Annotated in this window: 108 protein-coding genes and 7 tRNA genes (1 of these 115 only partly in view); 73 read left to right on the top strand and 42 right to left on the bottom strand. The window is 59.8% G+C overall.

Going from position 1 to position 113,206, the window contains the following annotated elements; all coding sequences use genetic code 11:
• Positions 1–439 precede the first annotated feature (439 nt).
• The 7 genes from dapB (at position 440) to HMPREF2537_RS07315 (ending at position 10,280) form a co-directional block, all read left to right on the top strand.
• A complete protein-coding gene (gene dapB, locus HMPREF2537_RS07285; protein ID WP_070527115.1) occupies positions 440–1,186 on the top strand; it encodes a 4-hydroxy-tetrahydrodipicolinate reductase in 747 nt (248 codons plus the stop codon).
• Positions 1,186–1,935: an FAD-dependent thymidylate synthase gene (thyX, locus tag HMPREF2537_RS07290; RefSeq protein WP_070527118.1), complete on the top strand. Its 750-nt coding sequence runs from the start codon at positions 1,186–1,188 to the stop codon at positions 1,933–1,935. Before dapB ends, thyX begins: the two co-directional genes overlap by 1 nt.
• A gap of 71 nt (positions 1,936–2,006) precedes the next feature.
• On the top strand, positions 2,007–2,915 hold the full coding sequence (gene dapA, locus HMPREF2537_RS07295; protein WP_070527121.1) for a 4-hydroxy-tetrahydrodipicolinate synthase: 909 nt from the start codon (positions 2,007–2,009) through the stop codon (positions 2,913–2,915).
• A gap of 2 nt (positions 2,916–2,917) precedes the next feature.
• Positions 2,918–4,987 (top strand): ribonuclease J, encoded by a 2,070-nt coding sequence (locus HMPREF2537_RS07300; protein WP_070527124.1) that lies wholly within the window; start codon positions 2,918–2,920, stop codon positions 4,985–4,987.
• A 43-nt stretch (positions 4,988–5,030) separates the two neighbouring features.
• Positions 5,031–5,672, top strand: coding sequence for a TIGR03085 family metal-binding protein (locus tag HMPREF2537_RS07305; protein ID WP_070527127.1), 642 nt, complete (start codon positions 5,031–5,033; stop codon positions 5,670–5,672).
• Between the two features lie 77 nt (positions 5,673–5,749).
• A complete protein-coding gene (locus HMPREF2537_RS07310; protein ID WP_070527130.1) occupies positions 5,750–8,983 on the top strand; it encodes an FtsK/SpoIIIE family DNA translocase in 3,234 nt (1,077 codons plus the stop codon).
• A gap of 178 nt (positions 8,984–9,161) precedes the next feature.
• On the top strand, positions 9,162–10,280 hold the full coding sequence (locus tag HMPREF2537_RS07315; protein ID WP_070527133.1) for a TerC family protein: 1,119 nt from the start codon (positions 9,162–9,164) through the stop codon (positions 10,278–10,280).
• Positions 10,281–10,297: 17 nt separating this feature from the next.
• On the opposite strand, the gene HMPREF2537_RS07320 is transcribed toward HMPREF2537_RS07315, so the two are convergent.
• The gene (locus HMPREF2537_RS07320) at positions 10,298–10,588 is read right to left on the bottom strand and encodes a YciI family protein (protein WP_070527135.1); all 291 of its coding nucleotides are present in this window, start codon (positions 10,586–10,588) and stop codon (positions 10,298–10,300) included.
• 47 nt (positions 10,589–10,635) lie between these two features.
• Here HMPREF2537_RS07320 and pgsA (HMPREF2537_RS07325) point away from each other — a divergent pair, with 47 nt between their 5' ends.
• The 4 genes from pgsA (HMPREF2537_RS07325) to HMPREF2537_RS07340 all read left to right on the top strand — a co-directional run bounded on the left by pgsA (HMPREF2537_RS07325) (position 10,636) and on the right by HMPREF2537_RS07340 (position 13,044).
• Positions 10,636–11,226, top strand: coding sequence for a CDP-diacylglycerol--glycerol-3-phosphate 3-phosphatidyltransferase (gene pgsA, locus HMPREF2537_RS07325; RefSeq protein ID WP_371591595.1), 591 nt, complete (start codon positions 10,636–10,638; stop codon positions 11,224–11,226).
• Positions 11,223–11,708: a nicotinamide-nucleotide amidohydrolase family protein gene (locus HMPREF2537_RS07330; protein ID WP_070527138.1), complete on the top strand. Its 486-nt coding sequence runs from the start codon at positions 11,223–11,225 to the stop codon at positions 11,706–11,708. The genes pgsA (HMPREF2537_RS07325) and HMPREF2537_RS07330 overlap by 4 nt, the downstream gene beginning before the upstream one ends.
• A gap of 45 nt (positions 11,709–11,753) precedes the next feature.
• Complete coding sequence (locus tag HMPREF2537_RS07335) at positions 11,754–12,101, top strand: helix-turn-helix domain-containing protein (RefSeq protein WP_070527140.1); 348 nt, start codon at positions 11,754–11,756, stop codon at positions 12,099–12,101.
• A 106-nt stretch (positions 12,102–12,207) separates the two neighbouring features.
• On the top strand, positions 12,208–13,044 hold the full coding sequence (locus HMPREF2537_RS07340; RefSeq protein ID WP_070527143.1) for a PspA/IM30 family protein: 837 nt from the start codon (positions 12,208–12,210) through the stop codon (positions 13,042–13,044).
• Between the two features lie 2 nt (positions 13,045–13,046).
• Here HMPREF2537_RS07340 and HMPREF2537_RS07345 read toward each other — a convergent pair whose 3' ends face one another.
• Genes HMPREF2537_RS07345 through HMPREF2537_RS07355 form a run of 3 tightly spaced genes read right to left on the bottom strand, consistent with a single transcriptional unit; the run spans position 13,047 to position 14,940 of the window.
• Complete coding sequence (locus HMPREF2537_RS07345) at positions 13,047–13,661, bottom strand: energy-coupling factor transporter transmembrane component T family protein (protein ID WP_070527146.1); 615 nt, start codon at positions 13,659–13,661, stop codon at positions 13,047–13,049.
• Positions 13,662–13,666: 5 nt separating this feature from the next.
• Positions 13,667–14,359: an energy-coupling factor ABC transporter ATP-binding protein gene (locus HMPREF2537_RS07350; RefSeq protein ID WP_070527148.1), complete on the bottom strand. Its 693-nt coding sequence runs from the start codon at positions 14,357–14,359 to the stop codon at positions 13,667–13,669.
• 5 nt (positions 14,360–14,364) lie between these two features.
• Positions 14,365–14,940, bottom strand: a complete 576-nt coding sequence (locus tag HMPREF2537_RS07355) for a biotin transporter BioY (RefSeq protein WP_070527151.1) — start codon at positions 14,938–14,940, stop codon at positions 14,365–14,367.
• 111 nt (positions 14,941–15,051) lie between these two features.
• Between HMPREF2537_RS07355 and HMPREF2537_RS07360 the strand changes: the two genes are divergently transcribed.
• The 6 genes from HMPREF2537_RS07360 to HMPREF2537_RS07385 all read left to right on the top strand — a co-directional run bounded on the left by HMPREF2537_RS07360 (position 15,052) and on the right by HMPREF2537_RS07385 (position 20,896).
• Complete coding sequence (locus HMPREF2537_RS07360; RefSeq protein ID WP_141761378.1) at positions 15,052–15,573, top strand: hypothetical protein; 522 nt, start codon at positions 15,052–15,054, stop codon at positions 15,571–15,573.
• 238 nt (positions 15,574–15,811) lie between these two features.
• Positions 15,812–16,945, top strand: coding sequence for a recombinase RecA (gene recA, locus HMPREF2537_RS07365; protein WP_070527157.1), 1,134 nt, complete (start codon positions 15,812–15,814; stop codon positions 16,943–16,945).
• Between the two features lie 9 nt (positions 16,946–16,954).
• On the top strand, positions 16,955–17,566 hold the full coding sequence (gene recX, locus HMPREF2537_RS07370; RefSeq protein WP_070527160.1) for a recombination regulator RecX: 612 nt from the start codon (positions 16,955–16,957) through the stop codon (positions 17,564–17,566).
• Complete coding sequence (gene miaB, locus HMPREF2537_RS07375; RefSeq protein ID WP_083298988.1) at positions 17,563–19,125, top strand: tRNA (N6-isopentenyl adenosine(37)-C2)-methylthiotransferase MiaB; 1,563 nt, start codon at positions 17,563–17,565, stop codon at positions 19,123–19,125. The genes recX and miaB overlap by 4 nt, the downstream gene beginning before the upstream one ends.
• Positions 19,126–19,146: 21 nt before the next feature.
• Complete coding sequence (locus tag HMPREF2537_RS07380) at positions 19,147–19,779, top strand: Rv2732c family membrane protein (RefSeq protein WP_070527165.1); 633 nt, start codon at positions 19,147–19,149, stop codon at positions 19,777–19,779.
• Positions 19,780–19,807: 28 nt separating this feature from the next.
• Positions 19,808–20,896 carry an alkene reductase gene (locus HMPREF2537_RS07385; RefSeq protein ID WP_083298989.1) on the top strand — a complete coding sequence of 363 codons (1,089 nt, stop codon included), beginning with the start codon at positions 19,808–19,810 and terminating at the stop codon, positions 20,894–20,896.
• Here HMPREF2537_RS07385 and HMPREF2537_RS07390 read toward each other — a convergent pair.
• Positions 20,878–21,954, bottom strand: coding sequence for a GNAT family N-acetyltransferase (locus HMPREF2537_RS07390; protein WP_070527171.1), 1,077 nt, complete (start codon positions 21,952–21,954; stop codon positions 20,878–20,880). The two genes, HMPREF2537_RS07385 and HMPREF2537_RS07390, sit on opposite strands and share 19 nt — an antisense overlap.
• A 15-nt stretch (positions 21,955–21,969) precedes the next feature.
• Positions 21,970–23,286, bottom strand: a complete 1,317-nt coding sequence (locus tag HMPREF2537_RS07395; protein WP_070527174.1) for a DUF349 domain-containing protein — start codon at positions 23,284–23,286, stop codon at positions 21,970–21,972.
• A 131-nt stretch (positions 23,287–23,417) separates the two neighbouring features.
• Between HMPREF2537_RS07395 and HMPREF2537_RS07400 the strand changes: the two genes are divergently transcribed.
• The 3 genes from HMPREF2537_RS07400 to dapF are packed head-to-tail and all read left to right on the top strand — an operon-like array spanning position 23,418 to position 25,824.
• A complete protein-coding gene (locus HMPREF2537_RS07400) occupies positions 23,418–24,050 on the top strand; it encodes a hypothetical protein (RefSeq protein WP_070527177.1) in 633 nt (210 codons plus the stop codon).
• Entirely contained in the window at positions 24,050–24,976 is a 927-nt protein-coding gene (miaA, locus tag HMPREF2537_RS07405) for a tRNA (adenosine(37)-N6)-dimethylallyltransferase MiaA (protein WP_070527180.1), read from the top strand. The genes HMPREF2537_RS07400 and miaA overlap by 1 nt, the downstream gene beginning before the upstream one ends.
• Before the next feature lie 11 nt (positions 24,977–24,987).
• Positions 24,988–25,824 (top strand): diaminopimelate epimerase, encoded by an 837-nt coding sequence (gene dapF / locus HMPREF2537_RS07410; protein WP_070527183.1) that lies wholly within the window; start codon positions 24,988–24,990, stop codon positions 25,822–25,824.
• 17 nt (positions 25,825–25,841) lie between these two features.
• On the opposite strand, the gene HMPREF2537_RS07415 is transcribed toward dapF, so the two are convergent.
• Both HMPREF2537_RS07415 and HMPREF2537_RS07420 read right to left on the bottom strand, forming a co-directional pair.
• Positions 25,842–26,375: a hypothetical protein gene (locus tag HMPREF2537_RS07415; protein ID WP_070527187.1), complete on the bottom strand. Its 534-nt coding sequence runs from the start codon at positions 26,373–26,375 to the stop codon at positions 25,842–25,844.
• Positions 26,376–26,396: 21 nt separating this feature from the next.
• Complete coding sequence (locus HMPREF2537_RS07420; RefSeq protein ID WP_070527190.1) at positions 26,397–27,179, bottom strand: hypothetical protein; 783 nt, start codon at positions 27,177–27,179, stop codon at positions 26,397–26,399.
• A 122-nt stretch (positions 27,180–27,301) separates the two neighbouring features.
• Here HMPREF2537_RS07420 and hflX point away from each other — a divergent pair, with 122 nt between their 5' ends.
• Positions 27,302–28,780 carry a GTPase HflX gene (gene hflX, locus HMPREF2537_RS07425; protein ID WP_070527194.1) on the top strand — a complete coding sequence of 493 codons (1,479 nt, stop codon included), beginning with the start codon at positions 27,302–27,304 and terminating at the stop codon, positions 28,778–28,780.
• Between the two features lie 34 nt (positions 28,781–28,814).
• On the top strand, positions 28,815–30,095 hold the full coding sequence (locus HMPREF2537_RS07430) for a uracil-xanthine permease family protein (RefSeq protein ID WP_070527197.1): 1,281 nt from the start codon (positions 28,815–28,817) through the stop codon (positions 30,093–30,095).
• Positions 30,096–30,206: 111 nt separating this feature from the next.
• Here HMPREF2537_RS07430 and HMPREF2537_RS07435 read toward each other — a convergent pair whose 3' ends face one another.
• The 4 genes from HMPREF2537_RS07435 to HMPREF2537_RS07450 form a co-directional block, all read right to left on the bottom strand.
• Complete coding sequence (locus tag HMPREF2537_RS07435; protein ID WP_070527200.1) at positions 30,207–30,734, bottom strand: hypothetical protein; 528 nt, start codon at positions 30,732–30,734, stop codon at positions 30,207–30,209.
• Positions 30,735–30,879: 145 nt separating this feature from the next.
• Positions 30,880–31,149, bottom strand: a complete 270-nt coding sequence (locus tag HMPREF2537_RS07440; RefSeq protein WP_010190265.1) for an HPr family phosphocarrier protein — start codon at positions 31,147–31,149, stop codon at positions 30,880–30,882.
• A 58-nt stretch (positions 31,150–31,207) separates the two neighbouring features.
• The gene (locus HMPREF2537_RS07445; protein ID WP_070527203.1) at positions 31,208–33,292 is read right to left on the bottom strand and encodes a PTS fructose transporter subunit IIABC; all 2,085 of its coding nucleotides are present in this window, start codon (positions 33,290–33,292) and stop codon (positions 31,208–31,210) included.
• A 22-nt stretch (positions 33,293–33,314) separates the two neighbouring features.
• Entirely contained in the window at positions 33,315–34,286 is a 972-nt protein-coding gene (locus HMPREF2537_RS07450; RefSeq protein WP_070527208.1) for a 1-phosphofructokinase family hexose kinase, read from the bottom strand.
• Between the two features lie 237 nt (positions 34,287–34,523).
• On the opposite strand from HMPREF2537_RS07450, the gene ptsP reads away from it, so the two are divergent.
• The gene (gene ptsP / locus HMPREF2537_RS07455) at positions 34,524–36,218 is read left to right on the top strand and encodes a phosphoenolpyruvate--protein phosphotransferase (protein WP_070527210.1); all 1,695 of its coding nucleotides are present in this window, start codon (positions 34,524–34,526) and stop codon (positions 36,216–36,218) included.
• 82 nt (positions 36,219–36,300) lie between these two features.
• On the opposite strand, the gene HMPREF2537_RS07460 is transcribed toward ptsP, so the two are convergent.
• Positions 36,301–37,083 carry a DeoR/GlpR family DNA-binding transcription regulator gene (locus HMPREF2537_RS07460; protein ID WP_010190260.1) on the bottom strand — a complete coding sequence of 261 codons (783 nt, stop codon included), beginning with the start codon at positions 37,081–37,083 and terminating at the stop codon, positions 36,301–36,303.
• A gap of 368 nt (positions 37,084–37,451) precedes the next feature.
• Positions 37,452–38,174, bottom strand: a complete 723-nt coding sequence (lexA, locus tag HMPREF2537_RS07465; RefSeq protein WP_070527213.1) for a transcriptional repressor LexA — start codon at positions 38,172–38,174, stop codon at positions 37,452–37,454.
• Positions 38,175–38,925: 751 nt separating this feature from the next.
• On the opposite strand from lexA, the gene nrdR reads away from it, so the two are divergent.
• Positions 38,926–39,384: a transcriptional regulator NrdR gene (gene nrdR / locus HMPREF2537_RS07470; protein WP_010190258.1), complete on the top strand. Its 459-nt coding sequence runs from the start codon at positions 38,926–38,928 to the stop codon at positions 39,382–39,384.
• Here nrdR and hrpA read toward each other — a convergent pair.
• Positions 39,381–43,256, bottom strand: coding sequence for an ATP-dependent RNA helicase HrpA (gene hrpA, locus HMPREF2537_RS07475; RefSeq protein ID WP_070527216.1), 3,876 nt, complete (start codon positions 43,254–43,256; stop codon positions 39,381–39,383). The two genes, nrdR and hrpA, sit on opposite strands and share 4 nt — an antisense overlap.
• 108 nt (positions 43,257–43,364) lie before the next feature.
• Between hrpA and HMPREF2537_RS07480 the strand changes: the two genes are divergently transcribed.
• Positions 43,365–44,432: a hypothetical protein gene (locus HMPREF2537_RS07480; RefSeq protein WP_070527220.1), complete on the top strand. Its 1,068-nt coding sequence runs from the start codon at positions 43,365–43,367 to the stop codon at positions 44,430–44,432.
• A gap of 106 nt (positions 44,433–44,538) precedes the next feature.
• On the opposite strand, the gene HMPREF2537_RS07485 is transcribed toward HMPREF2537_RS07480, so the two are convergent.
• Positions 44,539–45,498, bottom strand: a complete 960-nt coding sequence (locus HMPREF2537_RS07485; RefSeq protein WP_070527223.1) for a hydrogen peroxide-inducible genes activator — start codon at positions 45,496–45,498, stop codon at positions 44,539–44,541.
• Positions 45,499–45,671: 173 nt separating this feature from the next.
• Here HMPREF2537_RS07485 and HMPREF2537_RS07490 point away from each other — a divergent pair, with 173 nt between their 5' ends.
• Together HMPREF2537_RS07490 and HMPREF2537_RS07495 are read left to right on the top strand one after the other, a co-directional pair.
• Complete coding sequence (locus tag HMPREF2537_RS07490; RefSeq protein WP_010190254.1) at positions 45,672–46,265, top strand: peroxiredoxin; 594 nt, start codon at positions 45,672–45,674, stop codon at positions 46,263–46,265.
• 44 nt (positions 46,266–46,309) lie between these two features.
• Positions 46,310–46,843, top strand: coding sequence for an alkylhydroperoxidase, AhpD family (locus HMPREF2537_RS07495; RefSeq protein ID WP_070446750.1), 534 nt, complete (start codon positions 46,310–46,312; stop codon positions 46,841–46,843).
• A gap of 128 nt (positions 46,844–46,971) precedes the next feature.
• Here the strand turns inward: HMPREF2537_RS07495 and HMPREF2537_RS07500 are convergent, their stop codons facing one another.
• The 5 genes from HMPREF2537_RS07500 to HMPREF2537_RS07520 form a co-directional block, all read right to left on the bottom strand.
• Positions 46,972–47,682, bottom strand: a complete 711-nt coding sequence (locus tag HMPREF2537_RS07500) for a VIT1/CCC1 transporter family protein (RefSeq protein ID WP_070527225.1) — start codon at positions 47,680–47,682, stop codon at positions 46,972–46,974.
• Between the two features lie 142 nt (positions 47,683–47,824).
• Positions 47,825–48,202, bottom strand: a complete 378-nt coding sequence (locus tag HMPREF2537_RS07505; RefSeq protein ID WP_070527229.1) for a hypothetical protein — start codon at positions 48,200–48,202, stop codon at positions 47,825–47,827.
• A 28-nt stretch (positions 48,203–48,230) separates the two neighbouring features.
• Complete coding sequence (locus HMPREF2537_RS07510) at positions 48,231–49,256, bottom strand: PTS sugar transporter subunit IIC (RefSeq protein ID WP_371325764.1); 1,026 nt, start codon at positions 49,254–49,256, stop codon at positions 48,231–48,233.
• 181 nt (positions 49,257–49,437) lie between these two features.
• Entirely contained in the window at positions 49,438–52,011 is a 2,574-nt protein-coding gene (locus tag HMPREF2537_RS07515) for a DEAD/DEAH box helicase (protein WP_070527236.1), read from the bottom strand.
• Positions 52,012–52,115: 104 nt separating this feature from the next.
• Positions 52,116–53,135, bottom strand: a complete 1,020-nt coding sequence (locus HMPREF2537_RS07520; RefSeq protein ID WP_070527239.1) for a PAC2 family protein — start codon at positions 53,133–53,135, stop codon at positions 52,116–52,118.
• Between the two features lie 352 nt (positions 53,136–53,487).
• Here HMPREF2537_RS07520 and HMPREF2537_RS07525 point away from each other — a divergent pair, with 352 nt between their 5' ends.
• Positions 53,488–54,636: a DUF4192 domain-containing protein gene (locus tag HMPREF2537_RS07525; protein ID WP_070527242.1), complete on the top strand. Its 1,149-nt coding sequence runs from the start codon at positions 53,488–53,490 to the stop codon at positions 54,634–54,636.
• Here the strand turns inward: HMPREF2537_RS07525 and galE are convergent.
• The 6 genes from galE to HMPREF2537_RS12490 form a co-directional block, all read right to left on the bottom strand.
• On the bottom strand, positions 54,593–55,576 hold the full coding sequence (gene galE, locus HMPREF2537_RS07530) for a UDP-glucose 4-epimerase GalE (protein ID WP_070527245.1): 984 nt from the start codon (positions 55,574–55,576) through the stop codon (positions 54,593–54,595). The two genes, HMPREF2537_RS07525 and galE, sit on opposite strands and share 44 nt — an antisense overlap.
• Positions 55,577–55,580: 4 nt before the next feature.
• The gene (locus HMPREF2537_RS07535) at positions 55,581–56,261 is read right to left on the bottom strand and encodes a metal-dependent transcriptional regulator (RefSeq protein WP_070527248.1); all 681 of its coding nucleotides are present in this window, start codon (positions 56,259–56,261) and stop codon (positions 55,581–55,583) included.
• Between the two features lie 287 nt (positions 56,262–56,548).
• Positions 56,549–57,544 carry a sigma-70 family RNA polymerase sigma factor gene (locus HMPREF2537_RS07540; RefSeq protein ID WP_046648202.1) on the bottom strand — a complete coding sequence of 332 codons (996 nt, stop codon included), beginning with the start codon at positions 57,542–57,544 and terminating at the stop codon, positions 56,549–56,551.
• A 139-nt stretch (positions 57,545–57,683) separates the two neighbouring features.
• Complete coding sequence (dtd, locus tag HMPREF2537_RS07545) at positions 57,684–58,160, bottom strand: D-aminoacyl-tRNA deacylase (protein WP_070527251.1); 477 nt, start codon at positions 58,158–58,160, stop codon at positions 57,684–57,686.
• Positions 58,161–58,259: 99 nt separating this feature from the next.
• Positions 58,260–59,801: a DUF7782 domain-containing protein gene (locus HMPREF2537_RS07550; RefSeq protein ID WP_210383638.1), complete on the bottom strand. Its 1,542-nt coding sequence runs from the start codon at positions 59,799–59,801 to the stop codon at positions 58,260–58,262.
• A 78-nt stretch (positions 59,802–59,879) separates the two neighbouring features.
• The gene (locus HMPREF2537_RS12490) at positions 59,880–60,362 is read right to left on the bottom strand and encodes a DUF3099 domain-containing protein (protein ID WP_083298990.1); all 483 of its coding nucleotides are present in this window, start codon (positions 60,360–60,362) and stop codon (positions 59,880–59,882) included.
• Between the two features lie 48 nt (positions 60,363–60,410).
• Here HMPREF2537_RS12490 and HMPREF2537_RS07560 point away from each other — a divergent pair, with 48 nt between their 5' ends.
• The 5 genes from HMPREF2537_RS07560 (at position 60,411) to dhaM (ending at position 65,044) form a co-directional block, all read left to right on the top strand.
• Complete coding sequence (locus HMPREF2537_RS07560) at positions 60,411–60,662, top strand: DUF3039 domain-containing protein (RefSeq protein WP_012715089.1); 252 nt, start codon at positions 60,411–60,413, stop codon at positions 60,660–60,662.
• Positions 60,663–60,764: 102 nt separating this feature from the next.
• On the top strand, positions 60,765–62,555 hold the full coding sequence (locus HMPREF2537_RS07565) for a DEAD/DEAH box helicase (RefSeq protein ID WP_070527260.1): 1,791 nt from the start codon (positions 60,765–60,767) through the stop codon (positions 62,553–62,555).
• Positions 62,556–62,660: 105 nt separating this feature from the next.
• Entirely contained in the window at positions 62,661–63,662 is a 1,002-nt protein-coding gene (dhaK, locus tag HMPREF2537_RS07570) for a dihydroxyacetone kinase subunit DhaK (RefSeq protein ID WP_070527264.1), read from the top strand.
• 2 nt (positions 63,663–63,664) lie between these two features.
• Positions 63,665–64,330, top strand: a complete 666-nt coding sequence (gene dhaL, locus HMPREF2537_RS07575; protein WP_070527267.1) for a dihydroxyacetone kinase subunit DhaL — start codon at positions 63,665–63,667, stop codon at positions 64,328–64,330.
• A 3-nt stretch (positions 64,331–64,333) separates the two neighbouring features.
• Positions 64,334–65,044, top strand: coding sequence for a dihydroxyacetone kinase phosphoryl donor subunit DhaM (gene dhaM / locus HMPREF2537_RS07580; protein ID WP_070527270.1), 711 nt, complete (start codon positions 64,334–64,336; stop codon positions 65,042–65,044).
• An 87-nt stretch (positions 65,045–65,131) separates the two neighbouring features.
• On the opposite strand, the gene HMPREF2537_RS07585 is transcribed toward dhaM, so the two are convergent.
• Positions 65,132–66,589, bottom strand: coding sequence for an RNA polymerase sigma factor (locus HMPREF2537_RS07585; protein ID WP_070527273.1), 1,458 nt, complete (start codon positions 66,587–66,589; stop codon positions 65,132–65,134).
• 201 nt (positions 66,590–66,790) lie between these two features.
• Entirely contained in the window at positions 66,791–67,588 is a 798-nt protein-coding gene (gene ppgK, locus HMPREF2537_RS07590) for a polyphosphate--glucose phosphotransferase (RefSeq protein WP_070527276.1), read from the bottom strand.
• Between the two features lie 334 nt (positions 67,589–67,922).
• On the opposite strand from ppgK, the gene HMPREF2537_RS07595 reads away from it, so the two are divergent.
• On the top strand, positions 67,923–68,213 hold the full coding sequence (locus tag HMPREF2537_RS07595) for a DUF4193 domain-containing protein (protein ID WP_070446770.1): 291 nt from the start codon (positions 67,923–67,925) through the stop codon (positions 68,211–68,213).
• 59 nt (positions 68,214–68,272) lie between these two features.
• Here the strand turns inward: HMPREF2537_RS07595 and HMPREF2537_RS07600 are convergent, their stop codons facing one another.
• On the bottom strand, positions 68,273–68,800 hold the full coding sequence (locus HMPREF2537_RS07600; RefSeq protein ID WP_070527279.1) for a DUF3093 domain-containing protein: 528 nt from the start codon (positions 68,798–68,800) through the stop codon (positions 68,273–68,275).
• Positions 68,801–68,913: 113 nt separating this feature from the next.
• Here HMPREF2537_RS07600 and dut point away from each other — a divergent pair, with 113 nt between their 5' ends.
• From dut to dxs, 5 genes are all read left to right on the top strand, one after another.
• The gene (gene dut / locus HMPREF2537_RS07605) at positions 68,914–69,390 is read left to right on the top strand and encodes a dUTP diphosphatase (protein ID WP_010190213.1); all 477 of its coding nucleotides are present in this window, start codon (positions 68,914–68,916) and stop codon (positions 69,388–69,390) included.
• Positions 69,391–69,435: 45 nt separating this feature from the next.
• Positions 69,436–70,350 carry a DUF3710 domain-containing protein gene (locus tag HMPREF2537_RS07610; protein ID WP_070527282.1) on the top strand — a complete coding sequence of 305 codons (915 nt, stop codon included), beginning with the start codon at positions 69,436–69,438 and terminating at the stop codon, positions 70,348–70,350.
• A 55-nt stretch (positions 70,351–70,405) separates the two neighbouring features.
• Complete coding sequence (locus HMPREF2537_RS07615) at positions 70,406–71,161, top strand: DUF3159 domain-containing protein (protein WP_070527285.1); 756 nt, start codon at positions 70,406–70,408, stop codon at positions 71,159–71,161.
• The gene (locus tag HMPREF2537_RS07620; protein ID WP_070527288.1) at positions 71,158–72,444 is read left to right on the top strand and encodes a class I SAM-dependent RNA methyltransferase; all 1,287 of its coding nucleotides are present in this window, start codon (positions 71,158–71,160) and stop codon (positions 72,442–72,444) included. Before HMPREF2537_RS07615 ends, HMPREF2537_RS07620 begins: the two co-directional genes overlap by 4 nt.
• A 114-nt stretch (positions 72,445–72,558) precedes the next feature.
• Positions 72,559–74,457, top strand: coding sequence for a 1-deoxy-D-xylulose-5-phosphate synthase (gene dxs / locus HMPREF2537_RS07625; RefSeq protein ID WP_070527290.1), 1,899 nt, complete (start codon positions 72,559–72,561; stop codon positions 74,455–74,457).
• A gap of 20 nt (positions 74,458–74,477) precedes the next feature.
• On the opposite strand, the gene HMPREF2537_RS07630 is transcribed toward dxs, so the two are convergent.
• Both HMPREF2537_RS07630 and HMPREF2537_RS07635 read right to left on the bottom strand, forming a co-directional pair.
• Positions 74,478–75,701: an HRDC domain-containing protein gene (locus HMPREF2537_RS07630; protein WP_070527293.1), complete on the bottom strand. Its 1,224-nt coding sequence runs from the start codon at positions 75,699–75,701 to the stop codon at positions 74,478–74,480.
• Between the two features lies 1 nt (position 75,702).
• On the bottom strand, positions 75,703–76,317 hold the full coding sequence (locus tag HMPREF2537_RS07635) for a DUF3000 domain-containing protein (RefSeq protein ID WP_070527607.1): 615 nt from the start codon (positions 76,315–76,317) through the stop codon (positions 75,703–75,705).
• A 176-nt stretch (positions 76,318–76,493) separates the two neighbouring features.
• Here HMPREF2537_RS07635 and hemQ point away from each other — a divergent pair, with 176 nt between their 5' ends.
• Positions 76,494–77,195, top strand: coding sequence for a hydrogen peroxide-dependent heme synthase (gene hemQ / locus HMPREF2537_RS07640; RefSeq protein ID WP_070527296.1), 702 nt, complete (start codon positions 76,494–76,496; stop codon positions 77,193–77,195).
• A gap of 34 nt (positions 77,196–77,229) precedes the next feature.
• Here hemQ and msrB read toward each other — a convergent pair whose 3' ends face one another.
• The 4 genes from msrB to HMPREF2537_RS07660 form a co-directional block, all read right to left on the bottom strand.
• Positions 77,230–77,643, bottom strand: a complete 414-nt coding sequence (gene msrB, locus HMPREF2537_RS07645; protein ID WP_070527299.1) for a peptide-methionine (R)-S-oxide reductase MsrB — start codon at positions 77,641–77,643, stop codon at positions 77,230–77,232.
• Positions 77,640–78,836 (bottom strand): glycosyltransferase family 87 protein, encoded by a 1,197-nt coding sequence (locus HMPREF2537_RS07650; protein ID WP_070527302.1) that lies wholly within the window; start codon positions 78,834–78,836, stop codon positions 77,640–77,642. The genes msrB and HMPREF2537_RS07650 overlap by 4 nt, the downstream gene beginning before the upstream one ends.
• A gap of 11 nt (positions 78,837–78,847) precedes the next feature.
• Positions 78,848–79,498: a dihydrofolate reductase family protein gene (locus HMPREF2537_RS07655; RefSeq protein WP_070527305.1), complete on the bottom strand. Its 651-nt coding sequence runs from the start codon at positions 79,496–79,498 to the stop codon at positions 78,848–78,850.
• Positions 79,499–79,607: 109 nt separating this feature from the next.
• Positions 79,608–79,679, bottom strand: a tRNA-Val gene (locus HMPREF2537_RS07660).
• 267 nt (positions 79,680–79,946) lie between these two features.
• Here HMPREF2537_RS07660 and HMPREF2537_RS07665 point away from each other — a divergent pair.
• The 17 genes from HMPREF2537_RS07665 (at position 79,947) to HMPREF2537_RS07740 (ending at position 91,661) form a co-directional block, all read left to right on the top strand.
• Positions 79,947–80,022 (top strand) — tRNA-Gly (locus HMPREF2537_RS07665).
• Positions 80,023–80,083: 61 nt separating this feature from the next.
• Positions 80,084–80,155 (top strand) — tRNA-Val (locus HMPREF2537_RS07670).
• A gap of 38 nt (positions 80,156–80,193) precedes the next feature.
• Positions 80,194–80,269 (top strand) — tRNA-Gly (locus HMPREF2537_RS07675).
• 31 nt (positions 80,270–80,300) lie between these two features.
• Positions 80,301–80,371: transfer RNA gene (locus HMPREF2537_RS07680), tRNA-Cys, on the top strand.
• Positions 80,372–80,403: 32 nt separating this feature from the next.
• A tRNA-Val gene (locus HMPREF2537_RS07685) sits at positions 80,404–80,475 on the top strand.
• A 44-nt stretch (positions 80,476–80,519) separates the two neighbouring features.
• Positions 80,520–80,595 (top strand) — tRNA-Gly (locus HMPREF2537_RS07690).
• Between the two features lie 156 nt (positions 80,596–80,751).
• Positions 80,752–81,207, top strand: a complete 456-nt coding sequence (locus HMPREF2537_RS12900) for a VWA domain-containing protein (protein ID WP_210383632.1) — start codon at positions 80,752–80,754, stop codon at positions 81,205–81,207.
• A gap of 61 nt (positions 81,208–81,268) precedes the next feature.
• The gene (locus tag HMPREF2537_RS07695) at positions 81,269–82,774 is read left to right on the top strand and encodes a vWA domain-containing protein (protein ID WP_210383633.1); all 1,506 of its coding nucleotides are present in this window, start codon (positions 81,269–81,271) and stop codon (positions 82,772–82,774) included.
• A 252-nt stretch (positions 82,775–83,026) separates the two neighbouring features.
• Positions 83,027–83,614: a copper resistance CopC family protein gene (locus tag HMPREF2537_RS07700; RefSeq protein WP_070527308.1), complete on the top strand. Its 588-nt coding sequence runs from the start codon at positions 83,027–83,029 to the stop codon at positions 83,612–83,614.
• 76 nt (positions 83,615–83,690) lie between these two features.
• Positions 83,691–84,371: a copper chaperone PCu(A)C gene (locus tag HMPREF2537_RS07705; protein WP_083298991.1), complete on the top strand. Its 681-nt coding sequence runs from the start codon at positions 83,691–83,693 to the stop codon at positions 84,369–84,371.
• Positions 84,372–84,437: 66 nt separating this feature from the next.
• Positions 84,438–85,709, top strand: a complete 1,272-nt coding sequence (locus HMPREF2537_RS07710) for a Dyp-type peroxidase (protein WP_070527311.1) — start codon at positions 84,438–84,440, stop codon at positions 85,707–85,709.
• A gap of 93 nt (positions 85,710–85,802) precedes the next feature.
• Positions 85,803–87,866 (top strand): threonine--tRNA ligase, encoded by a 2,064-nt coding sequence (thrS, locus tag HMPREF2537_RS07715; RefSeq protein WP_070527315.1) that lies wholly within the window; start codon positions 85,803–85,805, stop codon positions 87,864–87,866.
• Positions 87,867–87,911: 45 nt separating this feature from the next.
• The gene (locus HMPREF2537_RS07720; RefSeq protein ID WP_070527318.1) at positions 87,912–88,490 is read left to right on the top strand and encodes an ATP adenylyltransferase; all 579 of its coding nucleotides are present in this window, start codon (positions 87,912–87,914) and stop codon (positions 88,488–88,490) included.
• Entirely contained in the window at positions 88,483–89,118 is a 636-nt protein-coding gene (gene pgsA / locus HMPREF2537_RS07725) for a phosphatidylinositol phosphate synthase (protein WP_070527321.1), read from the top strand. The genes HMPREF2537_RS07720 and pgsA (HMPREF2537_RS07725) overlap by 8 nt, the downstream gene beginning before the upstream one ends.
• A gap of 63 nt (positions 89,119–89,181) precedes the next feature.
• Positions 89,182–90,084, top strand: coding sequence for a phosphatidylinositol mannoside acyltransferase (locus tag HMPREF2537_RS07730; RefSeq protein WP_070527324.1), 903 nt, complete (start codon positions 89,182–89,184; stop codon positions 90,082–90,084).
• A gap of 17 nt (positions 90,085–90,101) precedes the next feature.
• The gene (locus HMPREF2537_RS07735) at positions 90,102–91,202 is read left to right on the top strand and encodes a glycosyltransferase family 4 protein (protein ID WP_070527328.1); all 1,101 of its coding nucleotides are present in this window, start codon (positions 90,102–90,104) and stop codon (positions 91,200–91,202) included.
• Positions 91,203–91,661 (top strand): LemA family protein, encoded by a 459-nt coding sequence (locus HMPREF2537_RS07740; RefSeq protein ID WP_070527330.1) that lies wholly within the window; start codon positions 91,203–91,205, stop codon positions 91,659–91,661.
• Here the strand turns inward: HMPREF2537_RS07740 and HMPREF2537_RS07745 are convergent.
• Entirely contained in the window at positions 91,642–92,889 is a 1,248-nt protein-coding gene (locus HMPREF2537_RS07745; RefSeq protein ID WP_070527333.1) for a DUF2029 domain-containing protein, read from the bottom strand. The genes HMPREF2537_RS07740 and HMPREF2537_RS07745 overlap by 20 nt on opposite strands.
• 25 nt (positions 92,890–92,914) lie before the next feature.
• Entirely contained in the window at positions 92,915–93,403 is a 489-nt protein-coding gene (locus HMPREF2537_RS07750; RefSeq protein ID WP_070527336.1) for a DUF3817 domain-containing protein, read from the bottom strand.
• Positions 93,404–93,505: 102 nt separating this feature from the next.
• Here HMPREF2537_RS07750 and HMPREF2537_RS07755 point away from each other — a divergent pair, with 102 nt between their 5' ends.
• Positions 93,506–94,372: an acyl-CoA thioesterase gene (locus tag HMPREF2537_RS07755; protein WP_070527339.1), complete on the top strand. Its 867-nt coding sequence runs from the start codon at positions 93,506–93,508 to the stop codon at positions 94,370–94,372.
• 139 nt (positions 94,373–94,511) lie between these two features.
• On the top strand, positions 94,512–95,267 hold the full coding sequence (locus tag HMPREF2537_RS07760; RefSeq protein WP_070527343.1) for a YebC/PmpR family DNA-binding transcriptional regulator: 756 nt from the start codon (positions 94,512–94,514) through the stop codon (positions 95,265–95,267).
• 5 nt (positions 95,268–95,272) lie between these two features.
• Here the strand turns inward: HMPREF2537_RS07760 and HMPREF2537_RS07765 are convergent, their stop codons facing one another.
• Complete coding sequence (locus HMPREF2537_RS07765; protein WP_083298992.1) at positions 95,273–95,968, bottom strand: nitroreductase; 696 nt, start codon at positions 95,966–95,968, stop codon at positions 95,273–95,275.
• A gap of 140 nt (positions 95,969–96,108) precedes the next feature.
• On the opposite strand from HMPREF2537_RS07765, the gene ruvC reads away from it, so the two are divergent.
• The 11 genes from ruvC (at position 96,109) to HMPREF2537_RS07820 (ending at position 109,432) form a co-directional block, all read left to right on the top strand.
• Positions 96,109–96,720, top strand: a complete 612-nt coding sequence (gene ruvC, locus HMPREF2537_RS07770; protein WP_070527350.1) for a crossover junction endodeoxyribonuclease RuvC — start codon at positions 96,109–96,111, stop codon at positions 96,718–96,720.
• Positions 96,721–96,759: 39 nt separating this feature from the next.
• Complete coding sequence (ruvA, locus tag HMPREF2537_RS07775; RefSeq protein ID WP_070527353.1) at positions 96,760–97,368, top strand: Holliday junction branch migration protein RuvA; 609 nt, start codon at positions 96,760–96,762, stop codon at positions 97,366–97,368.
• A gap of 15 nt (positions 97,369–97,383) precedes the next feature.
• Entirely contained in the window at positions 97,384–98,469 is a 1,086-nt protein-coding gene (ruvB, locus tag HMPREF2537_RS07780) for a Holliday junction branch migration DNA helicase RuvB (RefSeq protein WP_070527613.1), read from the top strand.
• Positions 98,470–98,508: 39 nt separating this feature from the next.
• Complete coding sequence (yajC, locus tag HMPREF2537_RS07785) at positions 98,509–98,841, top strand: preprotein translocase subunit YajC (protein WP_070527356.1); 333 nt, start codon at positions 98,509–98,511, stop codon at positions 98,839–98,841.
• Between the two features lie 246 nt (positions 98,842–99,087).
• Entirely contained in the window at positions 99,088–100,881 is a 1,794-nt protein-coding gene (secD, locus tag HMPREF2537_RS07790; protein WP_210383640.1) for a protein translocase subunit SecD, read from the top strand.
• 2 nt (positions 100,882–100,883) lie between these two features.
• Positions 100,884–102,047 carry a protein translocase subunit SecF gene (secF, locus tag HMPREF2537_RS07795; protein ID WP_070527362.1) on the top strand — a complete coding sequence of 388 codons (1,164 nt, stop codon included), beginning with the start codon at positions 100,884–100,886 and terminating at the stop codon, positions 102,045–102,047.
• A 3-nt stretch (positions 102,048–102,050) separates the two neighbouring features.
• Positions 102,051–103,664 (top strand): ABC transporter substrate-binding protein, encoded by a 1,614-nt coding sequence (locus HMPREF2537_RS07800; protein WP_070527365.1) that lies wholly within the window; start codon positions 102,051–102,053, stop codon positions 103,662–103,664.
• Positions 103,661–104,215, top strand: coding sequence for an adenine phosphoribosyltransferase (locus HMPREF2537_RS07805; protein ID WP_070527368.1), 555 nt, complete (start codon positions 103,661–103,663; stop codon positions 104,213–104,215). Before HMPREF2537_RS07800 ends, HMPREF2537_RS07805 begins: the two co-directional genes overlap by 4 nt.
• Before the next feature lie 34 nt (positions 104,216–104,249).
• Positions 104,250–106,547 carry a RelA/SpoT family protein gene (locus HMPREF2537_RS07810; RefSeq protein WP_070527372.1) on the top strand — a complete coding sequence of 766 codons (2,298 nt, stop codon included), beginning with the start codon at positions 104,250–104,252 and terminating at the stop codon, positions 106,545–106,547.
• Between the two features lie 172 nt (positions 106,548–106,719).
• Positions 106,720–108,783 (top strand): bifunctional metallophosphatase/5'-nucleotidase, encoded by a 2,064-nt coding sequence (locus HMPREF2537_RS07815; RefSeq protein WP_070527375.1) that lies wholly within the window; start codon positions 106,720–106,722, stop codon positions 108,781–108,783.
• A 73-nt stretch (positions 108,784–108,856) separates the two neighbouring features.
• Positions 108,857–109,432 carry a DUF421 domain-containing protein gene (locus HMPREF2537_RS07820; protein ID WP_210383634.1) on the top strand — a complete coding sequence of 192 codons (576 nt, stop codon included), beginning with the start codon at positions 108,857–108,859 and terminating at the stop codon, positions 109,430–109,432.
• 134 nt (positions 109,433–109,566) lie between these two features.
• Here the strand turns inward: HMPREF2537_RS07820 and HMPREF2537_RS07825 are convergent, their stop codons facing one another.
• The 3 genes from HMPREF2537_RS07825 to HMPREF2537_RS07835 all read right to left on the bottom strand — a co-directional run bounded on the left by HMPREF2537_RS07825 (position 109,567) and on the right by HMPREF2537_RS07835 (position 111,355).
• Positions 109,567–109,821, bottom strand: coding sequence for a hypothetical protein (locus HMPREF2537_RS07825; RefSeq protein WP_070527378.1), 255 nt, complete (start codon positions 109,819–109,821; stop codon positions 109,567–109,569).
• A gap of 56 nt (positions 109,822–109,877) precedes the next feature.
• The gene (locus tag HMPREF2537_RS07830) at positions 109,878–110,210 is read right to left on the bottom strand and encodes a hypothetical protein (protein ID WP_070527381.1); all 333 of its coding nucleotides are present in this window, start codon (positions 110,208–110,210) and stop codon (positions 109,878–109,880) included.
• A 287-nt stretch (positions 110,211–110,497) separates the two neighbouring features.
• Entirely contained in the window at positions 110,498–111,355 is an 858-nt protein-coding gene (locus HMPREF2537_RS07835; RefSeq protein WP_070527384.1) for a peptidylprolyl isomerase, read from the bottom strand.
• A gap of 106 nt (positions 111,356–111,461) precedes the next feature.
• Here HMPREF2537_RS07835 and tpx point away from each other — a divergent pair, with 106 nt between their 5' ends.
• The 3 genes in view from tpx to hisS are tightly spaced (at most 5 nt apart) and all read left to right on the top strand, a layout consistent with a single transcriptional unit that may run on beyond the window.
• Complete coding sequence (gene tpx / locus HMPREF2537_RS07840) at positions 111,462–111,959, top strand: thiol peroxidase (RefSeq protein ID WP_070527388.1); 498 nt, start codon at positions 111,462–111,464, stop codon at positions 111,957–111,959.
• Positions 111,959–112,603 carry an MBL fold metallo-hydrolase gene (locus HMPREF2537_RS07845; protein WP_070527391.1) on the top strand — a complete coding sequence of 215 codons (645 nt, stop codon included), beginning with the start codon at positions 111,959–111,961 and terminating at the stop codon, positions 112,601–112,603. The genes tpx and HMPREF2537_RS07845 overlap by 1 nt, the downstream gene beginning before the upstream one ends.
• A 5-nt stretch (positions 112,604–112,608) precedes the next feature.
• Positions 112,609–113,206 carry the 5' portion of a histidine--tRNA ligase gene (gene hisS, locus HMPREF2537_RS07850; RefSeq protein ID WP_070527395.1) on the top strand. Its footprint extends 680 nt past the window's final position, so the window shows 598 of its 1,278 coding nt (coding positions 1–598); it begins with the start codon at positions 112,609–112,611; the stop codon falls past the right edge of the window.

Consider the following 113,206-nt stretch of genomic DNA (forward strand, 5'->3'; position numbering starts at 1 on the left):
CTGGGCATGGCTGCCTGCCAGGTGTCATAGGTGGCGCGGCGGGCGTTAGCGCGGGCTATAGCGTGTGGGTTATTCGGGTTAGTGGTGGAAAAGAAGAAGGGTGCAGGGCGTGTAGTGGCGGTGGGGGTCATGGAAATCTCCCCCGAGATAAACATGTGTTAGAAGAAATGTTCTAACCATGATTCTAGTACCACACACCCCGCATGGCTATAGCCTGCTCTAAATTCATGTCAAGTCGTTACTATAAACGGGGGTAGTCACCACGGGTTAGCCAGCACGTTCGATGCTGTATGGTTTGGGTAGTGTCGCGTGCGCGCGCAACGAAGAGAAAGGAAAGCTCGTATCAAAGGTAGCCGCACGAGCCCTGTCTGAAACCCCGCCAGCGTCAGGGATAGACTGGGCACAGTTAACCGCACGAACACGTATGAAGGGATTGTGTATGACTATCAAGGTAGGCGTCTTGGGGGCTAAGGGGCGCGTGGGCCAAGCAATCGTGGAAGGCGTTAATGCGGCGGAGGATTTGGAGCTAGTTGCTTCCATTGACCGTGAGACCCCGCTGGAGAAGCTGGTTGAGGCGGGCGCCGAGGTGGCTGTCGACTTCACCCAGCCGGCCTCGGTCATGGACAATCTAGAGTTTTGCATCGCACATGGCATCCACGCTGTTGTTGGTACCACGGGATTCGATGCAGAACGCCTAGCCAAGGTGGAGGAGTGGACTAAGAAAGAGGGCGCCGGCAACGTTCTCATCGCGCCGAACTTCGCTATTTCAGCTGTGCTGACCATGGTGTTTGCCGCCCAGGCGGCGAAGTTCTTCGACAGCGCTGAGGTAGTTGAATACCACCACCCGAACAAGCTTGATGCACCTTCCGGTACTGCAGTCCATACTGCGCAGGGTATTGCGAAGGCTCGCCAGGAGGCAGGCTTGGACGCCATGCCGGACAAGACCGAGCAGTCCCTCGATGGTGCACGCGGCGCAGACGTTGATGGTGTTCACGTCCACGCAGTCCGTATGCAGGGAATGGTGGCTCATGAAGAAGTTATCTTCGGCACTCAAGGCCAGTCCTTGACGATCCGCCAGGATTCCTATGATCGCTCTTCCTTTACCCCCGGTGTTCTGCTGGGTGTACGAGAAATCGTATCCCACCCAGGCCTGACCGTGGGACTTGAGAAGTACCTGGGGCTGTAATGGCAAAGGTCTCTGAGCTTGATGTCCAGCTCATTGCGGCAACCGCTTTCCATGCGCCGCGAGGAGTGGACTGGGAGGTTGATGAGGGGGCGTCGGAAAGCGAGGCTCTAGTCGAATTTGCCGGGCGCGCCTGTTATGAGTCCTTCGACAAGCCGAATCCCCGTACCGCCTCAAACCAGGCCTATTTGCATCACATTCTGGAAGTAGGCCACGATGCATTGCTGGAGCATGCCACGGCGACGCTCTATATACGGGGACTGTCGCGGTCGGCGTCGCACGAGCTGGTTCGCCACCGTCATTTCTCTTTCTCGCAGCTCTCGCAACGCTTCGTGCATTCTGAGGAAGCCGAGGTAATCCTACCCAAAATCATTGCGGAGGATGAACAGCTAACGCGGTTGACCTTGCAGGCGGCCGACGAAGCGAGGTTTGTCTACGAGGAGCTCCTTGACGCCCTCGAGTCCAAACTGGAAGAGGAGCCAAATGCATTGCTGCGCAAGAAGCAGGCTCGGCAAGCGGCGCGTGCGGTATTGCCCAATCTCACGGAATCCCGGATCGTCGTGACAGGAAACTATCGAGCGTGGCGTCACTTTATTGGCGCGCGGGCGACTGAACAGGCTGATACAGAGATGCGTCAGCTCGCCGTCACGTGCTTGAAGCTGTTGAAGGAGCAATCGCCGGTGCTTTTCGACGACTTCCATATCACCACCCTGGCTGACGGCACCGAAATGGCCTCGAGCCCCTACGCTTAAAGCATCAGCAGGAGACTCGCGCACGACCCCGATGCGGCCAATGGGGGCGAAAGCGGGTAATCTTGACGCCTATGAGCACAGGTATGACAGCACAGGCAGGCGTCGACACCTTCGGACGCGTAGGCGTAGCTATGGTCACTCCTTTTGACCAGGATGGCGCCTTGGACGTGTCCGCTGGACGTCGCCTAGCAGCTCATTTGGTTGATAACGGCGTTGATTCCCTCATTTTGTCTGGGACCACGGGCGAATCACCGACGACGTCGTTGGATGAGAAACTGGAGCTGTTCGCAGCTGTAAAGGAAGAGGTAGGCGGCCGCGCTAAGTTGTGCGCTGGTGCGGGAACTAATAACACCGCCACCAGCATTGAGGCAGCGCGCGCTTTCGCTGATGCGGGAGCAGACAGCCTTCTGGTCGTGACTCCGTATTACTCCAAGCCTTCCCAGGCTGGTGTGTACGCGCACTTTACTGCTGTGGCTGACGCCGTGGACCTCCCAATTTGTCTGTACGACATCCCTGGCCGCTCGGGCATTCCGATTGCGGCGGAGACCCTTCTTCGCCTCGCGGAAGTGCCGAACATCAAGGCTGTTAAAGACGCCAAGGGCGATCTTGTAGCAGCCGCACCGCTTATCCAGGAAACCGGTTTGGCATGGTACTCCGGAGATGACGGACTGAACTTGCCGTGGCTGGCCCTCGGCGCTTCGGGCGTTATTTCCGTGATTGGCCATATTGCTCCGCGGGCCCTGGCTGATCTCTACGTAGCCTTCGATGAAGGCGATATCGCACGTGCGCGAGAGATCAACGCGAAAACTTTGTCCCCGCTCGTCGAGGCGCAAGGTCGCCTCGGAGGAGCAACTCTTGTTAAAGCTGCCCTGCGCCTGCAGGGCATTGAAGTTGGAGAACCTCGTCTCCCAGTTACCGCGGCTGACGCGGAGGAGATCGAGGCGCTCCGCCACGATTTGGAAAAGGCTGGAGTCCTTTAAGAATGACTGAATCCCGTAACCGCTCCCGCAAGGTAACCCGTAAGGCGGGCCCGCCTTCGGAGACTGAGACCGCCTCGAATGAGGCGGCTTCGCCGGTTTTCCAAGCGCCGAACGAATCGGCTGCTTCCGGCGCTAACTCTAAGGAGTCTGGAAACTCTGACGACGGCAACCGTCGTTCCCGTTCTCGTGGTTCCCGTGGCGGCCGTGGTCGCGGTCGCGGCGGCAACAACAACCACAACAACGGCAATGACAACAACGGTGGTCGTACCAACCGTAATCGCAATAACAACCGCGGTCGCCGCAACGTGCCCAAATCCATGCAGGGCGCGGACTTGACCAAGCGTCTGCCGGAGCCACCGAAGCAGCAGAAGGATTCGCTGCGTATTTATGCTCTGGGCGGTATTTCTGAGATCGGTCGAAACATGACCGTCTTCGAGTACCAGGACGAAATGCTCATCATCGACTGTGGTGTGCTCTTCCCGTCCTCCGGTGAGCCGGGCGTGGACCTGATTCTCCCGGACTTCGGTCCGATTGAGAAGAAGATTCACAAGGTCAAGGCGCTCGTCGTCACGCACGCACACGAGGACCACATTGGTGCGATTCCGTGGCTGCTGAAGCTGCGCCCGGATATCCCGATCGTGGCTTCGCGCTTCACCATCGCGCTGATCGCGGCCAAGTGTAAGGAGCACCGTCAGAAGCCGAAGTTCGTTGAGGTCAACGAGAAGTCCGATGTGAACTACGGCCCGTTCCGCTGCCGCTTCTGGGCAGTGAACCACTCCGTCCCGGATGCACTTGGCGTCATGCTGGGCACCCCGGCCGGCAACATCATCCACACCGGTGATATCAAGCTGGACCAGACCCCGCTGGATAACCGTCCGACGGATCTGCCGGCCCTGTCGCGTTACGGCGATGAGGGCGTGGACCTCATGCTGTGTGACTCCACCAACGCCAATATCCCGGGTGTGTCCGCCTCTGAGGGCGATATTCCGGCGACGTTTAAGCGGCTGGTGTCTGGGGCCAAGCAGCGCGTGATCATCGCTTCCTTCGCCTCCAACGTCTACCGCGTGCAGGCGGCTATCGACGCCGCCGTGGCCGCCGGCCGCAAGGTTGCCTTCAACGGTCGCTCCATGATGCGCAACATGGAAATTGCGGAGAAGATGGGCTTCCTTAAGGTGCCGCGCGGCACCATCATCCCAATCGATGAGGCCGCCAAGATGGCTCCGCACAAGGTGTTGCTCATTACCACCGGTACCCAGGGTGAGCCGATGGCGGCGCTGTCCCGCATGGCCCGCCGTGAGCACCGCCAGATCACGGTCCGCGATGGTGACCTCATCATCTTCTCCTCCTCCCTGATTCCGGGTAACGAGGAAGCCGTGTTTGGCGTTATCAACATGCTTTCCCAGATTGGTGCTGAAGTCATCACCAACAAGGAGGCTAAGGTTCACGCCTCCGGCCACGGCTACGGTGGCGAGCTGCTCTTCCTCTACAACGCAGCCCGCCCGAAGAACGCCATGCCGGTGCACGGCGAGTGGCGTCACCTGCGCGCCAATAAGGAGCTGGCTATTTCCACTGGTGTGGCCCGCGACCGCGTGGTCTTGGCTCAGAACGGCGTTGTCGTCGATCTGCGCAATGGCCGTGCTGAGGTCGTCGGCCAGATCCCTGTGGGCAACCTCTACGTTGATGGTGTGTCGATGGGTGATGTCGACGCCGATACCCTCGCGGACCGCACCAACCTGGGTGCTGGCGGCGTTGTTTCCATCACCTGTGTCATTGATAACCGCACCTCGCGCCTGCTCGAGCACCCGACGGTGTCTACTACGGGCTTCTCTGACGATGACCGCGGTATCGTGCCTGAGGTAGCTGAGATGGTGGAGAACACCATGAATGACCTTGCAGCTGAAGGTGAGAACGATACCTACCGCATGGTGCAGAAGCTGCGCCGCAAGGTGTCGAAGCTGATGGATTCCAAGTACAAGCGCGAGCCGGTGATTCTGCCGACCATCGTGCCGACGAACTCGGATATCTTGCTGCCTGACGACGACGAAGTTCACGCTTCCCGTGAATCGCTCTAGGCTTTAGACCGACAGCGCCCCAGCGTTCCCGCTCATGGTGGGTATGCTGGGGCACATGTCGTTTTCCTCAAGCGAGCGCGCCAAAATGGTGGCGTTATTCCATGAACTTGGTCCCGATGCACCGACGTTGTGTGAGGGCTGGTCGGCCCACGACCTCATAACGCATTTGTGGGTTCGTGAGAACCGCCCTGATGCTGTGATCGGTGTTTTTGTCCCTGCACTGACTTCTCATGCTGATGGCATCGCTAGCAAGATTCGTGCGCAGATGACATATGAGGAGCTTGTTGATTCTTGGGGTAGGGGAGCAGGCAAACTGAATCCTCTGCGCTATGCGGACTCGGTGTTTAACACCGCGGAGCACTTCGTGCATCATGAGGATCTTCGCCGCGCCAATGGTCACACTGAACCACGGGATTTGTCACGAGCCGCGCACTCCGAGCTCGTGGCGCCGTTGAAACTACTAGGCACACGGCTGTTATCACGTTCTCGCCGTCCTGTCGTGCTGGAACCGCAGGGCTTTCCGCCGATCGTGGCGGCGGATAAGCGGTGCGTTTCCGAGCAAGGCGATTCAGTGGTACGGGTGCGTGGCACCGTGGCCGAATTGCTTTTGTGGGTTGTCGGCCGCGAGGCCGCCCGCGTGGAGATTGAGAGCGATGCCTCCACCATCGTTAGGTCAAGCCTGTAGGCTGAACTGCGAAAATTCTTTAGTATGCGCGTGTGGCGTATGTGGTTAATGGTGCGTTTGCTACTAGAGTGGCAGGCATGTCTGTCAAGAACGCTCCGTCTCGCGCCTCCGGCCGAGGTCGCACCGCTAATCGGTCGCGGCCGTCGGGCCGTACAAGCTACTCGCTGACGTCCGCAACCCGCGCTGCCGAGACCTCCGAAGAGAGGACCGGCAGCGCCTTTCGTGCCGTTGGACGCGGACTCGGCAGCGTTTTTGGCGCCACCGCCAAGGGTATGGGGAGCATGGCGCGGGGAGTCGGGCATGGCCTCGCTGGGCTCAAGCCTGCTGAAGCGGGAAGCCGGGATGAGGATCTCTACGATTCTGCCTATGATGCGCCCCATGACGAGGGGGCTTTTGATGATTACGACGAGTTGAGGGAGCCAGGGGAAATTTCTGGACGCGCGAAGAATAAGAAAACTAGCAAGAGGGCTGAGGGCGCTGCTTCTTCGAAGAGCAAGGTGACCCGGGCCCATGACGTCGACGGTGATATGCCGACGACCGTTATGGAGCGCCCTACTCGCACGGAGAAGAGCATTCGCGTCTCTAATCCAGATGCGGTTGCGCTCGTGCTGATTGGCGTGGCCATCATCCTTGCCTGTGCAACGTGGTTCCAGGTCGCCGGTGTTATCGGTGAATACCTCACCAATGCTGTTCGCTATGTCATTGGTGCAGGCGCCTATGTCCTTCCCGTGGCATTGATCGCGGTTGCCATCGCGCTCATGATGGATCTGTCCGGCCCAGCCGGCCATTTCAAGCCGCGCGTGGTGGGCGGCACCGCCCTCATCGTGGTGTGCATGCTCAGCCTCATCCACATTTTTGCTGGGCTTCCGAAGCTTACCTGGAATAACAACGCCGCCGGTGAGGCCGGTGGTGTTATCGGTTATGGAATCGGCGAGCTGTTGGTGGCGGCTTTCTCCAGCTACGTGGCAGTGCCACTGCTTTTCCTGCTCATCGTGTACGGAGCGCTCAATATCACTGGCATCACCCTGCGCGAGGCATATGACTTCGTGGCCGCCCAGTTCTCCGCGCTCCTCGGCGGACTCCGTGATCGGAAGAACCGCTCAGATGAGGGGCTGCTTGACGACGCCTCCGCGGACGACTACGGCTACGTCAGCGAGGACATCGACGCCATCGCCGAAGGGCGCGAGCGTCCCGCACGCCCGGCGTATACTCCGCGCCCGCGCCCGAAGCAGACCCCGAAGAAGCAGACCCCGAAGCAGCCCCCGAGGCAGATGCCGGATGAGAATGCCACGGTGTCCTTTGACTCCGCGGCGCAGCCTGTAAACCAGGAGCCGGTGCAGCACGGCCGACCAAGCTTTGATAGCCGCGTCGATGACACAGATGAGATCCCTGTCGTGCCGGAACCGGCGCCCGCTCCGCAGCCGGAGCAGAAGTCAGCGCCACAGCCAGTACCGAAACCAGCACCGAAGAAGCGTCCGCGCGTGGACGTCGGCGGTGCCGCCGGCGCGGCACTGGGAGCGGCGGCTGCGGAGACGTCGGCAAGCGCAGCGTCGGTTGGCTCGGCGGGAGAGGACGTGGTCTCCGCCGCGCATTCCGAGGCAGTGCGCATGTTCCAGGAACGATCCGGGCGTGATGCGCGAACGGGTGCCAAGATTGAGGACGAGGCTCAGAGCGTAGCCGAAGAAACGACTGCAGCTCCGAGCGGTGCGGAAGACACTGCCCTGGGCGGCGGCTACGATGTGCCGACGACGGACCTGCTCACCGCTGGCAAGCCTGCGAAGGCACGCACGGAGGCTAACGATCGCATCATCGAGGCCATCACCGAGGTCTTTGAAGAATTCAAGGTCAATGCCCAGGTCACTGGTTTTAGCCGTGGCCCGACAGTGACGCGCTACGAGATCGAGCTGGGTCCAGGCGTCAAGGTTTCGAAGATTACGAACCTACAGTCCAACCTGGCTTATGCTGTGGCGACGGATAATCTGCGCCTGCTCACCCCGATTCCGGGCAAGTCCGCAGTCGGCATTGAGGTGCCCAATGCGGACCGCGAGATGGTGCGTTTGCGCGATGTCTTGGATTCCCCGGCACTGCGCGCTGACCATGACCCCATGCTGATCGGCTTGGGTAAGGATATCGAAGGTGAGTACACCTCCTTCTCCGTGAAGAAGATGCCGCACCTGCTCGTGGCCGGTGCTACCGGTTCCGGTAAGTCGGCCTTCGTGAATTCCATGCTGGTCTCGCTGTTGACCCGCGCGACGCCGGAAGACGTTCGCCTCATCCTCGTCGACCCGAAGATGGTGGAGCTCACGCCGTACGAAGGTATTCCGCACCTCATCACCCCGATCATTACGCAGCCAAAGAAAGCTGCGGCGGCCCTGCAGTGGCTGGTGGAGGAGATGGAGCAGCGCTACATGGACATGCAGGCTGCCCGCGTGCGCAAGATTGAGGACTTTAACCGTAAGGTCCGCAGCGGCGAGTATCAGGCCCCGGCCGGCTCCCAGCGGGAGATGCGCCCGTACCCGTACATCGTGTGTGTCGTGGACGAGCTCGCGGACCTCATGATGACGGCGCCGAAGGAGATCGAGGACTCCATCGTCCGCATTACCCAGAAGGCGCGTGCAGCCGGCATCCACTTGGTGCTCGCAACGCAGCGCCCGTCCGTGGACGTGGTGACCGGTCTTATCAAGACCAACGTTCCTTCCCGCCTGGCTTTTGCGACGTCCTCGCTTACGGACTCTCGAGTTATCCTGGACCAGGGTGGTGCCGAGAAGCTCATCGGTATGGGTGACGGACTCTTCATCCCGCAGGGCGGGCGTCCGGTACGTATGCAGGGTGCGTTCGTCTCGGATGAGGAAGTGCAAGCGGTTGTCGACGCCGCGAAGGCACAGGGCGCACCGAACTACACCGAAGGTGTCACGGAGGATAAAGCCAAGGACGCCAAGAAGGAGATCGACGAGGAAATTGGCAAGGACATGGACGACCTCTTGGAGGCCGTCGACCTCGTGGTCACGTCCCAGCTGGGTTCCACCTCGATGCTTCAGCGCAAGTTGCGTATCGGATTCGCCAAGGCCGGCCGACTCATGGACCTCATGGAGTCGCGCGGTGTGGTTGGGCCATCGGAAGGCTCCAAGGCTCGCGAGGTGCTGGTCAAGCCGGAGGAACTCGATACCATCATCTGGATGATTAAGGGGGCCGATCCAGCCGAGGCCCCGAAGGAGGTCCAGGAGGCTGAAGGCGCCGACGCAGTCGACGACGCTGCAGGCGATACCCGTACCGTCGAAATCAATGCCAACCCCTCCACCGGTGCGTTCTAAGTTCCGTGTAGGATAGGTCGAGTCTTGGAGGGGAGTACCCCAATCCACGGCGTCGATCGTCAACACGGCAACTGCGGTACAGTTCCCGGTCGCGTCGGCTAGCAATGCTCTGGTAGGCGTCGCTAGCGGGGGAGACCTCCGGTCTTTGTTGTCGCGCCGACCGGAGGGATAGTGCACCATGCATGTACCACTGTGGGTCTGGGTCATCACCATGGCAGTGATCCTGGGCTTCTTTATTTTCGATTTCTACAGCCACGTTCGCTCACCCCACGAGCCCACCATCAAGGAGTCCGGTGGCTGGACTCTGTTCTACATGGCCATCGGCGTAGTTTTCGGCGGAGTTGTGTGGGTGCTGTGGGATGGTGAACACGCTGCACAGTTCTACACCGGTTGGGTGACGGAACAGGCACTGAGCGTGGATAATCTTTTTGTCTTCTCACTCATCATGGGGTCTTTCAAAATTCCCCGCCGGTATCAGCAAAAGGTGTTGCTCATCGGCATCGTGCTGGCGTTGGTCTTCCGCCTCGCCTTCATTTTGATGGGTGCAGCTATCATCGCTGCCTGGTCTGATGTCTTCTACATCTTCGCAATCTTCCTCATCTACACCGCAGTGAAGCTGCTCATTGATGAGATTAATGGGACGCCCGAAACCGACCCCAATGACATGCTGGTGGTTAAGTGGCTGCGCAAGGTGGTCCACGTGACCCCGCGCTACCACGGCGACAAGCTCACCCACCGTGAAGAGTCCGGGGAGAAGAAGGGGAAGTTCGCGCTCACCCCGCTGTTCGTGGCGCTGGCGGCAATTGGGCTTATCGACGTCATGTTTGCCTTCGACTCCATCCCCGCCATCTACGGCATTACCTCGGAGCCCTTCCTAGTATTCACTACCAACGCATTCGCGCTCATGGGCCTGCGTCAGATGTTCTTCCTCATCGATGGCCTGTTGGACCGTCTGGTTTACCTGCCCTATGGCTTGGGTATCATTCTGCTGTTCATTGGCGTCAAGCTGTTGTTCCACGCATTGCATGAGAACAACTTGCCGTTCATTAATGGCGGTGAGGATGTGTCCGCCGTGCCGGAGATTTCCACGCTGATGTCGCTGTTGGTCATCGTCGGCGTGCTCGTAATCACTGTGTTGCTGTCCGTGTGGAAAGACAAGCGCGACCAAACTCAGGGTGGCGTGGTGATTTCCCACAACCACTACGACTGGGACGATTTCGGCAACAAGATAGTGCGCAACAAGGAGGGTGAGCTCGTCGGCAAGGCGGACGAGCTTCCCAAGTCCGAGCTGCCTTAAACTCGGACAGCGGGGGTTTAGAAGGAGTTGATGACGGGATTCCATTCGCGGAAGGCACGGCCGGTGACGGCGCCTTCAACGTAGAAGGGGTCCTGGTCCATGAGGGCGATTACATCGGCAACCTTGATGGACTCGTCCTCAAATTGCAGAACGATGAGCGCCCCGCCCTTGAAATCTGTATAAGGGCCAGAGCCGCAAATCTGGCCCTTGTCGTGGAGTGCGCCGATGAACTCGCGATGCTTCGGGCGAACCTCAGCAATGACCGGGTTGGATGGATTGTACTCATAGGAAACTGCGAAATACTTCATAGCGACCATGGTAGTGCTCGCACGTGAGCTAGGGAGGCCACGGTAGGATGATGGACGTGAACGATTCTCAGGCTGCGCACAACCAATCTCACTCCACGGATGTTAATCCGGAGGTCTCCAATTGGAACCTGCCCAACGTCCTGACCAGTTTGCGCATCCTCTTTATCCCTCTTTTTGCTTGGCTCGTACTCGCCGGGCATGAGTGGTGGGCCTTCGGCTGCTTCGCGCTCCTCATGCTCACGGACAAGCTGGATGGAGATATCGCGCGCTCGCGGGGTCTGATCACCAACTTTGGCAAGATTGCGGACCCGATCGCGGATAAAGCTCTGATGACCGCGGCCTTCGTGTGCCTCAATATCATTGGCGCTTTGCCCGTGTGGATTACCGTCGTCATTTTGTTCCGCGAGTTCGGCATTACCATTTGGCGCTTCTCCTTGCTGCGCCGGGGCAAGGTGGTTCCGGCGTCCCAAGGCGGAAAGCTCAAAACAGCTTTGCAGACTTTGGCGGTGGCGCTGTACCTCTGCCCGCTGCCAGGGTGGATGGATACTCCGAGTTTGCTCGTGATGCTGGTCGCTGTCGTCGTCACCGTCGTGACCGGTATTCAGTACCTCATCGACGGCCGCAGGGAGAACCAGTGAGTATAGAGGTTCAACTTGTTTCCATGCTTCGCGCGCGCAGCGAGACCGTGGCTTTCTGTGAGTCCCTCACGGCTGGTCTGGCCGCTGCGACAGTGGCGAGTGTCCCCGGCGCCTCGGCGGTATTGCGTGGCGGGTCGGTGACGTACGCGACCGAAGTGAAGGCGCATTTCCTCAACACCACCGTGGATGCTCTAGAGAAGCAGGGCGTGGTGTCTGCTGCGACGGCCGCAGAGATGGCTGAAGCAGCGGTCGTTGAAACGCGTGCGGATTGGGGGATAGGGCTGACTGGTGTGGCAGGACCGGACCTCCAGGAAGGAAAACCTGCGGGAACCGTGTATGTGGGGCTGTGTGGGAGGGGCGACGGGGGCGTCGTCAAGCGCGGCGTCCTCTACGAGCTTCCTGATGAGGGGCGCAATGCGATTCGTGCTGCCGCGGTACAGGCTGCATTGAGCCTTCTACTATCAACTCTTGAAGAAAAATAGTTGATTGTGGGAACAAGTACGGGCGCTGAGCCGTTGTACGGAGTGATGAACACTTCAGTTGCATTACTCGATAAGCCCACCCAGTCCCCGGCGCGGGCGACGCGGACCCCTGAGCCACTGCTGCGCGAGGCCCTTGGATTAACGCTTCGCGCCTTCCGCGCGGATAAGGGTGTGACCCTTCGTGAGCTCGCCGGTGTAGCGCGCGTATCCCCGGGATATCTTTCGGAGTTGGAGCGTGGCCGCAAGGAGGTTTCCTCCGAGCTGTTGGCCTCTGTCTGCCATGCACTTGATGTCAGTGTTTCCGATGTCCTCATCGAAGCCGCTGGCTACATGGCGCTGCCATCGATGGATGAGGAACTGGCTTCCACCGCACCCGCTGCATCTGAGTTGTAGAACTGCGGCGTAGCACTGCTTGCTTCGCTAATATTAGGCAGGCAGAGAATTCTCTCATTACTTACTTTATGTACACAACGAACTGCTGAGAAAGGCACCTTCTGTTATGGCGAATCCATTCGTAAAAGCCTGGAAGTACTTGATGGCTCTCTTTGATTCGAAGATCGAGGAGAACGCTGATCCGAAGGTACAGATTGAGCAGGCAATCGAGGAAGCGCAGCGCCAGCACCAGGAGCTCTCGCAGCAGGCTGCAGCGGTGATCGGTAATCAGCGCCAGCTGGAGATGCAGCTCAACCGCCGTCTCAGCGAGATCGAAAAGCTGCAGCAGAACACCCGCAACGCTTTGAGCCTTGCGGACAAGGCCCGCGCTGAGGGCGATGCACAGAAGGCTACCGAGTACGAGAACGCAGCAGAAGCCTTCGCCGCTCAGCTGGTGACCGCTGAGGAGTCTGTCGAGGACACCAAGAAGCTTCACGATCAGGCGCTGCAGCAGGCGGAGCAGGCTAAGAAGGCCGTCGAGCGCAATGGCATGGCCCTGCGTGAGAAGGTCAACGAGCGCTCGAAGCTGCTGTCCCAGCTTGAGCAGGCCAAGATGCAGGAGAAGGTTTCCGAGTCCCTCAACTCGATGAACGAGCTTTCTGCCAACGGCAACACCCCGTCCCTGGACGCTGTGCGCGACAAGATCGAGCGCCGTTACTCCAAGGCCCTAGGCCAGGCAGAGCTCGCGGAGAACTCCGTGTCCAACCGCATGCAGGAGATTGAACAGGCCGGCGTGCAACTGGCTGGCCACTCCCGTCTTGAGCAGATTCGCGCTGAGATGAATAACCCGAAGGCTGTGGAGGGCAACTCCCAGCAGGCAATCGGCTCGGCAGGAACCCAGGCTCAGCCGAACGTGCAGAACGATGCCGTTCAGGCTCGCCTGCGCGAGCTGCGCGGAGAATAGGCTTAGTCGCCGACGCCGCGCGCTTGCAGGGCCTCGCCCATGGCGCGTGCGCGACGGATCGAGCGAATGATAACCGGGGTGCCAAAGGCGGTCAGTGATGCCGTGGCGCCCCGGGCTTTTCGTGCGTCCAGCACCTCGACGACCGTCCCCAGCATCAGCGGAAGCAAGCGAATGGTCAGGGACATGGCTAGCGTGATGTTCTCAACCGGGACCCCGAGGCGCCCCAGGGGAGCTAGGGCGCGATCCAGGGAGTCCATCATCTCCGAAACCTTTGTGGTGAGTGTTAGCAGCACCGCCGCGCTAATGGCCGCGTAGATGGTGAGGAACATGATGGCAGCCGCCGTGAAGTCCTTCTGCCACCACTGAAATGCGGCGAGCGCGAGGAGGAGATAGAGCGGCGGCGCGAGCTGGCCGAGCGCGATGCGAAAGGGAACCCGGGCAATGGGGAAGAGGGCAAGGGGGAGAACGAGGCTTAGCGCTGCCCAGCCGATCGTGTGAACGGCCAGCGAGGTCACGAGGATAAAGCCGATGAGTACTACGAACTTCACCGCGGCTGGGATGCGGTGAATGACGGTATCGGCGTCGACGTAGAAACCGAGGGGGATGTTCTTGGGCATGATTGCTAGAGTGGGCGGGATTCCATGAGATTTGTGTAGAAGGGAATGACCTCGTCGGGTGCTCCGTCGGCGGCCACGCGGTGGTTGTCAATGCACAGAACGCGGTCAAAGTCGGAGAGGAAATCGAGGTCGTGGGTAACCACGATGAGCTGCTGCTCCAGGCTGGCGAACTCGCGGCGAATGCGGTCGCGGTTGCGCAGATCCAGCAGGGTCGTCGGCTCGTCGGCGATGATGACGGTTGGTTCCATGACAAGCACCGCCGCGAGCGCGAGGAGTTGCTTCTGCCCGCCAGAGAGCGTGTGTGGAGATTGCTCGGCCAGAGCCTCAAGGCCGAAGCGTTCGAGGGCGGCGTCGACGCGCGCGGTGCGCTCCTCCCGGGATAGCTTGAGGCGGCGCAGAGAGAACTCCACGTCATCGCGTACCTGCGGCATGACGATTTGGTTCTCGGCGTCTGAGAACACGAATCCCACGCGGCGCCGGATTTCTTTGCCGTGCTTGGCGACGTCCATGCTGTCCACCAAGACCTCACCACGCGAGGGCTCACCGAGACCGTTGATGAGTCGGACCAGAGTGGACTTGCCGCCGCCGTTGGCGCCGATGATGCCGATGCGTTGTTCGCTCAAGTTGAGGGAAACGTCGTTAAGCACCGGCGTCTCGTCGAAGGTGACGGACACATTGCGGAATTCAATCTGCGGCACGGGAGCTACTTCGCCCTAGCGGTGCGCCGGTCCATCAGGTCAGGGAACGCTGCATGGACACCGACTGCGATGACAACCATCACGGCGACCTTGATGAGATCGGGGATGAGGAATGGCCCCTGGGCGATGGTGGCTGCACTGAGGGACATGTCAGAGCGGTACATCAAGCCGAGAATTCCGCAGAAGTACTGGACGGCGAGGCCAACGACGCCGGCGATAGCGAGGATGAGAGTCATTCCGCCCTTGTTGCGCGGGGCGCGGTAGGCGATGAGTCCAGCGATGGCCGGGGCGACGACGTAGCCAACGAGGTAGCCAACCGTGGGGCCGGCGAGAGCGCTCAACGCGCTACGTCCGCCGGCGAGGATGGGCAGGCCGACGAGGCCGAGAGCAATGAAGAGCAAGCCCACGAAGAGGCCGCGGCGGCCGCCGAGTACGAGGCCCGCGAGAATGATAACTGCGTTTTGAAGAACGATGGGCACGCCCGCGGTGGGAGTGGGGATAGAGACAAAAGCAAAGACTATGATGAGCGCGGTAAAGACCGCGACGTACGCGATGTCAGTCGCGACGGAATTCTTTTTCATGGGCCAAAGTTTATCCAGTGTGATAACTGTGCAGCAAATAGCACCTTTTGAACAGTGTTCAACCACGATCTTTGGGCCGCGCATCCACCCCGAACGGGGTACCCTCGGGGCATGGAAATTAGGCAGAAACAAGCATGGCTTAATGGTCTAGGGCGTCTAGGGGTGCGCTACGGCGCAGTAGTTCTTCTTTCCGGCGTGGCCATAGGTGGCCTAGCTGGATGTTCGTTGGTGAATTCCGCGAACGTCATTGAAAATATCGATGCGGCCGCTGGGGTCACGGAGGGGGAGCCGGGAAGCGTAGACATGCCGATCGGTGACATCTTCGATTCGGAGTATGAACGGGTGATCATTATTTGCCCCGGCGCTACCGAAAGGGATGTCCTCGCCGCCAGCGATGGAACCTGGCAGGGAGGTACAGATGAGGACGATGAGTGGGTGCCACCGGCGGCGGGTAGCGTTGAGCTCTATCGTGATGTGCAAGGGCCGGGGTATTCCAAGTATATGAGTAGCAGGGCCGACCTTGACGACCTGGATGTTTGCAGCTCGTTAGGGGAGGGAGTGGCCGTTCTTCAGACTGCTGAAAAGGTAACCTTCTCGCGGCAGGAACAGGACGGCCCGTGGGTGCTTCAGTAGTGGAGGCTGTCGCTGGGACACGCGCTTGGGCGAAATGGAAAATCGAACACTTGTGTGTGTATTGTGGGACGTGGTCCGGCGGGCACGTTAGGGTGACTTCGTGGCTTGAGGAGAGGGCGCTAAGGCTGTTTGAGTCGCGCCAGGGAACCTCAGCTGCCACGTGGCAGTCTAATTAGGTGCCACCTTTAATTAACGCGTAAGAACGCACTACAACTGACGCACGATAGTGAGGAAATGAATGGCTACGAAGAAGAAGTCCTCGGCAGCAAGCAAGGGCGATGATCGTCAAAAAGCCCTTGACGCTGCCATGGCGATGATTGAGAAGGATTTTGGTAAGGGCGCCGTTATGCGCCTGGGTGACGATGAACGCCCGCCAATCCAGGCTATTTCCTCTGGTAATACGGCTATCGATATTGCTTTGGGAGTCGGCGGCTTCCCGCGTGGCCGCATCGTGGAGATTTATGGTCCGGAATCCTCGGGTAAGACCACCGTTGCCCTGCACGCTATTGCATCGGCGCAGAAGACTGGTGGCATCGCGGCATTTATCGATGCTGAGCACGCTCTCGATCCGGAGTACGCACGTCTACTCGGCGTTGATACGGATAACTTGCTTGTCTCCCAGCCAGATACTGGTGAGCAGGCTTTGGAAATCGCCGATATGCTTGTCCGTTCGGGAGCCATTGACATCATCGTTATTGACTCGGTCGCTGCGCTGACGCCCAAGGCTGAGATCGAGGGCGAGATGGGTGATAGCCACGTTGGCCTCCAAGCCCGCCTCATGTCCCAGGCGCTGCGCAAGATGACGGGTGCTTTGTACAACTCAGGAACCACCGCCATCTTCATTAACCAGCTGCGTGAAAAGATCGGCGTTATGTTCGGCTCGCCGGAGACCACGACGGGTGGTAAGGCACTGAAGTTCTACGCCTCGGTGCGCTGCGATATTCGTCGCATTCAGACTTTGAAGGACGGCCAGGATGCCATTGGTAACCGTACCAAGCTCAAGGTTGTGAAGAACAAGGTTTCCCCGCCGTTCAAGATCGCTGAGTTCGACATCATGTACGGTGAGGGCATCTCGCGCGAGTCCTCCATCATTGACCTCGGCGTTGAGCATGGCTTCATTAAGAAGTCCGGTTCCTGGTTTACCTATGAGGGTGATCAACTGGGACAGGGTAAAGAGAAAGCCCGTAACTTCCTCAAGGACAATCCGGATCTAGCGGATGAGATTGAGAAGAAGATCTTCGTCAAACTCGGTGTCGGTGCCGCCGCTGCCGAAGCAGGCGAGGATGTAGCCATGGACGTACCAGGCGCGGACGATCCGTTGACGGATGAGGCAGTGGATTTGGTGCCAAACGTCGACTTCGACGACGATTAAACGGAATCAATGGCAGAACCTTCACCGGAGAAGCTCAAGAAGCTGCGCCAGGCCCTCGAATCCTATGAAGCAGGTGACGCGGGCGGGCAGCTGGTTGATGCAGAAGCCGAGGCAGCGAAGGCTCCCGTGCGTTCCCGTGCGCTGGGTCTGCTGGATCAGAGGGCGCGTTCCCGCAAGGAACTGCGTGACCGCCTCGTTGCTGCGGACTTTGAACCCGACGTGGTTGAGGATGTCGTCGATGACTTGGCAGAGGTTGGACTTGTTGATGATGAATCCTTTGCCAAGGAATGGGTTCGCCAACGCCATGCGCGGCGCGGCAAGTCGGCCCGCGCCCTCAACCTAGAGCTCAAGGAAAAGGGCGTCGAGGCCGCCGACCGTGCGGCAGCTTTAGAACAGATCACCGAGGAATCTGAAGAGGTCGTTGCCCGCCAGGTAGCTGAAAAGAAAGCCCGGACGCTTAAAAGGGTTCCGGCTGACCGGCATGAGAGGGACAAGTTCTTGCGCCGCATCGTGGGAACGCTTGCTCGGCGTGGGTACAACCAGGAGCTCGTCATGCGTATCTCCATCGAAGTTTTGGACGCACGCATTGACGAACTCTCGGATGCTGCCGAGGCATTATGAGTAGTCGGACTGGCCAGTTAGAATGTCCCCCCGTGACCTCCCCCGTAAGTAATACTCAGCCCCGCACCTATGAGGTGCGGACTTTTGGCTGCCAAATGAACGTTCATGACTCAGAGCGCATCTCCGGCCTGCTAGAGGAAGCCGGATATTCGGCAGTACCGGATGGCGTCGAGCCTGACCTCATCGTCTTCAACACCTGCGCAGTACGCGAGAACGCCGATAAGCGTTTGTACGGCACCCTGGGTGCGCTCAAGAAGACGAAAGAGAACCACCCCGGCATGCAAATTGCGGTGGGCGGCTGCCTGGCGCAAAAGGACAAGGACACTGTCCTTGATCATGCGCCGTGGGTAGATGCGGTTTTCGGCACCCACAACATGGCGGCTTTGCCGACACTTCTTGAACGCGCCCGCCACAATGATGAGGCCCAGGTCGAGATCGTCGATGCACTTGAGGCTTTTCCCTCCGTGCTGCCGGCCAAGCGCGAGTCCGCCTATGCCGGGTGGGTATCGGTCTCCGTGGGCTGCAATAACACCTGTACTTTCTGCATCGTTCCTTCCCTGCGCGGCAAGGAAGAAGATCGCCGCCCCGGTGATATCCTCGCAGAGGTTCAAGCCCTGGTGGACCAGGGCGTGTCCGAGGTGACGTTGCTGGGACAGAACGTCAACGCCTATGGCGTCAATTTCGCCGACCCAGACCTGCCGCGGGACCGCTTCGCTTTCTCCAAGCTACTGCGGGAAGTAGGAAAGATTGAGGGACTGGAGCGCCTCCGCTTTACCTCCCCGCACCCGGCAGAGTTCACCTCCGACGTCATTGATGCCATGGCGGAGACGCCGGCTGTGTGCCCGCAGCTGCACATGCCGCTGCAGTCTGGTTCGGACAAGGTGCTCAAAGATATGCGCCGTTCCTACCGCACGAAGAAGTTCCTGGGCATTCTCGATGAAGTGCGGGAGAAGATGCCGCACGCTGCCATCACCACCGATATCATCGTGGGCTTTCCCGGCGAGACTGAGGAAGATTTTGAGGCCACCCTGGATGTGGTGCGCCGCGCCCGCTTCGCTTCGGCCTTCACCTTCCAGTACTCACCGCGCCCAGGCACCCCGGCTGCGGAGATGGAGGATCAGATACCGAAGGAGGTAGTGCAGGAGCGCTTCGAGCGCCTGGTAGCGCTGCAAGATTCCATTCAGGCTGAGGAGAATGCGAAGCTCGTTGGGACCGATGTAGAGCTCTTGGTCCAGGCGGAGGGCGGCCGCAAGTCTGCCGAAACTCATCGACTCACGGGCCGTGCGCGGGATGGGCGCCTGGTTCACTTTGCGCCTGTTGATGGTGAGGGGAAGGACATCTCCACGGAGATTCGCCCCGGTGATGTCGTGCACACCACCGTGACGGATGCGGGTTCCTTCTTCCTCGTCGCTGATTCAGGCGTCAGCGAGCACCGTCGCACTAAGGCTGGCGATATGTCTGCTTCTGGCCAGACACCTACCACAGCACCGATTGGGGTGGGTCTCGGGCTGCCGGGCGTCGGCAAGCCCAGTGCTCCCGCTGATTCCTGCGGTTGCTAGAAGGGAGTAGGCTCCGTTCCTATGAGTGATGATTTGAAGCAGGTGCGCGATGCAGTTGCGGCAGAAAAGCGCGCAGCGAAGACCATCGAACTGGGAAAGCACAAATACGCGCTCATCGTGTCCGTCGTGGCGTGGGTTGCGTACTTGGTGTTGCCTTATGCCGGTGAGGCTCGCGGATGGGAGGCACTCTTCGTAGGTGGGACCGCCGAGGGAGTCCGAATCTCGCTCATGGAGACGGTCAGTGCGTGGTTGGCGCTCGGCGGCGTGGGGGTGTTGAGCACCGTCACGCTTCTTACACGACGAACGTCTGTTGCCTTGGTGGCGTGGATGATGACCACGATTTCCTTCTTCGCTAACCTTTGGGGCTTCTGGTACCGCGGCGGCGCGGCGGAAGGTGCTTCCATCGGCATGTATGTGGGAGCAATTTCTACCTTTGTGGCCTTCCTGGTGTACTGCCAAGTGGCGTTGCGCCGCAGCCCCGAGCAGCTCGCCGCAGCTGAGCGGGTGCGAGAAGTTTCCGGGCAGCTTGACCACGTGGGAGTCTTGCAGACCGAAGCTGCAACCGAGCTGCCAGCGGAGCAGAATCCGCTGCTTATCGACGATCGCCGTTCACGCGCCGCCTCACGCCATCGCCGCCAGCACGGTGAGGAATAAGCATTCTTAGATTCGTGTTGTGGAGTGCATGGCTACACTCTTTGACTCATTAGAATTGGGACGACTAACGCTGCCAAACCGCGTGACGATGGCAGCCTTGACCCGCTCACGCGCAGGCCGTGATGGTGTCCCCACGCATTTGCATGAGAAGTACTACACGCAGCGTGCCTCCATGGGGCTTATCGTGACTGAAGGTGTGTTCCCCACGGTGACCAGCCGTGCCTTCCCAGGCCAGCCCGGTATCGAAACCTTGCAGCAGATTTTCGGGTGGCGTCGCGTCGCGGATTCCGTTCACGCGTCCGGCGGGCGCATCTTTATGCAGGTGATGAATGGAGGCCGTCTGTCACATGCCAGTCTCCTCGAAGGGGCGGAGCCGGAAGCACCCTCTGCGCTGGCCTCCGGTACTGCGGTAAGAGATTTTGAATCACGTAAGGAGTGCCCGGTTCCCCGAGCACTCGAAAGTAAAGAACTTCCGCGCATTATTGACGAGTTCCGTCAAGCCGCACGCAACGCCATCGACGCAGGCATGGATGGCGTAGAGATCCACGGTGCTAACGGCTATCTTTTGCACCAGTTCCTTTCCCCAAGCTCCAATCATCGCGAAGATACCTATGGTGGAAGCCCGCAGAATCGCTATCGCCTTGTGGAGGAGATCCTGCGTGCGGTGGCTGATGAAATTGGCGCTGACCGCCTCGCGCTGCGCCTTTCGCCGCAACACAATATTCAAGGTATTGAGGAAAGCGACGCTGAGGATGTGCGCGCCACGTATGGTGGGCTTCTTCGCGCCATCGAAGACCTCGGCTTGGCATATATTTCCTTCCTTCACGCAGAGCCAACTGGTGAGTTCATCACTGAGCTGAGCACTCAAGCTCGCGCCAATGGGCGTACCCGCGTCATAGTGAATTCGGGATTCGGCCAGGTAACTCAACGCGCGGAAGCTGAGGAGCTAGTGCAGCACGGCGATGCCGTCGCCGTGGGCCGGTTGGCCATTTCGAATCCGGACCTAGTTCGCCGCTGGCAGGAGGAACTCCCTGTCACCGCGCCGGATGAGAGCACGTTCTACACGGGCGGGGAGCGCGGCTACACCGACTACCCCCTCTACACGGTGAGCTCGTAGGCGCTGCTGGCGGAGATGACGTGCGCGCCGAGGCGCGCATAGAGCGCGTTCATCGCTGGATCGGCCTGGGCCACAGAGCAGTAGGCCCGGCGAACAGTGGGCCAGTGGTGTGCCACCGCGTACTGAGCGTGCTGCTTGGCGCGCGTGGCGAGCCCGCGGCGGCGGCATTCACGGTCGGTGACAGTGAGAGTCCACTCGCACACCTCGGGGTCTGCGTCGCCGTGGCGGGAGAGTTCCGTGAGCGCGACGACTCGCCCTTGGTCGAGAATGCCCACGAGCAGAGTGTGCGCTCTGCGGGAACGTAGTCGGGCGTGGGCTTCCTTGAGGCGCTGCCGCGTCCACACGATGGGCTCGACACTCAAGTCACCGTAGACCGCGTCAGCGGAGGCAATGGTGAGCAAGCGGAGGACGTCGTCAAGCAGAGCGTCCGGAATGTCGTAGTCCGGCCAGACTTGTGCACCGAGCACTGGGGTGGCGGGTGCGATGTCGACATACATCTGGCGCTCGGCATGCTTGTGATGAAACCCCAGTTCGAGGTAAGCCTGCGACATTGGATCGGAGGTATGGTCCGCGTCCGGTGGATACAACATGCCAACTTGAGCATTCCTGCGGCCTAGCTGGCGGGTTAGGCGCAGCGCTTCACGGGCAAGGGTCCGGGTGACCTCGAGGGCTTCTGCATCTAGCTTTTCCCCGGGCAGTGGGAGGTAATCAGCAGCGAGGACGCATTCGATATCGGCGTTATCCGTCTCCTCCAGAAGTGGCAGTGAGATATGGATGAAACCGTCGAAGTCGATGTGCGGACTGGGTTCGGCCGCTGAAATGACCGGCAGGCCCAACTCTCCGGCTGTACCCATAGCGGTTTCAGTGAGCCCAAAAAGATAGGTCTGAGACTCCGAGGAGCCCTGCAGGCGCTGGAGCACGCGGCGCGGAGAGCCACTGGCTGCGGGATCGCCGCTGGCCTCTTGGGCAGCGAGGTTGGCGTCGAAGACGAAGCTCCGGAGGCAATCCGCCGGCTCAGCGTTGGCTGAGCCTGGCGGGGCGACTATGTGAACGAACACTCAGGCTGCGTAGCGCTACTTGTCGTTGACAGCAGCCGCTGCGGCATCCGCAAACTCCTGCCACTGCTTCGCCTGAGCACGCAAATCCTCCGCCTTCTTGGCGTTGCCCTTAGCCTCGGCAGCTTCCGCCTGTGCGGTGAATTCATCCACCTTGGCCTGGAACTGGGCCACGCGGGCCTGGGCCTCCGGATCCGTTCGGCGCCACTCCGAATCCTCGGCTTCGCTCACGCGCTTTTCCAGAGCCGCAATCTTGGCCTCGTACTCGCGCACCTGATTGCGCGGGACGAAACCAATCTCTTCCCACTTTTCCTGCAGCTCCCGTAGCTTGGCTTTTGCCGTGTCGATGGACTTGGCCGGGTCGATCTGGGAGTCATATTCCGCAATAAGCGCGTCCTTGGCGGCCGCGTTTTCCGCGAACTGCTTATCGCGTTCATCGTTGACCGCGTTGCGGGCGTTGAAGAAGTGGTCCTGCGCGGCACGGAAGCGGGCCCAGAGCTTATCGTCGATCTCGCGGGGAGCGCGGCCAGCGGCCTTCCACTCCGTCATGAGATCACGGTAAGTGCGCGCCGTTTCACCCCAATTGGTGGATTCCTTGATGGCTTCTGCGCGCTCAACCAATTCTTCCTTCTTGGCGCGGGCAGCAGCGCGGTTGCGATCGAGCTCAGCGAAGTGCGAGCCGCGGCGGCGGTTGAAGGAATCGCGGGCGCGGGAGTAGCGCTTCCACAGGGCATCATCCGTCTGACGGTCGATGCCGCGAATCTGCTTCCATTCCTCAAGAATGGCGCGGATGCGGTCGCCGGCGGCTTTCCACTCCGTCGAATTGGCAGCGATGTCTTCGGCTTCGGCGGCCAGCTTCTCCTTCTTCGCGATCGCCTCTTCGCGGCGACGAGCCTTGTCAGCCTGCGCCTGCTCACCGGCCTCAACGGAATGCTCGATGACGGTGCCCAGACGCTTGTCTAATGCGGCAATATCACCAATCACCGCCTGGGTGGGCAGAGATTCCCGTAGTTCTGCCGCGGTTGTCTTGATCGCTGCAGCATCGCCCGGATGTGCCTTGAGGCGAGATTCCAGCAGCTCGATTTCGGTAGACAGATCATCGTAGCGGGCGCCAAAGTGAGCCAAGCCTTCTTCCGGTGTACCGGCCTGCCATTCACCGATCTTGCGTTCGCCTTCGGGTGACTTCACGAAGACCGAACCATCAGCATCAACGCGGCCCCACTTGGCGGGATCATTCTTCGCAGGCTGCACCGGACGAGCTGTCGGGCCGGAGAAAGAAGGGCCGGGGCGGGCGCCCTTGCGGGGCATGGCTCCAGGGGAAGGAATAGCGGACATGGTAAGAAACCACCTTCGGTACTATCGCGCCGCGCGACACGGCTGCCAGAACTTATGTGACACAACACTACCGTTTCCGCCGTGCAGCCGCGTGTTAACCCCGGAAAACGAACCTTATAGGATGGGAATTGATGCAAAATCTCATGGTTATTCCTGCCTCACCGGCGTTGGCAGAAGAACTCTCGCCCAACGATGATGCTTCGCGTGCGCTGCTCAGCGCCGCCTGCGAACTCGTCCGTGACGCTGCACGCATCAGCGCAAGCAGCCCCCTCAAGGTAGATATTGTGGGTTCGCGGGATGCTCGGTGGCGTACCGAGCACACTGGAAGCTTGCGGGCATGGGGCGCACCGCAGGTAAATGTCGGCGGCGGCAACTACCTGCCGGAAATTATCGCCCGCTACGTGCTCAGCCATGCGCTTAGTCATACTCCCGAGGTACCAGGCTTCGTGGTAGCGGATTCCCGCGCTGAACTCGGTGAGGTGCGCCCCGGCCACCTGACCGTGGTGTGCGTCGATGGCTCAGCTGGTCTGACCGAACGCGCGCCGCTCGCCCTCGTCGAAGGCGCGCGCGATGCACACCTGTGGTGCGAGAGCATCCTGGCGGGTGGGGAAGTACATTGTGATGAAGCGCGCCTCCAATCCGCTGGGGTGCTTGAGACGAGTCTCTGGGCACAACTGGCGGGCGTGCACCCGCGCCACGCGGAACTGCGGGCAGCGGACTCCACCCTCGGGGTGGGGCGATATGTGGCGGGGTGGCAGTGCTGATGCTTGATACGCACGCTTATGCTCCGACTCCCATCGCAGTGGTGGGGCCCACGGCCTCCGGAAAATCGGCGCTCGGTGTAGCACTGGCACACGAGCTTGATGGGGAAGTCGTCAACGTTGATTCAATGCAGCTCTACCGTGGCATGGATATCGGCACAGCCAAGCTGACAATGGAGGAACGCGAAGGCATTCCGCACCATCAACTGGATGTGTGGGACGTGACGGAAGCGGCGTCGGTAGCGCGCTATCAGGCTTCCGCCATCGCGGATATTGACGGCATCCGTGCGCGCGGTAAGACCCCGATCCTGGTAGGCGGCTCCATGCTGTATGTCCAATCACTCGTGGATAACTGGCAATTCCCACCCACCGACCCGCAGGTGCGGGCGCGCTGGGAAGCCCGGCGCCAAGAGATTGGTACTGATGCTCTGCATGCGGAGCTTGCCGCTGTGGACCCAGCGGCCGCAGCCATCATCGAGGACAAAGATCCGCGCCGCACCGTGCGCGCGCTGGAGGTCATTGAACTAACTGGAAAGCCCTTCAAAGCCAGCCAGCCACCGAAGAATGCCCCGCCCCGGTGGGGCACGATAATCCTCGGCCTGCGTACCGAATCCAGCTGGCTAAACCCACGTATTGAGTTGCGCAGCCGCCTCATGTTCGACAAAGGGCTCGTGGAAGAAGTCGAAGGCCTCCAAGCCCGCGGCTTGAAGGCTGAGTCCACGGCCGGGCGGGCTATTGGCTATGCCCAAGTTCTCCAAGCCCAGCGAGGAGAGCTGACATGGGAAGAAGCAGTGGAGCGCACCATCACCGGAACCCGCCGCTATGTGCGCCGCCAGCGCGCCTGGTTCAACCGTGATAAGCGAATCCAGTGGCTGGATGCTGCGGCCGATACGACGGCGCAGGCCTTGCAGGTCATCGAAGGACGTTAAACTCTACAGCTATGAAGTTTGCAAAAGGCCACGGAACAGAGAACGACTTCGTCATTGTGGAAGGAACCAATCCGCTGCCACCGGAAAAGGTAGTGGCGCTGTGTGATCGGCGCGCGGGAATCGGTGCCGACGGTGTACTGCGCGTTATCCGCGCCGGTCAGCTGCTTGCCAATGGGGAGATTGAGGAACTCGCGCCGGGTATCGAGGCCGATGACTGGTTCATGGACTACCGCAACGCAGATGGCTCCGTGGCGGAAATGTGTGGCAACGGCACCCGCGTCTTCGCGCACTGGGTCCGCTCCCGTGGGTTGGTGGATACGGATACCTTCACAGTGGGAACGCGGGCTGGAGCCAAGCAGGTGACCGTGCACTCCTTCAACGACACGGCGGCTGAAGTCAGCGTGGAGATGGGGCCGGCGCAGGTGCTCGGTGTTTCCACAGCCTCGATGGCGGGGGAGAGCTTCGCTGGGCTGGGGGTTGACATGGGGAACCCTCATTTGGCGGCGGTTATTCCGGGGCTAAGCCCAGAGGATCTGGCTGGCAAGCGTCTCGAGCAGCCGGTTTTCGATACGGATTTCTTCCCGGCAGGCGTCAACGTAGAGCTGGTGACGCCCTTGCAGGACGGTGCGATTCACATGCGCGTCTTCGAGCGCGGCTCGGGCGAGACCCGTTCGTGCGGCACCGGAACGGTGGCGGCAGCGTGTGCTGCGCTTGCCGACGCCTCCCAGGTCTCCGGCCGCGTTCGCGTCATTGTTCCCGGAGGTGAGGTAGAGGTAGAAATCACCGAGGATGGCTCCACCCTGAGGGGGCCTTCGCGCATCGTGGCAACTGGTGAAACGTCACTATAGGGCTTTCAGGACGGCGTTTAGCGTCCGTCCTCCTTTTCGTAATTGGTACCCAAAGCCAAGGCGGCGCGGCGGGCAGCGAGCCAGGCTTCTTTGAGCTCGGCGGCACGTTCATCAGCCACCTTAAGTAGCGATTCAAGTTCACCAGTTTCAGCATTCGGTGAGTTCACTCGAGCATCGAGGCGGCGTAAGAAGCGTTGCGCGCCGTGCATCTCATAGTGGAACGCTTCGATGGTGGGGTTGGCGCAGTCGGCGTCGACAAGCGCGGGGCGGTGTAGCGTGCGGTCGGCGAGGGACTCTGCGTCGTCGCTCGTGGCAAACGTGGCGTAGTCCTCGAGGACCCCGGTGATGTCCTCCACCGTGAGAGCAATAGAAGCCCGCAGTGCTGCATGTTCCGAGGCGTTGGGGCGAGCGTCAGCAAAGAGCCACAGCGCTGCGCACACAAACGCGGCGAGGATAACTCCCGGCAGCTTCAGTGTCAGAATCAACACCGCAGCGGTAACCACGGCGAGCAGGAGCGCAAGGCCGCGACGCTGAGATGCGGAAAAACTCATGTGAACTACTCTACGGAAGTTCTAGTGACCGCCGCAGCCGCCGGAGCCGCAGGCGCATCCGCCTTCGCCGCCACAGCCACCGGTGGGCAGCGCAATCGAGGCGGTCAACATTGCCGAGCCGGCGAGAACGGAATCCTTTGGCGGCAACTCGCCAAAGCTTTCCGGCAGGCAGAGATCGAAGGGGAAGGTGCCATCCATGACCAAGTGCATGAAGCGATGTCCGGTGAGCTGGTTGTGGCGCCATTCGGATTCCATGACCCGGGCAGAAAAAGTGCAGCCCGGGGTGGGGGTTTCGGAACCGGAACCGGCTGCGACCACCGCTGCGCCTGTGGACTCAAATGTGGCTGGGTAAGCGCCCTTCTCAGCCTCGTAGGCGTCAGTGCTGTCGTACACGGTGACATTGAGGCCCATCGCGGTGAGCTCTACTTGCTGCCATTGCTGAGTGTCCTCATCGGCTAAAAGCGGGCCCTGTGCCAGGTTTGCCGTCGCTTGCGCGAGGACGTTCCCGAAAGGATCGATGATGTCCAGGTAAGCCAAGACATCGTTGATCATAGAGACGTGGGCGAAGCCCTGGGTAACGCCCTCGAAACCGATGAAGGTGGCGAATGGCTCGACGGCAAGGATATTGAGCTGCGCACCGGAAGGATCCGCGAACTGGATAAGTTGTCCCCCGCGAACCTCCCCGGTCACTGCCAGTTGATTGGTGGAAATGGCTGCCTCAACGGCGTCCTGCCAGCGCTCGTAGTTGAGGCCGATGGCCTGCATCTCTGGGTGGGAGGTTTCTTTCACGGTCATGCGCACCATTGTATCTGTCGCAGAGGGGACTCAAAAACCATCGCTGATACGTCACCGCGCTGCGGCAGTCTGCGGGAACAGGAAGCGGAGATTCCCAGTTGAGAGGGACAACGTGCAAGAATAGGGAGCATATGACAAAAGAAACCCATGATGATCTCCTCGCGCAGGCTTTTGGTGAGCCCGCGCCCAATTCACAGGAGCCAACTACCGGTGATCTCGACCTTGCGGAGCGCAACGCCTTCCGGCGAGTAAACCGTGAGACCACCATCCGCGCGGAAGACACCACCGATGGCTATGAGGTGGAGTACCGAAAGCTGCGCCTTGAGCAAGTGGTGCTCGTGGGAGTGTGGACTGAAGGTACCGTGGCCGAGGTCGAGGCTACGATGGCGGAGCTAGCCGCTCTGACGGAAACCGCGGGAGCCGAAGTCGTCGAAGCCTTGTACCAGAAGCGAGATAAACCGGATCCGGGCACCTATATCGGTTCGGGCAAAGTGAACGAGCTTAAGGATATCGTGGCTGCTACTGGCGCGGATACCGTGGTGTGCGATGGCGAGCTAACACCAGGCCAGCTCTCTGCCTTGGAGCGTGCGCTCAACACCAAGGTCATTGACCGCACCATGCTCATCCTGGATATTTTTGCGCAGCACGCCAAGTCCAAGGAAGGCAAGGCCCAGGTCTCGCTCGCGCAGCTGGAATACCTCTATACCCATACCCGTGGTTGGGGTGGAAACCTCTCGCGCCAGGCGGGCGGCCGTGCCGGCTCCAACGGTGGCGTGGGCCTGCGCGGTCCCGGTGAGACCAAGATTGAGACGGACCGCCGCCGCATCCGCACGCAGATGGCCCTGCTTCGCAAGGAGCTTAAGGCGATGAAAACGGCGCGTGAGATTAAGCGTTCGCGCCGTGCGTCATCGACGATCCCTCAGATCGCCATCGCTGGCTACACCAACGCTGGCAAGTCCTCCCTCATTAATGCAATGACGGGCGCCGGCGTGCTGGTGGAGGACGCGCTGTTCGCGACCTTGGATCCCACCACTCGCCGCGCCGAGCTTGCCGATGGCCGCCAGGTCGTCTTCACCGACACCGTCGGCTTCGTGCGCCACCTGCCCACGCAGTTGGTGGAAGCCTTCAAGTCCACCTTGGAGGAGGTCCTCGCAGCAGACCTGATGCTGCACGTGGTGGACGGGTCGGATCCCTTCCCGCTGAAGCAGATTGAGGCCGTCAACCAGGTCATTTATGACATCGTGAAGGAGACCGGTGAGGAGGCCCCGCCGGAGATCGTCGTGATCAATAAGATTGACCAGGCCGATCCGCTGGTGTTGGCGGAGTTGCGTCACGCCCTCGACCGCGACAATGTGGTTTATGTCTCCGCCAAGACGGGAGAGGGCATCGATGAGCTCACGACGCGCGTGGAGTTGTTCCTCAATTCCCGGGATGAACACGTGCAGCTGCTCGTGCCGTTTACCCGTGGCGACGTGGTCGATCGCATCCATACCCAGGGCACGGTGCGCAGCGAGGAATACACAGGGGAGGGCACGCTTGTCGACGTCCGCCTGCCCGCCTCCATCGCCGCCGAGCTCAAAGAATTTCGAGTTTCTGACCAAGACGCTTAGGTTTCGGTGCTCGAGTGAGCCATAATTATGGTTCGTGAGTAAATTTGGCTGGGCCGTCCACGGGGACGGAAAGACGATTAAGCCGGGCGCGGTTGTCGCACCCGAAGAACGATTGAGCTGGGGCCGCACCATCGGCATCGGCATGCAGCACGTGGTGGCCATGTTCGGCGCGACGTTGCTGGTGCCCACCCTGACCGGATTCCCGGTCAACACGACGCTGCTGTTTTCAGGCCTGGGAACGATACTGTTCCTCCTGATTACCCGCAACCGCCTCCCTTCCTACCTGGGTTCCTCCTTCGCGTTCATTGCACCGCTGAGCGCCTCCCAGCAGTACGGCATTGGCGCGCAGGCAGGTTCCGTCTTAGTGACCGGCCTGGTCTTGGTGGCGATTGGTTTCGCGGTGAAGGCGGCGGGCCGCAAGGTCCTTGACGCCGTCATGCCGCCGGCCGTGACCGGCGCCATCGTGGCACTGATCGGCCTTAACTTGGCGCCCAATGCTGCCACCAACTATTCGAGCCAGCCTCTGGTCGCTACGGTGACGCTGGCGGTCATCATCTTGGCCACCGTGGCCGGGCGCGGCATGGTTTCGCGTCTGTCGATTCTGATTGGTGTCGTCGTCGGCTGGGCTTTCGCAGCTGCCACGGGCAACCTCGGTGAGGGCGCGGTGGAGTCTATCCGCGAGGCGGCTTGGATTGGCTTCCCGCAGTTCCATGCGCCGGAGTTCCACGTTTCCGCCATCGCGGCAGCACTTCCGGTGTTGGTCGTTCTGATTGCTGAAAATGTCGGCCACGTCAAAGCCGTCTCTGAGATGACCAAGCGCGACCTCGATGATCTCGCTGGCGACGCTCTCATCGCGGACGGCCTGGCCACCTCCCTGGCCGGTGGTTTCGGCGGCTCCGGCACCACAACCTACGCGGAGAATATCGGCGTCATGGCCGCCACCCGCGTCTACTCCACGGCCGCCTACTGGGTAGCTGCAATCACCGCCATCGCTCTGGCCTTCATCCCGAAGTTTGGCGCGCTTATCTTCACCATCCCCACCGGCGTGCTGGGCGGTGCTTGCATCGTCCTTTACGGCCTTATCGGCATGCTTGGCGTGCGCATCTGGATGGACAACAAGGTCAACTTCAACAACCCAGTGAACCTCACTGCGGCGGCAGTGGCGCTCATCGCGGGTATTGGTAACCTCACGCTCGACGTCTTCGGCGTGACGCTCGAAGGTATTGCCTGGGGCTCGGTTGGCATCATCGTGCTCTACCCAGTGATGAAGAAGCTCTACGGCACCATTGGTGAGGGACGCGGCGCGAAGTACTAGAGGCGCTTCCGCCGACTAGCGAGGATAAGGGACCGGAGTAAAGGCACCATCTGGACGCGTATTTACGCAAAACCCCAGATGAATGTGTGCAGAAGTCTGCATAAGGTGCTTTTACTTCGGTCCCTTTACAGCTCTCTTCACGAACTCGTCATTCAGCCAGACATCATCACTGTCGGCATGAGCCTGTACGTAGTCCAGTAGCTCTCGCACCGTGTGTATGTATACCTCGTCGGCGGTATGAGTTGGCCACGAAATGGTTTCGGGGTTGGCGAAGTCTGCTTTTCCAATCGGATAGTCTCCCGCTAACTGATCCGCCCAGAGGAATGAGGCAACTCCGTGGTAGAGAGTTTCGGTATCGAGGTCGCCGCGGAGCCGGGACATCGCCCCCATGATCTCGTAGCCCACAAAGGCCAATCCCTGTTCGCATTCAGTCTCAATGGCTAGGACTGCGTCGATGGCCAGCTTATTCCTTATGAGCGCGACGACGGTGAATTTCGGTTCCTTCCACGAGCCCTCGTGCCGGTAATGATTCTCGGAAGCGGTAAAGCTATCCAAGCGCGGGGTTAAGGATTCCGCAATCAGCGCCAGATTTAGCGCTTCGATGCCGAAGTCTGGGGGCGTTATGGGCTGGTCGGTCATGTCTTTGACTCTACACAGCGGGTCACTTCAGCCGAGTGGCGATGAAAAGCGAAAGAGTCCGCGGAGACGAGGTGAAACGAAAAGCTCCCGCCACCCTCAGCGTAAGAGGGAAGCGGGAGCTGCCGTTCTATAAACGGAAAGTGCTTTAGGAAGCGTCGAGGTCCTGCTCGATGAGGCCGGCGATCTTCTCGACAGCCGCCTCGTTCTCGGAGGTCACGGTGACTTCGTCGCCCTGCTCGGCGCCGAGAGCCATGATCATGAGGGAGGAAGCAGCATCGGTCTCATCCTCGTCCTCATCGCCAACGAGGGTGAGGAAGATGTCCTCATCGAACTCAGCGGCAGCATCGGCGATGATGGAAGCCGGACGTGCGTGCAGTCCGACGGAGGAACCAACCTTGACGGTCTTAGAAGCCATGATGATAATCCTTTCGAATTACGGTGTTTCGTGCTTACAAGTGTACGCGGGTTAAGCGCTAGGCGGCGGCCTTGGTCTTGTCTGCCTTCGCAGCAGCCTCTTCAGCAGCCTTATTGGGCCAGAATTGCTTCATCGCGATGACCGCAATGGCGGACACGATGACGCCGGCAAGGATAGCCACGAAGTAAGCCCACGCAGGTTCGATAGCGAAGATAACAAAGATTCCGCCGTGCGGAGCGCGGGACATGACGTCCAGGGACATCGACAAAGCACCTGTTACTGCGCCACCGAGCATCATCGAAGGGATGACACGCAGCGGGTCGGCAGCAGCGAAGGGGATAGCACCCTCGGAGACGAAGGACAGACCCAGCAGCCAAGCGGACTTGCCGTTCTCCTGCTCCGCAGGCGTGAACAGGTTCTTGCGGACGAAGGTAGCGATGGACAGCGCAATCGGCGGAACCATGCCGGAGGCCATGACAGCGGCCATGATCTTCATGGAAGCCTCATCACCCGTGGACAGGCCAGCAGTAGCGAAGAGGTAAGCAGCCTTGTTGACCGGGCCACCCAAGTCGGAGCACATCATAAGGCCCAGGATGATGCCCAGAAGGACAGCGGAGGAACCGGACATGGAGGACAGCCAGTTCTGCAGGCCTTCCATGATGGCGGCCAGCGGTGCACCGAGCAGCAGGTACATGAGCAGGCCAGTAACCATCGTGGCGAGCAGCGGGATGATGACTACAGGCATGAGGGAGCCGATCCAGCGCGGGACCTTCCACTTGCCAATCCACATCGCAACAAAGCCAGCGATAAGGCCGGTAACCAGACCACCGATGAAGCCCGCACCGAGGGTAACAGCAATGGCACCACCGGCGAAGCCCGGCGCGATGCCCGGGCGGCCTGCCAGGGCAAAGGCAATGTAGCCGGATAGCGCCGCGACGATGAATCCCATCGATGCTTGACCAATCGCGAAGAGCACAGCGCCGATGTATAGGGCGAATCCTGCCTTCTGGAAGGTCATCATTTCGCCATCAACCATGACGTCATGGCCCGGCAGGTTGGTCAGCGAGTAATCGGTGGTGATGGCCTGCCAGCCGTTTGCCATGTCGTAGCCACCGAAGAGGAAGCCCAAGGCCAAGAGGAGGCCACCGGCGGCGACGAAGGGAACCATGTAGGACACGCCGGTCATGATGGCCTGCTGAATGCGCTTGCCCCAGCCCAGTCCTTCGCCTTCTTCCGCGGAGCTAGAGGAGGCTGCGCCTGCAGTGCCTGCGACCTTGTGTGCGTTGGGGTTCTTGGAGGCAGCGATGGCTTCATCGAGCATCACGCCCGGCTCGTTGATGGCGCGCTTGACGCCCGATTCAATGACGGGCTTGCCGGCGAAGCGCTCCCGGTCGCGAACACCGACATCGGTGGCGAAAATGACGGCGTCGGCAGCCGCGATGGTTTCTGCAGAAACAGCGGTGTTATTGGAAGATCCCTGGGTCTCGACTGTGAGCTCGACATCGTCGCGCTCCTCGGCGGTCTGGGTGAGTGCGTCGGCTGCCATGTACGTGTGGGCAATGCCAGTCGGGCATGCGGTGACGGCCACGATGCGGGTCTTCTGTGAATCCGCAGCCTTGCTTGCCGCAGGCGCTGCAGCCGCAGCGGCAGGTGCCGATTCGCTGGCGGCAGCCTTCTTCTTCGGCTTTTCGGCGTTGACCACGTCGAGGACCAGAGAGACGATTTCCTCCTTGGTCTGCGCGGTGCGCAGAGCCTCCAAGAAGTCCTTCTTCACCAGCGCGCGGGCAAGCTTGGAGAGGATCTTCAGGTGTGCCTTACCGCCACCTTCCGGGGCCGCGATGAGAAACACCAGGTGGGCGTCACCATCGGGGCCGGAGAAGTCGACCCCGCGCGAGAGGCGGGCGAAGGCCAGGGTGGGTTCAGACACGGCAGCAGAGCGGCAGTGTGGGATGGCAACGCCACCGGGAACACCGGTGCCGGCCTTGGCCTCACGCTCAATGGCGGGGCCTGCCAGTTCCTCCACGGAGGTGGCGCGGCCGGTGTCGTGAACAAGCGTGGCCAGATTGGTAATGACTGATTCGATGCTGTCACCGAAGTCGGCGTCGAGCGCCACGAGGTCGGTGGTGATGAGTTGTGATGACATCGGTAGGTACTCCTCAGTACTACTAAAGGTCGGTGACGGCCGAAACCGTCGTGTGTTCGATATCCAGTTCTTCGGGGGTTGGAATCTGGGTTCCCGGGAGTGCTGCGGCTGCTGAACCGTAGGCCACAGCCTGGCGCAGGGCTTCGGGGTACGAGGCGCCGGAGCGGCGGGCGAGGATATAGCCGGAGAGCGAAGAATCGCCGGCACCCACGGTGGAGCGCAGGGTGATGGGCGGGGGAGTAGCAGCCCATGCTTCCTTGGCCGTGACCAGCACCGCGCCAGCGCCGCCCAGGGTGACAAGAACCTCGGGGATGCCGCGCTTGACGACGACCCTCGCGGCCTCAACCACTCCGCTGAAGTCGCCGTCTTCGGCGGCGGCCTCAAGGGCCTGACCATCGACGCCTGCAAGCTGGCCCAGCTCGAGGCCGTTTGGCTTGATGAGGTCGGGGCTGGCTACTTCGAGGTTGTTACCGAGAGCCACCATGGGCGCATCAGAGGTATCGACGGCTATGCGGATGTCGGGGTTGGCTTCGCGAGCGACACTGATGAGCTGCGTGTACCAATCTGTAGGAACGCCTTTGGGAAGAGAGCCCGCCATGACGATCCACTCGGCGTCGGTGCAGCGTTCAGCAACGGCCTGTGCCACGTCTTGCTGAACTGATTCATCGAGCGTGGGGCCAGGTCCGTTGAGTTTGGTCGTGCGGCCATTCGGTTCGGTCAAGGTGGTGTTGGTGCGCACCGCGCCCTGTGTCGGCACTGCGTGTACGGGGATAGATGCGTCAGCGGCGAGGGTCAAGAAAGGGTCTGAGGCCATAGCCGGGAGAAGGGCCAGACTGTCGACGTCGGCGAGCGTTACTGCATGCGTAACGTTGACGCCTTTACCGCCAGCAACGCTGGAGACAGACTCGGCGCGGTGGACGGCACCGGGTTCGAGCGCCTCGTTCAGGCGCACGGTGGCGTCGATGCTTGGGTTGGGGGTCAAAGTAAGGATCATCGTGGAGAATGTCCCCTTTCGCGGAGTGCGTATATTGGGGGCAAACGCGCCTCAGGGGCGTGAACAAGAGCTTCGGTGCGGATTGCCCGTTGTCAACGTGAAATTAATGTTGCTTAATGTTGATTATTGCCCGTATGTGTCCGAATGTCAATGGAATCACTGTGGGTTTCGTTGCATTTTTGGCCGACTTGTGATGATCTGGAAAGAGAAAACATCGTCTCCGTAAGGAAATGTGTCATGGAAAACGCATCCCCATCCACCATTAAAGGCACCGGTGTCGTCGCCGGCGTTGCATACGCTGAGGCGGTGTGGGTTCGCCCACGCCCAGAACTGCCCACGGCTGGAGAAACCGTGGCGGAGGAGCAGCGTGATGCTGAATACGATCGCTTCCTCGAAGCGGTCGACATTGTTGCCAGCAGGCTAGAGCAGCGTGCCGCTGGTGCGGAAGGTCAGGCAGCAGAAGTCCTGGGCGCTACCGCCGGAATGGTCAAGGACCGAGGTTGGCACAAGGCAGTGCGCAAGGGTATTCGCAGCGGCAAGAACGCCGAGTATGCAGTTGTGGGGGCCACGGACAGGTTTGTCACCATGTTTGAGGCTGCCGGCGGCGTGATGGCTGAGCGCACGACTGACCTCAAGGACGTTCGCGACCGCGTCATCGCACAACTACGCGGTGAGCAAGAGCCGGGCCTGCCCATGGTTGAAGGGGAAGCCGTGCTGCTGGCGGATGACCTTGCACCGGCGGATACCGCAACCTTGGACACCACCCACATCAAGGCGCTGGTGACCGAGCTGGGCGGTCCCACCAGCCACACTGCAATTATTGCTCGTCAGCTCGACCTTCCGTGCATTGTGGCGGTCGGCGCTGAGCTGCGCACGATTGAGGCGGGAACCCAGATCTTCGTCGATGGCTCCGTGGGCACAGTGGCCCTTGGCGCGGATCGCGCCGCCTCGCTCAAGGCTGTAGAGGAATACCGCGAGAAGGCGGCACGAGTAGCCGAGTGGCGGGGTCCGGCCCAGACCAAGGACGGACACCGCGTGCAGTTGCTAGCCAATGTTGCCGACGGTAACGCAGCTCGTATCGCCTCCGATTCGCAGGCAGAAGGTATCGGTTTGTACCGTACGGAGCTGTCTTTCCTCTCCGCGAGCGAAGAGCCCACCGTGGAGGAGCAAGCGCGCATCTACGGCAAGGTTTTCAACGCTTTCCCGGACTCCAAGGTCGTTGTTCGAACACTCGACGCTGGTTCTGATAAGCCGATCTCCTATGCCACGTTGGACTCTGAGGAGAACCCCGCCTTGGGCGTCCGCGGCCTGCGTATCGCCCGCGACAACGAGGCGCTTTTGACCCGTCAGCTCGATGCCATCGCACAGGCCGCAGAAAAGCGTGCCGAGGGTGCCACGACGTGGGTTATGGCACCGATGGTGGCCACCGCAGTCGAGGCAAAGTGGTTCGCTGAACTCTGTCGTGAGCGTGGGCTCACGGCTGGCGCGATGATTGAGGTACCGGCTGCAGCCCTGATGGCGGATACTATCTTGCCGCACCTCGACTTCGTGTCCATCGGTACCAATGACTTGACGCAGTACACCATGGCCGCTGACCGCCTATCGCCCCAGCTGGCCTACCTGACCGATCCGTGGCAGCCGGCCGTGTTGCGTTTGATTCAGCACACCTGCGTGGTCGGACGCGATAACAACGTTCCGGTTGGCGTTTGTGGTGAAGCAGCAGCTGATCCCATGCTCGCTTGCGTACTGACCGGCCTTGGTGTGACGTCGCTGTCGGCGGCGTCGACCGCCGTCGCAGGTGTTGGTGCACAGCTTGCTGAGGTCACTCTTGAGCAATGCCAGAAGATGGCGGATGCAGCAGTAAACGCTGAGGGCCCAGCTGATGCCCGCGCCGCAGTGATTGACCTATTGGAGCAATTCCAAGCGTCCTAGATTATTGAATGCGCAGGAGGTGTGCGCCCCTCACCATGAAGGGGTGCACACCTCCTGAAACGATCTAGTGGGGGTAAGGCGCCTACTTTTCTGCAGCAATGATCACCTCAACGCCGTGCTCACGCAGCGCTTCAACGTAGGAAGCGGGTGCGCCGGCGTCGGTGATAACGACATCAATTTCATCGAGGGATGCAAAGCTCACGAGGTAGTCATTGCCCAGCTTTGAAGAATCGCACAATACGACGACGCGGTGCGCATTGGTGACGAAAGCGGACTTGATCGCAGCCTCTTGCGAGTCTGCCGTTGAGAGACCGTGATCAATGGTCAGTGCGTTGGTGCCGACAAAAGCCACGTCGGCACGCATGAGCGCCATGGTGCGAAGGGCGGTATCACCAACCACGGCCTGGGTAATTGCCCGTACGGTACCGCCAAGGAGCTGGACTTCGGATACCCCGTTGCTGGCTAGCGAAAGGGCGATCGGCAGGCTGTTGGAGACGATGCTGAACTGACCTGCCGAATAGCGCTGGCCAATGAGATCAGCAAGCGCATTCGTCGTGGTGCCGGCGTCGAGGAAGATGCTGCCGCCATCGGGGAGCTGTTCCAGCGCAGCGCGCGCAATGGCCATCTTGGCGCCCGTGGCCGAGCGTTGACGGGTATCAAGGGTTAACTCCGCGGTTTGGAAGGATTGGGAGGCAACCGCACCGCCATGGACTCGGTGCACGACTCCTTCCCGGTCCAAAACCGCGAGATCGCGGCGAATCGTCTCAGCGGTAACATCGAAGCGTTCAGAAAGTTCGGTGACATTGACACGGCCTTCGACGGCGGTCAATGAGGCAATTTGTCGGCGACGCTCTTCTGCGTACATAGTTCCTCCCAGTGAAGTCTGCCTGCGGTGGTCACTGCGCCCGCCGCGGAAAGGAAACGGGGCTGGGGCGTGTGAACGAAAAGGGCAACGAATGTTGCGGCGATGCCTCCATTGTCCCACTGAATGTGAAGAAAACGGAACTAAACAAAGAAAACCTCACATTGCGGTTGCGGCCTTAGTGAAAAATTCCTCTATAACCTGCATATATGCAAATGTGTGATATCGGACGCCAAAGCGGCAGGAATCGGGCATGTACACACACAAGGGGGTAGAAAGAAAAAATCCCCCGGCCCTTTACGCCCGCACCGAGTGGGCTGGCACTGCGAGGTGGGTAGGGCCCTGGGGGGATGGCTGAGAGGTGATGATTTCTAGAGCTTGCGGAAAACTGACACTACCTTGCCCATGATCTCAGCCTCGTCGCCCTTGATGGGGGAGTAGGCGTCATTATGGGGAAGGAGCCAGACGCCTGAAGAGTCGCGGTGAAATTCCTTTACGGTGGCCTCTTCGCCGTCCAGAAGGGCGGCGACGAATTCGCCTTCCTCTGCGACGGATTGTGAGCGAATAATCACCCAATCGCCGTTGAGAATTCCGGCGTCTTGCATAGAATCGCCCACGACCTGCAGCATATAAAGCTCGCCGCTGCCGAGGATTTCGCCCGGCATGGGGAAATAAGCATCAACGTTTTCTTCGGCGGTAATTGGGGAGCCTGCGGCAATGCGGCCGACAACCGGGATGTAGTTCGGCGTAGCTGCGTCCTCGGGGATATCAGGGGTGGAAAGATCTGGAGACTTGTTTGCCTGGCCTGTCTTGCGACCGGGCTTCTTCGAATCTTCGGCACCGGGGAAGTGGCGGACGTCAACGGCGCGTGGCTTGTTCGGATCGCGGCGCAGGAAGCCCTTCTCTTCAAGCTGCTTCAGTTGGTAGGCCACGGATGATGTGGACTGTAGGCCGGTGGCATCACCGATCTCCCGAATGCTTGGCGGGTATCCGCGGAGCATTACGGCATCATGGATAACCTCTAGGATGCGGCGCTGCCGGGGGGACAGGGTGTCGAGGGAAGGGTGGTCGCTTCGCTTGGGTTTGCGGGCCATTCTTTCTCCTAAAACTATTGCGATGTGCACATTCGTGGCCGAGGCTTTGGCGTACCAGGCATGTATGGGGGCTGCCGGTGGTTCTTCCGCTTTCCTTTTTAGCACGACAGGAAAAAATGTTCGACTAGCGTCGCCGAAATGTGGACAAATTTTCGAGAGGGTGCTATAAATCGAACATACACGCTAAATCGAACGGTTGGTCGATGGTGATGTTCGAAAGTGTCCGCCCGGATTCTTAGACTTCGGATATTACGTCGATGGAGAAGGAAGATCTAGAAAGGAACCGTCATGGCTATCGCTCTCAATAACGCCTCTGTACTGCGTAGGGATGTTCGTCGGAAGTCTCACAATCCAGCCGTCCTGGTCCCGCCGGCGGCAATCTGGGATCCTGTGCAGCATCAGACACGGGCCCATGAGCTGTCACCTACTTCTTCACGTGGCACGACTGTTGTTCGAACGCTTTCTTCGGACGGTAGAACACAGGGGCGTACGACAGGCTCGGCATCATCCTCCGTTTCTTTCCAGCGGAGTGTGCCACGGAGTCGGCGCGGCGGGTCGAACGTAGGCAACTATGTTCTGGGCGCGGTCTTTGGCGCTGCAGTCTTTATTGGAACAGTGTGGGGCGGCCTCAGCATCGATAGTGAGGTTCCTAATGTCAATGGTGCTTCGGCTACCGCGGTGGCAACTTCGCGCTAGAATTTCTTGGGCCGGGGAAGCAAAGCGCATCGGCGGAGAGGAAGGTTACGGCACTGTGTATTGCCCGTTCTGTCACAATGAACAGTCACGAGTCATCGATTCGCGTGTGATTGATAGTGGAACCTCAATCCGGCGGCGTCGCGAATGTGCTGCATGTAAAGGCCGTTTTACCACCATTGAGAAAGCGGTCCTGTCGGTAGTCAAGCGTAATGGCTTGGCTGAGCCCTTCAGTCGCGACAAGCTGATTCGCGGCGTCAAACGCGCGTGCCAAGGGCGTGATGTAAGCGATGACGCTCTGAAGAAGCTCGCGCAAGAAGTCGAGGAGACCGTGCGCAGTCACGGTTCCTCCCAAGTCAATGCCAACGACATTGGCCTAGCCATCTTGGAGCCTCTCCGCGATCTCGATGAGGTTGCCTACCTGCGCTTTGCCTCCGTGTATAAGTCCTTCGAAAGCGCAGACGATTTTGAATCGGAAATCCGCCTGATGCGGCGGCGTGACCGCGATAGCTTCTAACGCAATTTATCTGCGGCCTTTTGAATTCTCCGAACAGACACCGCATGAGCGGTTCCTAGGCGTTGTGCGAAGAGCGATACGCGCAACTCCTCAATCATCCACAAGATCTCCTTAACCTCACGAGTCTTCTCGCGGCCTGCGGGCAAGGAACGCAAACGATTATTGAGGTATGCCTTGGCCTCGTCGACATCTGCCTGGCGGTCAGCGTCACGATCTGGGTCCAGGTTCATATCATCAAGCCTGATACGTGCAGCCTGGATATAGCGCGGCAGGTGGCGCAGGTGTTGGATCCCATGAACGGTGATGGCGTGCGGCGGCAAGAGGAAGTCGAGCTGGGCGCGAATATCATCGATTGCCGGCCCCTCCCAGTGCTTCAGCTCAGCGTTGAGGTTGGAGTACTCCGCCAACCCTGGGGCAATAGCCACCACGGCCTGACGCACACGGCCCGGAACCTCAGGCTTGACAGCGTTCAGCAAGCCGGTAAATTCCTCAGGGGTTCTTACAGGCCCGCCCTTGTCCATCATGATGTCGCGCACCGCGGCGACTCGTGCATCGTTGACCAACCCTTTGGCCCCGCCGTGTGGGTAGGAGTCGACAGCTACCCGCTGCTGTAGGGGCAGCCCCTTGACCATTTGTTGCGTATTCACGGAGATTTCCCGAAGCAACAAGGTGAGGGTGGCAGTGATCATGGAGGCGTCGGCAGCCGCTTTTGTCGGGTGGACCTTGAGCGCGACACCTTCCTTCGTGGCTACGAGTGCCGGATAGGCGGTGACCTCGTGCCCATCAACGACAGTGGTCACCTCTTCATCGATAGCACCAAGCGTGTCCTTTGACCATTCCTTGACGGAAGTGGACTCAGCTGCCCGGCCAACACGCGAGACGGAGGAAGAAATATGCCCGGCCTGGCGTTGGACCAAAGCCTGCAGATTGCGGTCGGAATCAATAACCTTGCCCCGCTTATCCACTGCGGCATAGTTCATCCGCAGGTGGGGTGGGAGTTGATCCGGGCGGAAATCGCCGGCGTTGATGCCTTGGCCGCCCATGTCCTGCAGCACGGCCGCAAGCTGTTCACAAAGCCCGCCTTCATAGGGCACAAGCTTGGGCAGCGCTCGCTCAGCAAATTCGGGTGCTGGTACCACAGTGCGGCGAAGAGCCTTTGGGAGTGAGCGAATCAGCTCTGTCACCAGCTCCAGTCGCAGGCCGGGTACGAGCCAGTCGAAGCCCTCGGAGTCCAAGCCCGCGAGGAGCGGGACGGGAACCATCAGCGTGACACCGTCGAGGGGGTCACCGGGTTCAAATTTATAGGAGAGGTCGTAATCGATGCTTCCCTTCAGCCAGCGGTCGGGGAAAGCCTCCTCTGTAACAGCGTGGTCCTCTTCCAGGAGCGCTTCTGGGTCGAAGTCCAAAGAGTGCTTGTTCTTCTGCTTCTTCCACCAAGAATCGAAATGCCGAGCAGTGGTGACAGATTCGGGGATTCGCTGGTCGTAGAAGTCGAAGAGTGTGTCTTCATCCACCACGAGCCCGCGCCGACGGGCCTTCTCCTCATATTCGGAGGCCTCGGCAAGCTTGCGCTTGTTGTCGTGGAAGAAGTGATGGTGGGTGGTCCATTCGCCGTCGACAAGCGCATTGCGAATGAACATGTCGCGTGCCGCCGCAGGATCGACGCGGTGGTAGGGCACCGTACGGTCCGCGACCACGGTGACACCGTACAACGTCGAGCGTTGGGTAACTACCGCTGAGCCGCGCTTGCGTGACCATGTTGGATCGGAATAGTTGTGTTTCAACAGATCCTTCGCCAGTTTTTCCACCCAGGCCGGGTCGATGGCGGCAACATCGCGTGCCCACAGTCGCGAGGTTTCCACCAGCTCGGCTGCCATGAGGAACTCCGGTGGTTTCTTCGCAAGCGCTGATCCCGGGAAAACCAGGAAGCGGGTATTGCGTGCGCCAATGAACTCCTTGGAGTTACCGTCACGTGCGCCGATATTGGACAACAGGCCAGAGAGCAACGACATGTGGATGTCATCGGGGCGCCGCTCGGTGCCCTCTTGAGCGTTCCAACCGAGCTGCTTGGCGACGTCCCGCAGCTGCCGCACCAGGTCGAACCACTCGCGGATGCGCATATAGTGCAGGAAATCGGCCTTCATCCGTTTGCGGAAAGCATTGCCGCTCATCTCCTCGCGGGCTTCTTGGACAAAGTCCCACAGGTTGAGCATTGCCATAAAGTCTGAAGTCTTGTCTTTAAAACGAGCATGGGCCTGGTCAGCCTGCGCTTGCTTGTCGGTAGGCCGCTCACGCACATCCTGGATGGTCATTGCGGCAACGATGACCATGACGTCGTGGAGGCATCCGGAGGTGTTGGCTTCAACGAGCATGCGGGCCATGCGCGGATCCACGGGGATGCGGGCGAGATCTCGCCCGATGCGTGTCAGGACCGGCAGCCCATCTTTTTCTTTGCCCTCGAGTGCGCCCAATTCGTGGAGGAGGAGCAGGCCATCGCGCACGGCCTTCGGTTCGGGGGATTGCACAAAGGGGAAGTCAGCGATATCACCGAGGCGCAGCGAGATCATTTGCAGGATGACGCTGGCCAGGTTGGTGCGCAGGATCTCAGGGTCGGTGAATTCCGGCCGGGAGAGGAAGTCCTGTTCACTGTAGAGGCGGATGGCAATGCCATCGGCAACGCGACCACACCGGCCTGAGCGCTGGTTAGCGCTTGCTTGGGAGATCGGCTCAATGGGCAGTCTCTGCACCTTGGTGCGAGTGGAATAGCGCGAGATGCGCGCGGTGCCCGTGTCGACGACGTAGCGAATGCCAGGCACCGTCAATGAGGTCTCAGCAATGTTGGTGGAGAGCACGATGCGGCGACCGCGGTGTGAGCGGAAGACACGATGTTGTTCCTGGTTGGACAGGCGTCCGAAGAGCGGAGTGACCTCCACGTTGCGCCAATGGCGCCCTTCGATGGCTTCCATGGCGTCGCGGATATCGCGCTCGCCCGGGAAGAAGCACAGAATGTCTCCTTCGCCTTCGGTCATGAGTTCTTCGATGGCTTCGCAGAGGGCGTCCAAGGGATCGAGGTCGATGGTCTTTCCACCTGATTCGACCTCGAGCGGGCGGTAGCGGATCTCCACGGGGTAGGTACGCCCGGAGACCTCGATGATCGGCGCTGGCGTACCGTTTGCGTCAGCGAAGTGCTTGGCAAAGCGCTCCGGGTCAATCGTGGCGGAGGTGATGATCACCTTCAGGTCTGGGCGTTTGGGCAGCAGCCTTTTGAGGTACCCGAGAAGGAAGTCAATGTTGAGCGAACGCTCGTGTGCCTCATCGATGATGATCGTGTCATAGGCGTTGAGGAAGCGGTCACGCTGCATTTCTGCCAGCAAGATACCGTCCGTCATGAGTTTCACAGCGGTGGTGGAGGAGACTCGGTCATCGAAGCGGATGGCATAGCCGACTGAGTCCCCGATGGGCTGGTCAAGCTCTTCTGCAATGCGCTCAGCAACCGTGCGCGCTGCCAAACGGCGTGGCTGAGTGTGCCCAATGAGCCCTCGGCGCCCGCGGCCGAGCTCCAAACAGATTTTGGGAATCTGGGTGGTCTTTCCCGAACCAGTCTCACCGGCGATGATGACTACCTGATTATTATCGATAGCTTCGGCGATATCATCGCGGCGCCCAGTGACGGGAAGCTGTTCGGCGTAGGTAATGGGTGGCACATGTGCATCGATGGTGCGCACCTTGTCTTGGGCGGCTGCGATATCGGCTCCAATGGCATCCAGGGCCTTGGGGGAGCGGGCCTTGCGCAGGCGACGGCGGAAAGCGCGCTCATCACTCAAGGAAACCGAAGTGAGAGCGCCGTAAAGGTCTTCGCGAGTAGCAGTCATAATCGACCTAAAAGTCTACTCGGAAGGCTATTCGCTCACAGGTCGAGGTGGAGATATTGGTACCCTTGTGTTTATTGCGTGAACACTAATCAATGAAGGGTATGAATTATGACTAATCCTTTTGAATCGAAGCCGGAGGATAACGGCTCCAACAGAGGCTTTGGCAGCAACCCGGCTCATAGCTCCGGCGACTCCTCCGGAAATAACGGCGGGCTTCCCAAATACGAGCCCACTTCTCACCCAGAAGATCAGGCCGGTTTCGGCCAATCCAGCAGCTACGGCAATTATGGCGGCGGCGCCTACGGCTCCCAGGCCTATGGCGGGTACGAAGCCGGCCAGCCGGGCTATGCCGGCGCGGGCTATGGAAGCGATTCCAGCTACGCCGGCCCAGGCCCAGGCGCCGGCCCGGCCTACACCGGTCCGGTCAGCGCTATCGAAGCTATCAAGTGGGGCTTCAAAGCCGCGCTCAGTAACGCACTTTTGTGGGTGCTGGGCGCCGTCGTCGTGTTTGCTATTCAGTTTGTTCCACAAATTGGAATCAGCGTTGGTGCGCAGAACGCCGATGGGGCGGAGACCTCCATTATGTTGGACCTCTTCTCCTTCGCGGTGTCCATCCTGTCCTTTGTCATTGCTCTGGTTGTTTATCGTTTGGCCTACCGTGAAATCGACAAGCCGAGCCCCACATGGGGCACCCTGTTCCAGGGTGTTCGCTGGGTACCGCCGCTCGTGGTGAACATCGTCTTGGGCATTCTTGGTGCGATTGTCTTGGTGATTGTCATCGTCGGCCTGCTTATGGTGGGCCTCGGTGGTGTGGCAGGTGTGGACCTCCAGAACCCAGAGCAGCTCAGTGAAAATGATATTTTTGCACTCGTTGGCTCTATCTTCGGCGGAGTCATCATCGTCATGCTGATTGCGCTGTTCATTCAGCCCTTCTTCACTCTCATGCCGTGGTTGGCAGCCGATAGCTCCTCCGTTGGTGAGGCTTTCTCCCAGGGTCTGAAGCTGGGCAAGGAAAACTACGGTCACATCTTGCTGTTCATTGTCCTGTCCGGTCTGATGGCTTTCGCCTCCCTCATCACCCTGGGCTTGGCACTGATCATCATCGCGCCGGCACTGCAGCTGGCAACCGCACACCTGTGCCGCCAGTGCCAGGGTCGCTATGCTCCTGCAGCCTAAGGCTTAAGCTGTCGAATCGATATGCAACGCCGCCCCTGACTTCATGAGGTGAGTTAGGGGCGGCGTTGTCGTCTTCTTTAGCTCTGATGCTGGAGCTGGGGAACAGTTAGGAGGCCGTGAAAAGTGTCCGGGAACGCTCCGCGGCGTCGTGGAAGGCAGCGGTGACCAAGGTCCCGAAAGCGCTGAACTCATCGGCACGGGCAGCGGAAGAGCGGAAGACAAGCCCCACGTGCCGCTCCGCCGTGACAGAAGGGGCAAAGTGTGCGACGGAGAGCCGCGGATTCTGGCATTCCGTTGCCAGGGCGGACTCGGGGACGAGAGTGGCGCCGAGGTTTCCCATGACCAGCTGCAAGATAGTAGTCAGCGATGAGGCTCGAGTGACGGCATTGGTGGCTTCGGAGGGATTGACCTTCGCGCGGCGGCACAGGTCGAGGACTTGGTCGCGGAGACAGTGGCCGTCGTCAAGCAGGAGCAGATCAAGGTGCCCTAGATCCTCGAGCGTGAGATCCTTTCGACCCGCAAGTGGGTGCTCTGCCGGGGTGACTGCGGTGAAGGCCTCGCTGTAGAGAGGAATCTCCACCATTCCGGGGGCTTCGGTGGGCAGAGCAACAATGGCCAGGTCCAGGTTGCCCTCGCGCAGCTTGTCCAGCAGGTGCTGGGTCTGTTCCTCGACGAAGCGGGGTTCTAAATCGGGATAGGTTGCGCTGATGGACTGCAGCAGTCCCGGCAAAATATAGGGCGCGATGGTGGGGATGATGCCGATAGTGAGGGGGCCGGTAAGCGTGCCGCTAGCGCCGCGCGCTTGGCTGAGGAAAGCATCGGAAGCTTCGAGTGCTGTCTTGGCATAAGGCAGTAGCGCTTCACCTGTGGACGTCACGATGACCTTGCGGGTCGAGCGTTCGATCAGCTGTACTCCCAAACCTTGCTCGAGTGCGACGAGGGCCTGGGAGAGCGAAGGTTGGGAGATATCGAGTTTGGCGGCTGCGGTTCCAAAGTGCTTGTTTTCCGCAATCGTGACGAAGGTGCGCAACTGGGCGAGGGTTGGGCGATACTCCTTATTGTTCATGCCTATAACTCTAACATCTCTAATTCGTGGAGCCTATTGACGTGCCAAGCCTTCCGTGGCATACTTAACAAGCGAGCGACTGCGTACCAGCCAAAAGGCAAAGTGGTGTGCGGTCGTAGAGATTTGCATCACTTTTGTGCATTGTTGTGACTATTGAAGGAGATGAGTCTTCTATGCCTATCTTGACCGTTGGTGAGAAGTTCCCGGAGTTCGAGCTGACCGCGCTGAAGGGTGGCGACCTCCACGACGTCAACGCTAACCAGCCGGAGGACTACTTCGAGCAGGTATCTCTGGACAAGTACCAGGGAATGTGGAAGGTCGTGTTCTTCTACCCGAAGGACTTCACCTTCGTCTGCCCGACTGAAATTGCGGCCTTTGGCAAGCTGAACGAGGAATTCCTGGACCGCGATACCCAGGTTCTTGGCGGCTCCACCGATAACGAGTTCGCGCACTTCAACTGGCGTGCAACCCATCCGGAGCTGAAGGAAGTTCCGTTCCCGATGTTCTCTGATATTCGCCACGACCTGATCCGTGCCCTCGGTGTGGAAAACGCCGACGGTGTTGCTGACCGCGCTACCTTCATCATCGACCCGGACGGTGTTATCCAGTTCGTGTCCGTGACTCCGGATGCTGTCGGCCGCAACGTAGATGAAGTTCTGCGCGTGCTGGACGCCCTGCAGTCTGAAGAGGTCTGTGCCTGCAACTGGGAGGCTAATGACCCGACCAAGAACATCGACAAGCTCGAGGTTGTTAAGTCCGCTCTGTAAAACAGCACTAAGCACAACCGCCCAACCTTAAAGGAGTTAGATCAGTGTCCATCGAAAATCTGAAGTCCGCGCTTCCGGCATATGCCAAGGATCAGAAGCTCAACATTGGTTCCCTTACGCGTAGCACCGAGCTGAATGAGGAGCAGCTGTGGGGCAGCTTGGTTGCTGCCGCCGCTGCGACCCGCAATGACCTGGTGCTGTCGGAGATTCTTGAGGAAGCTCGCGAGCACCTCAGCGAGGAGGCAATTGACGCAGCTCTCGGCTCCGCCACGGTGATGGCTATGAACAACGTGGCCTACCGCGCAAAGAGCTGGTTGGGTGATGATTTTGCCCAGGTCAAGTTTGGTCTGCGCATGAATATCATTGCTAAGCCTGGCGTAGACAAGGCTACGTTCGAGCTGTGGAGCACCGTCGTCTCCGCCATCAACGGCTGCGAGCACTGCCTGTCCGCACACGCTAATACTCTCCTCGAGGAAGGCGTGACCAAGGAGCAGATTTGGGAAGGCATCAAGGTCGCTGGTGTGGTTGAGGCCGTTGCACAAGCGCTCCAGGCCGAAGCCGTACGCTCCGCTGAGTAAATGACTCAGTGCGCTTTCCCAAGCGCAGTTAAGCAGTCCCACTCACCGCTCGCACTGCGGTGAGTGGGACTTTGTGCATTGTCGGCTTGGGCCCGGACCTGGGGCAGAGGAAAGTGTCCTAGCATGGGCTAGCCGATGACCCCGCCGAAGGCTACGCCGATGCCATAGGTGATGGCTAAGCCGAGCGCACCACCGATAACCAGGCGGCAGACGGAGCGCGCGGCATCCGTGTCAGCGAGGCGTGCCGAAACGTAGCCCGTGATTGCCAGGGCGATCAGGGTAACAATGGCGACTGTTGCTGCAGCCATGCTCATGGGTGCGAGGAAGATTGATAACAGGGGGAGTGCGGCGCCGGCAAGGAAGGATACGGCCGACCACAACGCGGCGTGCCAAGGATTTGTCAGGTCTTCGCCATCAATGCCCATCTCCAGTCGAAGGTGTGCCTCGAGAAGTCTATCTTCGGCAGCGATCTCGCGGGCGGCAGTATCCGCGGTTTCGGTATGCATGCCGTAGCTGGCGAGCATAGAAACGAGCTCGGCATGCTCTTGCTCGGGGAGATCTGCCAGCTCGCGGGTCTCCTTGTCTATCATCATGCGCTCGGAGTCGCGTTGTGCCGAAACAGAGACATATTCTCCGAGTGCCATGGAGGCAGCGCCCGACACCGTTGCGGCTAGGCCGGCGGTGAGGATGGCGCTTGCCGACGCCCCAGAACCAACGACGCCAAGTAGAAGTGCCGCGACGGAGACGATGCCGTCGTTAGCCCCAAGTACACCTGCGCGAAGAGAGTTCAGACGAGCGTTGTGTGAGGCTCCGTGGGGTTCGCTGATATGTTGTGGCATTGCCAGCTCCTTGGATACCAGAATATGCGTGGCTCTCTAGTGCTTTCGCAGTTGTCTAGAGAACTTCTTATGTTCCAGTATCGCCGCTGGTCAGGGCCTTGTAAAGCGTGTGTAGGCTTAGCTGAATGCAGAGAGTGAAGGCTTAGATTATAGTGCCGGTCCATTCACCGCATGCCGCACCGTCCACGGAAAGAGCCATGGTAAACACTTCTTCCGAGAGGTTGAAATGAGCGGTGGGGAGGGTAACAGTCAACTCTTCCGGGGTGTACTCGTAGGGGTAATCAACCCGACGGTGGGCGTCCCTGGTGTCCTCGCCGAAGGAAGAGATTTCCATCGACGTGAGCTGCTCTTGTTCGAAGTGAGCGGTGAGCTCCAGATCGAGGGTGTGCAGGGTGAACACGACGTCACGGTGGTGGGGCATTCCTCCAAGGAGCCAATGCACGGTGACGGCGTCTTCGTGCGTCTCAAAATGAACGCCTGCGAGGCGGATGCCGGTGGGCGGGGTGTTCTGTTCGTTCATAGCGGTCCCCACTGTACTCCCCGGATACCTACTTAAAGTCGAGAGAAAAGTACTCAGCCCTAGTCAGGTGCAGAACCTTTTCAAAGAGCCAGCAAAAGAGCAGCGCAAGGGCGAGGGGAAGGATGACATAAACGAAGGTAATAATCATCACGTTGCTGGCGCTCCAACCCCAGCCTTCGTAATTGAGGGCTGCCAGTGGGCCCATGAGGCCGGAGATGCCAAAGCCAGCAGAGATAGGGGTGCCGGAGATTCCTAAAGCGCCACCGACGCCGCCCAGCACGGCAGCGGAGCATATCACGGGCAGGAAGGTGACTGGCTTGGATAGCATGTTGGCCATTTGCACCTTCGGGGAACCCAAAACATGCAGGATAGAGGTGGCGAAGCCGTTGACGCGCCAGCCGGCAACGAGGAGTGTGAACCCAGCGGCGACGGCGCCCAGGTTCGCGGTACCGGAGGCGATGCCGTCAATGAAGATGGCAGTGGCAATGCCGACTGTGGAGACTGGAGAGACAATCATGATGGCGAAAAGGACGGCGAGGACAACACCCATGAGAACCGGCTGCAAAGTAGTTGCCCCATTGACCAAGTTGCCCAGCCAAAGAGTGAAGACCTTGACGATGGGGAAGGTGACAGCCCAACCGATGGTGCCCGCCACCAGCGTCACGATGGTGGATAGCAACAAAATAGAGTAATTTTTCAGCCTGTCGCCGATAAAGAGCAATAATCCCACTGCTATGGCTGCGGTAAGGCCTGAGTTGATAACAAGACCGGTGCCTTTGAGGAAGAAACCGCCTTCGGGATTAACAGTGGCCACGCCTGAGCCGCAGAAGGAAGCAATGCCGACCGCAGCAGTCTGGATGGGGGTCATCTTGAATTCGATGCCCACGAGGACACCAATCATTACCGGCAAGAGGCTTGCGGCTAAGCCCGTCAGTGCAATGACGGTGGCTGCGCCGGACCACAAGGGGAGTAGCGCCTTGGCTAATTCACCGAGCAGTGCTTGTGGGACGAGCGACACAACGACGGCGATGGAGATGCCGTTGAGGACCTTCATGGTGAAGGAGCCGGGGGTGAGGCGCTCGGCCGCAGGCGCTGCGCTGGCGTGAGGGATAGGGGAAAGCTTGCGTTCGTCTATCTGCTGTGGCGTACTCATTCCCCAATCATACGCATAATATGCGGTGTGTAGAAAATATTAATTCAGAAAGGGGGGTATTAATAGTCCCTGCTTATGCGCCCTAGTACTCCACGCGCAGCTCGGATAGCCGTACCTCCCCGGCTTCATCGGAGGCATCGAGATCTACGGTGCCAACGAGCTGATAGGAATTATCACCCTCTGGGTCCTTAAGGATCTGACGCACGGTCCACGACCGCGAGCCGCCAACGCCACGAGCGCCCGAACCTGCGTCGCCCTTGTCCAGGAGGAAGTATTCCTGGCCCCTAGCCGCTGGCCCAGTGTCAATGTCATCGTAGTCATCGAAGTAGTCATCGAGGGCACGGCTAAAGTCAGGAATCTCCTCCAAGTAGTCCAACAGGTCTGCCAAGCGCTCTTCCTTCTCCAACGCAAAGAGTTGGGCAAGGCGGAAGAAGTAGTTGCGCACCATGATGCTGAAAGCCCGCTGATTCGCGGTCAAGGCGGTGGGATCCTCGACTCCGAAGGCCAACTCGCGGTCCAAATCTTCCTGGGAAATGGGGGAGTCCTCGCCAGCCATCTCAGCCCACTCGTCGACAAGCGAAGAATCGACTTGGCGGATAAGCTCCCCGAGCCAGACGATAATGTCCTCGAGTTCCTCTGTGAGGAACTCCGCAGGAATGGACTGCTTGAGCGTGCGCCAGGCATCGGTCAGGTAGCGCAAAATGACGCCTTCCGAGCGGGCCAGACCGTAGGTGGCGACGAGATCGGAAAAAGTCATGGCGCTCTCCAGCATGTCGCGCACTACAGACTTAGGCCGCAGCTCGAACTCCTTCGCCCATGGGTTGGTCTGGCAGAAGGTCTCATAGGACTGCTCGAGGAGCTCTTCCAGAGGCTTTGGCCACGTGATGTCTTCCACGATGGCCATGCGCTCGGTATAGTCCACGCCCTCCGCCTTGAGTGCTGCGATTTCCTCGCCGCGTCGCTGCTTTTGCTGTGCGATGAGAACCTGGCGAGGATCATCAAGTACCGCCTCGAACACGGAGATGACATCGAGGGCATAGGTCTCGGACTCGGGATCCAGCAGGGTGAGCGCTGCCAGCGCGAAGGGCCCTAAAGGCTGGTTGAGGGCGAAATCGCGCGGCATCTCTCGCACGACGTGGTAGGGACGGCCGTAGATATCGAGCCCCTTCGTAGACTTTTGCACCACGCCCGAATTGAGAAGTCCCCGGAACAGACTCAATGCCGTCAGGATGTCCTCGTTCTGGCGGGCACGCGTGTTGTGGCTGGTGCGCAGCAGGTGCTTGAGATGCTCGTAGCCGTTGCCGTGCCGGGCGAGCACGTTGAGCAACATGGAATTGGACACTCGGAATTGGGACGTTAGTTGCTCCGGTTCGGCGTCGATAAGCCGTGCGTAAGTCTGTTCCGACCACGACACTTCACCGTCGCGCGCAGACTTCTTTTTCAGCTTCTTGAGCCTTGCTGGGTCATCGCCCACACGGCGCCGCGCCTTGGCGTTCTCAATCTCATACTCCGGCGCCTGCACGACGACGGTGCCTTCCGTGTCATAACCGGCGCGGCCAGCGCGGCCGGCAATCTGGTGAAACTCGCGAGACTTCAGAATGCGCTGGCGGGTTCCATCATATTTGGCAAGGCCGGTCATCAGGACTGTGCGAATGGGGACGTTGATGCCCACGCCCAAAGTATCGGTGCCGCAAATAATCTTGAGAAGGCCCTTCTGGGCCAGGCGCTCAACCAAGCGCCGATATTTCGGCAACATACCAGCGTGGTGCACACCGATTCCCTTACGCAGAAGCTTAGAGAGGTCTTTGCCAAACGTCGTGGTGAAGCGGAAGCCCGCGAGCTCAGCTGCAATGGCCTCCTTCTCCTCCGGGGTGATGATCTTCGACAGGGAAGTCAACGCCTGCGCGCGCTCTGAGGCCTCGCGCTGGGAGAAGTGGACGACATAGACAGGGGCCTTGCCATCGGCGAGCAATTCTTCGATGGTTTCGTGGACCGCGGAAAAGACATAAGAGAAGTCGAGGGGCACTGGGCGAGTTGTTCCCGCTACCAGAGTCGTCGTACGGCCGGTACGCTCCGTCAAATCCTTCTCCAGCCAGGCGGTATCGCCCAAGGTGGCGGACATGAGCAAGAATTGGGCCTTCGGTAGCTCCAACAGCGGAACCTGCCAGGCCCAGCCGCGATCAGGCTCGGAGTAGTAATGGAACTCATCCATGATTACCTGATCAATGGCGGCTTCCGCGCCATCACGCAGCGCAATATTGGCCACAATCTCAGCCGTCGCGGCGATGATGGGAGCGGAGCCGTTGACCGTGGCATCACCGGTCATCATGCCGACGTTCTCGGGGCCGAAAATCTCGCAGAGCGCGAAGAATTTTTCGCTCACCAAGGCCTTGATGGGTGCGGTGTAGAAGCTGCGCTGGCCGCGCGCCAAAGCAATGAAGTGGGCGGCGTTGGCCACCATGGATTTGCCGGAACCAGTGGGAGTTGCCAGGATGACGTTATCCCCGGCAAGAATGCCGAGGGAGGCTTCTTCCTGCGCTGGGTAAAGCGAAATACCACGGCCAGAAGTCCAGGACAAAAATGTGTCCCAGATGGCCTCATCAACCATCGACTCGGGGACTTCGGCGAGATCGGGCAACATCTGAGAAAGGTTCACCCGTCCCACCTTAGGCGAAAAGCACCGCGGACTAGGCCTCCGCCCTAGAGTCCCCCGGAGGGCTGTTCTCGGTGCTTGTGTTCGTGCGGTATACCTAACCGCGATTAGACGTCATCATCCATATCCGAGCCGGGGCCTTGCTCCCGCCCGTAGTTGTCTTCGCGGTCATCGATCTCTTCGGAGAGGATATCCGGGTTGTCGTCGAGGCCCGCGAGGAAAGCTTCGAAGTCTGCTCCGATTTCCTCACCAGTAGGCATATGCTCTTCGCCCGGCATAATGGCCTGCGGGTGGCGGGAGCGGTAGCGCTCCATGTAAGCGTCATATTGCTCCTCCAGCTGGTGGACCACGCCTGCAATTTCCTCAGAGTTGGTAACCTGCTCCTCCAACTGCTGGTTAACGCGAGTCACGTCTGCTTCCAAGCTGCCCAGTGGGATGTTGAGGCCAGCTGCGCTCGCCACCGAATCCAAAAGACGCAGCGTGGCCGACGGGTACGGGGAGGCGGCCAGGTAATGCGGAACATGAGCGGTGTACCCGGCGACGCGGCGGCCCTTCTTGTCCAAAGCTCGCTCGATATACAGGGCGGCGGCGCCGGGGACCATCATGGTGGATTCCATGCGCACCATTGAGTTAAGGAGCTCCGGGGAATTGCCGTGCGCCGTTACTACAGTGGGGCGGGTGTGTGGCACCGGCATGGGGGCCGAGTAGAGCATGATGGTGTTCTTGATATCGAATTTTTCGACCAAGTTCACCACCGCATCCGTAAAGGCCTCCCACCGCAAGTCCGGTTCAGGGCCCGAAAGAAGCAAGAATGGAGTGCCAGAGTTATCCCGCAGCACCTTGATACCTAAGTCAGTGTTCTCAATCTCCATCGTGCGGTCATGATCGATGGTGACGGCGGGGCGGCGCGAGCGGTAATCAATGAGCTCATCATTGTTAAACGAGGCCAGCTGGCGGTTTTCTAAAGCGGCCTTGAGGTGATCGGCACTGGCTTCGACGGCCTGTCCGGCGTCGGCATAACCGTTCATAGCAACGATCATCGTGGGGCCGTTGTCTGGAGTCGAATCATCCTTGACCACTGGAGCGGGATACTCCAGTTCATACATGCGGCGCTGTTCTTCCTGCATGGTAGTGACTCCTCCTTCTCATCGTGCGCTTCTTAACGAGCGTACGGACTTCTTCAGCGTTCTGTGTCATGCAACGCTTAAGGCTTGTTGCCTATTCCCAGCTGAAATGGTGCTCCAAGGAGAACACATACCCGGCAGCCTGCCTATGCAGAACTGTCTGCGGGAACTGGTAATGATCGTACAAGCATGCCATACAGTCACTACTTCTTCCAGGCTGGCCTTTGCCCTGGTGTGGATAACCCAGTGGATTCCCAAGGATTGAGTGACAGCCCGGACTTGTTATCCACAGATATTCCGTGCGCGCCGGGGTATCCCTAGCGGTGGCTACTGCAGGTGGTTCAGGCTACAAGGCATGAACACTTTTTCAACGCACACAGACCGTATGCCACCGATAACAACTCCAGGTCATCTCCTCGCTAACATCCCCGGGCTCCTAGGTTTCTATCCCACCGAATCGGTGGTGTTTATGGCCATCGACACCACTCCACGCGGCCCAGCCATGGGGCCGCTCGCTCGCGTCGATATCACGGATGCCCAAGGAGCAATCACAGACATCGCACCGCTCCTAGCGGAGCATGCCCGCGAAGGTGTCTTTGCCTTCCTCATCTCGAAGCAGCCTCTTACCCAACTGCGGGCAGTGTCCCACTGGCTTTATGGCCTGGACCGCGCTGAGGATGGAGTGGAGATCGACGCCGCGTGGTATGCCCAGGAAATCACCCAGAATGAGCCCTATATCTTGCTGCATGGAACCGTCAATGCGGACGGTAGCGGGCCGATGAAGAAGTGGGTTGAAGGGACTATACCGGCGCTAACCGACGCCCCCTCGATGCGCTCTTGCGTCGACCACAATGTGGTACCTGAGCTAAACAGGGAGGATTTCTTTGCGGTCTTTGCACCTGGGAATAGCTACCTCGACGCCGAGGAAGCAGAAGTCTTAGCGCAGCAAGCTCGCGATGCGGCGACGCGATATCGCGAGCAGGTGGCTGTGGCACAAGGAAAGAAGCGCACAGACCTGCTGGATCACTTTCTTGAGGATGCCCAGTGGGCGCTTGAACAAGTCGCATCCGTGGAAGAAGCAGAACAGGATAGCAAGCTACTGGAATCTTGCGCAGTGTGGTTAGCGACAACGTGGACGCGTGACCTCGTGGTAGATATTTGCGCGAAGGCAGGCGAATCTGGGGCGGACCTTCTCCTCGCAGCGGCCCGCACATTCAGCGGGGAGCTGCGGGCGAATGCACTGACCCTTTTCGCATTAGCGCAGTTGGAGCAGGAGTGGGATATCCTCGCCGGGCCAGCATTGCAACTTGTCACGGAGGAGTTTCCCAGCCACCGCCTCGGCGCGCTGCTGTGCCAAGCGTACCGCCATGGCCTGCACGAAAAGATACGAGATTCGATTCATACAGGGGCACTCAAGGCTTATGACAACGCCCTAGGGGAGGAGCCTGCAGAAAAGACGCTTAGCGCCGAGCGGAATGGGCCCGCTCGCCGAGCTGCCGGGTGAAGTTCCAAGCATCCGTGACGATGGTCTTCAGGTCGGTGCGGCTCGGGTTCCATCCGAGCTCGGATTTAATCTTGTCTGAGGAAGCCACGAGCGTCGCAGGGTCACCAGCGCGGCGCGGCGCAAGCTCTGCTGGGATGGGGTGTCCAGTGATTTCGCGGCAGGCCTCAATAACCTGCTTGACCGAGTAGCCGTCCCCGGAGCCGAGGTTATAGATGCGGTGGGTGCCAGTGGCATTGCTCTCCAGCGCCAACACATGGGCTTCGGCCAAGTCACGAATGTGGATGTAATCGCGCACTGCGGTGCCATCGGCGGTGTCGTAGTCATCGCCAAAGATGAAAATCTTCTCGCGATGTCCCAGCGCTACCTGCAGGACAAGCGGAATGAGGTGGGTTTCCACCTCGCGGTTCTCTCCGATATCACCATAGGCGCCAGCGACGTTGAAGTAGCGCAGGGAAGTCGCCCCCAAGCCATAGGCCTTGGCATAAGAGGTAATCATGTAGTCGATGGCAAGCTTCGATGCGCCATAAGGGTTCGTCGGCTGGGTGGGCATCGTCTCCGTGATCGGCACCTGCGCCGGCTCACCGTAGGTGGCAGCGGTTGAGGAAAAGACGAGGTTGGTGACCTCGAATTCACGCATGGCGTTAAGCAGCGTAAGCGTAGTGACCACGTTGTGCTGCCAATAGTCAGCTGGGGCCTCCATAGATTCGCCCACGAGGGAGCGCGCCGCGAAGTGCAAGACTCCTTCGAAACCGCCCTCAGACAATACCTCACGAGCGACATCAGCCACGTCGCCTTCAACGAGGCGCGCGTTCTCCGGGATGGCCTCGCGGTTGCCTGTGGAGAAATTGTCGATGATGGTGACATCATGGCCTTTTTCAACGAGGACGGCCGCGCATACGCTGCCGACATAGCCGGCTCCGCCGGTAACTAACAGCTTCATTGGTTTAGTCCTCCTTGACGCGGATAGCGTGAGCAAGGTCGTCGACAAGCTCGACGGTGTGCCCTGATGTCGTTGTCAGCCTAATCGTCCCGCTCTCATTGACCACGGTGACGTGCGAGCCAACCTGGATGCCGCAGGCATACAGGTCGTGGAAGGTGGAATTATCAGCTTGCAAGACCTCATTGATTTGCACGATGGTGGCCTCGGTTTCTTGGCCCGTGGGAAGGTCGATGGCGCGGGTACCCAAGTCGAGCTCTACCGGAGCCATACCCAGCTGTGCCAAACCGGGGATTGGGTTGCCGAATGGTGAGCGGGAAGAATCCTCCAGCACCGCGACGACTCGCTTTTCCACCTCTTCGCTCATCACGTGTTCCCACCGGCAGGCCTCGTCGTGGACCTTGTGGATATCCAAGCCAAGGACATCCGTGAGCAACCGCTCAGCCAAGCGGTGTTTGCGCATGACGTTGGTAGCTAATTCGCGGCCCTGCTGAGTGAGATCAAGGCTGCGGTCGGTGCGCACGTGGAGAAGTCCATCGCGCTCCATCCGGGCCACGGTCTGGGAGACGGTCGGTCCGGACTGCTCTAAACGCTCTGCAATTCGAGCGCGCAGTGGGGTGATACCTTCCTCTTCGAGCTCGTAGATGGTTCGCAGATACATTTCCGTGGTGTCAACTAGGTCCCTCACGTGGGCTTACCTTTCTGCGTTGTCGGCGGTCCGTAGCCACATAGGTTTAGGCGCGGTAATAGAAGTCTATTAAGAGAATATCTTAAACAATAGCGCATTTTTCGAAAGCTGAGAGCGCGCAGCACTGTGCGTCTGGCAGGGGGAGTGGGGCGGGATTGAAAAGCCTTGAGGATCACCGTGCGGTAACACAAAAGCCACCGAGCAACGTCCTCTGCGGCCCAGCAACACAAGTCAACTGGGCAGCAAGGGCATTCCTCGATGGCTAAGGCTGGGAAGGAAGCTAAGGCTTAGAGCGCGTACTCACGGAGGCGGTCCGCACGGTTACCCTCGCGCAATTTAGCCATAACCTCACGCTCGATTTGGCGAACGCGCTCACGAGAGAGGCCGAACTTGCGGCCAATCTGGTCGAGGGTTCGCGGGACACCATCGTCCAAGCCATAGCGCAGGCGGATGACATCCTGTTCGCGTTCCTCGAGGGAACCAATCACGGAGCGGATATCGGAGTGGCGCATGGAGGCCACCACAGCGGTCTCGGCATCCGTTGCTTCAGCATCCTCAATGAAGTCACCCAACGGGGCTTCCTCATCGGTGCCGACTGGCATGTCCAAGGAGACAGGATCGCGGGACTGGCGCAGCAGCATCTCGATCTTGGACTCTTCGATTCCGGATTCTTCAGCGAGCTCCTCATTCGTGGCCTCGCGGCCCAAGGACTGGTACATCTCGCGCTTAATGCGGGAAAGCTTATTTACCTGCTCTACCAGGTGCACAGGGAGGCGGATAGTGCGGGACTGGTCAGCCATGCCGCGGGTAATGGCCTGGCGGATCCACCACGTTGCATATGTGGAGAACTTGAAGCCCTTGGCATAATCAAACTTCTCCATCGCACGAATCAGGCCCAAGTTACCTTCCTGGATGAGGTCCAGCAGGGGCATGCCACGGCCGGTATAGCGCTTAGCCAGGGAGACCACGAGACGCAGGTTCGCCTCCAGGAGGTGGGAGCGTGCCTTCTTGCCTTCGCGGGCCAAAATCTTCAGGTCGCGCTTCTCAGCGCGGGTCAGCTTTTCGGCATTGGCGAGCTTGTACTCGGCGTACAGGCCAACCTCGATGGCCTGTGCGAGCTCAACCTCGTCCTCAGCACTCAGCAGCGCAGTTTTGCCGATTCCGTTGAGATAAACGCGGACCAAGTCCGCGGAGGGATTGTCATTTGTCTGGTTACGGCGTGAGCCGCGGTCAACTTCCTGTCCGTCCTCGTCCTGGACGCTAGCAGCGGATGATGTGGCCATCTCATGCCTCCTAAGTTGCGGCTTGGTTCATCTCCTACAACGAGCTTTCAGCGCAGTTAGTTCCCGTGGCACGAAAAATGTTCTAACACCCCACGGGAAGAAGGAGGTTTTAGGCCATTTTGGGGGAGGCGCGCCGCATCTAGACTTCCACGAGCACGGTGAATGGCCCTTCGTTGACCGAGGAGACGCGCATCATCGCTCCGAAGCGGCCTTCCTCCACGGTGATTCCGCGGTCGCGCAGGCGCGCAACAATTCCCTGAATCACCGGCTCCGCGGCTTCTCCTGGGGCAGCATCTGACCACGAAGGGCGGCGGCCTTTCGCGGTTCGTCCGTAGAGAGTGAACTGGCTGACCACCAGAACTGGCGCACCACTATCGACCACGCTGGTTTCGCCCTCGAGGATGCGCAGCTCAGCGATCTTGCGCGCCATCGTGTCCATCTTCTCTTCCAAGGTCGGGCCGTCGCTAGCGGTGGCGTCACCGCCTGCCTCGACGTCCTCTCGCGATACACCAATGAGTGCCAGGATGCCGCCGGTGTCGGGGCAGGTAATGGACCCAACGACGTCGTTGTTCACGGTGACAGAGGCTTCAGAAACGCGGGTTAAAACAGCACGCATGGGAGGGAAGTACACAGCCTTTCTGTAGAGGAGTTCTTTCTCGGATGAGAAGTCTGCGGGGACTGAAGGAGGAAAGTGGCTCGTAGCGGAGGAACGAGGCTACTCAGTGTTGCTAAAAGCTAGCAGCTCGGTCGGGATGAGAAGCCCATGGCGGATAAGATCCACGATGGCCGGAAGTGCTGCACTGACCAACTCGGCTTCTTCAAAACCCTGCGCGGCAGCGTAGAGCTCGATGGTTTCACCGATGCTCAAACCATTCGGGTTAAGCCCGGCGACAATGGCAGCGAGATGCTCATCGACATCGTGCTGCCAGCGGGGACCATCGGTGCGGCTGAGCCGCAGCGCCGCGCGTTCAAAGCCCATGCCTAGGTCTCCATCGGGCAGTGCAACGTCTTCACGGGCCACCCCGGGGCGCAGCTGCACATGCTTAGTTTCCAATTCACCCGGCACCAGGTTGCGCAGCCATTCGACGCGCGCGAAGTACTCTTCCACTTCAGGGCCGAGCGGATCGATAACTGGCTGCGCCATGGTCTCCGCCAAGATATCCGAGGGCTCGTCCTCACCGATGCGCTGGATGGCCACGAAACCAAACCCGATTCCGGTGACCTCATTTTCACGGAAGTGCTCCAGCCACCGGCGTGACCGCTCTTGGCCTTCATGGCTGCGAACATCCACGGATTCATCGCTCAACCAGGTTGAGACATATAACGCTGGGTCCGCTACATCGCGCTGAATGATCCATGCGGCCACGCCGGTATCCGGCAGCCACGAGGCGACGCGCTGCTGCCATGATTCTTCGCCTTGATGCACCCAGGCTGCGAGTATGTGCGCTGTGCCCCCAGGGTTGAGATGCTCGACTGCCTGGGATACCACTAGCTCGCTTGCTCCATCCAGGTTGAGGCCGGAGTCTCGATAGACATGCCCCACTTCGGGCAAGCCAACCACGAATGGAGGGTTAGCCACAATGCGGTCGAAGCGCTCATTCTCAACCGGTTCGTACCAGGAGCCGTGGCGTAGCTCAACGCGGTCTTCCGCCTCCGCCGCGAGGACGGTGGCGCGGGCGAGTTCGAGGGCTCGCTCATGGACGTCGGTAGCCACAATGCGTTGCGCAGAATCCAGCTGACCGAGGACCTGGACGCCCGAACCCGTGCCCAAATCTAGTACTGATTCCACCGGTGTCGTTGGCGTGGAATGCAACAAAGACAGGCTGGCCGAGCCTACTCCCAACACATGCTCAGAGCCAGGTACGTGATCCACCAGCGATGCATCAACATCGGAGAACACGACACGATTCTTGCCCACGATGATGTGCGGTCGAATGTCATAAGCCACGTAGGCGGTGCCGTGTTCATCGCTGAACACGACACCGCAATCAATGAGCTGGGCAGCTAGGCGCGCACCGAGGACGTCGGAAAGCAGCGTGGCTGGTACATGTTCATGTAGCAAGAAGATACGGATGAGATGGTCCAGGCGGGAATCACCGTTTGCGCCCAGGGCAACTGCGGCGGGCTCTCCGCGATGCAGGGCTTCGGTGAACTCGGGTCCCAGGTGGCCTGCGATGCCATCCGCACTAAACCCTGCGTCCGCAAAGACTCGGGAAAGTTCTGCCGCAACGTCCGCGATGGGGTGTTCCGGGTTCATCGCTGGGCCAAAAGGAGAAGGCTGCTGGGTGCTCACAAGAGAATCCTTAAATGCATCGGGGAGGGAAACAGTGATGTTCTAATCTTCGTGGTCAATTGTGTCAGTTGCAGTACTGTTTGCGTCTGCTCCTGACGAGGGATTGTGCCGCCCAGGCGCGCCGGGCAGTTCACCGTGGGAACCGCTGGTGAGTTCCTCACGTTGCGCCTGCGCCATTTGCCGGGCAAGGGCTGGTTTATAAACAGCTTTTTCGCGTTTGTCTTTCTTTTGACCCCGGCCATTGCCAATGACCACAGCGATCCAGGGGAGAGGGAAGGTGACGGCGACGACGAGGGCAGCGGGAATCCACCACTGCCAAACATAAACCATGGCTCCGGATATCAGGAGGGAGGGAACGCGCAGAAACTGCAGTATGGAGTAGATGATCTCGCGGCGATGCCGGTCTTGACCCGGGGCGAGTTTTGCCGTGGTGATGAGGTGCGTTTCGCGCCCGAATCGACGTCCGCGCCGCTGCCCCGATCGTGGGGTATGGCGGGTGTTATCGCGCGAGTTCGAAGGGGTCATGCCTATCAGCGTAGCTGGAGGACTCGCCAACTTCGATACTGATGCGGCATGATAGTGGGCGTGAGTACGACGACTAAGACTATTGAGCGCCCTGATGTCCGCGAGGATACGTCGACCAACGACGACACCCCGAAGTTCTTCCACTACGTGAAGAAGAACCAGATCCTCGACTCCGCGGTCAACGGCAAGTACGTCGTTGCCCTGTGCGGAGAGACCTTCCCGGTAACCAAGCAAGCCAAGCCTGGTTCGCCCGTGTGCCCTGACTGCGAGCGCGTCTATAAGAGCTTGCGCCGCCGTTAAGCTGTGCATCGACGTTCATCCTGCGTCGATGCCAAACATTAAGGATCGAGAACTTCAGAGAAGCGGGATGTTGGGATAACTAGAGGGGGATAATCGCTGACCGTGTCTACACAGACTCCAGCACAGAGATTTGCCAATAGTGGTTCGCTTCGCGTGTGGCAACGCGCGGCTTTGGATAAGTTCCTAACCACCAAGCCGAAGGATTTCATGGCGGTGGCAACGCCAGGCGCAGGTAAGACTACCTTTGCTCTGCGTGTGGCCACAGAGCTCATGGCGGACCGCACCGTAGAGCGTGTCATCGTGGTGGTGCCCACCGAGCACCTCAAAGTGCAGTGGTCGGAATCCGCCTCCCGCGTAGGGCTAGCGCTCGACCCCAAGTTCACAAACTCCTCGGGAGTCAACCCCGCGATGGACGGTGTCGTGGTGACCTATGCGCAGGTGGGCATGCACCCGTACAAGCACCGCGCGGTTGCCTCGGCGCGGCGCACCCTGGTGATCCTCGATGAGATCCACCACGCCGGTGATGCCAAGAGCTGGGGCGATGGTGTGCGGGAAGCCTATGATGATGCGGAGCACCGCCTCGCGCTGACCGGTACTCCCTTCCGCTCCGATGACTCGCAGATCCCTTTCGTGCGCTACGAGGAGGATGGGGAAGGTCACCTCGTATCCCGCTCTGATCACACGTATGGCTATGGCGATGCGCTTGCTGACGGTGTCGTGCGCCCCGTCGTCTTCCTCAGCTACTCCGGCGAGTCCCGCTGGCGCGATAGTGCCGGTGAGGAACATGCGGCCCGTCTCGGAGATATTCTCAATCCGGAGCAGACCGCCCGCGCCTGGCGCACGGCCCTCGACCCGAAAGGCGAGTGGATCCCCACCGTCTTGCAGGCGGCGCACACACGGCTGATGCAGATGCGCCGCAACATGCCGGACGCCGGCGGCCTTGTGCTCGCTACCGACACGACAACCGCGCGCGCCTACGCCAAGATCCTCAAGCAGATTTCCAATACCCCAGTCTCTGTCATCCTCTCCGATGACCCAGGCTCCTCGGCGCGTATTGCGGAGTTCTCTGAATCCACCGACGAGTGGATGGTGGCCGTGCGCATGGTGTCGGAGGGCGTCGACGTTCCCCGCCTCGCAGTGGGCGTGTATGCCACCTCTGCTTCGACACCGCTCTTCTTCGCACAGGCCATCGGCCGCTTCGTGCGCTCCCGCATGCCCGGCGAGACAGCCTCAGTCTTTCTTCCTTCCGTGCCGGTGCTCTTGGGACTTGCCGAGAACATGGAGAAGCAACGCGACCACGTTCTGGGAGGGGAGAAAAACCCCGACAAGGAAGGCTGGGACGATGAGCTGCTCGAGGACGCCAATAAGAAGAAGTCCGAACCGGACATGCTCGAGCCTTCCTATGAATCCTTAGGCGCGGAAGCAGAATTCTCAGGACTGCTCTACAACGGCTCGCAGTTCACCACGGGCAACATCACCGATGAAGAAGAGGATTTCCTCGGCATCCCCGGGCTTCTCGACGCCGACCAGGTCAAGGACCTTCTGCGCAAGAAGCAGTCCGATGAGCTGGACCGCCGCGAAGCAGAAGAGAAGGCGCGCCGGGCTGCAGAGGCGGCGGAAGAACAACGCCGCAAGCTCTACGGCACCCCACATGCGCCCAAGCGCGGGGCGGAGGCGTCGGCAAGCAGCGCCGGTTCCCAGCCAGGTGTGGTGGATGAGATTTCCGCGTTGCGCAAAGAGCTCAACACAGTAGTGTCTATCACCGCCCAACGCACCGGACGTCCACACGGCGCCATCCACACCGAAGCTCGCAAGGCCTGCGGGGGCCCGCCCACCGCATTGTGTAATGCTGAGCAGCTCCAGGAGCGCATAGATTACCTGCGCAAGTGGTAGCGCGCGGACGCAGTAGAATTCGGCACAGTATCCGGTAGCGCGGGTAGGCTCGGCAGCAATCCGTAAAGAGTGCTCGAGGCCAATGAAAACCTAAGGAGATGGATGATGAAAAAGCTCATCAACTTACCGGACAACGTAGTAGCCGAATCAGTGGAGGGCTTTGCTTTAGCCCACGGTGACATCGTCACTCGCTCCACCGATCCGCTCTTCGTTGCCCGCAAGCAGGGGAAAGAAGACGGCAAGGTTGCCATTGTCTCTGGCGGTGGATCTGGGCACGAGCCGTTGCATGCGGGTTTCGTTGGGCATGGCATGTTGGACGCGGCAGTGCCAGGTGCCATGTTCACGTCGCCTACGCCGGACGCTATCCAAGCCGCCACCGAAGCTGTGAACGCTGGGGCGGGGGTGCTCTACATTGTCAAGAACTACACCGGCGATGTCCTCAACTTTGACACCGCGGCGGAGCTGGCAGAATTCGATGACATTGAGGTCAGCCAGGTCGTTGTCGATGACGATGTTGCGGTGGAAGACTCCACCTTCACCGCCGGTCGCCGCGGCGTTGCCGGAACGCTGTTGGTGGAGAAGCTGGCAGGTGCCGCAGCTGAACGCGGAGATGATCTCGCGGCAGTAACTGCTGTGGCGAAGAAGGTAGTGGAGAATACCGCGACTATGGGAGCAGCGCTTTCTGCCTGCACCGTGCCCCATGTGGGCAAACCCTCCTTCGGCCTCGGGGAAGACGAAGTCGAACTCGGCGTGGGTATCCATGGCGAGCCGGGCCGCAAGGAAATTCCTCTGGTTTCTGCCGATGATGTCACGGACCACCTGCTCGATCCCGTGCTGGCGGATCTTGAACTGAACAAGGGGGAGCGCACTATCGTTGTCGTCAACGGTATGGGAGCCACCCCGGCGTCCGAGCTGTACGTGGTCTATCGTCGCGTCGCCCAGCGCCTGCAGGAGGCAGGCGTGAGCATCGAGCGCTCCCTCGTGGGTAACTTCGTTACCAGCCTAGATATGGCCGGATGCTCCGTTACCGTCATGCGCGCGGACGAGGAAGACCTCGAGCTTTTTGATGACCCGTGCCACACCGCTGCACTACGACAAGGAATGTAGATATGACCAACAGTGCGACATTGTCAACAGCGTGGGCCCAGGCGTGGATGAAAAACTGCGCCGCAGCGGCACACGAACACCGCGAGGAACTCATCGAGCTTGACCGCGCCATTGGGGATAGCGACCATGGTGAAAACGTCGATCGCGGTTTCCGCGCCGTCGTGGAGAAAGTGGATTCGGATATCTCACCGGAGACTTCTTATGTTGCTGATGTGTTGAAGCTGACGGCGAAGACACTTATGTCCACCGTTGGTGGAGCCTCTGGTCCGCTGCTGGGAACAGCTTTCCTACGCGCGGCTAAAGCCGCTGGCCCTGGAGAGATTGATGCGCCCACGACGGTTGCTCTCATTGAAGCCGCACTTGAAGGAATCACCGTCCGCGGTAAGGCAGCTGAAGGGGAGAAGACAATGGTCGATGCCTGGGCACCGGCCGCACGGGCCGCTCGTGATGCGGCGGATGCCGCGAAGAGTCCCGCTGAGGTACTGCGCGCGGCTGCCGACGCCGCAGCAGCAGGCGCGGAGGCGACTATCCCGATGGTGGCCACGAAGGGCCGCGCTTCCTACCTAGGGGAGCGTTCTGCGGGGCACAAGGATCCGGGGGCTACATCCTCGGCTCTATTTATCGCTGCGGCTGCCGACGCCGCCGAAACCCTCAAGGAGGAAGCATAGAATATGGCACAGCCCCGCGTTGGACTCGTTCTCGTATCACACTCGGCCAAGCTCGCTGAAGGGCTGACTGAGCTTGCTGCTCAGATGGCTCCCGACGTGACCATCCTTCCTGCTGGTGGTTTGGAGGAAGGCGGCATCGGAACGTCTTTTGACCTCGTCGAAGGTGCCGTTAGCCATGCACGTGGCCAAGGTCTTAGCGTGGTCGTCCTTAGTGACTTAGGCTCGGCCACGATGACCGTTGAGTCCGTTCTTGAGTTCCTTGACGAAGAGACGGTGAAGTTTGTCGATGCCCCCTTTGTCGAAGCCACTATTGCAGCAGCCACTGCCGCTCAACAGGGTGATGGACTTGCCGCCGTGGTCAAAGCCGCGGAACGCGCCATCGAGGTCTTCCTTCCGAAGCAGTCCTCAGCCACTGCGTCTGCAGACGAGGATAACCCAGACACAAACGCTGGTGAGTACTCACTGACAGTGACTGTGGCCGATGAGGCGGGTCTGCATGCCCGTCCGGCGTCAAGGATTGCAGAGTTGGCTGCGGAAGCAGCAGGGGATGTAACCCTCTCCTGTCACGGAGAGTCGGCAGAGGCAGATTCTGCAATGATGCTGATGTCTCTCGGGGTATCCCAGGGCGCTTCGGTGACCATCAGCGGAGAAGTTTCCGATAAAGACGTCATCGATCGGATCGCCACAGCGATTGAGTTGGGGATCGAAGGCTAGAAATCCCATGAGTCTATCGGCTCCATAGGGTAAAGAAAAGCGGCGAGGAGGGCTAAACCTCCTCGCCGCTTTATTCTTTCAGTTTGCTTAGTCTAGGTAGTCGCGCAGCACCTGGGAACGCGATGGGTGGCGCAGCTTAGACATGGTCTTAGACTCGATCTGGCGAATACGCTCGCGGGTAACGCCGTAGACTTGGCCAATTTCGTCTAAAGTGCGCGGCATGCCATCGGTCAGGCCGAAGCGCAGGCGAACCACGCCGGCCTCGCGCTCGGACAGGGTAGTGAGCACATCCTGGAGCTGATCCTGCAACAAAGTGAAGGACACAGCGTCGACGGCAATGACTGCCTCAGAATCCTCAATGAAATCACCGAGCTGGGAGTCACCCTCATCACCGATTGTCTGATCCAAGGAAATAGGCTCGCGGGCATACTGCTGGATCTCCAGCACCTTTTCCTCAGTGATGTCCATTTCCTTCGCCAGCTCCAGAGGGGTAGGCTCGCGGCCCAAGTCCTGCAACAGCTCACGCTGGATACGGCCCAGCTTGTTGATGACCTCCACCATGTGCACTGGAATGCGAATGGTACGTGCCTGATCCGCCATGGCGCGGGTGATGGCCTGGCGAATCCACCACGTGGCATAAGTGGAGAACTTATAGCCCTTGGTGTAGTCAAACTTCTCAACGGCGCGGATCAGGCCCAGGTTGCCTTCCTGGATGAGGTCCAAGAATGCCATGCCGCGGCCTGTGTAGCGCTTAGCCAAGGACACCACGAGGCGGAGGTTCGCCTCGAGAAGGTGATTCTTTGCCTTGCGTCCATCACGGGCGATGGCGCGCATATCGCGCTTCTCCATGGGAGAGAGCTTGGCGGCCTTGTCGCCCTCGGCACGGGCCTTTTCCATCTCATCCATGCGGTATTGAGCGTACAGGCCGGCCTCGATGCGCTTGGCCAGGGAAACCTCCTGCTCTGCGTTGAGGAGGGCGACCTTGCCGATTTGCTTCAGGTAGGCGCGGACAGAGTCTGCCGAGGCCGTTAGCTCTGCGTCCTTACGAGCCTGACGCAGGGCTGCGGACTCATCCTCATCCCAGACAGATGAGCCGTCATCCTCTTCTTCGGAGTCTTCGCCCTCGAGGTCGTCATCGTCGTCACCGAACTCGTCGTCCTCGTCCAACTCTGCGTTGTCCGGATCGAAGTCGATATCGGCATCGTCGTTGGTTTCGGCATCCAACTCGTCGTTCTGATCCTCTGCGAGCTCTTCAGCAGACTCAGAGCTTTCAGGCGAGGTTGCCTTCTTCGCCGCCGACTTACGCACAGTCTTCTTGGCGGTCTTCTTCGTCGCCTTCTGAGCAGACTTGCGAGTCGTCTTTTTAGCAGCCTTCTTGGCTGTCTTTTTAGCCGTCTTCTTCGCAGTCTTTTTCGCGGTTTTCTTAGCCGTCTTCTTGGCTGTCTTTTTTGCCGTCTTCTTGGCGGTCTTCTGTGCAGGTGCAGATGCCTCGGAGGTGCTCTCGCCCTCGCCGAGTACCTGGTCTGAAGAATCAGTGGCTGCCACGTACGCCCTTTCGACTTGCTCTTTGAGTGGAAACTATGGGGACGCGCAAGTTTATCGCGACTAGTCCCCGATGCTAGCCCGCCTCCGTAATGAGCAGGGGAGGCGCGCCGCTGGATATTCGATAATCGACAGCCCAGTATAGATCATTTTTGTTACCAGGCGGTGACTGGGGTCAACTGGGGAAGATAGGTTCTGCTCGGTTTATGGGCGAATGCCTTCCTTCGCTGCCATTGCGGCCCCGACGATGCCCGCGCGATTGCGGAGCTGAGCTGCAACGACTGGGGTTTCGATGCTCAAGTGCTCGCCCCACTTGTCAAACTTCCGAGAGATTCCGCCGCCGATGACAAAAGCTGAGGGATTAAAAAGCGCCTCGTATTCGTGGAGCACTCGGTTGACGCGCTTTGCCCACTGCTTAGTCTTGAGCCCCTCACGTTCCTTGACCGCGGAAGAGGCTTGGTGCTCTGCCTCCTTTTTCCCGACGATGAGGTGGCCGATCTCCGTATTGGGGAAGAGCTGACCATCGAGCAGGAAGGCGGAGCCGATGCCGGTGCCCAGGGTAAGGAAGATGACAGGGCCGGAGCGCGCAACGTCATCGCCGTAGGCCACCTCGGCGAGGCCGGCTGCGTCGGCGTCGTTAAGCACGGTAAAAGGAGCATCGAGGTACTTGCCCAGCAAGTCCTGCGCGTCGACCCCAATCCATGACTTATCAATATTCGCTGCGCTGCGAATAATCTGTTCTTTGACCACCGCGGGCATAGTAATTCCGACAGGGCCGTCCCAGTTCTTCTCAGCGACGATCTGGGCGATCACCGTGGCAACGGCGTCGGGGGTGGCAGGCTGTGGCGTGGCGATCTTGAGGCGGTCGCCGACGAACTCTCCTGTCGCGAGGTCTACTACGGCACCCTTGATGCCGGAGCCTCCAACATCGATGCCGAAGGCATGGCTATGGTGCTGGGTGCTCGGATTCGTATCCTGCTGCTGTGTTTCTTGCACGGTCATACTGACAGTCTATGTTTAGCCGCCCGATGATGTGGTGATACTTCAGCATTTGCGCCGAAGGTGTGGGGAGAGTCGCTCCGATTTTTGCCGTCTGGCGCATCGTTCCTCAAAGCATTGTGGGTGGGATGTGAGGAGCTTTACCCAGAAAAATCTTCCACGATGCGAAAGGCGCAAACTCGCAGCTCACAACTATGAAAGCAGGAGCGGAGGGGGTAATAGGGTGAGTCGCGTGGTGCCCCCACGGCGGGGCGAGTGTGACAGGCGGGCCTGTGTGGTTTAGGATGCCGTCGATAAATACACGTACCTATCTATCTAACTCACAGAGGCAAGTATTATGGCCACCGACTATGACGCACCGCGTCGCCGCGCTGAAGATGAGCTCGAGGCTGACTCCCTCGAGGGCTTGAAGGCGGCTGAAAATGACAACAATGGCATGGATGACGATGGCGAAATCGTCGAGGCTTTCGAGCCGCCGTCAGTAGACCTGACGGGCGAGGAACTCAACGTCACTGTCGTGCCGCGCAAGGAAAACGAGTTCACCTGCTCCGTGTGCTACTTGGTGCAGTCCAATAAGCGCCTGGACCATGAAGAAGACGGGCAGCCCGTCTGCATGGACTGCGCTTAGCTCATAGGGGTTCAGCCAATTAGCTGATCTAATGAGCTCCCTGGTTTTGCACGCAGCATTTAGGCCTTGGCAGCAGCGGCCTGTTCGGGAACGAAGGCCGTAAGTAGCTTGTCGGGATTCTTAGAGCCGATCAGCCAATAAGGTGTCGGGTCCTCTGGGTCATCGAGGACAAGCATCACATGTTCTGGCACCCAACCATGCGTCACGAGGAATGCAGCGGGATCGAGCTGTGGGCCCAACGCATTGCGACGCGCGGTGGCCGGCACCGCGGTGCTGCGGGAGACGACATCATGCGGCAGCTGCGCATCCTTCACAGTGAGCCACCGCGTGCCGTCGGCATCTTGTTCCACTTGCACCACCGTGTTGGACCAAGCTAAGAGAACCCACGCGGCGATGGCGCTGAGCAGAATAGCGGGGATGATGACCCACATGATTCCGCGGTTGAGGCTGACCGTGGCTGTAGAGATCGCCACAACGGCGGCCGCCATCAACCACCAGTGCCACGGCACCCACTGGCGCTCGCGGTAAAGGATGACGGGGGATTCGGCAGCCGTCGAGGGGGAAGCAGACGAAGAACTCGAAGTCATGGCTTCAGAGTCTAGTCGTCGGGGAAGGGGAGAACCCAACGCGCCGAGTAGACGCAGCCTCTAGGCCCCAGCCCGTGAGTAGGGCACGGCGGGGGCAAGGTAGGCTGGGCCGCGTGAATGAGCAACATCCCCTCGTAGATCCGGTAAGTCCTTTTGGTGAGATTCAGGTCAAGCGCCTTGATAAGGAGCTTCCGCTGCCGCAGCGCGCCCACCGTGGCGATGCCGGTGCGGATCTCTATGCTGCACACGATGTCACTCTGCGTCCCGGCGAGCGGGCTTTAGTTGGCACGGGTATAGCCCTTGCCCTGCCGATGGGCACGGTTGGCTTGGTCCACCCTCGCTCCGGCCTGGCAGCCAAGCACGGGATTTCCGTGGTTAACACACCAGGCACCATCGATGCGGAGTACCGCGGTGAGATTAAAGTCTGCCTTATTAATCACGACCCAGTAGAAACTTTTGAGGTTGAGCGGGGAATGCGTATTGCCCAGCTCCTTGTGCAACGCGTGGAGTTGGTGGGTTTCCGTGAGGTTGAGGAACTCGATGACACCGCTCGCGGTGAAGGCGGTTACGGCTCCACTGGCGTCAACTGACTCGAATAGACCGGTAACACACACGAATTAAGGAAGGCACTAACCATGGCGATGTGGCCCTTTGGCAAAAAGAAGAAGGACGAGAATAAGACAGAGGACGCGGGGAAGAACCCGGATGTCCGTCAGGACGAGGCTGTTTCGGAGGCAGCAGAGGCCGTGGACGATACCGTTGCCTCGGCTCCTGCCGATTCCAACGCTGGCCTAGTCCGGGAAGACAACGATGATTCTCATGGTGTTACCGGGCTGAAGGCCGTGGCACATGATGCCATCAACGGGGAGATGGGACCCTACGACGGCGATAACGTTGATATTGCCGAGTTCAACTTTGAGGATTTTTCGGTTGGTTTGCTGGACTTGGGTTCCATGCGTATCCCGCTGCCCAAGGGCTCGCAGGTCCAGGTGGAGATGGGCCAAGACGGCCCGCGCATGCTCCACATCCTTACCCCGCACGGCCGCATGACCCCCGTGGCCTTTGCCGCGCCGCGCACGCCAGGGCAATGGGCGGAATCTGCGGAGGATATCGTCCAAGGCTTGGAAGCCGATGGGTTTGCCGCGCACCCAGAGGACGGGCCTTGGGGATCTGAAATTGTTGGCTCCAGCGACAAGGGCGGTATCCGCATCATCGGCGTGGAGGGACCGCGGTGGATGTACCGATTGACCCTGGCTGCCCCGGCGGGCAAGGAAGAAGAGCTCGCAAAGCTGGGGCGTGAAGTCGTCGCCCGCACCTTCATCTATCGTGGTGAGGAGCCTATCCTGGCCGGAAGTTCGCTTCCTGTTATGCTGCCGCAGCGACTCGCTGAGCAAGTTCAGCAGGCCCTGAAGGAGCGCCAGCAGCAGGCCGCCGATGCAGACAACGCTGCAGCACCGGAGGCAGGATCAGCTACCGAGGGCGCCGAGAACGCCGCGGAAGCCCAAGCCCGCGAACAGTTGCGGGACCTCGAAGACAACGAGAAGAACTAGACCCTTAAACGTTGTTTTCTTTCCCCGGCACTAGCGAAAAGGATTCTTAGAACACGTGACCACCCCTACGCCTGAAGAGCACGATTTCACCGAGCGCGGCACCGACCCCAACCCCGCATATACCGCGGGGCCGAGTACCGATACGTCACCGCAGGCAAGGGCCGTGGTCCCAGATGCCGAGGCGGAACCATCGTTGCTCGAACAGATGGGAGGCCTGACTGGGCTCGTGTCTGCGACCTTGCCAGTGCTGGTTCTCATCCCAGTCAATAACGTTTGGGGTCTGGGACCAGCTCTGGCTGCGGCGCTCGGCGTGGCATTGGCCATCAGCCTGTGGCGTTTGGCCCGCAAGGAGACTCTGCAACCAGCTTTCTCCGGGCTATTGGGAGTGGCTATTTGCGCCGCCATTGCGTGGTTTACCGGGGATGCCAAGGGATACTTCCTTTACGGAATTTGGATGTCGCTCGTACTGTTCATCGTGGCGGTGATCTCCATCATCGTTCGTTGGCCGCTCGTGGGCGTGGTCTGGAAGGGCCTCAACGGCGATGACATGGGGTGGCGCACAATCCCGAAGGCTCGGCAGGCTTATGCCTTGGCAACGGCGGGGTGGGCCGCAGTCTTCATCGCCCGGTTCATAGTGCAGCGCGCGTTATACGACGCCGATGAAACCACCACCCTCGGCATCGTTCGCATCCTCATGGGGTGGCCGTTGACCGGAATCGTCACCATCCTGACAGTCTGGATGGTGCGCCGCGCCAACGCTGCTGTTGAGGAAGCGCAGGGCTCCGAAAATACTCAAGGAGAAAACTCATGACTAAGACTGAGCGGAACGCTGAGAGCGCAGCCATCACCAAAGGCCAGTCTTTCGATACCACCATCGAGCGCATGGGACACGGCGGTGTCGGAATCGGCGCAGCACCCGACGGGCGTGTGTGTTTTGTCCCCGGCGCCTTTCCCGGAGACCAGGTGACGGTAACCGCCACAAAGGTGAAGAAATCCTTCGTCGAAGCGGAAGTCAATGCAGTGCTCAAGGCAAGCCCTGACCGCGTTGAATCTGCGTGCCCGGCTGCGCAGCGAGGTGCAGGGTGCTGCGATTTCGCCGAGCTAGATTCCGCGGCGGAACCAGGCATCAAGGTCGCGGTTTTGCGGGACCAGCTGCGCCGAGTGGCTCGCCTCGAGGAGGTGCCCGACATTGAATCCATCGATGTGGCGCCCCAGCGTGGATGGCGCACGCGGGTGAGGTTGGGTGTCGACAAGCAAGGCCGTGCCGGCGTGCGCAAGCGTGGCTCCACGGAGCTGATTACGGATGTGGCCTGCAGCCAGCTGGCACCGGGCCTCGTTAGCGGTCTGGTGGGACCGGAGGCTCGCACATTTAGCCCTGGCGCGGAGGTCATCGCGGTTGTGGACAGCGACGGTAACCGGCACGTCGTGGAGACCCGGAAAGCGCCGCGCGGCCGACGCATCGAGACCATTCGGGAGGTCATTGAAGCCCCGACGCAGGACGTAGTTCAACGTGCAGATGGCCACGAGTTTCACTTTCCGCCCACCGCCTTTTGGCAGGCGCACATCGGCGCACCCGATACCTACACGCGCCTGGCACGCCAGTGGCTCGCGGCAGAGGCTGGAGAGAATAAACCTGCACAGGAATCCGAGGCCGCTGCAGTGGCTTGGGATCTCTATGGAGGAGTGGGGCTGTTTGTTCCCGCTCTTGCTGAAGTCACCGCACCTGAGGGCGGCCATACTACGGTGTATTCCGTCGACTACTCGCCGGCGGCCGCGGCAGCGCAGCCGGGGCTTGCGGACATTGATGTGCACTTCCGGACGGCTAAGGTGGAGCAGGCCGCAAGCCAGCTGCCGCGGCCAGCAACGGTTATTTTGGATCCCCCGCGTACCGGTGCGGGTGTTGAGGTGGTGGAGGCCATTGCTGCCGCGGCGCCGCAGCGCGTCCTTCACATTGGCTGTGACCCCGCGACGTTTGCACGTGATATCGCTGCATGGTCTGAGCACGGCTACCGTATAGAGCGTTTAGCCATGGTGAATGCCTTTCCGGGAACACACCATTTTGAGACCTTGGCGCTGCTGGTTCCTGCGGCATAAGGCAGGATGCATCCGCGGTGGAAGATCCCGGGGTAATGATTGACGTGTCACGTGTATAAGCGGGTACGGTGGTAGAGAAGAAAACGATCGATGAAGGGGTTTAAGGCAAGCTCTATGGGCATTCTGGATTCCATTCAATCACCAGGCGATCTCAAAGCCCTGAGCAAGACGCAACTGGTTGAGCTCGCGGCGGATATCCGCCAGCGCTTGATTGAGAAGGTGTCCGCTACGGGCGGTCACCTCGGGCCCAACCTGGGCGTTGTGGAGCTCACGGTGGCGATCCACCGCGTCTTCGATTCCCCGCGGGACCCCATCGTCTTCGATACCTCCCATCAGTCTTATGTGCACAAAATGCTCACCGGCCGTGCCAACCAGTTTGATTCCTTGCGCCAGAAAGGCGGCTTATCTGGGTACACGGACCGTGGGGAATCGGAACACGACTGGACCGAATCCTCACACGCCTCGGCAGCGCTATCCACGGTGGACGGCCTTTCCAAGGCATTCAAGATTCGTGGTGAATCGCACCGCAATGCTGTGGCGGTCGTCGGTGATGGTGCCCTCACCGGTGGCATGTGCTGGGAGGCACTGAACAACATCTCTGCGGATAAAGACCGCAACGTCGTCATCATCGTTAACGACAATGGCCGCTCCTATTCGCCGACCATTGGTGGACTTTCGGAGAACCTCGGGCGCATTCGTGCACAGCATGGTTATGACGAGTTCATGGAGCTGGGCAAGAAGCGCCTGAAGTCGATGGGCTGGGTGGGCGAGCGTACCTTTGATGCTCTGCACGCAGTCAAGGAGGGCGTAAAGTCCACCGTTCTGCCCACCGAGATGTTCCCAGAGCTGGGAATCAAATACATTGGCCCCATCAATGGCCACGATATCGACGCGGTGGTCCGGGCGCTGAGCTATGCCCGGGACTACGACGGTCCCATCATCGTGCACACCGTCACGGAGAAGGGGCATGGCTTTGCCCCGGCGGTCAATGAGCCGAAGGACCAGATGCACTCCACCGGAGCTATCGACCCGGTCACCGGTGTATCCAAGGGACAGAAGCAGCCGGGATGGACTGCGGCTTTTTCCGAGGAACTCATCAAGGCCGGTCATGCGCGCGAGGATATCGTGGCTATTACCGCTGCTATGGCGGGGCCGACGGGCCTTGCGCCCTTCCAGGAGGAATTCCCAGAGCGATTCTTCGATGTTGGCATCGCGGAACAGCATGCCATGGCCTCCGCCTCCGGTTTAGCGCTGGCAGGAATGCACCCAGTGGTGGCTGTGTACTCCACCTTCCTTAACCGTGCAGTCGACCAAGTTGTCATGGACATTGCGCTGCTCAAGCTGCCCGTCACCATCGTGCTCGACCGCGCCGGTATCACGGGCTCTGATGGCCCTTCGCACAACGGAGTGTGGGACATGGCGTTGATGAGCATCGTCCCGGGGATGCGCATTGCCGCACCACGCGATGGCGCTCGTCTGCGTGAGCTTTTCAATGAGGCCATTGCTATTGAGGATGGTCCCACGGTGGTGCGCTTCCCTAAGGGCAATCTCCTGGAGGACCGTGAGGCGATCAAGCGCCTCGATGACGGGGTAGACATCTTGCGCTATACCGATGCTGCCGAATCACCGACTGAGGCAACCGATGTGCTCATCGTCTCCGTCGGAGCGATGAGTGCTCGTTCCTTGGGTGCTGCCGAGTTACTGGAAGCACAAGGTTTCAACGTGACCGTCGTCGATCCGCGCTGGCCGGTACCAGTCCCGCAATCCGTTGTTGCGTTGGCGGCAGATCATGATCTTGTGGTCACGGTGGAGGACGGCCTCTTGCGGGGCGGCGTTGGTTCAATGGTTGCGGAGGCACTCGACGCCGCTGATGTAGATACCCCGGTGCATCGCCTCGGCGTGCCTGGTTGCTTCCCGAAGCATGCCAGCCGCGGAGAAATCCTCGAGGAATTCGGGCTGACCCCGGAGGGCATCGCGGAATCCGTGAATGAGTGGGTAGCTACGCGGAGCTAAAAGCGCGGGGGAGCGGGGTGCTACCGCGCCAGTCCGCGACGCAGGAGCGGCGTGGACAGCTCCACCTGCCATTCGCGCGCGCCCTGGGAACGCAGGAAGTCGGGGATATCGGCGTCTGCTGCGATTTCGCCCGCCACGCCGCCTTCAGGTCCGCAGGCCGCCCAGACTACAGTGCGGACCAAGCTGGGTTTGAGGATCAGTTCGTAGCTCATGCCCAGATCTTCACCGAGGTCTTCGAAATCACCACGGATCTCGGTATAGAGCTGCCATAGCTCGGGGAAATCCCGGTTAAAAACTGATTTGGAAGGAACCGGGTGTGGGCTGCGCAACGCCTTCGGCCACTGCTGGCGCGGGCTAGCAAGGGCGGTCTCGACGGCATCGAACCAGCGCAAGGTGGCGCCGCCGCGGCGCCGAGGGAAGCCTTTAATCTGGTTGATTTCGTGCGGGGAATGGGGTACGCGGCGCGCGATTTCTACGAGCACGCGGTGCGGCAGCACTCGGTTCGGTGCGATGTCCTGGGAGCGGGCGATGGATTCGCGTCGCTGCCACAACTCACGGGCTACCGCGAGTTGCTCACGGGAGCGTAGAGAGGAGACGCCCTTAAGATCCCGCCAGGAACGAGGCTCGGGGCCAGTGATACGTGCGTGGTCTTCGACAATCTTCTCAAACTCTTCATAAGCCCAGTCGAGCTTGTCCTGTTCCGCAAGAATATCTCGCAGTGTCACGGCGAGCTCGTTGAGAAGCTCCACGTCGAGCGCCGCATAATTGCGCCACTTCCGCGGGATGGGGGTTTCGGACCAGTCGGAATCGCCGTAGCCTTTCTCCAGTTCAACGTCGAAAAGCTCCAGCACCATTGCGGCCAAGTTAGGGTGTGCGAAACCGGCGAAGCGGGCAGCCAGCTCAGTATCGAACAGTAAGCCTGGGTATAAACCTAGCCACGCTAGGCTAGGGAGATCGGAGGGGGCGGCATGGACCACCCACTCTTGTCCATTGAGCACCGGTGCGAGTGCTACGCGGAGCTCATCGCGGTGGTGCTCGGGGGCGAACAAAAACGTGCCCGCACCTTCTCGGCGGATTTGCACGAGGAAGGCGCGGTCATCAAAACGGTAGGACGAGGCGCGTTCGGTGTCGATGGCAAATGGCCCAGTTCCCGAAGCTAAGCGGGCGGCACCGGCCTGAAACTCACGGGGAGAAAGCAGGACTTTCGGCGTTCCATCAACCGGTACCTGGCGCAATTCGCTCATCTTAGCGTCCGAGTTCGGCTACGCCCTCTGGTGGCAGACCAGCGACGAGGGAGAGGACTTGCGCAAAAGCTTCGACGTGTGGGGCGAGATCCAGGCCGGATGCGGTCCACGAGGCGCGCATTTCTAATTGGTAGGCGCGCGGTGGTCCGCCGATTTCGCCGAAACGAACGGAAGCGGTCGAGGTGACGGTGCCGCCCAAGTTCGTATGGGTAGCCTCGCGCACGTCGAGGGATTCAGTGAGCCATTCCCAGGCGACGTCGGGAAGCAGCGGGTCGCCGGCGACAGCATCGTCCAAGTCTGCCTGGATGTAGGCCACCAGGCGCATCGCCCCTTCCCAGGCTTCTTCCGCACCTGGGTCGTGCAGCAGGATGAGGCGGCCGAAGGCATCGCCTTCAGAGTCAGTAGGGATGAGGTCCCCGTGTTCTTTGCGCTCAACCTCGAGGCCGATGGCGTGGCTGAATGGGGCCAGGCGTTGCGGTGGGCGGATGGTGCCCAAGGTGATTTCTGGGCGCAGCTGTGCGGCATGGAGGGACTCGACGGCCTCCGTGAAGGCGGTCGGAGTGCTCGGCTCCGCAGGGCGCGATTCGGTAGAAGAGGCGGCGGCGCGATCGTGCAGGTTGGTCGGTGCCCCTGCGAGGTTGCGCGAAGAAACGTCGGAATTGCTCACGGGGATCAAAGTATAAGCTCCGCCCGTGTGGCGGTGGAAGGCGCGCCGAAAGGCTAGTGGCGCGCGGGGGCGCCTCCAACTTATGATGGATAAGAAACTCTGTCGGTTGAAAGAAGGAGAAAGGCATGTCGAAGGTCAACTTCGCCGAGCTCAACAAGGTCCAGCGCTATTCGCAGCACGCGGTATTTCAGGTCATCCCGGGTGCGTTGGGAACGGAGCGCGAGGAGATCGTCGCGCAGGCGCAGAAGTTCTTCTCTGAGCTTGAGGAAGCAGGCGTGGTTACCGTGCGCGGTATCTATGATCTGTCCGGGATGCGGGAGAGCGCTGATTACATGATCTGGTGGCACGCGGAAGAATTCGCCGACATTCAGAAGGCCTTCGCGGACTTCCGCCGCGAGACCGTCCTGGGCCAGGTTTCTGAGGTGACGTGGGTAGGAAATGCTTTGCACCGCCCGGCAGAGTTCAACAAGTCTCACCTGCCGTCCTTCATTATGGGCGAGGAGCCCGGTGAGTGGATTTCCGTTTACCCCTTCGTGCGCTCTTACGACTGGTACACCATGGATGAGGAAAAGCGCCGCCGTATCCTCATGGAGCACGGTATGCAGGCGCGCGACTACCCGGATGTGCGCGCGAACACTGTGCCGGCCTTCGCACTGGGTGACTACGAGTGGATCCTGGCCTTTGAGGCCCCGGAACTGCACCGCATCGTGGACTTGATGTACCTGATGCGCTACACCGAGGCTCGCCACCACGTGCGCGAGGAGATTCCCTTCCACACCGGCCGTCGCGTGAAGGACGTGGCTGAGCTCATCACGATCCTGCCTTAAAGGGGCGCGATTTTGCCGGAAGCCGGTTGAGGAGTTAGTCCTCGACCGGCTTTTCTTCTAGATCAAGGCAGATGGAATTAATGCAATAGCGCAGGTCCGTGGGCGTATCGTAGCCTTCGCCTTCGAAGACGTGACCGAGGTGGGACTCGCAGCGAGCACAGAGCACCTCGATGCGGCGCATGCCCAGCGAATTGTCCTCGCGCTCTATGACGGCGTCGCCGGCCAAGGGGGAGAAGAAGGACGGCCAGCCGCAGTGCGATTCAAACTTTTCCGTGGAGCGGAAGAGCTCGGCGCCGCAGGCTCGGCAGGAGTACACGCCCTCGGTGGTGGTGTTGGTGTATTCACCGACGTGCGGTGCTTCCGTTCCGGCCTCGCGCAGGACGCGGTACTCCTCGGCGCTTAGCCGCTTGCGCCATTCGGTATCAGCAATGAGCTTGAAATCAGTCATGCGGGGATTTTATCGCCCGCCTGAGGCTTTGGGCTAGCCCCTCGTTCCGCGGACCACCAGCCGGCCACGGAGGCGGCGCTCACCACAATGAGCAGTCCCCAGCCAATCGTGGCGATGAAGACGCTCATCCAGTGTGCGGCGGTGGGCATGCTTGTCGACGTCCATTCGAGCGGCGCCAAGAATAAAAATGCGGCCAACCATGCTCCCCACGTGCGGAAGACCGAGCGCTCGAGCATCACAGTAAACAGCATGGGGATAAGCCACATGGAGTAGTACTGCTGGCCTAAGGAAGAAAGGAAGAAGATTCCGACCATGATGGCACCACTGGTGCTCAGCGCCCAGAAGGTGGGCTCACTTTCGCGCCAGCGCAGCAGACCGAGGATCGCCACTGCGGCCAGGGCCGCGAAGAGCAACCAGATGGGGTAGTAGACGATGCCGGGGAGTTCGAAGTAGGCGCGCACACCCGGCCAGGAGGCGTTGGCATAATCGCGCGTGGTGGCCAGGTAGGGAAGAAGGTTGGCGCGGAAGCCCTCCACGCCCGGAACGAACGGCCAAGCCGCAAGGTTGCTCACCAGCGGTATGGCCACGCCCAAACCTACAGTGAGCCAGCGCTTGCGCACCAAGGCGAGGAAGAGCAGCGGGGCAAATTGCGGCTTGACCAAGATTGCCAGCCCGATGCACAAGCCAGCGGCCCACCCGTGTTTATCCAGCAAAGCCAGGAACGCCACCATCGCGAGCAGAAGCACGCCGTTGATGTTGGTAAAGACCAACGTGTTGATGACTGATTCGGTAGCGAAGGCTGCGGCGATACTGACCGGCCACAGCGGGCCTCGCAGGCTGTGGCCTACGAAGCGGGTCAGCACGGCCAAAGCGGCAATGATGGCGGCGGCGTTGGCCAGAATGAAGGCGATGCGCGCGTGTTCCTCGGACACGAGACCCAAGGGGGACAGGAGAACCGTGGCGCCTGGGTTATACAGGTAGAGCGGTTCGACGAAAGAATAGTTTTGCTCGTAGACCGGGGTGCCCTCCCACAGGTTCCGGATCGCGCGGTAGACGGTGCCGAAATCATCAGTCACCGTGCCGTTGAAGGCGAGCACGAAGATGCGATGAAAGACCAAGACGATGGCGGCGGGCCACGCGGCGGCCGTCCATAGTCGCGCAGGAGCTGAGAGTGAGGGAGCCGGAGAAGTCACGGCAGCACAGTTTACGGGGTCTGAGTGCGCCGGTAGCGCAGAAACACCGTGTTGGCGACGGCGGTGACGTTCTCCAGCTCGAGCTTAAGCGCGGGGGAGGTGGCCTCGCCGTTAACGACGGGCTTTTCGACGGAAGGGGATAGGTGCGGATCAAGCGTCAAATAAAGCTTGTCCACGAGGCCTTCTGCGATAAAGGCGGAGTAGACGGATGGTCCACCTTCGCAACTGATGCGGCGTGCGCCCTGGGCGCGAAGAGCTGAAATAGCCTCGCTCATGGTTCCGGTACCTGTGCTGATGATTTCGGCACCAGCGTCGGCTAAGCGCCGTGCCTCGGGTGAAGATGCGCGTTCCTCCGGGGTGAGAACAACGGGGCCAGAGGCTATAAAATCTTCGAACCCTGCAAAGTCAAGGGAGTGGCTGAGTACAGCGAGGCGCGTGTTGCTCGCGGGCCCATAGGATTCTGCCTTCACCGTTGCTGAGCCCACCACGGTAACCTCGGCCCATTCGCGCAAGGCCGCGAAGAGCTCGGCGTCAGTGTCGTTGCCCATCGGACCTGAGGTTCCGTCGATGGTTGCGGATCCGTGGAGCGTACTCACGGCGTTGAGTCGGATGCCCTCACTATCAGGGCCAAGCAGCGTGTCGATGAGTGCGGTGTTGTCCATATGGCCAGCGTACGTGCCCTAGGCTCAGACTCAAGTGCGAGCAAAAGTCTGGGTTAAGGATGGTCCGATAAACGAAAAAAGACCGCAGCTAGACTGCGGTCTTAAAGAGTGGTCCTAGCTGGGATTGAACCAGCGACCTTTCCGGTGTGAACGGAACGCTCTCCCACTGAGCTATAGAACCTCGGTGCAGAACTTAAAGTACACTGCGGTGATGGCAACCCCCTAATCGTCCAGCTCAACTAGGGTGAGCAGAGTTTGACGGAGCTTGTAGCTCAAGGTGGTGGGGCACGCCGGTGTGCTGTGTTGTCGAAGTCTCAATGACATCGATGTAATCTACCTGCTGCGGTGCGGCCTGCGAATAGTGCTGTGGGCTGCGGATTTGGAAACTGGGGCGGTGCACGATAAAGTTTCTTCTCGCACCACGGCATACCAGCCGGGAACGTGCAATGCGGATGTAGCGCAGTTGGTAGCGCATCACCTTGCCAAGGTGAGGGTCGCGAGTTCGAGTCTCGTCATCCGCTCCAAGACTTTCTTGATATCACGCTTATTGGTATCGATGAACGGAAGGTCTTGATAAATGCATAAGCGCGATTAGCTCAGTGGGAGAGCGCTTCCCTGACACGGAAGAGGTCACTGGTTCAATCCCAGTATCGCGCACAAGGACTTAGTCCTAGAAACCGGGCCTGGTTTCGAATGCGGATGTAGCGCAGTTGGTAGCGCATCACCTTGCCAAGGTGAGGGTCGCGAGTTCGAGTCTCGTCATCCGCTCCAGCACATGTAGTGTGTGAGGCGGTATCGCCACGGTGGAATGGCCGAGTGGTGAGGCAACGGTCTGCAAAACCGTGCACACGGGTTCGATTCCCGTTTCCACCTCAAGAGCTGGCACCCAATTCTGGGTGCAGTGAGCGCGTTTAGCTCAGCGGGAGAGCGCTTCCCTGACACGGAAGAGGTCACTGGTTCAATCCCAGTATCGCGCACAAGGAGTTCCTTGCGGACTCCATGGCAAGCTCCGCCTTGCCACGCGGATGTAGCGCAGTTGGTAGCGCATCACCTTGCCAAGGTGAGGGTCGCGAGTTCGAGTCTCGTCATCCGCTCCACATTGAGTGCCCCTCCAGTTTGGAGGGGTACTTTTGGTTTTCTGTATTACGACTTCCAAGGCCGGCGGAGGGGGCTCTTCCCCGTCGACGAGAGAACCGCCAGCCGACTGTTTATGATGTTTCTCACAGTCTTGCCGTCTCAAGAAAGCAGACATCATGAAAGCCATTTCTCCACCTTTGTCTTCCCCGCAGGGCCTGTTACGCGGGGTCTTTGCTATTCTCGCAGTGCTTGTCATCGCGTTTCTCAGCCCGGCGTCGGTGCCAGCTTTTGCACAGAATCCCACAGGGGTGACTTCCAGTGCCGAGCCGAGCTCTGAAGCTGACCCCAATGGGGGTGCCGCCGATTCTCAGAGTGGTGCAACGATGCTTGTCCTCGACTCCTCTGGCTCGATGAATGTGCAAGACGCTGGCGGGCAGACTCGTCTCGACGCGGCGAAAGACGCAACGAAGAAATTCGTATCTGAACTCGGTGGCACCATTCCACTGGGACTCGTTACCTATGGCGGTACGGTCGACGAGGCACCAGAGAACCAAGAAGCAGGGTGCCAGGACATCCACGTGGTCAGCGGTCCTAAAGAGGACGTAGGGGACTCCTTCACGGGTCCTAATTGATGCACTCCAGGCGAAGGGCTATACCCCGATTGGTGATTCCCTGAAGAAGGCCGCCGAGGGATTGGGCGGTCAGCACGGCACCATTGTGCTTGTCTCTGATGGAATCGATACCTGCGCGCCGCCGCCAGTATGTGAGGTGGCCAAGGAACTCCACGAGCAGGGCATTGACCTAGTCATCAACACCATTGGCTTTAACGTCGATGAGGAAGCCCGCAAGGAGCTTTCCTGCATTGCAGACGCCGCAGGCGGCGAATATCTCGACGCCGATGATGCAGACTCACTGGCGTCAATGATTAAGAAGGCCGCTGGACGCGCCGCGGACATCTACCAATCCGATGTCGAACACATTGAAGGTAGCAAAGATATCTCACAGCCAACGGAGCTGCCGCGTTGGGAGTCAGGAGAGGACTTCATCTTTCGTGCCGAGTTGGATGCCCCGCCGAATGCTGGCAAGGAGTCTCGTACCGACTTCCATGCTGAGTCATGGTCTATCCCCGTCAAGCCGGGTGAGCGCTATGTGGCGACGATGTACAAGACACTCGAAGGTGCAGTGGGAACACCGAACGACCTGTTTTTGAAGACGTTTTTCGGCGATGGTAGGGAACCGCCAACGGGTACGCATGGTGGTGACGAAGGCGCAGATGATTGCACAGCTGACTGGGACAGTGCGGACACCGGCTCTGTATCTGAGGCCTTGCCAAACACTAGCGCGTATACCTACGAAATCGGTTCCAAGAATTGCCAGGGCGACTTAGTCTTGACGGCGATGCGCGCAGGCCAGTACAAGGCCGATGAACCTATCGACGTGGAGATCCTGCTTCACCGTGTTGACCCAGTATCCAACATTGACGAGCTTGTAAGTGGTCTTAGCAGCGAGCTGGACGGCGAACTCCATGCCAACGCCAACGGTGCTGAACAGATGGCTCCCGGAAACTGGTTTGACAATGCCACGGAGCTTCGTAGCGGTCAGACCATCGAAAGCGACATTGTTCAGGGCGAAGCGCACGTCTACAAGGTCCCCATGAAGGAAGGGCAGCAGTTGGCTGCCGCAATTAGAGCTGGAGAGGTTTCGGATGAGAAGGCTCTTCAGTACTCAGGCCTCGATGTGTCTATTCTCAATCCAGTTCGTGAGAAAGCTGGAGAGCATGAGTTTTTGATCTGGCCCAATGAGGGGGATGAGGGATCGGCTTCGGCAGCAAGCCCTACTGCTTTTACCAACCGCTTCAGCTCGGATTCCGCACCCTCTTATGGCAACGCGAACTGGTTGGAGGGGGACTACTACATCGTGGTGACGCTAGGAGCGGGCAAGGGGGATGATTTAGGGGAGAGCGGCGACAACCTCACTGATAAGCATGCCACCATGAAGTATTACCTCACGTCCAAAGTGTTGGGTGATCCTATTCAGGGGCCGAAGTACGAGCCAGTCAGGGACAAAACCGAAGAGTCTCGCCCTTTGGACGGAATCAAGACGGATGCGAAGGAGCAAGGTCGCGGTGCCGATGACAAGTCCGGTAAGACGATGAGGGGGCTTCTATACGTACTGGGGCGGCGGGCCTTATCTTCTTGATTGCTCTCATTGTCCTTCTGGTATTTCTTCTCCGAGGTCGTGGAAGGTAAAACTCGCAGCAAACGCTCGCGATGAAACATTTTTCAACAAGATTCGCTGCGGCGGGGAACTTTCCTCCTCGTCGCAGCGACTAGTTGTTAACCTCGCACATTCCGTGCGGGGTAAGGATTGGCTCGAGGATCCCTCCCGGCGATAGGATGAGGGAACCTTCAATCAAAAGTTTCATCAGACCATCAAGGAGTAGTCCGGGAAATGCAGCTGCGTCAGGTCACTACGGGAATTGCCGCTGGGGCCGCGGGCCTTGCGATTGGGTTGTCCGCGCCGCTAGCGGTGGCACATGACTCAGTCATTGGCGGAAACGTGGTGGGTGACGCACCGCTGGAGGAATTCCCCCGCGAAATCACGCTGGAGTTCTCTGGTATTCCCCGGGATGACTTCAATACTTTTGCCGTGAGCGATAAGTCAAGCGGCGAGGTGCTTTTTGACGCCACCCCAACCATTGATGGCCGCAATCTCACTGTTGAGGTTCCTCAGGACATTGAACCTGGTGATGGTGAATACCAGGTAGGTTTCCGCATTACCTCCTCCGATGGTCACTCCACGCTCGGTTCCGTGCCGTTTAGCGTGGGCTCTGGGGCCGGCGGGAATGAGGCCGCAGATGCTTCGGCCGATGGCTCCCAGGAAGGCGAAGAGGCACAGGAGTCTCAGGATCCGTTGAGTTCCTTGCCCACCGCGGCCAAATGGATCATTGGCGTAGGAGCGGTTCTCGTCGTCGGCGCAGCGCTCTTTGCCTTCGGAGCAAAGACCCGCCGCGCAGGTGGAGAAGGCTCAGAAGACTAAACACCACCCGCCTCCGATGAGGCGAGGGTCAATCCGCACTTTCCTTAACTACTGTTACTGCAGAAAGGCATGTTCCATGCTGAATACCCGTTCTTTCCTCCGAGTCTCCCTGGCGGCTCTCGCGGCTGGTAGCCTGACCTTGGCGGCTTGCTCCCCGAGCGAAGAGGATTCCGCCGCAGCTCCGTCGAGCGCTGCAACCAGCGCTGAGAAGGACAAGGATGCAGAGACCAGTGCTTCGGCTTCTTCCTCCGCTGAGTCTGGCGTAACTTTCGAGGATGCTGTTGTGCGCGCTATGGAGAAGGACTCCGATATGACCGCTATCTTCGGCACTCTCCACAACGACACGGACAAGGACATCAACGTGGTTGGCTTCAGCTCTTCGGTGAAGGCGAAGCACTACGAGATCCATGAGGTTGTCGATGGCGTCATGCAGGAGAAGGAAGGCGGCTTCGATATTCCTGCCGGCGAATCCCTCGAGCTCGCGCCGGGCGGTTTCCACTTCATGTTGATGGGAGTGACCGAGCCTGTTATGGCCGGCGAGACTGCCACCCTCACACTGGAGCTTGCCGACGGTTCCACGATCGAGCTCGGTGACATCCCGGTGCGCACCATTGGTGCCGGCGATGAAGACTACGGCGATATGGGCCACATGAACCACGGCGATATGGACCACGGATCCATGGACCATGCAGAGCACATGGACCATTCGGAGTCCGCAGACATGTCTGACATGAAGAAGGAAGAGCACGCGCACTAGAAACCAGCGTGTTCCGGGCCAAGGTAGGCAAGAAATCGGTTCTCACGAGATAGGGAGAAATCAAAGATGAGCGGGTTCGTGGAACCTGTCAGTCGGCGTGGATTGCTCGCCGGAAGTGCTGTGGCGGCAAGCGCGGTAGCGCTTGCAAGCTGTGCGAAAGGGGATGAACCTGGACAGGCATCTGCGGATGCCTCCCGCGCAGCGCAGGCTGGTGACGCCGGAAGCACCGGCCCGGAAAGCCGCGAGGAGACCATGGGTGGCGATATCGTCGCCTTCGACGGCAAGCACCAAGCGGGCATCCAAACTCCAGTCCAGGCGCACGTGGAACTGGTGGGCTTTAACCTGAAAAAGGGGACCACCGCTCGCGGCGCGGCCGCGCTCATGCGCCTGTGGACGGAAGATGCCCGCCGCCTGTGCACCGGTGAGAACCCGTTGGGCAGCCTCGAACCCGAATTGTCTACCACCCCAGCAAACCTCACCATTACGTGCGGTTGGGGAGAGGGATTTTTCGACACGGTGGACGTCGCCAAGCCCAGCTGGCTGCGCGATATCCAGCCTTTTGACCACGATGACCTCCGTCCGGAATGGGGCCAGACGGATATCGTCCTGCAGATCTGCAGCGATGATCCTTTCACTGCTGCCTTCGTGATGCGGCATATGACCCGCGCGGGCAAAGATTATGCTGAAGTTGCCTGGATCCAGCAGGGATTCAGCCATGCCTATGGTTCTGCACCGAAGGGTGTTACTCCGCGCAACCTCTTCGGGCAAAAGGACGGAACGGTCAATCCCCGAAGCGATGAAGACTTCAACGAGCAAGTGTGGATCGAAGAAGGCCCCTTCGCTGGCGGCAGCGCCATGGTGGTGCGCCGCATCCACATGAACCTGGACACATGGGAGCAGCTTGATCGCGCGGCACGCGAAAACTCGACTGGACGCACGCTTGATACCGGAGCTCCTATAGGCGCTAAGGACGAGTTTGACCCGGTGGATCTGGATGCGCGAAACGAGTTTGGGCTCAAAGCTATTGATGAAAACTCGCATGTCGCCAGAGCGCATCCGCCGGCAGAGCATCCGGAGCAAAAGCTTCTGCGTCGCCCGTATAACTACAACCTGCCGCCGACTCCGGAGACCACCAAGCGCGGAGAGCTCAGTAACGCTGGATTGATCTTCATCTGCTACCAGAAGGATCCAACGGCCCAGTTTGAGCCCATTCAGGCACGTCTTGATGAAGCGGATCGTCTCAACGAGTGGATTACCCACATTGGTTCGGCCGTCTACTACATGCCGGCCGGAACTGAGGATGAAACCTTCTGGGGCGAATCGCTCATCCGCAGTTAAGAGGGGTAGACTAAGCCGCTGTAACTTTCTCGTTGAGTGCTGCTCGGCCAGGTATGTCGAGTGGCGCGTGAGCGCAAAGGAGCGCACCAAGTCATGGCGGAAATGATTCCAGCAGTCCCGGTGAACTACGAACCAATCACGGTCCCGGCCGGTACTGCCGTGGGAGCAGCGATGCGCGAGCATGAGCTGCCCAACAAGGGCCCCGAAGCAGTAGTCGTCGTCCGCGGCGCCGACGGTACTCTCTACGACCTTTCCCACACGCCGGACACTGACGCCGAGTTCACTCCGGTTGCTGCCTGCGAGGAAGATGGCCGCGCCGTTATCCGCCACTCCTGCGGACACGTCATGGCCCAGGCCGTGCAGGCGGAATTCCCCGGTACCAAGCTGGGTATTGGCCCGGCCATCGAGAACGGCTTTTACTTCGACTTCCAGACCGCTGAGCCCTTCACCCCAGAGGACCTGAAGGCCATTGAGAAGCGCATGAAGAAGATCATCAAGGGCGGCCAGCGATTTGAGCGCCACGTCTACTCCTCCCCGGAGGAAGCAGAGCAGGCGCTTGCTGCCGAGCCGTTTAAGCTCGAGCTGGTCCAGGACAAGGGCAACGTGGACCCTGATTCCGACGAGGCCGCTGAGGTGGGTGCCGGGGATCTGACTCACTACGACAACGTCAACCCGCGCACCGGCGAGGTCGAGTGGTTCGATCTGTGCCGCGGCCCGCACGTTCCGACCACCAAGTACATTCCAGCATTTGCCCTGACGCGTTCTTCTGCCGCCTACTGGCGCGGTGACCAGTCCAAGGCTGGTCTGCAGCGTATCTACGGCACCGCCTTCGAGTCCAAGGAGGCCCTGGAGTCCTACAAGACCATGGTCGAAGAAGCTGAGAAGCGCGACCACCGCCGCTTGGGCGCTGAGCTGGACCTGTTCTCCTTCCCGGATGAGATTGGCTCTGGTTTCCCGGTGTTCCACCCCAATGGCGCCACGGTGCGCATGGAGATGGAGGAGCACTCCCGCCGCCGCCACATTGCGGACGGCTACTCCTTCGTGTCCACCCCGCACCTGACCAAGGGCGACCTGTTCAAGAAGTCCGGCCACCTGGATTTCTACGCGGATGGTATGTTCCCGCCGATGCAGCTCGACGGTGAGTGGGATGAGGACGGCAACTGCACCAAGCAGCCGCAGGACTACTACGCCAAGCCGATGAACTGCCCGATGCACAACCTCATCTTCGCTTCTCGTGGTCGTTCCTACCGTGAGTTGCCGCTGCGCCTCTTCGAGTTCGGAACGGTCTACCGTTACGAGAAGTCGGGCGTTATCCACGGCCTGACCCGCGCCCGCGGCTTTACCCAGGATGACTCCCACATTTACTGCACCCCGGAGCAGCTCGAAGAAGAGCTGACCAAGGTTCTGGAGTTCATCATTTCCTTGCTCAAGGACTACGGCCTGGATGACTTCTACCTCGAGCTGTCCACTAAGGACCCGAACAAGTACGTTGGCTCGGATGAGATCTGGGAGCGCTCGACGGCTATCTTGCAGTCGGTTGCGGAGAAGTCCGGCCTCGAGCTGGTCCCGGATCCAGCGGGTGCAGCATTCTACGGCCCGAAGATTTCCGTTCAGGCTCGCGATGCCATCGGCCGTACCTGGCAGATGTCCACCGTGCAGCTGGACTTCAACCTGCCGGAGCGCTTCGAGCTTGAGTACACCGCGTCGGATGGCTCCAAGCAGCGCCCGATCATGATTCACCGCGCACTTTTCGGTTCCATCGAGCGTTTCTTCGGTGTGCTACTGGAGCACTACGCCGGCGCCTTCCCGGCATGGCTGGCACCGCATCAGGTGGTGGGAATCCCGGTCGCCGATACCTTCGCCCCGCACCTTGAGGAAGTCTGTGCACAGCTGCGCGCACGCGGCCTGCGCGCTGACGTGGATACCTCTGATGACCGCATGCAAAAGAAGATCCGCAACCACACCACCGGCAAGGTGCCATTCATGCTCCTGGCCGGTGAGCGCGACGTCGAAGCAGGTGCGGTCTCCTTCCGCTTCCTCGACGGAACCCAGGTCAACGGTGTACCGGTCGAAGCGGCAATCAATGTTATCGAAGCATGGGTTCGTGAGCGCAACAACGAGCAACCGACGAAGGACAGCATCGCCGAGCGCGTCTAGATGCATGTGCATCTAGGCAGAGGCTAGAAAGGGAGAACACTAAGAGTGGGAGAGTACGTCGATACCGGCCTGGGAACCCCCGACCGCTTAGAGCGCCTGTGGGCGCCGTACCGCATGAGCTACATCAAGCGTGAGGGCGGCGCCGGCGACGTGCCGAAGAAAGCCCATAATCCGTTCGTGGAGATTCCACAGATGTCGGACGAGGACGGGCTCATCGTTGCCCGCGGCGAGCTTGTCTACTGTGTTCTCAACCTCTATCCCTATAACGCAGGGCACATGATGGTGATCCCATACCGCCAAGAATCTGAGCTGGAAAACCTCACCGAGCAAGAATCTCGCGAGCTCTTCCAGTTTGCGCAGGCCGCCATCCGCGTCCTTAAGAAGGTCTCCGGCCCCGATGCCGTCAATGCTGGCTTTAACTTGGGACGCGCCTCGGGTGGCTCGGTGGGGCAGCACCTCCACATGCACATCGTTCCGCGCTGGAGCGGGGACTCAAATTTCATGACTATCGTGGACGGCGTCAAAGTGCTGCCGCAGCTCCTCAAAGACACCCGCTCCCTGTTGGCGCAGGGGTGGGCGGAGCTCGCCGCCGAAGGAATTATTTCAGGAGAAGCGCATGCTTAGTGTTCATGGGCGCAAACCCGCCGCCGTGGTTGTGGTCCCAGTGGCCAAACTCTTCCTGAAGATGGGGCTGACACCCAATGTCGTTACCGTCGTGGGCACGATCGTCACGATTGCTATTTCGGTTATCCTGATCCCGCTTGATCACCTCTTTGCGGCTGCTCTGCTGTCGGGACTCTTCGCCGCTTTCGACATGCTTGACGGCACCATGGCGCGCCTGACCACCGGCGGATCCAACTTCGGCGCGACACTCGATGCCTCCTGCGATCGCATTACCGACGGCGCTTTGTTCGCGGCGATCGCCTATTGGATGGTGTACGTCGATAACGCCCACCCTCTCAACTTCGCTGCCTGCATGATGGTGCTCGTGAGTTCCCAGGTCATCTCCTATGTCAAGGCGCGCGGAGAAGCCTCCGGTTTTAAGATGGTTGGCGGACTCGTCGAGCGCCCCGAGCGGCTCATCTTGGGCCTCGGCGGCGTGGGCCTGGAAGGCTTGGGCGTGCCTTATGCACTCGAGGTTGCCCTGTGGCTGCTGGCCGTGGGCTCTGCCTTCACCATTTACCAGCGCATGCGCCAAGCAGCGCGTCAGGACACCAAGGCGCGTTTCAAAAAGGATCTGAAGCACCTTTAATCCGACATTCTCTTCCACCGGAAGGTACAGCGCCCCCGGCCCACACAGAAAGGCTCCCGAACCGTGGCTCTACTGGACCGTGACCGGCTGACCGCCGCTGCATACATCGCGTGCTGGAAGGTTGTGCGCTTCCTTCCCCAGCCGCTGGCTGCCTGGTTGTTCGAACGCGGTGCAGATCTGGCAAGTAACAACGGCCAAGGCATGGAACAGCTGCGCCAGAACCTGAGCCGGGTCGTTGGGGCGGAGAACGTCACGCGGGAGCTGGTGCGGGATTCGATGCGCTCCTATATGCGCTACTGGCTCGAGGCTTTCCGTCTGCCTGCCATCCATTCGGACCCTGATCTGCAGAGGCGTCTATTGGCGGGCCTGCGCGGCAAGGAACACGCCGATGCCTCCGTGGCTTCCGGGCGCGGGGTGATTTTCGCGCTTCCGCATTCAGGCAACTGGGACATGGCGGGTGTCTTCTGCGTGGGGCACTATGGCAGCTTCACTACGGTGGCTGAGCGCTTGAAGCCAGAAGTGCTTTTCGATGCCTTCGTGGACTACCGCGAAAGCCTTGGCTTCACTGTCCTGCCACTGACCGGTGGCAGTTCTTCTCCTTACCCGCGTCTGAAGGACACGCTGGAACGCGGTGGGGTGGTGTGTTTGTTGTCTGAGCGGGACCTCACGCGCACCGGTGTGGCGGTAGACTTCATGGGCGAAGAAGCTAATGTTGCCGCCGGCCCCGCCCAGCTGGCCATCGAGACAGGAGCTGCACTCCATGTCGTGCACTCGTGGTTTGACGGTAAGGACTGGGGGTTGTCGGTCAGCCCCGAGGTGGAGGTCACTGACCTGCAGGAGACGTGCCAGCGCCTCGCGGATGGCTTTGCGGAGAACATCAGGGCACATCCAGAAGACTGGCACATGTTGCAGCCACACTGGAACGCCGACGTAGAACGCCGGCGCGCTGCCCACCAGAAGAAGTAGAAAGGCAGACACAGACCATGCGCATAGGCATCATCTGCCCCTATTCTTTCGATGAACCTGGTGGGGTTCAGGCCCACATTCTTGACCTGGCCACTGTCTTCATTGAGCAAGGGCATCACGTGGAAGTGCTGGGCCCCGCGGCGGTGAGCACGCAGGTTCCCAGCTTTGTGCACAAAGGCGGCTGGGCGGTGCCGATTACCTATAACGGTTCCGTGGCTCGTCTCGCCATTGGCCCGCACGTGCGCCGCAATATTAAGCGATTCATCCGCGAGGGAGATTTCGATATCCTCCATATCCACGAACCGAACTCCCCAAGTTATTCCATGGTTGCTCTGGCAGTGGTGCGTGGGCCCATCGTGGCGACATACCATGCTTCGGCCTCGAGCTCTCTGGCATTGACCCTGGCTAAGCCTTTCCTCCGCCCGTACTTGGAGAAGGTTCGGGGAGGTATTGCGGTTTCAGAGATGGCTCGGCGCTGGCAGGTTGAGCAGTTGGGAGGGGACCCTGTGCTCATCCCTAATGGGGTCGACACCTCTGTTTATGCTCGCGAGCGTGCCCGTGCCGAGCATAAAGAGAATGATTCAGAGATTGAGATTGTGTTCTTGGGCCGCCTCGATGAGCCGCGAAAAGGCCTGGACATTCTTCTTGAGGCACTCACGCTGCTCCCGCAGCAGGTCCGGGTGACGGTCATGGGCGGGGGACACCCGCGACGTGTTCCGGGGGTTGACTTCGTGGGGCGTGTCAGCGATGCCGAGAAAGCGGCCATTTTGGGGCGCGCTGATATTTATGTGGCTCCCAATACAGGAGGTGAAAGCTTCGGCATTGTTCTCGTTGAGGCTATGGCGGCTGGATGTGCAGTGGTGGCTTCGGACCTGGAGGCTTTCGCTGCGGTGTGCAACGCAGACTCGGAGGAACCCGCAGGCGCCTTATTCAAGAATGGGGATGCGACCGACTTAGCGCGGGTGTTGCAGGATCTAGTGACCCATGCCGACAAGCGGCAGGCCTTGATTAAAACGGGGGTGGAGCGTGCCCGCGAATACGATTGGGATCATGTGGCCGCAGCTGTCATGCAGGTATATGAGACCGTGGCGGATGGTACGAAGGTGCGGGTGTCCTAAATGGCTATCGAGGTTGTCATCGCCCTCGCTGTGCTCCTCGTACTCGGTATGTGGGCGCTGTACACGGCGCAGCGGCTCAACTCGCTCCACATCCGCACCGATGCAGCTTTGGCGCAGCTTGAAGCCACTCTGGATCGCCGCGCAGCAGTGATAAGTGCCTTGGCTCCTGAGCTTGAGGTCATCGCGGCGCGTGCAGAGTCAACGGAGCTTGCGCAAGGGCATTTCGATGAAAGAGCCACCCGGGAACGGGAGCTCTCGGCGGCTATTGCGCAGCGCTTTGAGTCACGTCCGGCCGTGCTTGCCGACGCCGAGGGCCGCATCCACCTAGCGCATCGCTTCTACAACGAGGCAGTCAGCGATACCCGCGCGCTGCGCCTGCGTCCCGCGGTCAAGCTGCTGCGTCTGGGAGGAACAGCAAAATTGCCGGAGTACTTTGAGCTTAGCCAGATTGACGTGTGATTCTCCCGCGCCTGTCACCCCGCGTCTGATTCGCTCGTGCCACGCGGTACTCAAGCAGGTGCCAATAGACGGCAAAAGCGGTCATTGCCAGGATGAGCAGGTTGCGCAATAACAGCGCGTAGACCGGATTGGGGTTTTCTCCCACATGGAGCCAGATGTAGTTATAGCCATAGGGGTAGATAACGGTTCCCAAGGCAGCGGTTCCCACGGCGAGTACCGCAATGATGGCACGGATCCCTCTGATATCAGCGGCCACCTTCTTCGAAGCTGTAGGTGGCGCGGGGATAGGGGAGCGGAGCGTCACCGCTAGTATCGGCCCAAGCCACACGATGTACTGCGGGGAGAAGACCTTGTTCGTCGCGATGAGAAGGAGGATCGCCGCGATGAAGAAGACGAGGGTGGAGTGCGGACTCCAATTCCCGCGTAGAAAGTGCACGAGTGCTACTCCCACGATCCACACGAGGGCTGCTCCCATGGCAATGCTGCTCAAAACAATTGCCGTGTCGACGCCAGGACCGGAAATTTCATAGCTTTTCGAGGCCGCGTATCCCATCGTCCACACATCAGGCTGGCGATGAGCTTGGTACACGAACCACGTGGCGGCCAGAGATTCGATCTGGAGGCCGCGCTCTCCTTGATAAGTCAACGGGGATAGAACTCTGTCCATGCTGGTCATTGCTGCCACGCCGATGCAAAGGGCAATGAGGCTTCCAAAGAACGCGGCTAGTCGCTGCCACGTAGCGCGAGAGGTTGCGCGCCCGACAAGCCCGGCAGCGAGGACACCAGGCCACAGCTTCGCTGCGGTGGCCCAAGCCAACAGAACCGAGGCAAGCCGCGGGCGGGTGGCCAGAAGTGCGCCCGCACCAGCAACCAGCAAGGCGGGGTAGAGATCGAGCCGCCACGTGAATACGTGTCCCGCCGCGGTGCCGAAGAATACCCAGAACCACCCGGCGCTATACGCCCCTGGGGTGGAGCGGTGATGGCGAAGGAGGAGGGCGAGGAAGGTGGCGTCGGCAAGCAGCATCATTACCGTAAAGCCGATGGCATAGCGCTCAAAGTCGTAGCCAGTAAGCCACGCGAGCAGAACGCTGGGCCAGGTACCGACTTGGGGATATTCCGTCATGTCGCTGGGGTTAGCGCCGTAGACGCCCTCGAGGTAATAACGAACGTCCCCGAGCGGCCCCTTCTCGTTGAGGAGTAGGTAGATGAGGAAAAGGCGTGCCAGCACCCAGCCAGCCCAGATACTTGGGGCCTTAGCGATTATTTTCAATGGCGGACTCGACGTCGACGGGCGGTCCCAACATGAGCAGAACGCTGAACACTACGGCTACGACGAGTAGCGCAATGAGCGCGGTGCGCACAGGGTGGCGAATGGCCTGTGCCAAGATCGTGTCGAAGACACCGTGTGGCTCCGAGTCATCGTCATTGCTAAACCGCCACGGGCCGGCGACGAGTCCGCGCCGCGATACCCATACAGCAAAGGGCAAGGCCGCGAAAGGGATTACGGTTACGGCCAACCCCAGAATTCCCACGCCAAGTGACCACCGGTTATTGATCCAGACCAGCGCCGTCATGAGCAGGAAACAGAGGAAACCGAAGCCGTGGATACCTCCCGCGATGGGGGTGAGTACTTCGGTCGTGCCGGAGTACTTGAGGATCATGGAGAAGATCAGCAGGCCCCACGTGAACATTTCCAGGTACGCGGCCACACGGTGCACGCTGTGCGGGGTGGTTGAAGTCATGCGGAATATAGTACGCAACTCCCGAGAGCGGATCAGCACGTGAGTAGGATGGTCGGGGTTAGTGTGGCGAGCGCCATAACAGAAAGGAAAGGGGAGCAGAACATGGCATCGGTGGCCCAGGCGGTCGATATCGAGCGGATCGGTGACGACGAGTTCCGCGGCCCTGTGGTTCCCTCGCTCATTACACGCACCTTTGGCGGACAAACCATGGCGCAGGCGCTGCGGGCAGCGCAGCTTACTGTCGATGAGAAGCTAGTGCACTCTATGCACTGCTACTTCGTGGGCCCGGGCGATTCCAGCGTTCCCACTACCATCCAGGTCGAACGGATTAGGGATGGCCGTTCTTTTGCTCATCGCCACGTGCGGGTCTACCAAAAGGACCGCATGATTTTCATGCTCAGCGCCGGTTTCCACGCGACTGGGGATATCGGCCCTGAGCATCAGGCCGACATGCCGCAGGTGCCGCCGCCGGAGAGCATTACAGAGTCCCCTTACTCCACCCGGATCATCTTGAAGGAGTGGGAAGACTGGGACGTGCGGCTCGTTCCGGATGCGGACCGCGATGCTGTCGCTGCCGAAACCACCGGGGCAGGGTTTAGGAATATCTGGTTCCGCAACACCGGTGATCTGCTTGCTGCTACCTCCGACCAATCCCTCCACCAAGCAGCGCTGCTCTACATGTCCGACATGACGTTGATTCGCACGGCGCTGCTCCCGCACCAAGGGGAGAGGATTCAACTAGCCAGCCTGGATCATTCGCTGTGGTTCTTGCGCCCGGTCCGGGTGGATGAATGGATGTTGTACTCGCAGTCGAGTCCCTCAGCGCAGACAGGGACTGGTCTCGCGCAGGGCAAGATCTTTAACCAACGCGGGGAGCTACTCGCCGTGGCCATGCAGGAGGGGCTGACGCGGACCATGCATCCGGAAAGTGAGGGCACCAGCGCCAACGGCAATTGGCAAAACGTCTAAGGCCTAAATCAGTTTTCTCCACTGGATTCTGCAGCCGACGCAGTCGGGGCACGGCCCCCTGTGCTGGTGGAGGCTTGCTGAGGCCGTATACTTACAACAGTTTCCACACAAGTTTTTAAGCCACATCGAAAGGGATGACATGGCAGGCCACTCTAAATGGGCAACTACGAAGCACAAGAAGGCGGCGAACGATGCCAAGCGTGGCAAGGAATTTGCCAAGCTGATCAAGAATATCGAGGTGGCAGCACGCACCGGCGGCGGCGACCCCGCAGCCAACCCCACCCTCGATGACATGATCAAGAAGGCCAAGAAGGCCTCCGTTCCCAACGACAACATTGAGCGCGCCCGCAAGCGCGGCTCCGGCGAAGAGGCCGGTGGTGCCGACTGGGAAACCGTGATGTACGAGGGCTATGGTCCGAACGGCGTGGCCATGCTCATCGAGTGCCTGACGGATAACCGCAACCGTGCGGCGACCGACGTTCGCACCGCGATGACCAAGAACGGCGGCAACCTCGGCGAGTCCGGCTCCGTCGCGTATATGTTCTCCCGCACCGGTTTGGTCATGGTGGAAAAGGGCGAGCTCAGTGAAGATGACATCCTTCTTGCAGTCCTCGAGGCCGGCGCCGAAGAGGTCAGCGATAACGGCGAGAAGTTCGAGATCACCTGCGCACCGGGCGATGTTCCCGCTGTGCGCGAGGCTCTCGTTGCTGCCGATATCGAGGTCGATGACACTGATACCGACTTCCGTGCTTCTGTTGAGGTGCCGCTGCAGGCAGATGATGCCCGCAAGATCTTCCGCCTCATCGATGCTCTCGAGGATTCGGATGATGTCCAGAACGTTTACACCAACATGGACCTAAGCGAAGAGGTCCTCGCCGAGCTGGGCGAGGACTAAGGAGACTAGTCGAGATTGAGGCCTTCTATGCCATGAGCAGTCACCGTCTCTGACAGTGGTGCGCGGCCCGGGGCAGTCTTGAACACGGGGCTGGTCTGGTCTGCTACGCCGAAGGTTAGGGCGGTGACGAGCTTGTGTTCCTCGTCCACGCCTAGGAACTCACGGACGGTTGGGGCGAGCAGCGAAATCATGCCCTGCGGGACGCCGTGATAGCCGTGCGCCTCGAGGGAGAGCAAGAAATTCTCCGCATAGGTGCCTTGGTCGAAGGCGGCGCGTATGCGGTCACCCATCGGGGGAATGAAAAGCAGTGCGGTGTGCGGGGCGCCGAAGAAGCGAAGGTTTTCACGGATAAATTCCGTGCGCGCTTCCTTATCCTCGCGCGCAATGCCGAGGAGTCCATACATCTTGGCCGCTAGCTGCTGAGAGCGCTGCGGGTGAACGCCTTGACCGTATTCAATCGTAAAATCTGGGTTGATGCCGTTCTTATCAAATTCGGCTATGAGAGCATTGCTTAGGTCCTGCAGTGCCGTACCGCCGACGAGGTGCACATTCCACGGTTGGGTATTGGAGTTGGAGGGGGCGGATTGGGCGTCGATAAGCACCTGCTCTATGACCTCGGTGGGGAGTGGTTCTGGAAGGAACGCGCGCGGTGAATGGCGGGAACGGATAAACTCTGAATAGTCATTAGGATGTTGAGACATGCGCGCCACTCTACGCCGCGCGGTAGGACAGGCGAGTAATCGGCTTGGGGACTGCCTAGACTAGAACACATGTGTGTACACTGTTCCTAGATAAACAAACGCATCACAAGGGCGCGTGTGACAAGGGTGAGGAGGCGGCCGTGAACTTGGAGGGGTTGCGCGTCATGGGTATTGATCCTGGTCTAACGCGCTGCGGCCTGTCAGTTGTCCAAGCCGGTCGTGGGCGTGGGGTTATTCCCATCGCCGTAGGCGTTGTGCGCACCCCCAGTGACAAGGATTTGGGGGAGCGCCTGAAGCGACTATCGGTGGCGGTCCGGGGGTGGATGGATGACTACAAGCCGGATGTCGTGGCCCTCGAGCGCGTATTCGAACGCGGTCAAGTCTCCACCGTGATGCAGACCGCCCACGCAGTCGGGGTATTGGTCCTTGCCGCAGCAGAGCGGGATATCCCGGTACACATGTACACCCCTTCCGAAGTCAAGAAAGCAATTTCGGGCAATGGGCGCGCTGATAAGAAGCAGATGACCGCCATGATTACTCGAATTTTGGGGCTCAGTGAGGCGCCTAAGCCGGCCGACGCTGCGGATGCCCTAGCCCTGGCCGTGTGTCACTGCTGGCGCGCACCAGCCCTGGCATGGATGACCGGCGGTGATGCGAGCGCTGGCGTCGGGGCCGGGGCACGCACCAGCGGAGTGCGGGGTACCTCGCCGCGCACCGCGTCCGTCTCCCGGGCGGCGAAGACGACCTCCTAAGCTAACTGGCACAACCACTCACACCAAGGAAACTCATTAATGATTGCATCTTTGCGTGGAACCGTCTTAGACATCCAGCTTGATCACGCCGTGCTCGAGTGCGCTGGCGTGGGCTATAAGGTCCTGGCCACCCCGGCCATGCTGGGAACCCTACAGCGCGGCGAGGAAGCGAGGGTCATGACCACGCTCGTGGTCAAGGAAGACTCGATGACGCTCTACGGCTTTACCAGTCAGGATGACCGCGATATGTTCCACGTCCTCCAAACGGTTTCTGGCCTGGGGCCAAAACTGGCTCTAGCTGCCCTGTCCGTGATGAGCGCGGGCGATTTGGCTCAGGCGATTGCGGGGGAGGAGGCCGCACGCTTGCAGAAAATCCCGGGAGTGGGCAAACGCGTTGCGCAACGGTTAATCCTAGAGCTCAAGGATAAGGTCAAGGCCTTCGCGCCGGCAGATAACGCAGAACTCTCGGCTGCTGCCCCGGCCGCAGCCGGGCCGGTGGTTGAGGATGTCGTCGAAGCGCTTATTGGGTTGGGCTTTACTGATAAAATGGCCCGCCCCGTGGTGGAATCTGTGGTGGCAGAGCAACCTGATGCGGCGACGCCGGTAGTGTTGCGCGCTGCGCTGAGCCAGCTCGGCGCCAAGAAATAGGGGAGAGTGGGTGACATGTCAGACGTAGAACGCACTGAGTTTAAGCTGCCGGAGGGGATGGATTTAAGCTCACCACCGCAGCGTAACCAGGATGTGGACGCCACTGAGCAACAGGGCGAGCACGATATTGAGCGCTCTCTGCGCCCAAAGTCCCTCGATGAATTCATTGGCCAACCCAAGGTGCGCGAGCAGCTGTCGCTCGTGCTCAATGGCGCGAAGAACCGTGGTGTCACCCCGGATCACGTGTTACTCTCTGGCCCGCCTGGGTTGGGCAAGACCACCATGGCGATGATCATCGCCCAAGAGCTGGGAAGCTCCTTGCGTATGACCTCGGGCCCGGCGCTGGAGAGGGCAGGGGATTTGGCGGCGATGTTGTCGAACCTGATGGAGGGTGATGTGCTCTTCATCGATGAAATTCACCGCATCGCCCGCCCGGCTGAGGAAATGCTCTACATGGCAATGGAGGATTTCCGCATCGATGTCATCGTGGGCAAAGGCCCGGGAGCGACCTCCATCCCGCTGGAAATCCCACCTTTTACTTTGGTGGGAGCGACAACCCGCGCGGGCATGCTAACCGGACCGTTGCGTGATCGCTTCGGTTTCACCGCGCAAATGGAGTACTACGATACTGAGGATCTCACCCGGGTCATCAGCCGTGCAGCGCGCATTCTGGAGGTGGACATCGATCAGGATGCCGCGGTGGAGATCGGCTCCCGCTCGCGTGGAACGCCGCGTATTGCCAACCGGCTTCTGCGCCGAGTCCGCGACTATGCCGAAGTCAACGGGGATGGACATATTGATGTTGCAGCTGCCCAGGCGGCGCTGCGGGTCTTCGACGTCGATGAGCGCGGATTGGACCGCCTTGACCGCGCGGTGCTCGGGGCTTTGATCAAGGGCCACGGCGGTGGCCCCGTAGGAGTGAATACCTTAGCTATCGCGGTGGGCGAGGAACCATCGACGGTGGAGGAGGTCTGTGAGCCCTATCTCGTGCGCGCCGGCATGATCTCACGAACTGGCCGCGGCCGTGTGGCAACAGCCGCTGCATGGCAACACCTAGGACTGGAGCCGCCCGAGGGGGCGGTTGGCGGGACCCTTTTTTAATTGGCCCGGAGGTAGGGCGGTCTGGCACACTGGCCTTTTATGAACGGAACTCAACTTCTTCTTCTCCTTGTCCTCGCCATCCTCGTCATCTTGCCGAGCTTCATGTCGATGCGTGCGCAGCGCAAGCGCCAGGCGCAGATGCAGAAGCTCCAATCCTCGCTGCAGGCGGGGCAGGAAGTGATTACCGCCGGCGGCCTCCACGGCACCGTCGTGGAAGCCCGCGGCGAGCAAGTTGATCTGCAGGTAAAGGATGGCACGGTGATGACCTTCGACACCATGGCCATCGTTCGCTCCGCTGACGCAGCCAGCGCGAACACTAATGAACCGGTCGAGGCGGAGGACGAGAGCGACGAGCGCTTCCCGAAACTCTAAAATTGCGTTGCGCTCGTCACAGTACGGGCGCGTACCTTAAGCCTGTTAAGGAAAACAACGGTCCATGACGTACCATGGTGGACTGTGCTTTAGTCATGGTGGCACCGCGGCGTCCAGTGCGTGCGCGGCGTTAGCTGCCATGACCTATGATTTTTAGCCCTGTTCCTCACAACACAGGAGATCTTTGTGTCCGCTTCGAAACGTGGTGGCGTTAGCAGCCGTCAACGGCAATGGCCCAAGCGTGCGATGGCGCTCTTCGCGCTCATTGTCATCGTGGTTTATGCGCTGATATTTTTGACCGGTGATAAATCACCAACCCCCAAGCTCGGCATTGACCTGCAGGGCGGAACCCGCGTAACCCTGGTGCCACAGGGTGAAGACCCCACCCAGGAACAGCTGCAGCAGGCGCGCACCATCCTCGAGCAGCGCGTGAACGGCATGGGCGTATCCGGCTCTGAGGTCGTCATCAGCGGCGACAGCTTGGTCATTACCGTTCCCGGTGAAGATGCTTCCCAGGCGCAGGCCGTGGGCCAAACCTCCCAGCTGTTGTTCCGCCCAGTGGGCGAGCAGCCAATGCCAGATATGGACAAACTTGAAAAGACCATGACGGACATGGCTAACCGCTGGGTTAAGTACGGGGTAGTAAGTCCGGAGCATGCCAACCAGTCGCTGGCCTCCATCCACGAAGCACTCAACCAGAGTGCCGACGCTGCCCAGGGCGGCGATCAGAAGGACAAGGAGAAGGATGACAATTCACCGGCTCCGACCGTGAGCGAAAAGCCGCTTCCGGACCCAGCGAACTCCCTTGAGGAAACTGAGCGCCGCGACAAGGTCACTGAGGTTCTGCTCAAGGACCGCCAGTCCGAAGACCCTACCGTGCAGACCGCAGCCCTGGGGCTGATGACCTGTGATGCGGAATCTGATCCGCTGGCAGGTACCGACGACCCCGCAAAGCCCTTGGTGGCTTGTGATTACTCGAATCAGCAACCCTACATTCTTAACCCGGCTCCGCTGCTGGACGGTATTGACGATCCGCACGGAACTCGCCTGACCGGTAATGAGATTGATAACAACGCCCCGATTCAGGGCGGGCTGAATTCTCAGACCGGACAGATGGAGATTAACTTCGCCTTCAAGACCGGCGATGGGCCCAATGGTTCGCAGACCTGGGCCACCCTGACCCAGGAGTACCTGCAGAAGCAGGTGGCTATCACCCTTGACTCCGCCGTGATTTCCGCGCCGGTGATCCAAGGTGCGACCCCGGTTGGTTCTGCTACTTCCATCACCGGTGACTTCACGCAGGAGGAGGCCCAGAACCTGGCCAATAACCTCCGTTATGGTGCGCTCCCGCTGTCCTTTACCGGCGCTAACGGCGAGCCGGGCGGCACGGTAGAAACCGTTCCGCCATCGCTGGGTAAGGCAGCTCTTGAGGCAGCGCTCATCGCGGGCATCGTGGGCCTCATTCTGGTTTCGCTGTATTCCATCTACTACTTCCGTGCTCTGTCTTCGGTGGCCCTGTTGGTCCTCATCGCAACCTGCGTCCTGCTTTATGGCGCACTGGTTCTGCTGGGCCGGTGGATCGGTTACTCGCTTGACCTTTCCGGCATGGCGGGCTTGGTTATCGGTATTGGCGCCACGGCTGACTCCTTCGTGGTTTACTACGAGCGTATGAAGGATGAGCTCTTGAGCGGACGTACCTTCCGCTCCGCCACCCGCACTGGTTGGGAGCGTTCGCGAGCCACGATTGTCACCGGTAAGGCCGTGACCCTCATTGGCTCCGTGGTGGTCTACTTCTTGTCCATTGGCGCAGTCAAGGGCTTCGCCTTCACCATGGGCCTCACCACCATCTTCGACCTCGTCGTATCCTTCCTGATCATGGCACCGCTCATGCAGCTTCTTGGTAGCCGCCCGGCCTTTGCCAAGCCGTCCATGAACGGCCTGGGCGGTATTTACAACCTTGTGGAGGAGCGCCGTGAACGCGGCTTTTATGCCAAACCGGCCAAGAAACTCGTGGCTACTGCTACGGATGAGGAGAAGTAACCATGGCTGTCGAAACTACTAACCGCAAGATTTCCCGTTTTGACCGTCTCTATGTGGACGGCAGTGGATTTGACTTCGTGGGCCGGGCTAAGACCTGGTACACCATCGCCGGCGTGCTGCTTATTGCCTCGATCCTGGCTATCGTACTTCGCGGCTTCAATCTGTCTCTTGATTTTGAGGGCGGAACGAAGCTCAACATGCCTGCCGGCGATCTTTCTACTGAACAGGTAGAAGAAACCTTCACTGAAGCCACCGGTGTCACTCCGGAGCTGGTGCAGATTGTGGGTGCCGGTTCCTCGGAGACTCTGGAGATCACCTCCGAGCGCCTATCGCAGGAGGAGGTTAACCAGGCCCGCCAGGCCATCTTTGAGACGTACCAAGTCAAGGACGACAACGGCAAGCCGAGCCCGGATGCAATTGGCTCCTCGACGGTGTCGGAATCCTGGGGTTCGTCGATCACCCAACGCATGGTCGTTGCCATGGCGGTCTTCCTCGTACTGGCCACCATTTATGTGGCGGTCCGCTTGCAGCGCGATATGGCCTTTGCCGCAATCCTCGCGCTCATCTTTGACGGCGTCTTCATCGCGGGTATCTACGCGCTCTTCGGCTTCGAGGTGTCCCCGGCCGTCATCATCGGTCTGCTGACAGTTCTGACCTTCTCCCTCTACGATTCCGTCATTGTCTTCGACAAGGTGGATGAGAATACAACGGGCCTGGAAGGCCAACGCAGGAAGACCTACGCCGAGCTCACTAACTTGGCCGTTAACCAGACCGTGATGCGTTCCATCTCGACCTCCGTGATTTCGGCCTTGCCTATCATCGCGCTGTTCGTCGTCGCTGTGTGGTTGATGGGCATTGGTACTTTGCGAGATCTGGCATTGGTCCAGTTCATTGGCGTTATTGAAGGTGTCTTCTCCTCTATCTTCCTAGCCACCACGTTGCTGGTGACCTTGTCGAATCAGCGCAAGAGTGTCAAGAAGCACAACGAGGTGGTCGCTGCCTACCGTGCTGAGGGTGGGAGCGCCGAAGCAGAGGGTGAGGATGCGCCGAAGGCAACGCGCACCGTGGCATCCCCGGCCGCAGCTTCCGCACCAGCCGTAACGCAGACCGAATCCGGGCCGCGTAGCGACGAGTCTGGTAGGGCGTCCTGGCGCCCTGGGCGCTAAACCGTGCGTATTCCATCAGTCGCGGCGCTGCTTGCAGCCGTAGCGCTTGCTGTGACCGGATGCGGGGCACAGGAAGGCGGCACTGACAAAGACACACCACCTTCGCGCTTTGCGGTGCTGGCCGACGCCCCCATTGCCACCAGCAATGCCGCCACGGCGTGGGGGGATGCGGTGGGTGCTGCCCAGCTGGCAAGCCGCGTGTTCCCGGCACTCTACGTACCGGGCCCGGCGGGGCAGATGGTCCCTAATTCAGATCTCGCCGATGCTGAATTCTTCCCCGCCGAGGGGGAAAACGCTGGGGCGCACGTGGACTTTACGCTTACCGAGCAGGCGCGTTTTGCCGACGGCGAACCCGTGACCTGTGACGACTACCTTTTGGCCTTTACCGCCGGGCAGTTGAGCGAGACTTTCGGTTCCCACCTTCCACTGATGGAGGAAGTGACGGAGGTGGAATGCGCGCCCCATAGCAAGAAGTTCACCGTATGGTTTACACCCGATTCCGGTTCGCGGTGGCGCTACTTGTTTGGGCCGGGTTCGGTAGTCCCAGCACACGTGTTGGCCAAGCGGGCCGAAATGAGCATCGAAGAACTCAATGCAGCTCTGCATTCCCAGGACGTTGCGACTTTGCAGCCGGTAGCAGAGGCGTGGCGCTATGGTTTCTCTATGGAACCAGGCCGCTTTGACCCGGAGTTACAGGTTTCCTTCGGTCCTTATAAAATCGAACGCGTGGAGGATGACGGTGCTATCGTGCTGACCTCCAACGAAAACTATTACGGCGATAAGCCGACTCTGCGCGAAATCCTCATGCTTCCGAGAAGCGCAGACGCCGCCGCGTTTGTCGCCTCAGATGAGCTCCGCGTTGCCGAAGCCGCCACCGCGTCACCGTCGTGGTTCGACCGGGATGCAGAGGGCAAGCCAGTGGAGGTGACGTCTGTAGCGGGAAGTCTGACAGACACCTTAGTATTCTCCGATGCTGGGACTCTTTCCCAGCCGTGGGCACGCGCTGCCTTTGCGGCCTGTGTGGATGCACAGCGTTTGGCGCAGGTCTCGTCGAAGGAATCGGGCGTGGACGTTCCTGCTGTCACAGTCCGTACCGTGCGCAATGATGATCCGGTCGCGGCGCAGATGTCCTCGCTGACAACCGTTCCGCTAGACAATGCAACGGCATCCGGCCTATCCGGCTACACCATCGGAGTGGGTTACCTCGCGCCTAACCCGCGTTATAAGGCGATGGTGGAGGAGCTCCGCGCGGCGTGCGAACCGGCGGGAATCACGGTGGAGGACCGTTCCGGTGAGCGGGTTTCCCGTGCGCAATTGGCCGCAGATCCTGCAAGTGGGCTGCCGGAGATAGATGTCTACCTCGACGCCGTGGATCCGATGCGTGAGCATTCCGCGCCGTCCTCTAGCGTGAAGCACGCGGCGGCGCTGCGGAATCTGGAGCAGGAATTGTGGGAGGAGCTGCCTTCTATTCCCATCGCCGCGCAGCCTCGCACATTCATTGTCGACCGCGCTGTCACCGGCGTGGTGCCCTACACTGGCCTTGCGGGTATCGGGTGGAATCTCGACCGTTGGAGCTATAGCCCCACAACAGCAACTGAAACAAAGGAAGAGTCGTGAGCGAGATTTACGTCGCAGCAGCACAAGCCTTGAAGGATAAGGTGCGCCTTGTCCAGGATTTCCCAGAGGAGGGAATTCTTTTCGAGGATCTGACCCCGGTGTTGGCTGATGCTGATTCCTTCACCGCGGTTGTCGATGGCTTGGCAGAGGCCTGCAAGGAGCTTGGCGCTGACATGATCGGTGGCCTCGATGCACGCGGTTTCCTGCTGGGTTCAGCCGTAGCCTACAAGCTGGGACTAGGTATTTTGGCTATTCGCAAGAAGGGCAAGCTCCCGCCGCCCGTCTTGACCCAGGAGTACGAGCTGGAATACGGCACTGCAGCACTGGAGATCCCCAATAGCAGCATTGACATTAAGGGCAAGCGCATCGTGCTTGTCGACGACGTCCTCGCCACCGGCGGCACACTCCACGGCGCCACCTTGCTCTTGGAATCCGCTGGAGCTGAAGTCGTGGGCAACGTCGTGGTCTTAGAGGTTCAAGGACTTGAGGGCCGCGAGCGCCTGCAAGGTTCTCCGCTGATTGTGCTCAACCAGATGGGGTCGAAGGACTAAGGTTGTATGCCTAAGCTACTTCGCGGAGGCAGACATGACGACTGAAAAGCAGGACAAGACTGCATGGCGGCCAGGCAGCGTGCGCGGCATGTCCGCCCGCTTGGCCCGCTCCCTGACGGGTGGCCGAGTAAAGATTAACCCGGCGCTGGACCCTTTGATGTCTATCCACCGGGAATTTCATCCGAAGGCGGACGCGGAGCTGCTCAACAATGCCTACACCACGGCACAGCGCCTGCACGAAGGCGTTTTCCGTAAGTCCGGCGAGCCCTATATCACGCACCCGTTGGCGGTGGCGACCATTGCGGCTGAAATTGGTATGGACACCACGACTGTCGCGGCGGCTTTGCTCCACGACACGGTGGAAGATACTGACTATTCGCTGGAGGACCTTACCCGTGACTTCGGTCCCGAGGTGGCCCGGTTGGTCGACGGCGTAACGAAGCTCGACAAGGTCGCCCTCGGTGCCGCCGCGGAAGCAGAAACAATCCGCAAGATGATCGTGGCCATGGCCACCGACCCGCGCGTGCTCGTCATCAAGGTGTGCGACCGCCTGCACAACATGCGGACCATGCGCTTCCTGCCACCCGAGAAGCAAGCGAAGAAGGCACGCCAGACCCTCGATGTCATTGCGCCGCTGGCTCACCGCCTAGGAATGGCCAGCGTCAAATGGGAGCTTGAGGATCTGGCCTTCGCCATCCTGTACCCAAAGAAGTACGACGAAATCGTGCGCATGGTGGCGGATCGTGCTCCCTCACGTGATCGAGCGCTGAAGGAAATTAAGGCCCAGGTAGGCCAGGCCCTCAAGGCCAATGGCATTGAGGCCGAGGTCATGGGGCGCCCGAAGCACTATTGGTCGATTTACCAGAAGATGATCGTGCGCGGCCGTGACTTCGCGGAAATTTTTGACCTCGTGGGAATTCGCATCCTCGTCGATGACATCAATTCCTGCTACGCGGCCATTGGCGTGGTGCATTCGCTGTACCAAGCTCTTCCAGGGCGCTTTAAGGACTATATTTCCTCGCCGCGCTTCGGCGTCTACCAATCACTGCATACCACCGTGATCGGAGCGGGTGGGTCCACCCTTGAGGTGCAGGTGCGCACGCACGAGATGCACTATAACGCGGAGTTTGGCGTGGCCGCCCACTGGCGTTATAAGGAAACTAAGGGCAAGAATTCGGGCCACCAAGAAGAAGTGGACCAGATGGCGTGGATGCGTCAGCTGCTGGATTGGCAGAAGGAAGCTGCAGACCCCAACGAGTTCTTGGATTCCCTGCGCTATGACCTTACGGCCAAGCAGATTTTTGCCTTTACCCCCAAGGGTGACGTGGTTAACCTGCCCGCCGGTTCTACCCCTGTGGACTTCGCCTATGCGGTGCATACTGAGGTCGGGCATAGGTGCATCGGTGCCAAAGTCAACGGCAAGCTCGTAGCCCTGGAATCGGAGCTGAAATCTGGCGATAAGGTCGAGATCTTTACCTCTAAGGATCCGAATGCTGGTCCCTCGCGGGATTGGCAGGACTTCCTCGTATCACCTCGGGCAAAGACGAAGGTGCGGCAGTGGTTTGCCAAGGAGCGCCGTGAAGAGCACCTCGAGGCCGGACGCGATGCCTTGGCTGCTGAGGTACAACGTGGCGGTTTGCCCATGCACAGGCTGTTCACTGCCAGCTCGATGAAGCAGGTGGCTGAGCAGCTGCACTATCCAGATGTGGACGCGCTGTACACCGCCATCGGCGCGGGCCACGTGTCGGCGCAGCACGTTGCCAACCAGCTCATGGCCCTTTTCGGGGACCAAGACGATGCCGTCGATGCCTTGGCTTCGCGTACCCCACTGAGCGAGCTGGAAAACTCCCGCGCTCAGCACACGAAGGATTCCGCTGCCGGTACCGGAATCTTGGTGGAGGGCAGCCCAGATGTCATGGCCAAGTTGGCGAAGTGCTGCCAGCCGGTGCCTGGTGACGCTATCTTTGGTTTCGTCACCCGCGGCGGTGGTGTGTCTGTCCATCGAGCGGACTGCACCAATGCCGAAAAGTTGAAGTCCGAGCCGGAGCGCATGATGCAGGTCGAGTGGGCCGGCGGACCGAAGTCTTCCGGCGCATTCGCCGCAACCTTGCAATTGGAGGCGATCGACCGCCAAGGCCTGCTTTTTGAGCTCACGCGAATCTTCAGCGAGCAGAGCCTCAACGTGCTGTCGATGACGTCCAATCGCGGTGATGATCACATCGCCACCGTGCGCTTTTCTTTCTCGGTTTCCGATACCAAGCAGCTGGGGCAGCTCATGACAACGTTGCGCAACACGGAGGGTGTCTTCGACGTTTATCGCGTCACCGCTTAACCCGCCACCCCCTGATTCGGGGGTGCATGGCTGAACTCAAGGTTGCGCGTGGGTGAAACTGGGAAAGATCTTTGATGAACGCGCAGGTGGCGGATTCAACGTGCGCTGCGCCTTCGTGATGCATGCGTTATAAACACGTGGACAAGATTCCTCTCATTCTCAGGAGAACCACGTGAACTTCCGTCGCTTTGGCCAGCTACTGGCCGCTACCACAGTCACCGCCGTTGCACTCTCCGGCGCACCTGCTTTCGCCGCTGAAGCTGACCAGGTGACCATTTCCGTTACTAATTTCACCGACTTCCACGGCCACCTTGAACCTGCGAACGACCGTGCGGGCAATCCTGATGAGCTCGGTGCTGCACGTATGGCAGCCCTTATCAAGCACGTCAACCAGGACCAGGAATACGCGTTGACTTCCTCCGGCGACAACGTCGGTGGTTCTCCGTTCGTGTCTGCCATCACCGGTGACAAGTACACCACCCAGGCCTTGAACGCCATGGATCTGGATGCAACCGCCGTTGGTAACCACGAGTTCGATAAGGGCACCGAAGACCTTACCGGGCGCATCATGAAAGAGTCTGATTTCCCAATTCTTGGCGCCAACGTGATGAAGGACGGGAAGCGCCTGCTCGAGGCTTCCGCAGTCCGTGAGATCAACGGTGTGAAGGTCGGCTTCGTCGGTACCGTCACCGAGAACACTAAGTACAAGGTGTCCGCTGCGTCCATCCCGGGCGTCGAGTTCACCGATCCAGTACAGGCCACTAACGAGGAGGCCACCCGTCTGAAGGAATCCGGCGAGGCCGACGTTGTTGTCGCCTTGTTCCACGAGGATGCACAGGGCTTTGCCAAGGACTTCAACAAGGACGTTGACATCCTCTTTGGCGGAGATACCCACCAGAAGACTGTGGGCGAGGTTGAGCGTGAAGGTGCGCTCCCGCTGCAGTGGGCACAGGGCCACGAGTACGGAAAGCTTCTGAATGACGCCGACATTACCTGGGACAAAGCAGAGAAGAAGGTCACCAAGATTGAGCTGAAGCAGTACACAGCTGCCGACGCCGCAGAGCTTGCCGACGACCCAGAGGTTGCCGAGATCGTTGCTCAGGCCAAGGCCGAGTCTGACGAGGAAGGCAACAAGGTTGCCGCCACCATCGAGCAAGCCATGTACCGTGGTTCCGATGAGGGCGGCGAGCCAGGCTCCAACCGTGGTGTGGAATCTACCCTCAACAACTACATTGCGGATGGCCAGCGCTACGCACTGTCCCAGCAGATTGGCAAGGACATTGACCTTGGCATTATGAACGCCGGCGGCGTCCGCGCAGACCTCAAAGCAGGGGAGGTTACCTACAAGGACATCTTCGCGGTCCAGCCTTTCGGCAACCAAGTTATCACCGGCACCGTTTCCGGTCAGGAGTTTATCAACGCCCTAGAGAACCAGTGGCAGCCAGGCAGCGAGCGCGCTCGACTGGCTATGGGCCTGTCCAACAACGTCACCGTGGTTTATGACCAGAAGGCAGAGCAGGGCAACCGCGTCAAGGCAGTGACCATCAACGGCGAACCGCTCGATCCGAAGAAGGACTACACCATTGCGATGTCCTCTTTCCTCGCTCCGAGCGAGACCGAGAAGGGCGGCGATGGCTACTTCAACGCCGGTGCGCTGAAGGACCGCAACGACGTCGGCTACATGGACACCCAAGCGATGATTGACTATGCCAAGTCCGACAAGGCTGAGGTGCGCACCGGCCAAGGCCAGATCGGTGTCCACATCGAAGGTGATGTGAAGCCGGGTAACGAAATCGCTATTGACCTGTCCTCTCTGAACTACTCCAATGCGGAGGAACCGCAGGCTAAGAAGGTCAGCGTTGCTCTTGGTGATGCAAAGGCAGAGGCCGAAATCGACAACGCCGCGCAGGAAGGGGACAAGGGCTTCGGTGAGCGTGGCCGCGCAACCGTCAAGCTCACCATCCCGGAGGGGCTGAAGGGTGAGCAGAACCTCGTCATTACCACCGATGCGGGTACTGAGGCTGTTCTTCCGCTGTCCCTTGATGGCCAGGATGGCTCGCAGGATGGTGGCTCCGCTAAGGACGCCGGCTCCTCCATAGGCTTGGGAGTAGGCATCGCTGCCGCAATCGCTGCTGCCATCGCGGCAGTTATCGGTGCAATTAATATGCCGGTTGCTGCACTCCCAGCGCCGGTACAGCAGATGATTGAGCAGCTGCGCAAGCAGTTCAACATCTAGTCACTTCTAATGCACAGGCCCGCACTACGGTGCGGGCTTTAGCTTTTTCACCCGGAAGGTAGGGTAGTAGGTTGTGGATACACTGAGGCTTTTTGGACGCGAGGCAGTTTACCAGCTCGGCATTGAGCCTCACCGAATCCCCCTGGTGATGCTCGCTACGCTGGGTATCTATCTGGCCTTCATGGTCTTGGTCAAGCTTTTCGGCAGCCGTGTTCTGACATCCATCACTGCCTCTGACGCCGTCATCATCATTATGTTCGGTGCGGTCTCTGGCCGCGTCATCGTGGGAAACCCACCGACGCTCGCTGCGGGCGTCATCGGCCTTTTCACCCTGATGCTTTTGGAAGCTGCATTCGGTACCTTCCGGCAATTAGTGACGTGGTCACGGTTTATCGACCGTAGGCCTGTCTTGCTGGTCTATAAGGGGCAGTTGCAGGAAGACAACATGAGCTTCGCCCACATCACTGAAAGGGACATTAATTCCGCCGTGCGCAAGGCTGGCCTGGGTCGGCGCAGCGACGTCCAGTTGATGATCTTGGAGCCAACCGGCCAGATCTCCGTCATCCGTCGAGGCCAGCTCGTTGATGCCTCCGTGTTCAAGGATGTCCTTGGCGCCGAGCGCATCGAGGAAGTAGATGAACAGGACTAAGAACTGTCTTCCAGGTTGCAAGAGTAGCCGCGCTTAGAAGCCGCGTCGTGTTTGGATGTTGAATCCGCTGTTAGGAAAAACGAAAAATCTCCCCCTGCGCGGATTGCGCAAGGGGAGAGAGCGGCGCTTGTGGCTTACTTGATGCCAGCGAGCTTATCGCCGAGACGCAGAGCGTCATCCATGGCGCCGATGATGGAGGTGAAAACCTTGATCCACTCGCGGATCTCCTTCGGCGTAACGTTGCCTTCATCGTCGGAGGAGAGAGCGAAGAAAGCCTTGGAGGAACCCTCATCCTCAGTCGGAGCTGCGGAAGCAACTGCGGTACCGGAGAAAGCGATGGTTGCAGCGGTAGCAGCAGCAACGATGGACTTACGGGAGAAGAACTTCATAGTGTGTCCTAATCTGTCTCGAAGGTGAACGAAAAGTCTGACTTATGTGGTCTGACTTACTTAGCGAAGTTCTTGTTGTAGAAAGCAAAGACGGTGCCCAGGGCGCCGATGATGGCGGTGAAGACAGCGATCCAGTCACGGATCACCTTCGGGTCCATGTCGGAGAGCGAGGAGCCCTCGGAAACGCTGGAGGACTCTTCGTCCTTCTTCTTATTGCCGTCGGTGTTCTGATCCTTGTTCTTACCGTTCGCGGAGTTGTCGGTGTTCGGTGTGGCTGCGACCGGGGTACCCTCTGCAGGGGTCTCAGCAGTAGCAACGGTCACGCCGGACAGGGAAACGGTAGCGGCGGTAGCGGCGGCAACAAGTGCCTTACGGGAGAAGAGCTTCATTCTCGTTCCTTAGGTATCTCGGGAATTTCAAAGACCTCACAAATGCTACTGAGACGCTGTGTGTTTTGCAAGGGTTCTGTCATTTGGATGGCCAGTCTGGAGGACTGCTGACCGTCGCATGTGAGCTGGGTTTATCCCGATGTGACGCCTGTGACTAAGCATGGTTTGGCAAACGAACAGCTCAAGGCTAAGAAATTCTTAGTACGCGATGGATAGTGTGGGATGGGAAAGGAAAAGCCCCGCTCACTGAACGTGAGCGAGGCTGATCACCGTAAAGGGGGTAAAACTTAGCTTTCGATGGTGGCCTTAGTAATGCGAACCTCTTCAGCAGGTTCACCATCGGATTGCCCATCCTTGACGCCCTTAGCGGCAATGGCGTCGATGGTCTTCTGGCCCTTCTCCGTCAGGTTGCCAAAGTAGGTGTAGGCAGGCGGAAGCTCCGAATCCTTGTAGTTAATGAAGAACTGGGAACCATTGGTGTCCTCGCCGGCGTTAGCCATGGCGATGGAACCCTTCGGGTACAGAGCCGGCTGGGCCATTGCGGCGTCGTCAGCCTCATCGGTGGGGTACTCGTTGGCAAACTGGAATCCCGGTCCACCCGAACCCTTGCCGGACGGATCACCGCACTGCAGGACGAAGATGCCGCCATCAGTCATGCGGTGGCACACGGTGTCGTCGTAGTACTTCGCCGAAATCATGTCCGTAATCGCGTTGACGGTGCACGGAGCCAGGGAGCGATCAAGAGTCATTTCAATATCGCCTTGCTTGGTGGCGAAGTTGACGGTCACCTCACCCTTGGCAGGAATGTCCTTGCCCTCCGGAGTGGGGACCTCACGGGAAGCGTCGCCGGACTCGGGGTATTCACAGGTGACGGTCTCGCCAAGGGGCTTAGCGCGCTTGCCGCTCAAAGCCTCGGCAGTGGGGGCTTCGGTGGTGGTTTTCCCAGCGGAGGTCTCTTCTGCCTGGATTTCTTCTTCTGATGAGCGCGTGGACAGGAACCAGATACCGCCAACGAGGGCAACAATAACGACGGCGGCCATCAGAACGACGCCGAGCGGGCGGCTCTTCTGTTTACGGTCGCGGGATTTCAGCTCGCGATCGAGCTGGTTGAGCGCATCATCCAAGCGCTGGCTGTTAGTAGACACCTATGTTTCCTCCACAGTGGTGGTTTAAAAACTTTGACCCACCTATCCTAACCGCACGGTAGTACGCCGTGGCGCGCCGCCCCGCACGTCAGTACGCTTGGGTGCCATGGCTACTACGAATTTTCAGAATGAACCCGTCGAAACCAATGCTGATCTGCCGAAGGTCGGTGACGCCCTGCCGGACTTCACCCTCGTCGGCACTGACTTGTCTGAGCTGACCAATGCGGACTTCGCTGGTAAGCGCTTGGTGGTGTCCTGCTTCCCATCCGTAGACACTGGTGTGTGCGCGGCACAGCTGCGCAAGTTCAACGAAGAGGCAGCTGGTCTAGAGAACACCGTTGTCCTGTCCGTTTCCCGCGACCTGCCTTTCGCGCAGGAGCGTTTCTGCGCTGCAGAGGGCATCGAAAACGTCGTCAGCGCTTCTGATTTCCGCTCCGATTTCGCCGACAAGCTCGGTCTCGTCCTGGAAGGCTCCCCGCTCAAGGGCCTGTTCGCCCGCGCGGTTATCGTCACGGACGAGGACCACAAGGTGACATACACCGAGCTGGTTCCGGAGGTCACAACTGAGCCGGACTACGACGCAGCTTTGACAGCACTCAAGTAATGAGCGCTCCCGAAATCTACGGTTTCGCCGCTGGGCCCTATAAAACCAACACTTATGTGGTTGCTAACGGTTCCCGGGCGTTCATCGTGGACCCAGGGATGCACACGCGCGAGAAGCTCGAGCAGCTCGCGCGTGAGAAGTCCCTGGAGTTTGAAGCCGTCGTGCTCACCCACGGTCACATCGATCACACACGTGATGCCGCCGAGTTTGACCTACCGGTTTACATCCACCCGGATGACGCGTTCATGCTGGTGGATGGCTCCGGAGTATCTCCCGAGTCGCAGATGCTCTTTGCTGCCGCCTCCATGAAGCAGGTAGCGGACCGCCGCGACTTGATCGGCGGAGAAACGTTGAGTCTAGTTGGCCTTGAATTCGATCTGCTCCATGCACCGGGGCATTCGCCGGGATGCGTCATCCTCGTGGCTGAGGGGATTGGCCTGACCGGCGACGTGCTGTTTAAGGGCTCCATCGGGCGCACTGACTTGCCGCACTCTGACCACGCCGCGATGCAGCGTTCACTGCGCGGTCCGGTGTGGGGACTTGATGACTCCCTTGCTATCTTGCCGGGCCACGGTCCAACGACGACCATGCGCCGCGAACGCGCGACTAATCCGTTTCTCCGTGCGGCGGGGGATGTACTCTAAAGGGCGTGAGTGATAAGAAGCAGTTCAAAGCCCTGTCCGCGCCCAAGGGTGTGCCGGACTACGTTCCGCCGCAATCGGCCATCTTTGCCAAGGTCCGTGAAACCTTCGTGCATCAGGCACATCTGTCCGGCTTCCAACACATCGAGCTCCCCGTCTTTGAGGACACCTCACTGTTCGCCCGCGGCGTGGGGGAGTCCACGGACGTCGTGTCGAAGGAGATGTACACCTTCGCCGATCGCGGCGACCGTTCCGTGACTCTGCGCCCCGAAGGCACCGCGGGTGTCATGCGCGCAGTTATCGAGCACAACCTCGACCGCGGCCAGCTTCCAGTGAAGCTCAACTATTTCGGCCCTTTCTTCCGCTACGAGCGCCCGCAGGCGGGCCGCTACCGCCAGCTGCAGCAGGTCGGCGTCGAGGCCATTGGTGTCGATGATCCGGCGCTGGACGCGGAAATCATCGCGCTGGCGGATCGCTCCTACCGCAGCTTGGGGCTTAGCCAGTTCCGCCTCGAGCTGACCAGCTTGGGTGACCACGACTGCCGCCCGGCCTACCGTGAGAAGCTGCAGGAGTTCCTGTTCAAGCTGGATCTAGATGAGGAGACCA

Source organism: Corynebacterium sp. HMSC074E01, assembly GCF_001808885.1.
In the GTDB taxonomy this organism is placed as follows: Bacteria; Actinomycetota; Actinomycetes; order Mycobacteriales; family Mycobacteriaceae; genus Corynebacterium.

Bases quoted from the DNA above. Each gene is read 5' to 3' on its own strand.
- dapB (WP_070527115.1), top strand. From the start codon at position 440: ATGACTATCAAGGTAGGCGTCTTGGGGGCTAAGGGGCGCGTGGGCCAA.
- thyX (WP_070527118.1), top strand. From the start codon at position 1,186: ATGGCAAAGGTCTCTGAGCTTGATGTCCAGCTCATTGCGGCAACCGCT.
- dapA (WP_070527121.1), top strand. From the start codon at position 2,007: ATGAGCACAGGTATGACAGCACAGGCAGGCGTCGACACCTTCGGACGC.
- HMPREF2537_RS07300 (WP_070527124.1), top strand. From the start codon at position 2,918: ATGACTGAATCCCGTAACCGCTCCCGCAAGGTAACCCGTAAGGCGGGC.
- HMPREF2537_RS07305 (WP_070527127.1), top strand. From the start codon at position 5,031: ATGCTGGGGCACATGTCGTTTTCCTCAAGCGAGCGCGCCAAAATGGTG.
- HMPREF2537_RS07310 (WP_070527130.1), top strand. From the start codon at position 5,750: ATGTCTGTCAAGAACGCTCCGTCTCGCGCCTCCGGCCGAGGTCGCACC.
- HMPREF2537_RS07315 (WP_070527133.1), top strand. From the start codon at position 9,162: ATGCATGTACCACTGTGGGTCTGGGTCATCACCATGGCAGTGATCCTG.
- HMPREF2537_RS07320 (WP_070527135.1), bottom strand. From the start codon at position 10,588: ATGAAGTATTTCGCAGTTTCCTATGAGTACAATCCATCCAACCCGGTC.
- pgsA (WP_371591595.1), top strand. From the start codon at position 10,636: ATGATGGACGTGAACGATTCTCAGGCTGCGCACAACCAATCTCACTCC.
- HMPREF2537_RS07335 (WP_070527140.1), top strand. From the start codon at position 11,754: ATGAACACTTCAGTTGCATTACTCGATAAGCCCACCCAGTCCCCGGCG.
- HMPREF2537_RS07340 (WP_070527143.1), top strand. From the start codon at position 12,208: ATGGCGAATCCATTCGTAAAAGCCTGGAAGTACTTGATGGCTCTCTTT.
- HMPREF2537_RS07345 (WP_070527146.1), bottom strand. From the start codon at position 13,661: ATGCCCAAGAACATCCCCCTCGGTTTCTACGTCGACGCCGATACCGTC.
- HMPREF2537_RS07355 (WP_070527151.1), bottom strand. From the start codon at position 14,940: ATGAAAAAGAATTCCGTCGCGACTGACATCGCGTACGTCGCGGTCTTT.
- HMPREF2537_RS07360 (WP_141761378.1), top strand. From the start codon at position 15,052: ATGGAAATTAGGCAGAAACAAGCATGGCTTAATGGTCTAGGGCGTCTA.
- recA (WP_070527157.1), top strand. From the start codon at position 15,812: ATGGCTACGAAGAAGAAGTCCTCGGCAGCAAGCAAGGGCGATGATCGT.
- recX (WP_070527160.1), top strand. From the start codon at position 16,955: ATGGCAGAACCTTCACCGGAGAAGCTCAAGAAGCTGCGCCAGGCCCTC.
- miaB (WP_083298988.1), top strand. From the start codon at position 17,563: ATGAGTAGTCGGACTGGCCAGTTAGAATGTCCCCCCGTGACCTCCCCC.
- HMPREF2537_RS07380 (WP_070527165.1), top strand. From the start codon at position 19,147: ATGAGTGATGATTTGAAGCAGGTGCGCGATGCAGTTGCGGCAGAAAAG.
- HMPREF2537_RS07385 (WP_083298989.1), top strand. From the start codon at position 19,808: ATGGCTACACTCTTTGACTCATTAGAATTGGGACGACTAACGCTGCCA.
- HMPREF2537_RS07395 (WP_070527174.1), bottom strand. From the start codon at position 23,286: ATGTCCGCTATTCCTTCCCCTGGAGCCATGCCCCGCAAGGGCGCCCGC.
- HMPREF2537_RS07400 (WP_070527177.1), top strand. From the start codon at position 23,418: ATGCAAAATCTCATGGTTATTCCTGCCTCACCGGCGTTGGCAGAAGAA.
- miaA (WP_070527180.1), top strand. From the start codon at position 24,050: ATGCTTGATACGCACGCTTATGCTCCGACTCCCATCGCAGTGGTGGGG.
- dapF (WP_070527183.1), top strand. From the start codon at position 24,988: ATGAAGTTTGCAAAAGGCCACGGAACAGAGAACGACTTCGTCATTGTG.
- HMPREF2537_RS07415 (WP_070527187.1), bottom strand. From the start codon at position 26,375: ATGAGTTTTTCCGCATCTCAGCGTCGCGGCCTTGCGCTCCTGCTCGCC.
- HMPREF2537_RS07420 (WP_070527190.1), bottom strand. From the start codon at position 27,179: ATGGTGCGCATGACCGTGAAAGAAACCTCCCACCCAGAGATGCAGGCC.
- hflX (WP_070527194.1), top strand. From the start codon at position 27,302: ATGACAAAAGAAACCCATGATGATCTCCTCGCGCAGGCTTTTGGTGAG.
- HMPREF2537_RS07435 (WP_070527200.1), bottom strand. From the start codon at position 30,734: ATGACCGACCAGCCCATAACGCCCCCAGACTTCGGCATCGAAGCGCTA.
- HMPREF2537_RS07440 (WP_010190265.1), bottom strand. From the start codon at position 31,149: ATGGCTTCTAAGACCGTCAAGGTTGGTTCCTCCGTCGGACTGCACGCA.
- HMPREF2537_RS07445 (WP_070527203.1), bottom strand. From the start codon at position 33,292: ATGTCATCACAACTCATCACCACCGACCTCGTGGCGCTCGACGCCGAC.
- HMPREF2537_RS07450 (WP_070527208.1), bottom strand. From the start codon at position 34,286: ATGATCCTTACTTTGACCCCCAACCCAAGCATCGACGCCACCGTGCGC.
- ptsP (WP_070527210.1), top strand. From the start codon at position 34,524: ATGGAAAACGCATCCCCATCCACCATTAAAGGCACCGGTGTCGTCGCC.
- HMPREF2537_RS07460 (WP_010190260.1), bottom strand. From the start codon at position 37,083: ATGTACGCAGAAGAGCGTCGCCGACAAATTGCCTCATTGACCGCCGTC.
- lexA (WP_070527213.1), bottom strand. From the start codon at position 38,174: ATGGCCCGCAAACCCAAGCGAAGCGACCACCCTTCCCTCGACACCCTG.
- hrpA (WP_070527216.1), bottom strand. From the start codon at position 43,256: ATGACTGCTACTCGCGAAGACCTTTACGGCGCTCTCACTTCGGTTTCC.
- HMPREF2537_RS07480 (WP_070527220.1), top strand. From the start codon at position 43,365: ATGACTAATCCTTTTGAATCGAAGCCGGAGGATAACGGCTCCAACAGA.
- HMPREF2537_RS07485 (WP_070527223.1), bottom strand. From the start codon at position 45,498: ATGAACAATAAGGAGTATCGCCCAACCCTCGCCCAGTTGCGCACCTTC.
- HMPREF2537_RS07490 (WP_010190254.1), top strand. From the start codon at position 45,672: ATGCCTATCTTGACCGTTGGTGAGAAGTTCCCGGAGTTCGAGCTGACC.
- HMPREF2537_RS07500 (WP_070527225.1), bottom strand. From the start codon at position 47,682: ATGCCACAACATATCAGCGAACCCCACGGAGCCTCACACAACGCTCGT.
- HMPREF2537_RS07505 (WP_070527229.1), bottom strand. From the start codon at position 48,202: ATGAACGAACAGAACACCCCGCCCACCGGCATCCGCCTCGCAGGCGTT.
- HMPREF2537_RS07510 (WP_371325764.1), bottom strand. From the start codon at position 49,256: ATGAAGGTCCTCAACGGCATCTCCATCGCCGTCGTTGTGTCGCTCGTC.
- HMPREF2537_RS07520 (WP_070527239.1), bottom strand. From the start codon at position 53,135: ATGCAGGAAGAACAGCGCCGCATGTATGAACTGGAGTATCCCGCTCCA.
- HMPREF2537_RS07525 (WP_070527242.1), top strand. From the start codon at position 53,488: ATGAACACTTTTTCAACGCACACAGACCGTATGCCACCGATAACAACT.
- galE (WP_070527245.1), bottom strand. From the start codon at position 55,576: ATGAAGCTGTTAGTTACCGGCGGAGCCGGCTATGTCGGCAGCGTATGC.
- HMPREF2537_RS07540 (WP_046648202.1), bottom strand. From the start codon at position 57,544: ATGGCCACATCATCCGCTGCTAGCGTCCAGGACGAGGACGGACAGGAA.
- dtd (WP_070527251.1), bottom strand. From the start codon at position 58,160: ATGCGTGCTGTTTTAACCCGCGTTTCTGAAGCCTCTGTCACCGTGAAC.
- HMPREF2537_RS07550 (WP_210383638.1), bottom strand. From the start codon at position 59,801: ATGAACCCGGAACACCCCATCGCGGACGTTGCGGCAGAACTTTCCCGA.
- HMPREF2537_RS12490 (WP_083298990.1), bottom strand. From the start codon at position 60,362: ATGACCCCTTCGAACTCGCGCGATAACACCCGCCATACCCCACGATCG.
- HMPREF2537_RS07560 (WP_012715089.1), top strand. From the start codon at position 60,411: ATGATAGTGGGCGTGAGTACGACGACTAAGACTATTGAGCGCCCTGAT.
- dhaK (WP_070527264.1), top strand. From the start codon at position 62,661: ATGAAAAAGCTCATCAACTTACCGGACAACGTAGTAGCCGAATCAGTG.
- dhaL (WP_070527267.1), top strand. From the start codon at position 63,665: ATGACCAACAGTGCGACATTGTCAACAGCGTGGGCCCAGGCGTGGATG.
- dhaM (WP_070527270.1), top strand. From the start codon at position 64,334: ATGGCACAGCCCCGCGTTGGACTCGTTCTCGTATCACACTCGGCCAAG.
- ppgK (WP_070527276.1), bottom strand. From the start codon at position 67,588: ATGACCGTGCAAGAAACACAGCAGCAGGATACGAATCCGAGCACCCAG.
- HMPREF2537_RS07595 (WP_070446770.1), top strand. From the start codon at position 67,923: ATGGCCACCGACTATGACGCACCGCGTCGCCGCGCTGAAGATGAGCTC.
- HMPREF2537_RS07600 (WP_070527279.1), bottom strand. From the start codon at position 68,800: ATGACTTCGAGTTCTTCGTCTGCTTCCCCCTCGACGGCTGCCGAATCC.
- HMPREF2537_RS07610 (WP_070527282.1), top strand. From the start codon at position 69,436: ATGGCGATGTGGCCCTTTGGCAAAAAGAAGAAGGACGAGAATAAGACA.
- HMPREF2537_RS07620 (WP_070527288.1), top strand. From the start codon at position 71,158: ATGACTAAGACTGAGCGGAACGCTGAGAGCGCAGCCATCACCAAAGGC.
- dxs (WP_070527290.1), top strand. From the start codon at position 72,559: ATGGGCATTCTGGATTCCATTCAATCACCAGGCGATCTCAAAGCCCTG.
- HMPREF2537_RS07630 (WP_070527293.1), bottom strand. From the start codon at position 75,701: ATGAGCGAATTGCGCCAGGTACCGGTTGATGGAACGCCGAAAGTCCTG.
- hemQ (WP_070527296.1), top strand. From the start codon at position 76,494: ATGTCGAAGGTCAACTTCGCCGAGCTCAACAAGGTCCAGCGCTATTCG.
- msrB (WP_070527299.1), bottom strand. From the start codon at position 77,643: ATGACTGATTTCAAGCTCATTGCTGATACCGAATGGCGCAAGCGGCTA.
- HMPREF2537_RS07655 (WP_070527305.1), bottom strand. From the start codon at position 79,498: ATGGACAACACCGCACTCATCGACACGCTGCTTGGCCCTGATAGTGAG.
- HMPREF2537_RS12900 (WP_210383632.1), top strand. From the start codon at position 80,752: ATGAAAGCCATTTCTCCACCTTTGTCTTCCCCGCAGGGCCTGTTACGC.
- HMPREF2537_RS07700 (WP_070527308.1), top strand. From the start codon at position 83,027: ATGCAGCTGCGTCAGGTCACTACGGGAATTGCCGCTGGGGCCGCGGGC.
- HMPREF2537_RS07705 (WP_083298991.1), top strand. From the start codon at position 83,691: ATGCTGAATACCCGTTCTTTCCTCCGAGTCTCCCTGGCGGCTCTCGCG.
- HMPREF2537_RS07710 (WP_070527311.1), top strand. From the start codon at position 84,438: ATGAGCGGGTTCGTGGAACCTGTCAGTCGGCGTGGATTGCTCGCCGGA.
- thrS (WP_070527315.1), top strand. From the start codon at position 85,803: ATGGCGGAAATGATTCCAGCAGTCCCGGTGAACTACGAACCAATCACG.
- pgsA (WP_070527321.1), top strand. From the start codon at position 88,483: ATGCTTAGTGTTCATGGGCGCAAACCCGCCGCCGTGGTTGTGGTCCCA.
- HMPREF2537_RS07735 (WP_070527328.1), top strand. From the start codon at position 90,102: ATGCGCATAGGCATCATCTGCCCCTATTCTTTCGATGAACCTGGTGGG.
- HMPREF2537_RS07740 (WP_070527330.1), top strand. From the start codon at position 91,203: ATGGCTATCGAGGTTGTCATCGCCCTCGCTGTGCTCCTCGTACTCGGT.
- HMPREF2537_RS07750 (WP_070527336.1), bottom strand. From the start codon at position 93,403: ATGACTTCAACCACCCCGCACAGCGTGCACCGTGTGGCCGCGTACCTG.
- HMPREF2537_RS07755 (WP_070527339.1), top strand. From the start codon at position 93,506: ATGGCATCGGTGGCCCAGGCGGTCGATATCGAGCGGATCGGTGACGAC.
- HMPREF2537_RS07760 (WP_070527343.1), top strand. From the start codon at position 94,512: ATGGCAGGCCACTCTAAATGGGCAACTACGAAGCACAAGAAGGCGGCG.
- HMPREF2537_RS07765 (WP_083298992.1), bottom strand. From the start codon at position 95,968: ATGTCTCAACATCCTAATGACTATTCAGAGTTTATCCGTTCCCGCCAT.
- ruvA (WP_070527353.1), top strand. From the start codon at position 96,760: ATGATTGCATCTTTGCGTGGAACCGTCTTAGACATCCAGCTTGATCAC.
- ruvB (WP_070527613.1), top strand. From the start codon at position 97,384: ATGTCAGACGTAGAACGCACTGAGTTTAAGCTGCCGGAGGGGATGGAT.
- yajC (WP_070527356.1), top strand. From the start codon at position 98,509: ATGAACGGAACTCAACTTCTTCTTCTCCTTGTCCTCGCCATCCTCGTC.
- secD (WP_210383640.1), top strand. From the start codon at position 99,088: ATGGCGCTCTTCGCGCTCATTGTCATCGTGGTTTATGCGCTGATATTT.
- secF (WP_070527362.1), top strand. From the start codon at position 100,884: ATGGCTGTCGAAACTACTAACCGCAAGATTTCCCGTTTTGACCGTCTC.
- HMPREF2537_RS07810 (WP_070527372.1), top strand. From the start codon at position 104,250: ATGACGACTGAAAAGCAGGACAAGACTGCATGGCGGCCAGGCAGCGTG.
- HMPREF2537_RS07825 (WP_070527378.1), bottom strand. From the start codon at position 109,821: ATGAAGTTCTTCTCCCGTAAGTCCATCGTTGCTGCTGCTACCGCTGCA.
- HMPREF2537_RS07830 (WP_070527381.1), bottom strand. From the start codon at position 110,210: ATGAAGCTCTTCTCCCGTAAGGCACTTGTTGCCGCCGCTACCGCCGCT.
- tpx (WP_070527388.1), top strand. From the start codon at position 111,462: ATGGCTACTACGAATTTTCAGAATGAACCCGTCGAAACCAATGCTGAT.
- HMPREF2537_RS07845 (WP_070527391.1), top strand. From the start codon at position 111,959: ATGAGCGCTCCCGAAATCTACGGTTTCGCCGCTGGGCCCTATAAAACC.